The organism is Azospirillum sp. 11R-A (assembly GCF_049472615.1).
Lineage (GTDB): Bacteria > Pseudomonadota > Alphaproteobacteria > Azospirillales > Azospirillaceae > Azospirillum > Azospirillum palustre.
The window spans coordinates 1-110,075 of sequence record NZ_JBCEBL010000010.1 but is presented as its reverse complement, the minus strand read 5'-3'; the positions used below and the strand labels follow the sequence as shown (position 1 = coordinate 110,075).

Here is a 110,075-nt window from a genome sequence, read left to right as displayed (position 1 = left end):
CTTCTCCCACAGCCCGGCCGCGCTGGATGCCGAGCGCTACACCCGCTTCGCCGAGTTCCTGAAGGCCCGCGGTCTGATCAAGGCGGTGGCGCCGGTCGACCAGTATGCGGTGGTGGTGAAGTAACGGTCTCCCACGGCCCCTGCCATCCACCGACATTGCCATCGACCCCGGCGGAGCGTTACCTAGAGGGAAACCGCTCCGCCGGCTGATGGTGGACCGATCATAATGTTGGGAGACGCGAGGGCATGCCGATCAAGACCATCCTGCTGCACATGGCCAACGACGACGCCCACGCCAGCCGTCTGGCGGTGGCGGCGGCCCTGGCCAAGCGTTTCTCCGCCCATATCCAGGCGCTCTACATCGCCACCCCGGTGTCGATGCCGGCGGGCGCCACCGGCCGCGCCGCCTCCTACGGCTTCATGGCGGAGGCGACCGCAATCGCCCACGAGAATGCCGAGCGGATCGAGCAGGAGGTCCGCAAGTCGCTTGACGGACTGCCCTACGACTGGACGGTCGAAGAGGGCGACCACGTCGATCTGCTGGCCGAGCGCGCCGCCTATGCCGACCTGATCGTCGTCGCGCAATCCGCGGCGGTGCGGGCGGGCGAGCGGGTGTCGCTGCACCACATCCCCGACCGTTTGCCGCTGGAGACCGCAACGCCGGTCCTGGTCCTGCCGCCGAGGCAGCCGGCCGCGGCCCCCATCGGCCGCCATGTGCTGATCGCCTGGAAGAACACACGCGAATCCACGCGTGCGGTCCGCGCCGCCATGCCCTTCCTGGAGGCGGCAGAGTCCGTCACCGTGCTGACTGTGGAACCGCTCGGGCAACAGAGCAGGGAAGCCGCCACCCTGGTCGACTGGCTGCACCGCCACGGCATCGCCGCCCGTCCGCAGTCGGTCATCGCGTCCGGCGGAGAGGTCGGCGACATGATCCTGTCCTGCTGCACCGACCAGGGCGCCGACCTGCTGGTGATGGGCGCCTACGGCCACTCCCGCCTGCGTGAACTGGTGCTGGGCGGGGCGACCCGCACGGTGTTGGACGGGCTGGCTCTGCCGGTGCTGTTGGCGCATTGAAGGGGCGCGGGAGGGCTGTCGCCCTCCTGCACCCAACACGCACTCAGCCGAACAGCTGTCCGTGCAGCGCCTGCCAGCTTTCGCGGTCGGGCGCCAGCAGAAGGCTGCCATTCAGCAGCCCCGGCCGGTAGGGCGTCCCGTCGATCAGCGCCGAATAGCCGCCGGCCTCCGCATGCAGCAGGACGCCGGCCGCATGGTCCCACGGCATCAGCCGGTGATAGAGCGAGTAATGCGCCCGCCCCTCCAGCAGGCGCAGATACTCCTGGGCGGCGCTCGACAGGCACACGCGGTCAGCCAGCCCGACGCTGCGCTCTTCCAACTGGCGCCCCATCTCCGCGCTGCAAAAGCGCGTGGACAGTGCTCCGACCATCTGCGGCAACGGCACGGCCGGTGCGACATGGACGCGGCGACCGTCGAGCCAGGCCCCCTGCCCCTTCACCGCCGCCGCCATCCGGCCGTCGACCGGATCGTGGATCCAGCCGGCGACCGTCTCGCCCTTGCAGGCAAGCGCGACGATCACCGCGAACATCGGCCGTCCCTGGGCGAAGTTGATCGTGCCGTCCACCGGGTCGATGATCCATACCGGATCGTCGCCATGGATGCGGTCGAGCACGCGCTCGTCCTCCGATGCAGCCTCCTCCCCGACGACGCGGCTGCCCGGCAGCAGCGCCGACAGCGCCGGGGTCAAGGCCCGCTCCGCCGCCTCGTCGGCCAGCGTGACGAGATCGGTCGGGCCGGTCTTCTGCCGGATGCCGGCGGCGTCGAGCTTCTGGAAATAGGGCATGATCTCCGTCCGGGCGACGGAGCGGATCAGATCGGCGACGCGGTCGATGTCGGGAAGCGGGAAACCCGTCATGGTCGGTTGGCCCTTTTGCGGCTTGGGTTCGGAGAGGGGCAGCGCTTCGCCGCCGGCTTGCTGCCGGGCACGCTGTCCAGCTTCAGCAGGGGATCGCCACCCTTCGGGTCGGTCAGCAGCACCTTGCCGTCCAGCCCACTGTCCTTCAGCGCTTTCGACAGCGCATCGAAGGTGGCGCGGTCGGCTGCTGCCGCGGCGGCTTCCTTGGCCGCATCGGCTGGCGGCGGCGGCACAGGACCGCCCTGCGCCGGTTGGCGTGGCGCCTTGGGGTCGGGTGGCGGCGGAGGCGGAGGCGCCGCAGCGGTATCCTTCTCAGGTTCCGGCGGCGGTGGAGGCGGCGGGGGTTGCCACAGGCGGAAGCAATCGGTGAAGGTCTGCTGCTTGCAGTCCTTCAGCAGACCGGCGGCATCGGGCGCGACGACCTGCGGCTCGTCGGGCGCCACCGACAGCGGTTTCGGCGGTGGAGGAAGCGGGTCCTCGGGCGGGGTCTCCGGTTCTTCCACATAGCCGGGCGGCAGCGGCATTCCCGGTCGCAGCGGCTCCGCCGCCGCCAGTGGCTGGACGAATGCCAGCAAAAGCGGCAGCGCCGGCATCAGACGGCCGGCACCGGTCAGGATGGTTCGGGAAGGGGAACGGAGCAATTCGGGACCGCGGCGATGGCGAACGGCTCATTATGACCTGCCATCGCAGGCGCCGTCATCCCTCAAGCATGTGTCAAATCACCGTCATGCCGCAGCGCGCTGATCGTGGCGAGACTCATGGCGGGGGCCACCGGTGAAGCCGCCATAGCCCCAGGCGGTCAGCTCACGGCAGATCGCCGAAATCTTCGCGGCCTCATCGGCGTTCGGTTCCCGCTCGCCGGCGGCCTCGATCAGATGCATCAGAGTGGCACGGCCTTCCGGCGTGCGCGAAAGCTCCTGCAGGCGCAGCAGGGCCGCACCCGGCGGCAGATTCTCCTGACGGGCGACGAGAGCTACCTGATCGGCGAGAAATGCCGTAATCGAGAAGCACGACGGATCGGTTTGCAACCGCATTGGCAGTCCTCCTCAAGGGGGAGCACGACCGCTCCTTTCCCATCATCGGACCCCAACGGGGAAATAACCACGCCGCATTCGTCTTAAGACCGGAGTGGGGTGCAACAGGTCATAGACACCGTCCACACCCCTTTCCGTTTAGCCAGGACACCCGGCCGCACTGCCTAAGGTTGCGGTTCAGCCTGACTGTCGGACTGGAACCGTTTTTCGAACCGGGCGAGATCGACGGGGTCGATGGAGACATGCAGATGCGCATGTTCCTCGTCGTCACGCCGGTCCAGCACCTCGCCTCTGGCGTAGAGCCAAGCGAGCGCCGCACCGTCGTCAAGGCCGACCGAGAGGTCGACGACCTGCCGGTTGACGTTCATCCGCTGATCCAGCAGGCGGTCGAGATTGTCGATCCCCTCGCCGGACAGGGCGGAAACCGCCACCGCACGCGGATTGCGGCCAGTCTGGACCAGGATCGCCGCGCGGCTTTCCTCGTCCAGCGCGTCGATCTTGTTCAGCACCTCGATCACCCGGTCGTCCGCCTCCGGGTCGATACCCATGTCGGACAGCACCTCATGGACATCGGCCTTCTGGGCGTCGCTGTCGATGTGGGCGATGTCGCGGACATGCAGGATGATGTCGGCGGCGTCCACCTCCTCCAGCGTGGCGCGGAAGGCGGCGACGAGGCCGTGCGGCAGGTCGGAGATGAAGCCGACCGTGTCCGACAGGATCACCTTGCGCCCCGACGGCAGGGTCACCTGCCGCATGGTGGGATCGAGCGTGGCGAACAGCAGGTTCTGGGCGAAGACGTCGGCGTTCGCCAGCCGGTTGAACAGCGTCGATTTGCCGGCGTTGGTGTAGCCGACCAGAGCCACCACCGGATAAGGCACCTTCGCACGGGCCTTGCGGTGAAGGCCGCGGGTGCGCCGCACCTCCTCCAGTTCCTTCTTGATCTTGATGATCCGGTCGCCGATCAGGCGGCGGTCGAGCTCAAGCTGCGATTCGCCGGGACCGCCGAGGAAGCCGAAGCCGCCGCGCTGCCGTTCCAGGTGGGTCCAGGACCGCACCAGACGCGATTTCTGGTAGGTCAGGGAGGCCAACTCGACCTGGAGCATGCCTTCGCGCGTCCGGGCGCGGGCGCCGAAGATCTCCAGGATCAGGCCGGTGCGGTCGATGACCTTGGCCTTCAGCGACCGCTCGAGGTTGCGCTGCTGCACCGGCGACAGGGCATGGTCGAGGATGACCAGAGTCGCCTCGGCCTCTTCCACCACCTGTGCCAGATGCTCCACCGTGCCGGAGCCGAGCAGGGTCGACGGTTGCGGCCGGTTCACCTTGGCGCATTCGGCATGGACGACGTCCAGCTGAATGGCCTGGGCAAGACCGACCGCTTCCTCAAGCCGCGATTCGGGAGGGCGCATGTCCCCGTCCGCCTCACTGCGGAGGACGGGGTGGACCACGATGGCCCGCGCGGCGCCGTCAGGGGCCGCGCCGTTACCATTGGTCAAGGGATCAGACGCTTTCACCTTCCTTGGGCGGCTCGAAAAGTTGAATGGGATGGGCCGGCATGACCGTCGAGATTGCGTGCTTGTAGACGAGCTGGGAATGCGCGTCGCGCCGCAGAAGTACCGAGAAGTTGTCGAACCAAGTAATGATGCCCTGGAGTTTCACGCCGTTCACGAGAAAGACGGTTACGGGAGTCTTGTTCTTACGGACGTGATTGAGAAACACGTCCTGCACGTTCTGGCTTTTTTCAGACATTTTTCATGCCCCCTTCTTCAATGTTCTTGGGACCCCTTTGCTAGGCGGTCCGCTCCCCGTTTCACGGTGTAGGTGTGGTCCGCGTTGGTACCGTCTCGACAGCCGTTTGCAGGGATATGGTATCACCATTGCCGTCCACCAAGCCATACAGGACGCGGTGAAGCGCCGTACAGTCGGTGTGGCGATGGGCGGGCGGGAACCGGTCGAAGCCACTCCCCTCGCCCAGCCCTATTAGCACCGGAACGAGACCGGCGCCATGGGCGCATTCCATATCGATGTCGGCATCGCCGAGAAACCAGACATCTCCACCCGGCGCGATCCCCGCCGGCTCCAGCGCCATCCGCACGGGGGCGATGTGCGGCTTGTCGAACTCGGCATCCTGGGCGCCGACCAGCTTGCCGAAATACCGGGTCCAGCCCAGCGCGTCGGCCTCCGCCCGCAGGAACTTGCCGTTCTTGTTGGAAACGACGGCCTGATAGACACCCCGCCCGTGGAAATGGCGCAGCAGCGTCTCGGCACCCGGCAGCGGCGTCAGCCCATCCAGATGGTGGGCGGCGAAATAGGCGTAGAACAGGTCGCGCGCCTCGGTCCAGCGCTCGCCGAAAATGCGCGGGAAGCTGTCGCGCAGCGATGCCTTGATCCGCTCGCGCGCCTCCTCAGGCCCCCAGGGGGCAAGGCCGAAGGACACCAGCGCATGGTTTAGCGCCTCGCGAACGATGTCCCAGTTGCTGACCAGGGTGTTGTCCCAGTCATAGATGACGGCGCGCGGCAGGGTGATGGGGGAGGACAAGGAGATTTCTCGAGTAGATTGTCATTGCAGAAGCCCCCTTCCCCCCGTCGAGCAGGGAAGGGGCTGGGGTTGGGGCAAAATCTCCCCCACCGATCACTCGAGGAACATCTTCCCCTTCTCGCTGCCATGGACGCCCAGCGACTTCAGCTTGCGGTGAAGGGCGGAGCGTTCCATGCCGACGAAGGACGCGGTGCGGGAGATGTTGCCGCCGAAGCGGGTGACCTGGGCCAGCAGATATTCGCGCTCGAACACCTCGCGGGCTTCGCGCAGCGGCAGGCCCATGATCTCGCCGCCCTTGTCCCATTTCAGGACCGTCGGCGTGATGGCGCCGATCTCCGGCGGCAAGGTGTCGGCGCGGATCGACTCCTTGGGGTCGCCATGGGCCATGATCAGCAGCCAGTCCACGACGTTGCGCAGCTGGCGCACGTTGCCCGGCCAGTCATAGGCCTGCAAGGCGGCCATGGCGTCCTCGCCGAATTCGCGGGTCGGCAGGCCGGACGCTTCGGCGGACCGCTGCATGAAATGGCGGGCCAGCACCGGGATGTCCTCGCGCCGCTCGGCCAGCGACGGCACGCGGATCGGCACCACCGACAGGCGGTAGAATAGATCCTGGCGGAAGCGCCCCTGCTCGATCTCCGCCTGGAGGTCGCGGTTGGAGGTGGCGATGACGCGCACGTCCACCTCGACCCGCTGTCCGCCGCCGACGCGCTCGAACACCTGCTCCTGAAGGGCGCGGACGATCTTGCCCTGGGTCTCCAGCGGCATGTCGGCGACCTCGTCAAGCAGCAGCGTGCCGCCATGGGCCTGTTCGAAGGTACCGATCTTGCGGCCGGGACCATCGACGCCGGCCTCGGTGCCGAACAGCTCCATCTCCAGCCGTTCCGGCCGCATGGTGGCGCAGTTCAGCCCGACGAAGGGACCGCCGGCCCGGCGGGAGCGGGCATGGATCAGCCGGGCGACCACCTCTTTGCCGGCACCGGGCGGGCCGGAGATCAGGACGCGGCTGCCGGTGGGCGCCACCTTGTCGATGGACTGGCGAACCTGATTGACCGCCGACGACTTGCCGATCAGCTCCGCGTCGCCGCCGGCGCGCAGCTTCAGCTCCTGATTCTCGCGCTTCAGCCGCGCCGCCTCGATGGCGCGGTCCACCATCAGCAGCAGGCGGTCGGCCTTGAACGGCTTCTCGATGAAGTCGTAGGCGCCGACCTTGATCGCCTGGACCGCGGTTTCGATGTTGCCATGGCCGGAGATCATGATGACCGGCAGGTTGGCATGATCCCGCATCAGCTGTTCCAGGATTTGCAGGCCGTCCAGCCGGCTGCCCTGGAGCCAGATGTCGAGCACGACGAGGCTCGGCCGGCGCGCCGCCACCTGGGCGAAGGCCTGATCGGCGTCGGCGGCTTCGCGCGTCTTGATGCCTTCGTCGTTCAGGATGCCGGCTATCAGCATCCGGATATCGGCTTCGTCGTCGACGATCAGAATGTCATGCGCCATGGGCTTCGTGCCTCATCTCTCCGCCGGTCTCCGCCGGCCTGTCGTCACGGCCGCCCGCGTCGTTCGCGACCGTAACCGGGTGTGGAATGACCAGGGTCACGCGCGCCCCGGGTCCGCCTTCGCGGTCCTCGAGGGTCAGCACGCCGCCATGGTCCTCCATGATCTTCTTGACGATGGCGAGCCCCAGCCCGGTGCCCTTGGCCCGCGTCGTCACATAGGGTTCGGTCAGCCGGTCGCGCTGTTCGCCGCCGGGCAGGCCCTTGCCGTTGTCCTGAACGGTGACGACGACCTTCTCACCGTCATCCTCGACTGCAATCGCCACCTCTCCAGGTGGCAGATCGGCGCCGTCGGCCGGCGACGTGCGCCCCTCGATGGCGTCGGCGGCGTTCTGGAGCAGGTTGGTCAGCGCCTGGGAGATCTGCCGGCTGTCGCAGGCCACCGTCAACGGCCCGGACGGCAGCCGCGTGTCGAAACGGATCTTGCCGGAATGGGCGCTCGATTGCAGGAACACCGCCTGCCGGACCAGATCGTTGATGTTGACCGGCTTCATCACCGGCTGCGGCATCCGCGCGAAGGCGGAGAATTCGTCCACCATGCGGCGGATGTCGTCGACCTGCCGGACGATGGTGTCGGTGCACATGGTGAAGACCTCAGTATCGCTGGAGATCTCCTTCAGATATTTGCGGCGCAGCCGTTCGGCCGACAGCTGGATCGGCGTCAGCGGGTTCTTGATCTCATGCGCGATGCGGCGCGCCACGTCGGCCCAGGCCGCCTTGCGCTGCGCCGACACCAGTTCGGTGATGTCGTCGAAAGTGACGACATAGCCGCGCACGGTGCCGTCGCGCATCTCCGCTGCGATGCGGACCAGCAGGGTCAGCGTCGTCTTGCCCGGACGCCGGATCTGGATCTGGTCCTGAACCACGCGGCCGGGCTTCTTCGGCGCGTTTTCCAGCAGGTCGCCGATATCCGGCAGCAGCTCGACCAGCGACATGCCGATCATCCGCTCCGGATCCTCCTCGCCCAGCAGGCGGGCGGCGGACAGGTTCGGCAGGTTGATGACGCCGTCGGCATCGACACCCAGCACGCCGGCCGACACGCCGGACAGCACCGTCTCGGTGAAGCGGCGGCGCTCGTCGAGCAGCCGGTTGGTCGACAGCAGCTCCCGCCGCTGGCCCTCGATCTCGGTGGTCATGCGGTTGAACGCGCGCGACAGCAGGACGAACTCGTCCTCGCCCGGCGGTTCCGACACGCGGACGGTCAGGTCGCCGGCGCGCACCCGCTCGGCGGCCCCGATCAGCGCGCTGATCGGGCGGACCAGCCGGGTGGCGAAGTTCAATCCGGCCCACACAGCCGCCAGCAGCAGCAGCATCGCCACCACCAGGAAGATCAGCGTGAAGGTGACCTGCAGACTGCCGCGCGAGTTCTCCAGCGCCGTATATTCCTTCACCGCCCCCTCGGCCGAGGCCATGTGCTGAAGCACCCGCGGCTCCACCATGCGGCCGACATAGAGGAAGGTGTCCGATACCCGGTCCAGGCTGACCAGGGCGCGGACGCGGTCGTCGGATTCCTTGACGATCAGCGCGACCTCGCCGGTTCGGGCCTGCTGGATCTTGTCTTCGGGGATCGGCTCGAATTCCAGGGTGAAGGTATAGCCGGCCCGCGCGACGATGGCGCCGGTGGTGCCGTTGAAGACGATCGCTTCCGACAGGGTGCGCAGCATCGCCTGGGTGGCGACGACCTGTTCGAACCGCTCGGGGTCGCTGGAGAAGCGCGCCTCCTGCGACAGATCGTTGGCCATCGCCAGGGCGTCGGCGCGGATGTTCTGCTGGTGTTCGTGCAGATAGGCGCTGGCGACGACCAGGGATTCATTCACCGCCGTGCGGACACGGTCGCTGAACCAGCTCTGCACCCCGACGTAGAAGAACAGGGTGGAAAAGACGGTCATGATGATGGCCGGCGCCACCGCCAGGACGCTGAACACCAGAACCAGCCGGGTGTGCAGCCGCGACCCGGCCAGCCCGCGCCGCCGCCCGATCAGGATGGCGACGATGCGCCGGGCGATCAGCACGCCCAGCGTCAGCAGGATCGCAAGGTCGAGCGTCAGCAGAAGCGTGACGGTCCGCGGGTTGGCCTGACCGAACGGCGCACTTTCCGTCATCGCCGCATAGGTGGCGAACCCGGCGGCCAAGGCCGCCAGCGACAGGGCAAAGGCCAGCCGCTTGCCCAGGCCGACCCGCCTGGACCATTGGAGAATCTTCTGCCAGACCGGCCTTTGGCCGGCTGCTGCAATGTCGGAATTCGGTGGCATGATCCGGCGCTAATCTGTTGCCGGAAAGATACACCTCTGTTGCGGCCCTGCCAAGCCTCAACGAATCTGCCTTTCGGACAGCACAGCCTACGCCAGAAGGCGTCAGACGAGGTGCAGAAGGCTTTAAGTGACCAATGGACGGCGGTTTGCCCGCCGCCCCTGACCGGGCTGTGTCACAATTTTGGCACGGATCGGCCGCTGCCGCGGGCCTCCCCGCACGCGCCACGGGACGCGGTTTATTTGATGCCGCGCATCACCTGGATATCGAGGTCGCGGATCTTCTTGCGCAACGTGTTGCGGTTCAGACCGAGCAGCTGTGCAGCCTTGATCTGGTTGCCGCGGGTCGCCGACAGGCTCAGCGAGATCAGCGGCCGTTCGATTTCGCGCAGCACCCGGTCATACAGGCCGTTGGACGGCATGCCGTCCTTGTGGGCGGCGAAATAGTCCTTCAGGTGGCGCTCGACGGCCGAGGACAGGCCCTCGCTCTGCGGTTCCTCGACCGGCTGGGCGGCCGGGGTGGCGTCGGCGAGTTCCGCCTCCACCACGTCAAGCCCGATGACCTCCTGCGAATAGAGCGCGGCCAGACGGCGGACGAGGTTTTCCAGTTCGCGGACGTTGCCGGGCCAGCGATAGCGCTTCAGCCGGTCCATCGCCGCCTGGTCGATGCTCTTGGCCGGCAGTCCCTGGCTGATGCCGAGATTCAGGAAATGGCGGACCAGCAGTGGAATGTCTTCCGTCCGCTCGCGCAGCGGCGGCAGGCGGATAGGCACCACGCAGAGGCGGTAGAACAGATCCTCGCGGAACAGGCCCTGGCGGATCAGGGTGCGCAGGTCGCGGTGGGTCGCCGCGATGATGCGTACGTCGGTCTTGATCGCGGTGCGCCCGCCGACGGTGGTGTATTCGCCCTCCTGCAACACGCGCAGCAACCGGGTCTGGGCGTCGAGCGGCATGTCGCCGATCTCGTCCAGGAACAGCGTGCCGCCCTGCGCCTGCTCGAACCGGCCGGTCGACCGGTTGGTGGCGCCGGTGAAGGCCCCCTTCTCATGGCCGAACAGTTCGGATTCGATCAATTCGCGCGGAATGGCGGCCATGTTGATGGCGACGAAGGCGCCGTTGCGCCGCTTGCCGTAATCGTGCAGCGCACGGGCCACCAGTTCCTTGCCGGTGCCGGACTCGCCGGTGATCATCACCGTCAGGTCGGTGCCCATCAGGCGGGCCAGCACCCGGTAGATTTCCTGCATGGCGGGCGAGCGGCCGATCAACGGCAGCTGTTCCTCGCTCTCCATGTCGCCGCCCGGCATCGCGGCCGGCGGGGTATTGGTGTTCAGCGCGCGTTCGACGACGGAAACCAGTTCCTTCAGGTCGAACGGCTTGGGCAGATATTCGAAGGCCCCACGCTCCGCCGCCTTCACCGCGGTGATCAGCGTGTTCTGCGCGCTCATCACGATGACGCGCATTTCGGGCCGCAGCTTCTTGATGCGCGGGATCAGGTCCAGGCCGTTTTCGTCCGGCATCACCACGTCGGTGATGACCAGATCCCCCTGCCCGTCCGCCACCCAGCGCCACAGCGTCGCGGCGTTGCCGGTGGTGCGGACCTCGTGCCCCAGCCGGGCCAGTGCCTGCGTCAGGACGGTGCGGATGGCGCGGTCGTCATCCGCGATGAGAATGGTCGCTGCGCTCATCAACGAGTCCCCCGGCCGCCCTTGGACTGCAAGCCAGCGTCAGAAATCTTCGAGTCCCCGGAAAGCTTCGGTTGATCGTATTTCGAATCATCGTACATCGGCAGCGACACCTTGAAGACGGTCCGGCGAGGCTGGCTGTCGAACTCGATGGTTCCGCCATGGTCGCCTATCAGTTTCGCCACCAATGCAAGACCAAGGCCAGTCCCGTTCACTTTGCTGGTCACGAACGGATCGAACAGGTTGGACTGCAGGTCTTCCGGAATGCCATCGCCGTTATCCTGAACCGTCACCAGCAGGGGCAGGTGCCGGCGCACGTCCCCGCCGGGCAGCGCCATGCGCACACCGTGCTGGTAGGAGGTCGTCAGCGTGATCTCGCCGCCCGATTCCGGTGCAGCCTCTGCCGCATTTTTCACCAGATTCAGGAAAACCTGCACAAGTTGGTCGCGATTGCCGTAAACAGGAGGCAATGACGGGTCGTAGCGCTCGACAAAGCGTATTTTTCGGGCAAAGCCGCTCTGCGCCACTTTCCGCACATGTTCCAGAACGGTGTGGATGTTGACCGCGGCGCGTTCCAGCGGCCGTTCGTCGGAGAACACCTCCATCCGGTTGACCAGTGCGACGATGCGGTCGGCCTCGTCGCAGATCAGGCGGGTCAGCACCCGGTCCTGGTCGCTGGCGTTCTCCTCCAGCAGCTGGGCGGCGCCGCGGATGCCGGACAGCGGGTTCTTCACCTCGTGCGCCAGCATCGCCGCCATGGCGGTGACGGAGCGCGCAGCGTGGCGGTGAGTCAGCGAATGGTCGATCTTGCGGGCGAGCGACCGCTCATGGATGGTCAGCACCACATGGTCGGGCGGGTCGCCCATGGTCGCCACCTGCACCGTCACATGGTGCGGGCCGATGCGGGGCGTGTCGATGATGACACCGTCCTGCGACACCCGGCGGCTGCCCCGGCGCACCTGTTCGATCAGGCTCATCACCGGGCTGTCCGGCGGCAGCAGTTCCGGCAGCGGCATGCCTTCCATGGCGTTGGCGGACAGATCGAAGAACTCCTGCCCTTCCAGATTGACGAAGCGGATGTCGCCATTGCCGTCCACCACCAGCACCGGATCGGGCAGGCTGTTCAGCACCACCAGCGAGTCCAGCCGCGGCGCTCTGGCGGCACCCGACCGGTTGCGGCCACGCTGGCCCGGAGCGGTCATCGGTACGGGATCCATCAGGCGGCCATCCTTTCGATTGCCGGTTCATAGAAGGCACGGATGCGGTCGCGCACCGCGTTGGGATCGCCCAGCTGGTTGACCTCCTGCCGGAACTCGTTGGAGCCGCGCAGGCCGGTCGAGTACCAGGAGACATGCTTGCGGGCGACCTTGATGCCGCCGTCCGTGCCGTAATGGCTCAGCATGCTGTCGAAATGCTCCAGCAGCGTGTCCATCTGCTCGGGCACCGGCGGGTCGGGCAGCGTCTCGCCGGTGCGCAGATACTGCATGACCTGCGACGGGAACCAGGGGCGGCCATAGCTGCCGCGCCCGATCATCACGCCGTCGGCGCCGGATTCGGCGAGCGCACGGTCCACCGCCTCGAAGCTGGCGATGTCGCCGTTGACGACGATGGGGATCTTCACCGCCTCCTTCACATGGCGGACATAGGTCCAGTCGGCGGTGCCGGTGTAGAACTGCATGCGGGTGCGGCCATGGACCGTCACCATCCTGATGCCGCACTGCTCGGCGATGCGGGCGAGGTTGGGGGCGTTCCGGTTGGTCTCGTCCCAGCCCAGCCGCATCTTCAGCGTCACCGGAATGCTGACGGCCTTCACCACCGCCTCCAGGATGCGGCCGGCCAGTGCCTCGTCCCGCATTAGGGAAGAGCCGGCATGGCCGTTCACCACCTTCTTGACCGGGCAGCCGAAATTGATGTCGACGACCGCGGCGCCACGGTCCTCGTTCAGCTTCGCCGCCTCGGCCATCACCTCGGGCTCGCAGCCGGCGAGCTGGACCGCCATCGGAAACTCTTCCGGCTCGGTTTCCACCATGCGCAGGGTCTGGCGGTTCTCGCGGATCATCGCCTGGCTGGCGATCATCTCAGACACGACGAGGCCGCAGCCCGCGCGCTTCACCAGACGGCGGAACGGCAGGTCGGAGACACCCGACATGGGCGCCAGGATCACCGGTCCGGCGAGCGTGATGGGTCCGATTTGTATGGTCATTCTCACCTGCCCGATTGATGGGCAAATCAACAAAGTGCCGTCAATTTGGGCAAGTTATCACGTGGCGACAGTCGTGTGCAAGGGCGAAGCCCGACCGCCGCGCTCAAGCCCCGTCCTAAACCCATGATCTTGCACCGGCTTGCGACGATTTCCGGCTCAGCTCCAGGTCCACTGCCCGATCAGCACGTTCGAGACGAACTTGACGCCGGGATAGGCAAGCGTCGCCAGCAGGTAGACGATCAGCATGGTGCGTGCCGCCGTCCGTCCGCGCACCCCGGTCCGGTATTCGGCAAGCAGCAGGATTCCGATCACGATGAAGGTCGCGAGCGACAGCAGGCTCTTATGGTCGGTGCGGAACAGCAGCCCCTGCTCGAAATAGAGCACGGCCATGCCGGTGGCGAGCCCGGCACCCAGCACCACTTCGGACGCGATCAGCAGGCGCAGTTGCAGCCGCTCGCTTTCCGCCACCGGCGGCAGGAAACGGCTGAGCGGGGTCGGCCGCTTGGACTTCAGCGCCCGGGTCTGGATCACCGCGGCGAAGGACGATACGGCGCTGAGCGTCAGCAGGGCATAGGTGAAGACCGACACGGCGATGTGCAGATCGATCCACACGCCCGGCGCATTACCGCGCAGAATCGGCGCCGGCGCATCCTCGGTCAGGGTCGCCAGCAGGCAGACCACCAGCAGATAGGGCAGCAGCAGCGGCGCCAGCCTCCAGGCGGTGGCATGGAACAGGCTCAGCCCGATGAACAGCGCCATGCAGGCGGCCGTCGTCACCCACAGCGCCGTCGAGAATCCGGTCTGCCATTGGCCGGCAACCTGGAGAATCGCCCACATGCCGGGCCCGGCGGCGGCGAGCAGCAACGCGCCCCAGAAAGCCCAGCCGCGCCCCTCCACGCCCTGCCCCGCGATGCGCCGGTAGGGGTAGAGGGCGGCAGGCACCAGGGCCACCAGCGCCGTCAGGCTTAAAAAGATGTTCTGCGACATGGACCCGAATGCACTCCCGTCTTTCCGCCATCATGCTGCCGGAGCAGGCCGGCCGGCCTCCTGACATTGTCCGGAGCGTCTCGGCGGCAAGGCTCGGCACTTGGCGGAACCACGGCGACAGGCTAGGCTCCGCGACGTTTCCGTCAAGTGGCTATCATATCTTACGGTTTGCCTTATGCCCACCTGCATCGCCCCCACCTGTATTGCTTTGATCGTGGCCGGAGGGTCCGGACAGCGGTTCGGGGCCGAGCGGCCGAAGCAGTATCTCGACCTCGCCGGCAAGCCGGTGCTGCGCCGGACGGTGGAGGCTTTCCTGGGCCATCCGCAGGTCACCGGCGTGCGCGTGGTGATCGACCCGGCCTGGCGCGATGCCTATGACGCCACCCTGTCCGGGCTTGCCCTGCCGGACCCGGTTGCCGGCGGTGCCAGCCGTCAGGACTCGGTCCGCAATGGGCTGGAGGCCTTGGCCACCGACGGCGCACCCGATCTCGTGCTGATCCACGACGCAGCCCGCCCCCTGATCGATGCGGACACCATCGCTGCGGTGATCGCGGCACTGGACAGCACGCCGGGCGCCATCGCGGCGGTGCCGGTGGCCGATACGCTGAAGCGCGGTAGCGGGGACGCCATCACCGGCACGGTCGACCGCGACGGGCTGTGGCGGGCGCAGACACCGCAGGGCTTCCGCTTCCCCGATATTCTCGAAGCCCACCGAGCCGCCATGGGCCTGTCGCTGACCGACGATGCCGCGGTGGCGGAGCGTGCCGGGCTGACCGTGGCGCTGGTCCCGTCCAAGGAGGACAATTTCAAGGTGACCACCCCCGACGACCTGACCCGCGCCACCCGCGCGATCATGAGCAGCCTGTGGGACGTGCGGACCGGCAGCGGCTTCGACGTCCACCGCTTCACCGACGGCGATTTCGTGATGCTCTGCGGCCTGCGCGTTCCCCACAGCCATGGGCTGGAAGGCCACTCCGACGCGGATGTCGGATTGCATGCCCTGACCGACGCCATTCTCGGTGCGCTGGCTGCCGGCGACATCGGCAGCCACTTTCCGCCGACCGATCCGCGTTGGCGCGGGGCCGACAGCGCAAAGTTCCTGCGCCATGCCGCCGATCTGGTGGCGGAGCGCGGCGGCGTCATCGCCCATGCCGACGTGACAGTCATTTGCGAGCGACCGAAGGTCGGCCCCCACCGCGCCGCCATGGCGGACCGCATTGCCCAGATTCTGGGAATCGAGGTCGGACGGGTCAGCGTGAAGGCGACCACCACCGAGCAGCTGGGCTTCACCGGCCGGCGCGAGGGTATTGCGGCACAGGCTGTGGCGACCGTCCGACTTCCGGGCTAACATCCCGACCAACGATACGAACCGGGAGAGGCCGTCATGTTTCCCGAGATCATCCGCGACCTCGCCGCCCAGACGCTTGCCGAATACGGCCTCGCCGGCTTCATGCTGGCGACGGCCGAATCCTGCACCGGCGGTCTGATCGCCGGCGCCCTGACCGACATAGCCGGCTCGTCCAAGGTGGTCGACCGCGGCTTCGTCACCTACACCAACATCGCCAAGACCGAGGTGCTGGCCGTCCCCGCCAGCCTGCTGCATGCCCATGGCGCCGTCAGCCCGGAGGTGGCGGTCGCCATGGCGGTCGGCGCGCTGGCAAAGTCGCGCGCCGACGTGACGGTGGCGGTGACGGGAATCGCCGGCCCCGGCGGGGCCACGGAAACCAAGCCGGTGGGCAGGGTCTATGTCGCGACGGCCGTGCGCGGTGGATCTGCCAAGGCCAAGGAATACACCTTTCCCGGCGACCGCGACGCCGTGCGGATGGCGACGGTCCAGGCGGCGCTGGAGCGGCTTCGGCTCGCCCGGCCAACCGGAAGCCTGCGCTGAAGAATCGCCGACAAGCTCTTCATCAATAAGGAAAAAGACCCGATGCCGACCATCAACATCCAGCTGTTCGAAGGACGCACCGTCGAACAGAAGCGCGAATACGCCAAGGCGTTGACCGAGGCGACCGTTAAGGTCCTCGGCTGCTCGCCGTCCGCGGTGGACATCATCTTTCAGGACGTGAAGAAGAGCGATTGGGCGAGCGGCGGGGAGCTGTGGTCGGACAAGAGCTGACCGACCACCCGCCTCAATCGTCCGCGGCCGGCGTCAGGCCGGCTGCGTCGCCCGGCCCGGCCCGTAAAGCTGGGCCGCGCGCATTTCGAAGGCCTGCACCATGCGGCGGACAGCCTCATTGAACAGCAGGCCCATGATCTTCTGCAGCATCTTCGAGCGGAACTCGAAATCGACGAAGAAGTCGACGCAGCAGCCGCCGGGATGCTCGTTGAAGATCCAGTGATTGTTCAGATACTGGAACGGCCCGTCGGTGTACTGCACGTTGATCCGGCAGTCGGGCTCGTGCAGTTCCACCCGTGAGGTGAAGCGTTCGCGGACCATCTTGAAGCCGATGATCAGGTCCGCGAACATGACATTGTCTTCGCGCTTGCGGATGCGGGCCGCCAGGCACCAGGGCAGAAACTCCGGATACTTCTCCACGTCCGCGACCAGGTCGTACATCTGCTGGGGCGTGTAGGGAAGAACCTTCTTCTCCGCGTGCGTCGGCATGCCCGTACCGTGTCCTTTCTTATTGAACCGCCTGGATCAGGCGGCGGCGACCCCCAGCTTGCGCAGCCGGGCTTCGCGCAGCTTCTCGAAATCCGCACCCGCATGGTAGGACGAGCGCGTCAGCGGCGACGAGGCCACCAGCAGGAAGCCCTTGCCGCGGCCAACAGTGGAATAACCGTCGAACTCCTCGGGAGTCACGAAGCGATCCACCGCCGCATGCTTGGGCGTGGGCTGGAGATACTGCCCAATCGTCAGAAAGTCCACATCGGCGGAGCGAAGATCGTCCATCACCTGTCCGATCTCCTCCTTCGTCTCACCCAGACCGACCATCAGGCCGGACTTGGTGAAGATCGTCGGATCCAGTTCCTTCACCCGCGCCAGCAATTGCAGCGAGGCGAAATAGCGCGCGCCGGGACGGATCGTCGGGTAGAGGCGCGGCGCGGTTTCCAGATTGTGATTGAAGACGTCGGGCTTGGCCTCCACCACCACCTCGACCGCACCCTTCTTCTTCTGGAAGTCGGGGGTCAGGATTTCGATGGTGGTCGTCGGCGAGGCGACGCGGATGGCGCGGATGGTGCGGGCGAAATGCTCGGCACCGCCGTCGGCCAGATCGTCGCGGTCGACCGAGGTGATGACGACGTGGGAAAGCTTCAGCTGACCAACGGCCTCCGCGACCTTCTCCGGCTCATGCGGGTCGAGCAGGTCCGGGCGTCCGGTCTCCACGTTGCAGAAGGCGCAGCCGCGCGTGCAGATGGAACCCAGGATCATGAAGGTGGCGTGCTTCTGCTTCCAGCACTCCCCGATGTTCGGGCAGGCGGCCTCTTCGCACACCGTGTTCAGCTTCAGCCCGCGCATCAACTGGCGGGTCTCGTTGTATTCCTGGCTCATCGGCGCCTTGACCCGGATCCAGGCCGGTTTGCGCTGGATGGGGTTGTCGGGCTTATGGGCCTTTTCGGGGTGGCGCAGCTTCTCGGTCTGGTCGACGAGGGTCATGGTCTAAAGCTCCCGACGGCCGACGCGATGCCCCGGCCCCGACAATAGGTGCGATGAGGATGTCAAACCCGCCATTCCGGCGGAAACAGTTCGGCCGGATAGGCCGGATCGAGCGCCTGGTCAAGCGTGAAAGGCGGCTCGACCGGGAAATGGCCGTCAGAGGTATCCGCCTCGACGGCTGCCCGCAGGCGGGCATCCGAGTATATATCGGCAAAAACGTCGGCGATGTAGGGCCGAAGGCTTGGGCTGTCCTTGATCTCGCGGACCAGCTTCTTGCGCTGCTCCCGGACGGTCAGCCGCCAGCCACGCTCGCACCGCTCCCGAAGGTCGGGACAGAACATCCACTTCAGCAAATGGACCAGCAGGACGCCAAGGCGATGGTCGATCTCGGACTTCTGGCTGCGGCCCATGCACTCGATCTCCTCAGCGACGTTCTCCCAGTCGACCGGGGCATTGTTCCGCTCGGCGCCGGCACGGCGAAGCTCCTGCGCCTGGGCTTGGGTCCAGGCGTAAAAATCCTCGTCATACGCGGCGCTGCTGCGGTCCATGGCCCCATCCGGCTGGGAAGAACGTCACCTCGGAAACATTAGTTAAAAGTGGATCGCCCGGCCATAGGCATCAAGGACCGACTCATGCATCATTTCCGACAAAGTCGGGTGCGGGAACACCGTGTGCATCAGCTCGGCCTCGGTCAGCTCCGACGACTTGGCGATGCCGTAACCCTGGATCAGCTCGGTCACTTCCGCACCGATCATGTGGGCGCCCAGCATCTCGCCGGTCTTGGCGTCGAAGATGGTCTTGATCAGGCCTTCCGGCTCACCGAGCGCGATGGCCTTGCCGTTGCCGACGAACGGGAAACGGCCGACCTTGATCTCGTAGCCGGCTTCCTTCGCCTTCTTCTCCGTCAGGCCGACCGACGCGATCTGCGGGTGCGAATAGGTGCAGCCCGGGATGTTGCGGACGTTCAGCGCATGCGGATGCTTGCCGGCGATATGCTCGGCCACGATCACACCCTCATGGCTGGCCTTGTGGGCGAGCCAGGGGGCGCCGGTCACGTCGCCGATGGCGTAAACGCCCGGCTCGTCGGTCTCGCACATGCCGTTGGCCTGGATGTGGCCGCGGTCGGTCTTGACCTTGGTGTTCTCCAGGCCGAGGTTCTCGGTGTTCGGGCTGATGCCGACGGCGACGATGACGCGGTCGACCGTGATGTCCTCGGTCTTGCCGCCGGCCTCGACGGCCACGGTCACGCTGTCGGCGGCCTTGCGCAGGTTGCCGGCCTTGCCGCCGGTGATGATGCGCATGCCCTGCTTTTCGAAGGCCTTCCGGGCCAAGCCCGAGATCTCCTCATCCTCCACCGGAAGGATGCGGTCCATCACCTCGACCACGGTGACCTTGGCGCCGAGCGCATTGTAGAAGCTGGCGAACTCGATGCCGATGGCGCCGGAGCCGATGACCAGCAGCGACTTCGGCATGGTATCCGGGGTCATCGCCTTGCGGTAGGTCCAGACCAGCTTGCCGTCATCCTCCAGGCCCGGCAGCGTGCGGGCACGCGCGCCGGTGGCGATGATGATGTGCTTGGCGCCGAAGGTGCCGACCGGGGCTTCGCCCTTGGAAACCGCCACCTGCCCCTTGCCGAGCAGCTTGGCGGAGCCTTCGATCACCGCGACCTTGTTCTTCTTCAGCAGGTGCTTGACGCCGCCGTTGAGCTGGCCTGCGACCTTGCGCGAACGGGCGACGACCTTGTCGAGGTCGAAGGACGGGTTCTGGATGACCAGACCATAGTCGGACGCGTGCTTGGCGAGATGCAGCACCTCGGCCGAGCGCAGCAGCGCCTTGGTCGGGATGCAGCCCCAGTTCAGGCAGATGCCGCCCAGGTTTTCACGCTCGATGACCGCGGTGTGCAGGCCCAGCTGAGCGGCGCGGATCGCCGCCACGTAACCGCCCGGTCCGCCGCCGATGACGATGACGTCGTAATTGATGTCGGCCAAGGGTGTTCTCCCCATTCAGGAGCGAGGCGCATCCTCGCGGCCGGCGGCAAAGATGCCTTCCTCGACCCGGCACGCCTCGTCGATGATCGTCTGGTACAGGGTGGCCATGAAGTCCGGATCCAGGCCGTACGCCAAACCCGCCTCGGCCGCCCGCCGTTTGACCGCTTCGACGCGGTCGGGCAGGACGGCCGGCAGGTTCTCCGCCATCTTCACCGCTGCGACGCGGTGGACGACGGACAGGCGCTTGCCCAGCAATGCGACGATCTCGTCGTCGATGGCGTCGATCTCGGCGCGGAGCGGGGCAAGGCTTTTCGACATGGAACCGGTCCTTCCAACCGTCAGAGCAGCATCGAAAGCGGATCCTCGAGCAGCTTCTTCACCGCTCCAAGGAATTCCGCACCGACGGCGCCATCGGCCACGCGGTGATCGAAGGTGCCGGTCAGGCTCATCACCGTGGCGATGGCCAGAGCGCCGTCCTTGACCACCGGGCGCTGCTCGCTGGCGCCGACCGCCAGGATGCAGGCCTGCGGCGGGTTGATGATCGCCTGGAACTGCTTGATCCCCATCATGCCCAGGTTGGAGATGGAGATGGTGCCGCCCTGATACTCTTCCGGCTTCAGCGCGTTGTCGCGCGCCTTCTTGGCCAGCACCTTCATCTCGTTGGAGATGTCGGCCAGACCCTTGGTCTCCGCCTTCTTGACGATCGGGGTGATCAGCCCGGTCGGCGTGGCGACGGCGACCGAGATGTCGGCATGCTGGAACTGCAGCATCGCCTCGTCGGTCCAGGCGGCGTTCAGCGCCGGGACCTTCTTCAGCGCCAGCGCCACGGCGCGGATGATGAAGTCGTTCACCGACAGCTTGTAGGCGTCGGACCGGCCGTTCAACTCGGCACGGACCTTCATCAGCGCGTCGATCTCGACATCCACCGTCAGGAAGTAGTCGGGGACCGTGCGCTTCACCTCGCCGAGCCGCTTGGCGATGGTCTTGCGCATGCCGCTGTTCGGCACGGCGGTGTAGGCCATGCCCAGCTTGTCGGCGAGCGCCTTGGCATCCACACCCTCGGCCTTGGGAGCCGGGGCCGGTGCAGCGGCGGGAGCCGGAGCGGCGGCCGGAGCCGGGGCGGCAGCGGCCTTGGCCGGGCCGGCGGCCTTGGCGGCTTCGACGTCGGCCTTGACGATGCGACCGTGCGGGCCGGTGCCCTTGACGGTCTTCAGGTCGACGCCGGCCTGCTCGGCGATGCGGCGGGCCAGCGGGCTGGCGAACACGCGCTCCCCAGCCGCCGCCGGAGCGGGAGCGGGAGCGGCCGGAGCCGGAGCAGCGGCGGCAGCCGGGGCTGCCGTGGGCGCCGGGGCAGCGGCCGGAGCAGCGGCGGCCGGGGTCGGAGCGGAGCCGGCCGACGCCAGCGCGCTCTCGTCCTCGCCCTCTTCCAGCAGGATGGCGATGGGGGTGTTCACCGCCACGCCCTGGCTGCCGGCCGGGATCAGGATCTTGCCGATGCGGCCTTCATCGACCGCTTCGACTTCCATGGTGGCCTTGTCGGTTTCGATCTCGGCGAGCACGTCGCCGGACTTCACCGTGTCGCCTTCCTTCTTCAGCCACTTGGCGAGGTTGCCCTCGGTCATCGTGGGCGAGAGGGCGGGCATCAGAATCTGAACGGTCATCCTATCAGCCCTCCTCTCAGCGGTAGCAGGCTTGCTTGGCGGCCTTGACGATATGATCGACCTGCGGCAGCGCCAGCTTTTCCAGGTTGGCGGCGTAGGGCATCGGCACATCCAGGCCGGCCACGCGGGCCACCGGCGCGTCGAGATAATCGAACGCCTGCTCCATCATCAGCGCGCACATTTCCGAACCGATGCCGGCGAAGGGCCAGCCCTCCTCGACGGAGACGAGGCGGTTGGTCTTCTTGACGCTGTTGACGATGGTCTCGGTGTCAAGCGGACGGATCGTGCGCAGGTTGATCACCTCCGCGTCGATGCCTTCCTTGGCCAGGATCTCGGCGGCGGCAAGGGCATGGCCGACCATGATCGAGAAGGCGGTGATCGTCACGTCCTTACCGGCGCGCTCGACCTTGGCCTTGCCGATCGGCAGGACGAAGTCCTCGTCCTCCGGGACCTCGAAGCTTTGGCCGTAGAGGATCTCGTTCTCGAGGAAGACGACGGGGTTCGCGTCGCGGATCGCCGCCTTCAGCAGGCCCTTGGCGTCGGCCGCCGACCAGGGCGACACGACCTTCAGGCCCGGGCAATGGGCGTACCACGAGGCATAGCACTGCGAGTGCTGGGCGCCGACGCGGGCAGCGGCGCCGTTGGGGCCGCGGAACACGATCGAGTTGCTCATCTGACCGCCCGACATGTACAGCGTCTTGGCGGCCGAGTTGATGATGTGGTCGATCGCCTGCATGGCGAAGTTGAAGGTCATGAACTCGACGACCGGTTTCAAGCCCTTGAAGGCGGCGCCGACGCCGAGACCGGCGAAACCGATCTCGGTGATCGGCGTGTCGATGACGCGACGCTCGCCGAACTCCTGCAGCAGGCCCTGGGTCACCTTGTAGGCGCCCTGGTATTGCGCGACCTCCTCACCCATGACGAAGACCTTGTCGTCACGGCGCATTTCCTCGGCCATCGCGTCGCGCAGCGCTTCGCGGACCGTCTTCTTGACGGTCTTGGCCATGAACCTGTCCTCGTCCGACGCAGGCGCCGCGACCGGAGCCGCCGGCACCGTGGGCGCCGGAGCCGGAGCGGCCTCCGCCACCGGGGCGGGAGCGGGGGCGGCCGGGGCGCTGCCGGCTTTGCTCAGCGCGCTCTCGTCCTCGCCTTCTTCCAACAGGACGGCGATGGGGGTGTTCACGGCGACGTTGTCGGTGCCCTCGGCGATCAGGATCTTGCCGACGCGGCCTTCATCGACCGCCTCGACCTCCATGGTCGCCTTGTCGGTCTCGATCTCGGCGAGAACATCGCCGGACTTCACCGAGTCACCTTCCTTCTTCAGCCATTTCGCCAGTTTGCCCTCTGTCATCGTGGGCGACAGGGCCGGCATCAGCACTTCGATCGGCATTCCTCAACCTCCGGCGGCGCGGGGAATCCGGTTTCCCGTCCCACAAGGCGCCGCTCCCGCTTATCGTTGACGTCAGGATCAGACGAGAATGTCGGTCCACAGCTCCGACGGATCGGGCTCCGGGCTCTGCTGGGCGAATTCGGCCGATTCGGTGACGATCGCCTTCACCTGGCGGTCGATCTCCTTCAGCTTGTCCTCGTCGGCGTGGTTGCCGGCCAGGATCTTCGCCTTCAGCTGATCGATGGGATCGGATTCCGACCGCATCTTCTCGACCTCTTCCTTCGTCCGGTACTTGGCCGGGTCGGACATCGAGTGGCCGCGGTAGCGGTAGGTCTTCATCTCGAGGATGACGGGGCCGTTGCCCCCGCGGATGTGGGGCACCCACTGGTCCGCCGCGGCCTTGACCTCCAGCACGTCCATGCCGTTGACCTGATAGCCGGGGATGCCGTAGGCCGCGCCGCGCTGGTGCAGCTCGCCGGCCGAGGCGCGCTCCTGCGAGGTGCCCATGGCGTATTTGTTGTTCTCGATGATGAAGAGCACAGGCAGCTTCCACAGCGCCGCCATGTTGAAGCTCTCGTAGACCTGGCCCTGGTTGATCGCGCCGTCGCCGCAATACACGGCGGCCACGCCACCGTCGTTGCTGTACTTATGCGCGAAGGCCAGACCCGTGCCGAGCGGAACCTGCCCGCCGACGATGCCGTGGCCGCCGAAGAAGTTCTTCTCCTGGCTGAACATGTGCATCGAGCCGCCCTTGCCCTTGGAGTATCCCCCAATGCGGCCGGTCAGCTCGGCCATCACGCCCTTGGCCTCCATGCCGCAGGCCAGCATGTGGCCGTGGTCGCGGTAGCTGGTGATGACGCTGTCGCCATCCTTCAGGGCGGCCTGCACGCCGACCACAACGGCTTCCTGGCCGATGTAGAGGTGGCAGAAGCCGCCGATCAGACCCATGCCGTACAGCTGGCCCGCCTTCTCTTCGAAGCGGCGGATCAGCAGCATCTCGCGATAATAATGAAGAAGCTCTTCGGAAGAGACGGCTTGAGCGGGCGCGGTGTCGGTCAGCGCCTTGGTGGAACGGCGTCGGGACGCGGCCATGATTCCTCCCCAGGGTTCAAGCGGCAAAGGTCATTGACAGAACCTTTTGCCGCCGCGCGTTGCGGGCATACGGGAGCCCGCACCGGAAGCGAATATGGCGCGCACACTACACGAGCTTCAGGAGGCGCGCAAACGTCTGTTTTTGCAGCGCTATTTCAGATTAACCGCGAAACGGTTAATCGGCTGAAATCCCCTTACTTCTGCTGGCTGGACCCTTCCTGTTCAGCCAGTTTCGGCAGCTTTACGATGACGTCGCGCGGGCTCGAGAAATTCAGCATCAGGCGCGCGCGCTCCTCCAGCATGTCGCGGTCGAGGCCGTCGCCGCGCAGCAGCTGCGCGCGGCGTTCCATATCCTCCCGCTCGGTGCGGAGCTGGTTGAGGACCCCTTCGGCCTGGGCGATCTCCCCCTGTATCTGCTTCATCGCCACCAGCCCGCGGTCGCCGTGGACCGCGTAGTAGGCGAAGTAGGCGACCACGCAGGCGCACAGCGCCGGCATGATTGCTTGGCGGATCGCGCTTTTGGCGGCGCGGGCGAGGGTGTCGGTGAGATCGGCGATCATCGTCATGGTGGCATGATGGAATCACAGCGACTTTCCGCCGGTCAAACGAAAAAGATGGAAAAGCCAAGTCGCAAAAGGTTCGTGTTCTTTGCGCAACCCAGTAATGGGTATCTGTCACGCGCAGACCACAAATCGCGACGATGTTCCCGTAAAGTTCTCATCAGTCGCCGTAAGAATCCGGTGGCCGGAAACCCGTTCATCGGAACAGGCACCCACCCGGCATAGCACCAAGGTCGATGGAATGAAACCGCCGGTGGCGTGTTTGGACGCATACGACGCCACCGGGGCCGTACCGAGTCCGCTTCGTACTCGCACGGCAGGTCCCGTCGCTGGTGCCGCCCACTGGCTGAGGAGCAACACTCATGCGCAGCAAGTTTCTGATCGTGGCCCTGCCCGCCCTGCTTCTGGGTCTGGCCGCCTGCGATGATCACAACGCCCAGAATTCCAACGCGTCCAACCAGACCAGCCCGACCACCAGCAGCGGGTCGAGCAGCGGGTCCACCACCGTCCCGCCGCCTTCGACCGGCGTGCCGGTGCAGGGCGGCACCTCCGGCAACTCGATGAACGAGACCACCGGTGCCACCCAGACCGTGCCGGGCGGATCGACCGCCGGCGGGTCAGCCGGCGGCGGTGCCAGCACCGGCGGATCCGCCACCCCATCGGGCGGCCAGCAAAAACAGTAAATTTAAAAACAGCGGATTTGCGGCCCCTCTCCTTTTCGCGGATGAGGGGCCGTCCGCCTATACGTCCACCACCCGCCCGTGCCGGTCCGATACGGCACCGCTGCTGTCCGGTTCGAAGGCGACGCCCTTGACCAGCGCCACCACCTCGCGGCCGGGCAGCAGTCCCAATTCGCGCACCGCCGCACGGGTGATGCGCGCGATCAGGAATGAACCGCCCACCGCCAGCCGCACGTCGGCGGAGGACGGCCCGGCCTCCGCCAACTCGATCACCGTCGCGGCCAGTGCGTTGCGCAGACTGACGCCGGCCAGCGGCTGCAACGCGACGATCACGTCGCGGGCATGGATGTGCAACCGCACCGCAGAGCCGGGCGGGCGGTCGATCTGCGGCACGGTCAGCCGTCCACCGTCGAAGGCCAGCACCGACAGACGGTCTTCCGGAATATGGGTCTCGACCGTCAGATCCAGCACGGCGCCGGCATGCTGCGCACCGGTTACCGCCGACAGGTCCAGCCGGCCCATCACCGTTCCGACCGGCCCCGACGCACGCACCCTGCCCTCCCCGATCAGCACCATGGTGGTGGCAAGCCGAACCACCTCGTCCAGCGCGTGGCTGACCATGACGATGGGGATGTTCATTTCGTCACGCAGCCGCTCGATGTAGGGCATGATCTCCGCCTTGCGGGCAGCGTCGAGCGAGGCCATCGGCTCGTCCATCAGCAGAAGGCGCGGCTGCGCCAGCAGGGCGCGGCCGAAAGCGACGCGCTGCCTCTCGCCACCGGACAGGCCGCGCGGCCGGCGGTCCAGCAGATGGCCGAGCCCCAGCAGTTCCACCACCGGGCCGAAGGCGATGCGCCGCTCCGCTGCCGGCACACGGCGCAGGCCGTATTCAAGGTTGCTGCGGACGGTCATGTGCGGAAACAGCCGCGAATCCTGGAAGACATAACCGATGCGCCGCTTCTCCACCGGCACGTCGATGCGCCGGGCGCTGTCGAAGAACACGGTATCGCCGACGCGGATATGCCCCTCGTCCGGCCGGGTCAGTCCGGCAATCGCATTGATGACCGAGGTCTTGCCGGACCCGGAACGGCCGAACAGCGCTGTCACGCCGCGTTCCTCGGCGGTGAAGGCGATGTCGAGCGTGAAGGCGCCCAGCCTCTGGCGGATTTGCAGGTCGAGCATGATCAGACCTGCCCGATCAGGCGGCGAACCCGGTTCGCCAGGAATTCGGACAGCATCAGCGCCAGCAATGCCACGGTGAAGGAGATTGCCGCCAGCCTTGCCGCCACCGCATCGCCGCCGGGTTCCTGCGTCGCGGCATAGATCGCCAGCGGCAGGGTCTGCGTCTTGCCGGGGATGTTGGAGACGAAGGTGATCACCGCTCCGAACTCGCCCATGGCCGCGGCGAAGGCCACGATGGCCCCGGACAGCAGTCCGGGCGCCATCAGCGGCAGCAGAATGGTGAAGAAGCGGTCGACCGGCCCGGCGCCCAGCGTGCGCGCCGCCGCCTCCAGCCCGCCGTCGATGGCCTCCACCGACAGGCGGATCGCCCGAACCATCAGCGGGAAGGAGGTCACCGCCACCGCCAGCGATGCCCCTTCGGCGGTGAAGATCAGCTTGATCCCAAAGGTCTGGTACAGCCAGCCGCCGACCACTCCCTTCGTCCCCATGGTCACCAGCAGGATATAGCCGGTGACCACCGGCGGCAGCACCAGCGGCAGATGGACCAGCCCGTCGAACAGCGTCTTGCCCGGAAAGGAATAGCGGCCGAGCACCCAGGCGGCGAGCACGGCGAGCGGCAATCCCAACGCGATAGCGACGCCTGCGACACGCAGGCTCAGCAGCAACGCGGTGGTCTCCATCGGCGTCAGGATTTCCATGCCGCAGAGCTTACGGTGCCTTGGGCGCCGGAACGAAGCCAAATTCCTTCCAGACCGCCATGCCGTCCGGCGACTTCATGTAGTCGAGGAACGACGCGGCGGCCGCATTTTTCGAGGACGCAACCAGCGCCGCCGGATAGGTGATCGGCGGATAGCTGTCGGGTGGGAAGGCCGCGGCGACCTCCACCCCCGGATCGACGGCGGCATCGGTGCGATAGACGATGCCGACCGGCACCTCGCCGCGGCTGACCAGAACCAGGGCCGCGCGCACGCTGTCGGCCCGCGCCAGCTTCGGCTCGACCGCCGCCCACTGGTCCAGCTTCTCCAGCGCGGCCTTGGCGTACTTCCCGACCGGAACGTTCGACGGGTCGCCGGTGGCGAGCCGCCCGTCGCCCAGCTGCGCCGCCAGCTTGCCGCCCTTGGACAGGTCGGGCTTCAGCGTCGATCCCTTCGGCACCACGACCACCAGCTCGTTGCCAAGCAGGTTCACCCGGCTGTCGGTCTTGATCAGGCTGCGCTGCTGGAGATAGTCCATCCAGTCGAGATCGGCCGAGATGAAGATGTCGGCCGGAGCGCCATTCTCGATCTGCTTGGCCAGCGCCGACGAAGCGGCGAAGGAGGAGGTCACGGTGGCCCCGGTCTTCGTCTTGAACTGCGAAGCCAGCTTTTCCACCGCATTCTTAGTGGAGGCCGCCGCCATCACCAGCACATCCTGCGCCATCGCCGCCGGTGCCGCGAGCGTCAGCCCGACACCGAGAATGACCGCCGACATCGCCGACCTGAACCGGCCGCGCCCCAGAGACCCATGCAACCCAACCATCGCCACCTCCTGCCGGATTTGACATTTCATCTATATTCAAACGGATACAACGCTTCGCAATTGCGGTAAAGCCCAAACGGCCCGGCCAACGCTGGATCCGGATCTCAGGGGCCGAAGCTGGATGCGCATATCGGGCGTTCACATCATGTCATGACTTGCCTTGCTACGCCGTGATAGGAAGTTCGGCTGATCGGACCCGGTCCAAGCCACCTCCCGCACCAGGAAAGCCCCATGCGCGCCGTCAAGATTTCCCCCTCGATTCTCTCCGCCGATTTCGCCCGGCTGGGCGAGGAGGTCCGCGCGGTCGATGCCGCCGGCGCCGACTACATCCACATCGACGTGATGGACGGCCATTTCGTGCCGAACCTGACCATCGGGCCGGGCGTGGTGAAGGCGTTGCGTCCCCATACCGCCAAGATCTTCGACGTCCACCTGATGATCTCGCCGGTGGATCTCTTCGTTCCGGAATTCGTCAAGGCCGGCGCCGACATCATCACCGTCCATCCGGAGGCCGGTCCGCACCTGCACCGCACCATCCAGCTGATCAAATCGCTAGGCAAGAAGGCCGGCGTGTCGCTGAACCCGGCCACGCCGGTGGACGCGATCCAGCATGTGCTGGAGGACATCGACCTCGTGCTGGTGATGACGGTTAACCCCGGCTTCGGCGGCCAGAGCTTCATCAAGAGCCAGCTTCCGAAGATTCGCGACCTGCGCGCCCGCATCGACGCGCTCGGCAAGAAAATCGACCTCGAGGTGGACGGCGGCATCAACCCGGAAACCGCGCGTCTGGCCATCGAGGCCGGCGCCGACGTGCTGGTGGCCGGCACCGCCACCTTCACCGGCGGACCGGAGCAGTACGCCGCCAACATCGCCGCGCTGCGCTGACCTAGCCCGAAGGAATGCGGCCCCACAGCGCCCCCGATCGGGGAGCGCTGCGGGGCCGTTTTCGTTCGGAGAGGCGGCCGGGAGGATAGGGCGTAGGGCCGGGAGGCTCCGGCCTACCGAAAGAGTACCAGTCCAAAAGATCCACCGGCGCTGAGAACCAAATCCCTCCTTGCCCGTTATTGGGCATGGGAAGACGGTCCCGCAACGGAAGGGAAATCACCATGGGCATTCTCTGGACGATCATCATCGGCTTTCTCGCCGGCATCGTCGCCAAGTTCCTGATGCCGGGTCGCGATCCGGGCGGCTTCATCATCACCACCCTGCTGGGCATCGCCGGCGCCTTCGTCGCCACCTATCTGGGTGCCGCCGTCGGTTGGTACCGGCCGGGCGAAGGCGCGGGCTTCATCGGCGCCATCGTCGGCGCCATCGTCATCCTGGCCATCTACCGCATGATCGCCGGCCGCCGCACGACGGTGTAAGGACGGTTCAGAGAAATGCCGGCCTGCCAGCAAGCCGGACATGATAAAGGGACCGCCGAACGACCAGCGGTCCCTTTATTATTGCGTGAGGGGGCATCAGCCCAGCGCCACCGGCTGCGGCATGAAGATGGCGCGGGAGATGGCGGCCTGGATGCCGGCGTTGGTGAAGGGCTTGCGGACGATCTGCCCCAGATGGCGGGCGTCGCGGGCCAGGATGTCGTCGTCGAATGCGGTGACGAAGATGGTGCGCAGGTCGCGCACGCGTTTCAGTTGCCGGGCGATCTCAATCCCGCTGCCGCCATCGGCCAGCCGGACGTCCAGCAAGGCCAATGTCGGCTTTTCGGCATCCAGCAGAGCCAGCGCCTCCGGTTCGTTGCCGGCGGTGCCACAGACGACATGTCCCATATCCGCGACCAGCGCCCCCAGCTCCATCGCCAGCAGGGCATTGTCCTCGACCACCATCACCCGCTGCACCATGGTGCTGCGAACCCGCGCACGGGCAGACTTCAGCCGCGGGATCGCCTCCCCCGTCCTCAATTGCAGAACCCTCGCCGCCTGCGGCAAGGGCAGACCCTCCAGTGCCGTCAGCAGATACAGGCGACGGTCGGCCTCCGGCAGTTCGGCCAGGGCGCGTTCGATGGGATGGGGAGAGGGCAACGGGCGGCCGGGCGGCCCGAACTCCTCCGGGGAGCGGTCGAACAGCAAGTTCAGCAGGGCGTACATCGACAGGCGGGCGCCGTCGCCGCCGCGGTCCAGCCCGAAACGGGTGGGCGCCATCACCGCAGCCTCGACACAGCGGGTTACCAGCGCGTCGCCACGATCGGTGGCGCCGGTCAATGCGCGCGCATAGCGGCGCAGCACCGGGACCACCTCGAAAAGTTCGCATTCGTAAACGAGCATACCCGTGACTCCGCTCCCCGGTGGGAGTTGCCGCTCTGGAATCGCGCCGGCCCTGTCCAATCGGGCCACAAAACCTGCTTGATGATCGTCCGTCGTCTTTCCCGGATCCTACCACGACCGGCGGAGGGGTCGACTGGGAAATGGGGGTGTGGGCGGTCATCGCCCGGTCAGCAACTTACGATCAGGACCGAGCCAACCGGGCATTCAGGGTTGATGTTATTTGGCGTTCTGGCGGATCTGCCTGCTGCGCCACTGCCAGGGCTTTTCCACCTGCCCGGCCCACAGCCCCAGCCGCTTGCTCTGGGCATAGGCTTCGCCCTTCTGATAGGCGGGCGACAGGCTGGCATATTGAAAGGCCCAGCCGCGCGCCACCATCGCAGCCCCCAGATCGACGCCGCGCACGCGGCATTCACCCTTCTTCTCGCCGGCACGATCCTGTTCGGTGACGGTGCAGGTCACCTCCTCGCCCTTCACCATGTTGGCGAGCACCGCGGTGGCGACCTTGAAGCAGTCCAACTCGTGGCCGTAGCGGTTCTTGCACTTCTGCCCCGGATCGGGCGCATCAATGCCCATCAGCCGCACCGCCGTCCCGTTGATTGTCAGCAGGTCGCCCTCCACCGCCATGGCAGAGCCCTTGATCGTCTGGTCCGGCGTGTTGGCGATGGGGCCGCGGCTCTTGGCCGACTGGTTGGTCTGCGCCGCGGCGGAGCCGGCCAGCAAAAGCATCGCAACGACCGCTGCAACCCTCATCGCCGCCGTCCTCGGCATCGCCTCAGAACAGGCTCGGCTGATCATCGCCCCGCTTGTCCTTCGCTTTCGCCGGCACGGTCTCCTGCGGCGGGTCGAGGCAGGAGCAGTCGTCGTTGCGGACGCTGTTCACTTTCGGCCCCACCGGCACAACGTCCAGCCACTCCTCCGGTGCGGAGCGGATCAGCCCCTCCAGCACCTGCAGCGGGGTGGCCGGGTCCAGCCAGGCATCCCAATCGGCGGGGTCGAGCACCACCGGCATGCGGTCGTGCAGGAAGGACAGCGTGGCATTGGTGGCCGTCGTCACCACCGTCGCGGTCTCCAGCGGCGGATCGAGCGGAGCGGCGCCCTTCGGTCCGCGCCAGCGCTCCCACAAGCCGGCGAGCGCGAACAGGCCGCGGTCGCGGCGGCGGATGACGTGGCCCTGCTTGCGCGGCTTCGCCCCCTCCCCCACACTGGTCCATTCATAGAATCCGTCCAGCGGGACCAGGCAGCGACGCTTGCGGAAGGCGTCACGGAAGGCCGGCTTGTCGGCCACCGATTCGCCGCGCGCATTGATCATGCGGCCGCCGATGGCGGCATCGTCGGCCCAGGGCGGCACCAGCCCCCAGCGGACCATCGCCAGATGACGGCCGTCCTCCTCCCGCCGGATGACGGGGATGTCCTGGGTCGGGGCGATATTCCACCGCGGCATCAGGTTCGGCCGCTCCCGCACGCCGAACACACGCTCGATCTCGTTGATCGGGGTGGTGAGAAGCATTCGTCCACACATGCCCTGGAATATGGCCCCGGAAGGTCCCGTGCGCCAGCCGCATTCCCCCAACTTTGCTGCGTGCCGCCGACAATCATTGCAGCGGACAACCGTCACCCATGCCGGCGGCCGGGGTTTCCCTGGCGCTCAAGCCGGCCTATCTTCGCGGGGCAGACCAATCGCATCGCACCGGAAGGCGGGAGTTCACCCATGAAGTTCGGCATCGGACAGGCGGTTCCGCGCACCGAAGACGCCCGGTTGCTGACCGGCGGCGGCCGCTATACCGACGACGTGTCTCTTCCCGGACAGGCCTATGCGGCCTTTGTCCGCTCGCCCCATGCCTTCGCCGCCATCGGCGCGGTCGATGTGTCGGAAGCGCTGGCGCAGCCCGGCGTGCTGGCGGTCTACACCGTCGCCGATCTCGATGCCGAGAAGATCGGCATGATCCCCTGCCAGGCGGCGCTGAAGCAGCGCGACGGCTCGAACTATGTCGACACGCCGCGCCCGGCGCTGGCCCGCGGCTTCGTCCGCCATGTCGGCGATCCGGTCGCCATGGTGGTGGCGGAAACGCTGGAGGCTGCGCGTGAGGCCGCCGAGCTGGTGATGGTCGATTACGAGGACCGCCAGTCCGTCACCGGCACGCTGGAGGCGCTGGAACCCGGCCGGCCGCTGGTGTGGGACGAGGCGCCGAACAACCTCTGCTTCGACTGGGACACCGGCGACGAGGCGGCGGTGGAGGCCGCACTGGCCGGCGCTCACCGCGTGATCGAGCTGGAACTGGTCAACAACCGCGTCGTCGCCAATCCGATGGAGGGCCGTGCCTGCGTGGCCGGCGTCGAATCCGGGGCGGACGGTGCGCCCGGCCGGCTGCTGATCTATGTCACCAGCCAGGGCGTTCATGGCCTGCAGAAGCAGTTCGCCAAGATCCTGAACGAACCGGAACAGCGCATCCGCGTGCTGACCACCGATGTCGGCGGCGGGTTCGGCATGAAGCTGTTCAACTACCCCGAATATGTCGCCTGCCTGTTCGCCGCCCGCCGTCTGAACCGGGCGGTGAAATGGGCGGCCGACCGGATCGAGGGCTTCATCAGCGACGACCATGGCCGCGACCATGTCAGCAAGGCGCGCCTCGCGGTCGACGCCGACGGGCATTTCCTGGGCCTGCGGGTCGATACCGTCGCCAATCTCGGCGCCTACCTGTCCAACTACGGCCCCTTCATTCCGACCGATGCCGGTTCGGCGATGCTCGTCGGATCCTACAAGACGCCCGCCGTCTATGTCCGGGTGAAGGGCGTCTTCACCAACACCCAGCCGGTGGACGCCTATCGCGGCGCCGGGCGACCGGAAGCGGCCTATCTGCTGGAGCGGCTGATCGACCATGCCGGCCGCGTCACCGGCCTCGGTCCGGCGGAGATCCGGCGGCGCAACTTCATTCCGGCCAGCGCCATGCCCTATGCCACGCCGATGGGGCAGGTCTATGACACCGGCGAGTTCGTCCAGAATCTGGAGGACGGGCTGATCCTCGCCGACATGGCCGGCCTGCCCGCCCGCAAGGCGGAGGCAAAGGCCCGCGGCAAGCTGCGCGGCGCCGGCCTGGCCACCTATATCGAAGCCTGCTCGGGCGGCGGGCCGGAACAAGCGACCGTCCAGGTCAACGGAGATGGCAAGGTTGTGCTGATGATCGGCACCCAGACCAACGGCCAGGGCCATGAAACCGCCTACAAGCAGATCCTCGCCGACCGGCTCGGTGTCCCGCCGGAGGATGTGGAGGTGGTGCAGGGCGACACCGACCGCGTCAGCTGGGGGTCCGGCACCGGCGGTTCCCGCTCGGTCCCGGTCGGCGGCTCAGCGCTGGCGGAGGGGGCGGCCAAGGTGGTGAAGGCGGCTACTACAGTAGCCGCGGACCTGCTGGAAACCGCAGAAGTCGATGTGGTGTTCGCCGACGGCCGCTTCACCATCGTCGGCACCGACCGCTCGGTTTCCCTCAAGGAGGTGGCGGCCAAGGCTGCCGAGGGCGATGGCAATGGGCACGGCAGCATCGCCTTCTCCGAGATGGCGCGCTGGACCCCGCCGGCCAGCACCTTCCCCAACGGCTGCCACATCGCGGAGGTCGAGGTCGATCCCGCCACCGGCATCGTCGAGGTTCTGCGCTACAGCGTCGTCGACGATTTCGGCACGGTCATCAACCCGATGCTGGTGATCGGCCAGATCCATGGCGGCGTCGCCCAGGGGCTGGGTCAGGCATTGCAGGAGCGCGTGGTGTTCGATCCCGACAGCGGCCAGCTGCTGTCCGGTTCCTTCATGGACTATCAGATGCCGCGGGCGGTCGACATGCCGCCGATCGAAGTGAAGCTGAACAGCGTGCCCAGCACCACCAACATGCTGGGCATGAAGGGCGCCGGCGAGGCCGGGGCCATCGGCGCGCCGCCAGCCATCATCAACGCGGTGGTCGATGCGCTGTCCGACCTCGGCATCGCCCACATCGACATGCCGGCGACGCCGGAAACGGTGTGGGCGGCGATCCGCCGCGCCGAAACACGGATGGCCGCGGAGTAGGCCGTTTAACGAGCCTTACCGGAACGGTAAGGGAAAGTCCTAGTCGGAAGGTGCGGCACTTGCCACACCTCCGTCGGATGAAATCCATGGCATTGTTCCTTACCTAAAGGTGGCAATCTATTGACTGACAGGGGTAGGGCGATGGCGTTTGGCGACGGTGGGTGTGGCGGCCAATGTGCTGACCGTCTGGATCTGGACTTCACGATGGCGTTCCAACCCATCGTCGACGTCGCCAATGGCGGTGTCTGGGCGCATGAGGCGCTGGTGCGCGGTCTTGAAGGTCAGGGCGCAGGCTGGGTCCTGGGACAGGTGACCGATTCGACCCGCTACGCCTTCGACCAGTCCTGCCGCATCAAGGCCATCGAGCTGGCATCAAGCCTGCCGATGAACGGCGCCCGCCTGTCGATCAATTTCCTGCCGAACGCCGTCTACAAGGCGGAAGCCTGCATCCGCGCCACGCTGGCCGCCGCCCGCCGCACCGGCTTCCCCACCGACCGCATCATCTTCGAGGTGACGGAAAACGAGCGGGTGGTGGACCACGACCACCTGAAGAGCATCTTCAACGAATACAAGCGCCAGGGTTTCCTGACCGCCATCGACGATTTCGGCTCCGGCTATTCCGGGCTGAACCTGCTGGCCGAGTTCCAGCCCGACATCATCAAGCTGGACATGGAGCTGACCCGCAACATCGACACCGAGCGGGCGCGGCGCAGCATCGTCAAGGCCATCCTGTCGGTGTGCGAGGATCTCGCCATCACGCCCATCGCCGAGGGCATCGAGACCGCCGACGAGGCCAAGGCCCTGCGCGATCTGGGCGTCACCCTGATGCAGGGCTACCTGTTCGCCAAGCCGGCCTTCCAGGCCGTGGTGACCGAGCCGGAAATGGCGATGCTAGCCACCTGAGGTCATTCCCGCGCCTGAACCGGCACCGTCATATAGCTCATCCCCCCGCCATAGCTGGCCAGCTTGGCCTCCAACGCCGGCCCACCCTCCGCATAGGGCGTGAAGCCAACCCGGTCCCAATAGCTCCGCGCGCCCGGCGTAGAGGTCAGCGCCAGCCATCGCCAGCCCTCCCGCACCGCCAGCCCGTGCGCATAATCCAGCACCGCCGCCCCCAGCCCGGTGCCGCGCGACTCCGGCAGCAGCGCGATGTCATGAAGATACAGGCAGTCCGCATCGGCCGGCAGGCTGCCGAGCGGCGTATCGAGCGGCGGCGGCACACCGAGCCTGCCGGGATGCATGACGCCGTAGCCGATGGCCTCGCCGTCGCGCTCGGCCACCCGGCAGCCGGCGGGGTAGAGCGCCAGCCGTTCCTCGAACACGCTGCGTTCCTCCGGATAGGCCGGATGCACGATGTCCGCGATGGCGAGAATCCGATCCAGATCGGCCGCGGTCATAGCACGCCATACGGCCGATGCGCCGCGGCTCTCTCCCCGCTCACCGTCCGACTGCAATCCGGCCGTCATCCGCCTTCTCCGTTCCACACCCGTTCAAGAGCTTCCGGCCCGCCATCGGGCACGGTATGCTGACTCTTCATACCATAGGGAGTCACCCCATGCCCGATGCCGCTGTGGCGCGCCTGCTGCCGACGGTCCGCACCATCGCTCACGAGGCCGGTCAGGTCATCCTGCGCTTCTACAACGACGGCATCGACGTCGCCACCAAGGTCGACGGCAGCCCTGTCACGCAGGCCGACCATGCGGCGGAGGCGGTGATCGTTCCGGCGCTGCACCATCTGCTGCCCGGCGTCCCGGTTGTCGCGGAAGAGGCGATGGCCGCCGGCCACAAGCCCGACATCTCCGGCGGCCGGTTCTGGCTGGTCGATCCGCTCGACGGCACCAAGGAGTTCATCTCCCGCAATGGCGAGTTCACCGTGAACATCGCCCTGATCGAGAATGGCGCCCCGGTGCTGGGCGTCGTCTATGCTCCCGCCACCGGCGACCTGTATGCCGCGGCCGGCCCCGGCACCGCCGTCCATTGCGCGGAAGGCCGCCACGACCACGTGATCTCCGTCCGCAACCCGCCGGCCGACGGGCTGACGGTGGTCGCCAGCCGGTCCCACGGCAGCGGGTCGGTGCTGGACGAGTTCCTCGGCAACTATGCGGTCAAGGACCGGGTGTCCTGCGGCAGCTCGCTGAAGTTCTGCACAGTGGCGAGCGGCAAGGCCGATCTCTACCCGCGCTTCGGACCGACCAGCGAGTGGGACACCGCCGCCGGCCACGCCGTGCTGATCGGCGCCGGCGGCCGGGTGGAACAGCCGGACGGCTCGCCGCTGGTCTATGGCAAGGACGACATCCTGAATCCGAACTTCGTCGCCTACGGCTGGAAATGACCGTGTCCGTATCGTGCCTGGGTGAAGCGGCGACCGCGGTGCTGACCACCGCGGCGCCGCTGGAAAAAGTGCGCCTGACCCGCCTTTACGCCGCCGCATGGCGCGACAATCTGCTGTCGTCCAACGTGCCGGCACCGCCGCCCGACCGCCCTGCCCGTCCCGACCGGCCGGAGCTGAAGCTGCCTCGCGACATGCCCAAGCGCGGGCGCGGCGGCAGTGCCCAGAACCGCATCGCTTTGCTGCATGCGCTGGCGCACATCGAACTGAACGCCATCGATCTCGCCTGGGACATCGTCGCCCGATTCGCGCCTCTCGGCCTGCCGAAGGGCTTCACCGACGACTGGATCCAGGTCGCCGACGACGAGGCGCGGCATTTCCAGATGCTGGAAACCCGGCTGAACGCCCTGGGGGCCTCCTACGGCGACCTGCCGGCCCATGACGGGCTGTGGCAGGCGGCGACCGAGACCGCCCACGACCTCGCCGCCCGGCTGGCGGTGGTGCCGATGGTGCTGGAGGCGCGGGGACTGGACGTGACGCCGGAGACCGTGCGCCGCCTGCGCGATTTCGGCGACACGGAGAGCGCCGACCTGCTCCAGACCATCCATGACGAAGAGATCGGCCACGTCGCCGCCGGCCGCCGATGGTTCGTCCATCTCTGCGCCGACCGCGGAACGGAGCCGGTTGCCGTGTGGCAGGAGCTGGTCGGCCGCCATTTCCGTGGCGGGCTGAAGCGCCCCTTCAACACCGCCAGCCGCCAGTTGGCCGGCTTCGGCCCGGAATATTACGAGCCGATCACTCCCGAAATTGACCGCAAGCCGGAAACCCGGTAAGGCGCTGCACATCATGGCCGTATACACCGAAGTCACCGACGAGGATCTCAGCACCTTCGCCGCCCAGTACGATCTGGGCGCGGTGCTGTCGTGCAAGGGCATCGCGGAGGGGGTGGAGAATTCCAACTTCCTGCTGGTGACCGAGAGCGGACCTTACATCCTGACGCTCTATGAAAAGCGCACGCGGAAGGAGGATTTGCCCTTCTTCCTCGGCCTGATGGAACATCTGGCGGACAAGGGCATCGCCTGCCCGCTGCCGGTGGCTGCGCGCGACGGCGTGGCTCTGCGCGAGCTGTGCGGCCGCCCGGCGGTGATCGTCACCTTCCTGGCCGGCATGTGGCCGCGCCGGATTACGCCGCAACATTGCGCCCAGCTGGGCGAGGCGCTGGCGCGGCTGCATCTGGCGGTCGGCGATTTCCGCATTGAGCGGCCGAATGCGCTGGCCCTGCCCGGCTGGAAGGACCTGTTCGCCAAGTCGGCCGAGCGGGCCGACGAAGTCGCTCCCGGCCTGCGCGCGACTCTGGAAGCGGAACTGGCGGCGCTGGAGGCCAACTGGCCGGTCGGCCTGCCTTCGGGCGTCATCCACGCCGACCTGTTCCCGGACAACGTCTTCTTCCGCGGCGACAGCCTGTCCGGCCTGATCGACTTCTATTTCGCCTGCAACGATTTCCTCGTTTACGACGTGGCGATCTGCATCAACGCATGGTGCTTCGAGATCGACGGCTCGTTCAACGCCACCAAGGCCCGGCTGCTGCTGTCCAACTACCGCAAGGTCCGGCCGCTGTCCCGCGAGGAGCTGGACGCCCTGCCCTGGCTCTGCCGCGGCAGCGCCGTGCGTTTCCTGCTGACCCGCCTCTATGACTGGCTGAACCACCCGCCGGGCGCCTTCGTGCGGCCGAAGGATCCGCTCGAATATCTGCGCAAGCTGCGCTTCCACCAGTCGGTCCGCGGTCTGGGCGACTATTTCCTCGACGACTCGGACGCGAGCAGGACCTGACGGCATGACGGACAGCACCACCTCGCCCGAATCCGGCGGCAAGACCGTCGACATCTTCACCGACGGCGCCTGCAGCGGCAATCCCGGTCCCGGCGGCTGGGGCGCCATCCTGCGCTATGGCGAGGTGGAGAAGGAGCTTTACGGCGGCGAGCCGGCGACAACCAACAACCGCATGGAGCTGATGGCGGCCATCATGGCGCTGGAGGCCCTCAAGAAGCCGGTGACCGTCCGTCTCTTCACCGACAGCGAATATGTGAAGAACGGCATCACCAAGTGGATCCATGGCTGGAAGGCCAAGGGTTGGATGACGGCCGACAGGAAGCCGGTGAAGAACGTCGATCTGTGGCAGCGCCTGGAAGAGGCGAAGCGGCAGCACGAGATCGAGTTCCACTGGGTGCGCGGACACGCCGGCCATCCCGAAAACGAACGCGCCGACGAACTGGCGCGCCGCGGTGTGGCCGACGTGCGGGCACGGAGCTGACCCAAGCGCCCTCTCCCCGGAAACTCCCGGAGAGAGGGCGCTTGCGCGATCAGACCTTTTCCAGCACCGCTTCGGCCGACGACACTTCGAACTTGCCGGGGGCCTCGACGGCGACATGGGTGACCTTGCCGTCCTCGGCCACCAGGGCGAAGCGCTGGCCGCGGGTGCCCAGGCCGTGGGCCGAGCCGTCCATGGTCAGGCCGAGAGCAGTGGTGAAGGTGGCGTTGCCGTCCGGCAGCATCTTGACCTTGTCGCCGACGCTGCCCTTGTCACCCCAGGCGCGCATCACGAAGGGATCGTTTACGGCGAGGCAGATGATGCTGTCCACGCCCTTGGCCTTCAGCGCGTCGGCCTGCTGGACGAAGCCCGGCAGGTGCTTGGCGGAGCAGGTCGGGGTGAAGGCGCCGGGAACGGAGAACAGGACGACCTTCTTGCCCTTGAACAGCTCGTCCGTGGTGACTTCCTGCATGCCGTTGTCGGTCAGCCACTTCAGCGTGACGGACGGGATGGTATCGCCAACCTGGATGCTCATCGTCTCTAACCCTTCCGGTTTTTCGGCTTGGCCCGATTTTGGGTTCGGCCCGTTTTCGGGTCCGGCCGGCCTCCCGTTTGCGGAGCCCGGCCCTGCATCCCTTCTATCCCCCGCGGCGAATGGCCGCAAGGCGTGGTTGGCTCCCCAATCCAGTTAGGACCGACAGCCAGGGTCACGCCTTCTTCACGAACTCCGACTTCAGGTTCATCGCGCCGATGCCGTCGATCTTGCAGGCGATGTTGTGGCCGTCGGCCCCATCCACCAGACGGATGTTCTTCACCTTGGTCCCGCCCTTGACCACCAGAGACGATCCCTTGACCTTCAGGTCCTTGATGACGGTGACGCTGTCGCCGTCGGTCAACGCGTTGCCGTTGGCATCGCGCACGCCCTGCCCGGCTTCGGCATCCACGGCCGCGGCGGCCGTGTCGGGGTTCCACTCATGCCCGCAGTCGGGGCAGTTCCACAGGCTGCCGTCATTGTAGGCGTTTTCGGAGCTGCACTGCGGGCAGTTGATCTGATCGTCCATCATCGTCCTCTTGGCGCGGGAGGCTCTCCCGGAGCCGCCCTGTTACCGCAGAATAGCCGTAACAGCCATAGGCCTTTTCCGGACCCTGCTCAGACCCCCTTGCCTGCCGGCTTACCCGCTGCCTTGCTCAATGCCTCCAGCACCGCGCCCTCGCTCAGCAATTCGGGCAATGCCAGGCCGTCCGGTGCGCCGGGGCCGTAGACGATATTGAAGGGAATGCCGTAGCGGCCATGGTCGGACAGGAACTTCGCGATCGCCGCGTCCGGGCGGGTCCAATCGGCGCGCATCGCCACGACGGTCGGATCGTCCATCCGCTGCGCGACCTCGCCGCGGTTCAACACCAGCTTCTTGTTGGCCTGGCAGGTGATGCACCAGTCGGCGGTCACGTCGACGAAGACCGTGCGTCCGGCAGCGACATGCTCGCGGATGGTCGCTTCGGCAAAGGGCACCCAGCGCGCCTTGGACTCGGCAAGCACCGGCGCCGCCCCGGCCGACGGACCGACCGCGGCCGGCATGGCGAATGCGGCGACCGCCAGCACGCCAGCCAACGCCGGCCCGGCGGTCCGCGCGGTCCCCCGCGCGCTCCGCCCGACCCACAGCGCCAGCACCAGCCCCGCCATCATCAGCCCGACCGTGGCCGCGGCCACCTCGCCGATCTGCGCGGTCAGCACCGACAGCAGCCAAAGCGCCGTCAGCATCATCGCGAACCCCAAAACCGTCTTCAGCGTCGCCATCCAGCGCCCCGGACGCGGCAGCCAGCCCGCCACCCGCGGCCATGCCGCGACCGCCAGATAGGGCAGAGCCAAGCCGACGCCCAGCGTCGCGAAGATCGCGTAGATTTCCACCGGCCCCTTCGACAGGGCGAATCCCACCGCCGTGCCCAGGAAGGGTGCGGAACAGGGAGTCGCCAGCAGGGTCGCGAACATGCCGGTGGCGAACGGCCCGGCCAGCCCGTCGCCGCCCAGCCGGTCGGCCAGGGCGCGCGGCAGCGGCACCTCGAACAGGCCCCACAGGTTGGCCGAAAACAGCGTGACCAGCACGACCATGAAGACGAGGAACAGCGGCTGCTGGAACTGGATGCCCCAACCGACCGCCCCGCCCGCCGCCTTGACCCCGACCAGCACCGAGGCCATCAGCAGGAACGAGGTCAGGATACCGGCGGCACTCGCCAGGAAGCCGGCGCGCACCGCGGCAGGCGCCTGCCCGCCATGCTTGACCACCGACATCAGCTTCAGCGACAGCACCGGCAGCACGCAGGGCATCAGGTTCAGGATCAGGCCGCCCAGCAGGGCCACCCCCAGCATCGCCAGCAGACCGACACCGCCGGGCGCCGGTGCAGCAGCACCGGCCGACGCGGTTACCGGTGCTTCGACCGCCTTGTCGCCATCGACCAAGGTCAGCGTCATCGCGCGCCCGGCGAGATCGAGGCCCTGCTGCGGATCGGTCACCGTCAGGGTCAGGCGGACATGGCGGTCATTGTCGGAAAAGACCGTCTTGGGGGCGGAGAAGGTCAGCGGCGGATCCGTCTCCACGAACAGATCGGGGGACACGAAGCCATCGGCGGCGGTCGCCTCGACTTCGAGAGCGGATCCCTTGCCCTGCACGGAGTCGACGCGCAGCAGACCGTTCGGCCCCTTCGGCACCAGTGCCTGCGCCCGCGCCACGTCGTTGGCGACGTCACTGGGCTCGGCCGGCCCGGCCGGAAGCGCAAGCGCAAGCTCCAGCGTCTGCGGCACGCAGATTTCCGAGCAGACCAGCAGTTCGGCGGTCAGCGCCAGATCGACCGGCTTGCCGGGCGTCGCCGGCTTGCCCTGGATCGGGAAAAGAACCGCCGTGTCATAGCCAGCGGTTTCGAATCCCAGAACGGAGAAGCGGTGCGGCGCCGGGTAGGACAGCGTCGCCTCCCCCAGATTGGCGGAGCGGCTCCAGTCCAGGCGCGGCGCGAATCCGGCATCGCCGGGGGAGCGCCAATAGGTCTTCCACCCCGACTCCAGCCGCAGTTCCAATCCCAAGGGCAGCGCCGCCAGATCGCCGGTGCCGCGCACCGCCGACACCAGCCGCGCCTCCAGCGGTCCCGCCTTGGTCCAGGCCCCGACCGCATCCTGCGCAAAAACGGGGGCGCCGCCACCGGCCAGCGCAGCCAGACAAAGCAGGAGGGCGAGGGCATGTCTTTTCATCGCGCGCACTGTTCTCTTCCCTGGAAGGGGCGCATCCGCGTCCCCGACACCCTATATGATAGCCCATATAATGGTGACAAAGCTCGGCCGGTGCTGTCACACTCCGGTGAAAGCGTCGCCAGAGCGCCAACCACAACCGCACGTAGGGACGGACGCGGTTTCCCGCACCGGACCGACGACAAGGATAATCGCCCATGCCGCGCCTGACCAAGTCTCCGGACTCCAAGACCACGGAATCGCTGACCGGCCAGCTGCTGATCGCCATGCCCGGAATGGAGGACCCGCGCTTCCAACGTACGGTCATCTATGTCTGCGCCCATAATGAAGACGGCGCAATGGGGCTGGTGGTCAACCGGCTGTTCGGGTCGATCACGTTCGAGGATCTGCTGGAACAGCTCGACATGGACATCTCGCAGCCGGTCAACAACCTGCCGGTGCATTACGGCGGCCCGGTCGAGTCGGGCCGCGGCTTCGTCCTGCATTCGACCGATTATGTCCGGGACGGCACCCTGGTGGTGAACGACGACGTGGCCCTGACCGCCACCATCGACATCCTGCGCGCCATCTCCGAGGACCGCGGCCCGCGCCGCAACCTGCTGCTGCTCGGCTATGCCGGCTGGGGTCCGGGTCAGCTCGATGCCGAATTCCAGGCCAATGGCTGGCTGAACGTGCCCTGCGACGAGAAGCTGCTGTTCGATACCGACCTGGATGCCAAGTGGGAACGCGCCATCGGCAAGCTGGGCGTCAGCGTCTCCATGCTGTCGGGCGAAGCGGGGCACGCCTGAGCGCGTCGATACTTGAGAAGATCATAATACGGTTGACAAGATCGACACGGATATCACGGATTTATACACGGATTACACGGTTTTTTTGATCTCGGCTGCCCCCTCGCTTTTCGGAGAGGCGATGATAAGCAAATTGATATCCGTGAAATCCGTGTCATCCGTGTAAATGTTGCCGGCAATGCCGTAGCCTCCCGGACCAAGAAGGCAATCTGGTTCTACTCCACCCACCGCGCCGCCGCTGCGTCGTCACTGTCCTTGGCCTCGACCCAGCGCTCACCCTCCGGCGTGGCTTCCAACTTCCAGAAGGGCGCCCTGGTCTTCAGCCAGTCCATCAGGAAGCGGCAGGATTCGAAGGCGGCGTCCCGGTGGGCCGACGCGGTGGCGACCATCACGATGCGGTCGCCCGGCTCCAGCCGGCCATGGCGGTGGATCACCAGCACGTCGTCCAAGGGCCAGCGGCGGCGCGCCTCTTCCTCGATCGCCTCCAACTGCTTCTCGGTCATGCCAGGGTAATGCTCCAGCGTCATGGCGCTGACGGCGGCACCGCCGGCGATGTCGCGCACCAGCCCGACGAACATCGCCACCCCGCCGACGCTGGTGCGGCCGGCGGTGAAGGCGGCATATTCGGCACCGACATCGAAATCCCCGGCCTGGACACGGATCGCCATGCCGTCAGCCCCCCGTCACCGGCGGGAACAGCGCCACCTCGTCGGTCGGCGAGATCGGGTGGTCGTAGGGCACATGCTCCTGGTTCACCGCTACCTTGACCACCTTGCTGTTCGCCAGGGCTTCGGCATGGCGGGGGCTGCGGGTCTTCAGCCATTCGACGAGATCGCCGGCCGTGGCGACTTGCGCCGGCAGGTCCACCGTCTCGGTCGGCACGCCGATCTTGCTGCGCAGCCAGGCGAAATAGAGAATCTTCATCACGCGACCTCTACAGGAATTCTTTGAAAGGCAGGAAATCGACGATCATGCCGGGCTCGACCCGCGCCAGATCCTCGGGCAACTCGATCAAACCCTCGGACTCCACCAGCGACGACAGCACGCCGGCCCCATCGCGTGGGTATTTGGTCGCTTCCAGCGCGCCATCGGCACCCAACACCAGCGACCCGCGCAGAAACTCGCGCCGGCCGGGCTTCTTCTTCTGGGCGAAGCCCGCGCGCACCGGGATCGGCCTCGGCGTCTCAGCGGATGCCCCCATCAGCGTCAGCAGGATCGGCCGGGCGATGCGCAGGAAGGTCACCACCACGGCAACCGGATTGCCGGGCAAGCCGACGAACACGGCATCGAGCACCCGCCCCAGCGCCACCGGCCGTCCCGGCTTGATCGCCAGCCGCCAGAAATCGAGCCGTCCGTTCGCCTCGACCGCCGGCTTGACGTGGTCCTCCTCGCCGGTGGACATGCCACCGGAGGTGATGAGCGCATCATGACCCGTCGCCGCCTCGGCCAGAGCATCGCGGATGGCCTCGAACCGGTCTGGCAGAATGCCGAGATCGGTGACGGCGCAGCCCAGCCGGGTCAGTAGCGCGATCAGGGCAAAGCGGTTGGCGTCATAGACGGCGCCGGGTTCCAGCGCCTGCCCCGGCTGCCGCAACTCGTCGCCGGTGGAGAACACCGCCACCCGCAGGCGGCAGCGCACGTCCAGCATCGCATGGCCGAGCGATGCGGCGAGCGCGATGTCCTCCGGCCGCAGGCGGCGCCCTGCCGAAAGCACGACCGAGCCCTCGCGCACATCCTCTCCCGCCAGCCGGCGGTTCACGCCACGGCGGATGCCGGGCGGCAGGGTGACCGTGGCATCGCGTCCGGTCCCGGCGCTGCGGCAATCCTCCTGCATGAAGACGGTGTCCATGCCGGCGGGCATCGGCGCGCCGGTGAAAATCCGCACCGCCTCCCCCCGCGCCGCCGGCCGGCCGAGCCACTGCCCGGCCGCCACCCGCGCCGTCACCGGCAGCGTGGTGGGGGCATCGGCGTCGAGGTCGTCGAAGAACACGGCATAGCCGTCCACTGCGGCGTTGTCGTGCGGCGGCACATTGAAGGGCGCCACAAGATCGGCGGCCAGAACCCGCCCCAGCGCATCGGACAGCGGCACGGCTTCGGTCGCCGTCACCGGCCCGACCCGTCCGGCCAGCAGCGCCAGCGCCGGCTCCAGCGCCATCATCGGTCCGCCGAAGGCGAAGCAGTCATTGTCGAGTTGCACCATGGCCGCCACTCTAGTCCGTTGCGGCATCGGGTGCGAAGAGGGAAAAGGCGCGCTTTCCGGGACGTGGCATTCAGCCGCCGAACAGGCCGGGGATCTCCTCCACCCGGGTCAGCAGCCGATCCGGATGCCGCCCCGCCAGCGCATCGCCGCGCGTGTAGCCCCAGGCAACCGCGGCACAGGCCATGCCCACCGTCCGTGCCGCCTCGATGTCGCGCACCTCATCCCCGATCCCGACGGCATGGGACGCCGGAACGCCGGTCGTGCGCAGCATCCTGCGGAACTTCGCCGCCTTGCCGAACAGCGAGGCGCCGCAGCCGTAATGAGCGACCTGCCCCGCCGCCTCCGGCCCCAGGATGCGGCGGATGTTCTCCACGGAATTGGAGCTGACGATGGCGACCGTCACCCCCCGCTCGGTCAGCGCCCGCAGCATGTCCGGCACGCCATCGAACAGGCGGATGCCGTCGATGTCGCTCGCCATCAGCCGGCGCATGTGGTTGGCGATGAAGGGGAGCTTCCAGCTGGGCACCCGCAGGTGCCGCATGATCTGCCGCGCGTCATAGCCGCGAAGCAGTTCGACCTCGTCGGCCTGGACACGGTTGAAGCCATAGCGGTCGGCAACGCCGTTCAGAACGCCGACAAACCACGGAAAGGAGTCGGCCAGCGTCCCGTCGAAATCGAAGATGGCGAGCCGAAGGCCATCGCGGTCAGGCGCCCGCCGGGGGGAGGAGGAAGCGCCGTCCATACTACCGTCCGACCGCGTGAAGGCTCAGCCTCACCCCAACCCACAGCGCGCAACGATGAAGGCCGCGACCGCATCCGCGTCGTTGAGGTCCAGCACCGGAACCGGGCACCCCGGCACGGCACTGTCGCTTGCCACCGCGACGATGGTGGGATCGTCCGGCGCGATCAGCGCCTTGTCGACATCGGCCCGCCAGACCTCGATCTTCTCGTGCCGGTCGCGCTTGAAGCCCTCGATCAACAGCAGATCGACCGGTGCGATCTTGCCGATCAGCTGGTCCAGCGTCAGTTCCGGTTCGGCGTCGCGCAGCTCGTGCATCAGCGCCCAGCGGCGCGGGGAACTGATCAGAACCTCCGTGGCGCCGGCCATGCGGTGGTTGTGGCTGTCCTTGCCGGGATGGTCGATGTCGAAGCCCTTGTGCGCATGCTTGACCGTCGAAACCCGCAGGCCACGCCCCGTCAGCGCCGGAATCAGGCGCACCATCAGCGAGGTCTTGCCGCTGCCGCTCCAGCCGGTCAGCCCGAAAATCTTCATGTCGGAAACTTTCAACCGGCGCTTCGGGCCGAACGGGCGGCACCGGGCTTGGCCGGCTGCTCCGCCATCATGTGGGTCAAGCCGGCGCGCATGTAATCCCACCCGGTGTAGAAGGTCAGCGCCGCGGCGATCCACAGGCCGACCGTACCGATGAAGGTCACCGGCAGTTCGGCCGGACCATAATCGCCGACGATCAGGAAACCCAGTGCGATCATCTGGATCGTCGTTTTCCATTTCGCCAGCCAGGTCACCGGCACGCCGACATGCAGGCCGGCCAGATACTCGCGCAGGCCCGACACCAGAACCTCGCGCAGCAGGATCACCACCGCCGGCAGGATCGACAGGCCGGTCAGCCGGTGGAAGCCCGCCAGCATGATCAGCGTCGCCGCCACCAGCAGCTTGTCGGCGATGGGGTCCAGGAACTTGCCGATCACGCTTTCCTGCGCCCAGGCGCGCGCCAGATAGCCGTCGAACCAGTCGGTGATGCAGGCGGCCGCATAGAGCGAGCAGGCGGTGTAGGCGGCCCACGCCTCCGGCACATAGAACAGCCCGACCACCACCGGGATCACCGCGATGCGCGACAGGGTCAGCAGGTTGGGCAGGCTGGTCAGCATGACGGAGAACTCGAACCGCTGGAGGATGTTGTCGCCACACGGCGCCCGTGAGAGAGCCGGCTGAATTCGTGTGCCTGCATTCTAACCATCGGGATGGAAGTGATCGTATATCTTTTTCGCAACGGTCCGATTGATCCCCTCCACCGCCTCCAGATCGGCGAGCCCGGCGCGCGCCACGGCGGCGCCGCTGCCGAAATGGTGCAGCAGGGCCTTCTTGCGGGCGGGACCGATGCCGGCGATCTCGTCGATGGGCGATTTGCCGATGGCCTTGGTCCGCTTGGCCCGGTGGGTGCCGATGGCGAAGCGGTGGGCCTCGTCGCGCAGCCGTTGCAGGAAATACAGCACCGGGTCGCGCATCTCCATCTGGAAGGGCGGTCGGTTCTCCATGAAGAAATGCTCGCGCCCCGCATCGCGGTCCGGCCCCTTGGCGATGCCGACCAGCGTCACGTCGTCGATCCCCAGCTCCGCGAACACCTCCAGCGCGACGTTCAGCTGTCCCAGGCCGCCGTCGATCAGCACCAGATCGGGCCAGCTTCCCAGGCTGCGTTCCGGATCCTCCTTCACCGCCCGGCCGAATCGGCGGGTCAGCACCTCGCGCATCATGGCGAAGTCGTCGCCGGCCGCACCCTCCGTGCGGATGTTGAACTTGCGGTAGGCGTTCTTGATGAAGCCCTCCGGACCGGCGACGATCATCCCGCCGATGGCGTGCGCCCCCTGGATGTGGGAGTTGTCGTAAACCTCCACCCGCTCCGGCGCCGAATCCATCCCGAAAACGGCGGCCACACCTTCGAGCAACCGCGCCTGGCTGGAGCTTTCGGCCAGCCGGCGCCCATGCGCCTCGCGCGCGTTGGTCAGCGCATGCTCGACGATCCGGCGCTTCTCGCCACGCTTGGGCTCCGCCAACTCCACCTTGTGCCCGGCACGGACCGCCAGCGCCTCGCTCAGCAGCTCCAGCTCCGGCAGGGCGTGGCTGACCAGAACCAGCGGCGGCGCCGCCTTGTTTTCGTAGAACTGGGCGATGAAGGCGGCGAGAACCTCCTCGGTCTCCGCCGCCTTGTCGTGGCTGGGGAAGTAGGCGCGGTTGCCGTAGTTGCGCCCGCCACGGAAGAAGAAGACCTGGATGCAGGTCACCCCGCCCTCGGCATAGGCGGCGATGACGTCGGCATCCTCCACCACCCCCTCGACATTGATGTCCTGGTGGGCCTGGATCGCCGTCAGGGCGCGGATACGGTCGCGGTAGCGCGCCGCCGTCTCGAAATCCATCGCGTCGGAGGCGGCCATCATCCGGTCGGCGAACTCCGTCTGGATGTCGCGGCTCTTGCCCGACAAAAAGGCGCGCGCCTGATTGACCTGCGCCTGATACTCCACCGGGCTGACCCGGCCGACGCAGGGCGCCGTGCAACGCTTGATCTGGAATTGCAGGCAGGGCCGGGTGCGGGCGGCGAACACCGTGTCGGCGCAGTTGCGCAGCAGGAAGGCGCGTTGCAGAGCCGTGATGGTGCGGTTCACCGCCCCGGCCGAGGCGAAGGGGCCGAAATAATCGGCATCGCGCCCACGGGCGCCGCGATGCTTGGTCAGCTGCGGATAGTCGTGGTCCTTGGTGATCATGATGTGCGGAAACGTCTTGTCGTCCCGCAACAACACGTTGTACCGCGGCATCAGCTTCTTGATCAGGTTCGATTCGAGAAGCAGCGCCTCCACCTCGGTGTGGGTGTTGACGAACTCCATCGTCTCGGTCTCCGCGACCATGCGCTGGAGCCTGACCGGCAGCTTTCCCACCTGGGTGTAGTTGGTCACCCGGCGCTTTAGGTTGCGCGCCTTGCCGACATACAGGACCGCCCCGTCGCCCGCCAGCATGCGATAGACCCCCGGCGTCTGCGGCAGGGTCTTAAGATGCTCCCGAATGATCTCGACACCCCGGTTGATGTCGGCCGGACGCCGCTTCGGGCGCGCGGTGGCACCTTCCCCCACCGGCACTGCGTCGGTCGGGGCGGCCAGATCGGTCAAACCGTCTTCGGCCAAGCGATCTTCAGCGAAACCATCTGCGGCATCGTCGGCCGAGGGGGAATCCAGGGGGTCTGAGGAATGCGTTTCGGACATGACCAGAATGTCGTTGAGCGGCCGCCGCGGGTCAACTGTTGGGCACATGCAGGTCGCATGTGGATCGACTCACCCCTCCGGAAGAATATCCACGAAACCTGTGGATAAGTTTGTCGATAACGGAGGGAGTAGCCCGTCCGGAGCTAGGCGCCGCAAGGGATCGCATGCCTCTGCCTATTTTTTAAGCATTTTTGCTAAGTCATTGATTTCACTAGGGCATGGTCAAGTCAAGGGCGGGAATTGACGCGCTGACACAAAATCGTCCCTGCGGCGCAGGCGCCTCTTGCGCGGGGTGGGGCACCTGTGTAAAACGCGCGGTCCTTTTCCTCGCCCCCGCTTCTATCATGCCTGTCGTCCAGCGTCAGGCGGGCGCGTCTTCCCATGTTTACGCGCTGTAACACGCCGTCATTCGGTGGGCACGAAGCCATGCGCCGGCTGCGCCCATCCCAGATGCTCCCCACCGTCCAGCGCGATCATCTGTCCGGTCATCGCCGGGGCGGCGATCAGGAAGCGGATGGCGGCGCAGACCTCCTCCGGCGTGGTGCCGCGCCGCAGCGGGGTCGAGTCCCACTGTTCGGCGAATTCCTCCACCGTCTGGCGGTCGTTGCGCAGGGTCGGGCCGGGACCGATGCCGTTGACGCGGATCCGCGGGGCCAGCGCCAACGCCATCGTCCGGGTCAGTGCCCACAGCCCCATTTTCGACAGGGTGTAGGAGACGAAGTGCGGCGTGGGATTCCAGACGCGCTGGTCGATGATGTTGACGATCAGCCCGCTCTCGCCCTCCGGCAACCGCGACGCAAAGTCCTGCGACAGCACGAAGGGCGCCCGCAGGTTCGCCTCCATATGCGCGTCCCACGATTCGCGGGTCACGTCTGCGACCTCGTCGCGTTCGAACCGGGACGCGTTGTTGACCAGCAGGGTCAGCGGACCGAGCTGCTCCGTCACCGCCGGCACCAGGGTCTTCACCTCCGCCTCGCGGTCCAGATCGGCGGCGAAGGCCATGGCGCGTCCGCCCGCCCGCTCGATCTCCGCGACGACGGCACCGGCCTCCGCGCGGGAGCTTCGGTAATGGACGGCGACGTCCCACCCCTGCCCCGCCAGATCGAGCGCGATGGCCCGCCCGATGCGCTTGCCGGCCCCGGTGACGAGGGCCGCTTTCCTCTTGATCTCGACCATGGCGCCATAGGTACCTTGCCACCCTCGCGGGTCAAGGGGTGAGACGGCCAAAAAGCGAGGCGCCAGGAAGAGACCGACGGGAGGGAATTGGCCGGCGATGTTGCGCGAAGCCTTCGAATATCTGACCACCCCCTGCCCGCCGCTGGCCCGCAGGTTCGGTTATCTGTCGGAGATGGTGGCGCTGGGCGCCCGCCACCGGCGGCAAAGACGGGCGTGGGCGCCGCATGTCGCCGCCTGCCACCGTTTCGTCGAACAGGCGATGGAATGGGCGACTCCGGGCGGACGGGCGCTGGTCGCCGGTTCCGGGCTGCTGATCGAGATTCCGCTGGAAAGGCTGACGGCCCGCTTCGACGAGGTGGTGCTGGTCGACATCCTGCACAGCCGCGCCGTCCGCCGCAGGGCCGCCGCCTTGCCCAAAGTCCGGCTGGTCGAGATGGACGTCAGCGGCGCCCTGGCCCCGCTTGCAGCGTCGCTCGACAGCCGCGGCCCGCTGCCGACCGGCTTCGTCGCGCCGATTCCGGAGGGGAGCCCCTTCCGCTTTGCCCTGTCCTGCAATCTGCTGTCCCAGTTGCCCCTGCTGCCGCTGGAGGCGGTGGAGCGCCGCGCCCCGAAGATCCCGGCGGCGGACCGGATGGCCTTCGCGCTTCGCATGGTCCATGGCCATCTGTGCTGGCTGACCGCCATCGCCGAACATGCGGCTCTGTTCACCGACATCGACGCCTCCTGGATCCATGGCGGCACCGTGACCGAGGTGGAGGATTCGACCTGGGGCCTCGCCCTTCCCGCCCCCGACATGTCCTGGCTGTGGGACATCGCCCCGGCACCCGAGCAGGACCATCGGCACGATCTGCGCCACAGCGTCGGCGGCTGGTTCGACGTGCGGTCGGTGACAAGTGCCCTTCCGCCCTGTTGAGGAACGCAAAACTCGACACAGCAGACCGGAGAGCGCCCATGGCCACCAATGACCGCAACATCGACAGCCGCAAGACCGGCAACGCCACCGGCCCCAGCAACAGCGGCGGCCCCAACGACAGCGGCGGTGTCGACGAGCGCGACATCCCGCTGGATATCCGCGAGACGCGCGATCATCTGGACGTGGACGAGGAGATCGAAGGCTTCCAGCGCATCATCGGTCCCGGCGCCGGCGGCCCTATCGACCAGCCCGACGAGGATTTCGGCATCCCCGGCAGCGAGGAGACCGGCGGTCTCGGCACCGGCCCGCTGCCGCCGCGCCAGCCCGACCGGCCGCAGGGGCAGGCGGGGGAACGCGGCAACGACCGCATCGTCTCCGACCGCAATGTCGCGGTGGACGGCGCGCGCGACCGCGAGTGACCGGACCGGCGAACTGTTGCCCGCAGTCAGCTGCGAACCGTGTCCTGCGGCAATAGTTCGCACCTCCGTTGATTGACGAAGCTGATACGGAAAACGTCGGTCGGCGTTGCACGGACCGCGCTTCATGGGACAGCGGCTCTGCCCTATCTTGAACTCCACAAAGCAAACAATGCCCAAGGGAGTGGACGTCTCTCACCTCACGTGGAGATTCCCAGAGCCATGACCATGCCTATCAACGAAGTCCGCGATTCCCGCAGCCACGACGAAATCATGCTGGCGGCCCGCCAGATGCGCGCCGAGTACCTGCGTGAGCTGTTCGGCAAGCTGCGCGCCAGCCTGTCCGGCGCCCGCGCCGGCCACGGCAGCGCCCTGCCGAGCGCGCGCTGACGGCAAGCAGTGTTCAAGATGTAATGAGACGCGGCACCGTGCCTTACCGCACGGTGCCGTTTTCCGTTTCAGCGTCAGCCGAAGCTTTAGCCACGTTCCGACCCCGGCGCGCCAGTGCTCCACAGCAGCCCCAGCACCAGACCCTTGCAGCGCGGCAGCAGAAGCAGCGTCAGCAGCAGGGTCAGCGACGGCCAGATCGTCATATGCACCCAGGTCGGCGGCTCGTAGGTCTGCTCGACCGACAGCAGGGCGGGAATGACGATGTGGCCGACGATCAGGATCGTCATCCACGGCGGCGCGTCGTCGGCACGCAGGTGGCCATAGGCCTCGCCGCAGGCCGAACACTGGTCGACCGGCTTGAGGAAATTCCGCAGCAGCCGGCCACGCCCGCAATTGGGGCAGCAGCCGATCAGGCCGCGGAAGGAGGCGAGAAACTTCGACGGAGCCGTTCCGGTCCCTGCGATCATGGCCACTCCTTCCGTGTTGCCCACAATATAGGCTCTTCTCAAGCAAACCACACTCCCGATTGCGGGCAGGGCCGACATGCCGCCATATCCTGGCCTGGACGCCCCTGCTGCCGAGTTGACGGCGGCGCCCGCGCGGTCTAGGGGAAGACCTTTGCGTTGCGGAGAGCCCCAAGCCATGTCCTTCACCCGCCTGTTGTGCGCCGCGGCGGCACTCGCCGCCTTCGTCGGTCCGATTGCCGCGCCGGTTTCGGCCATGGCGCAGAGCAAGACCGTCGCCATCACCGCCATCGTCCAGCACCCGGCGCTCGACGCCACCCGCGACGGCATCGTGGAGGCGCTGAAGGACGCCGGCTTCGTCCAGGGCCAGACGCTCAAGGTCGAATATCAGAGCGCGCAGGGCAATCCGGCCACCGCCGCGCAGATCGCCCGCCAGTTCGCCGGTTCCCGCCCGGACGTGATCGTGCCGATCTCCACCCCCTCGGCCCAGGCGGTGGCGGCAGCGACCCGCGACATCCCGGTCGTCTTCACCGCGGTGACCGATCCGATCTCGGCCCAGATGGTCAAGTCGATGGACAAGCCCGGCGCCAACATCACCGGTCTGTCCGACATGGCTCCGGTGGGCGAGCATGTGGCGCTGATCCGCGAGATCCTGCCGCAGGTCAAGCGCATCGGCGTGCTCTACAACCCCGGTGAGCCCAATTCCATCGTGCTGGTCAAGGCGCTGAAGGATGAGGCGGCCAAGGTGGGGCTGAGCGTCGTCGAGGCCTCCGTGCCGAAGTCATCCGATGCCCAGCCGGCGGTGCGCAGCCTCGTCGGCAAGGCCGATGCCGTCTACATTCCGCTCGACAACACCGTCGTCTCGGCCCTGGAAAGCGTGATCGCGGTCGGCCAGCAGGCGAAGCTGCCGATCTTCTCCGCCGACACCGACAGCGTCGCCCGCGGCACGGTCGCCTCGGTCGGCTTCGATTATTTCCAGGTCGGCAAGCAGACCGGCGCCATCGTCGCCCGTGTCCTGAAGGGCGAGAAGCCGGGCGACATTCCGGTGGCGCTCGCCAAGGGCACCGACCTGTTCGTCAACCCCAAGTCCGCCGCCGCCATGGGCGTCACCCTGCCCGACGCGGTGGTGAAGCGCGCGACGAAGGTTGTCGGGCAGTAAGCAATCGACTGGGGGAGCCACGCTCCCCCGCCAAGCCCTTTCAAAAGCACCGCAATGACTGAAATCGCCCTCTTCGGCGCCATCGAGATCGGCCTCGTCTATGCGCTGGTCGCCATCGGCGTCTATCTGTCCTTCCGCATCCTGGACTTCCCCGACCTGACGGTGGACGGAAGCTTTCCGCTGGGGGCGGCCGTCTGCGCGGTTCTGCTGATCGCCGGGGTCAACCCGTGGCTGGCAAGCCTCGCCGCGGCACTGGCGGGAGCGGCGGCCGGGCTGGTCACGGCGACGCTGAATGTCCGCTTCAAGATCCTGCATCTGCTCGCCAGCATCCTGACGATGATCGCGCTGTTCTCGGTCAACCTGCGGGTCATGGGCCGGCCGAACGTCGCGCTGCTGATGCAGGACACCGTTCTGACGCCTTTCTATGGGCTGGGTATTCCCGACCACATCGTCCGTCCGCTGGTGGTCGGCGTCATCGTCGCGGCGGTGGTGCTGCTGCTCGCCCGTTTCCTGGGCAGCGAGTTCGGGCTGGCGATGCGGGCGACCGGCGTCAATGCGCGGATGGCGCGGGCGCAGGGCGTCGACACCGATGCCCATGTCTATGCCGGCATCGCCCTGTCTAACGCCCTGACCGGTCTGGCCGGCGCCCTGTTCGCCCAGACCAACGGCTTCGCCGACGTCACCACCGGCATCGGCACCATCGTCGTCGGGCTGGCCGCCGTTATCGTCGGCGAGACGGTGCTGCCCGCCCGCGCGCTGGCCCTGGCACTGGTCGGCTGCGTCGCCGGCTCGATCCTCTATCGTCTCGCGGTCCAGCTGGCGCTGTCGGCCGACGCCATCGGGCTGCAGGCCTCGGACCTCAATCTGGTGACCGCGGTGCTGGTCGCCGTCGCCCTGATCCTGCCGCGCCTGAAGGCGAAGGCCAGCCGCAGCACGAAAGCCACCCGATGATCGTCGTCGAAGACATCCACGTCACCTTCGGGCGCGGCACGCCGCTGGAAAAGCATGCGCTGCTCGGCGTCGACCTGACCATTCCCGAAGGCGAGTTCGTCACCGTCATCGGCTCCAACGGCGCCGGCAAGTCGACCTTCCTCGGCTCGCTGGCCGGCGACGTGCTGGCTGAGCAGGGGCGCATCTCCATCGACGGCACCGACGTCACCCGCTGGGACACGCCGCGCCGCGCCGGTCTGGTCGCCCGCGTCTTCCAGGATCCGATGGCCGGCAGCTGCGCCACGTTGACCATCGAAGAGAACATGGCACTCGCCGCCGCCCGCGGACGCCGCCGCGGTCTGGCGCCGGCGCTGGGCGGCGACCGCCGCAAGGGCTTCCGCGACCGCATCGCGGCGCTGGGGCTGGGGTTGGAGAACCGGCTGCACGACCGCATGGGCCTGCTGTCCGGCGGCCAGCGTCAGGCGGTCAGCCTGTTGATGGCGACGCTCGCCGGCTCCAAGATCCTGCTGCTGGACGAGCACACCGCGGCACTCGATCCCGCCACCGCCAACTTCGTGCTGGATCTGACCCGCCGCATCGTCCGCGACAACCGCCTGACCACGCTGATGGTCACCCATTCGATGCGGCAGGCGCTCGACTATGGCGACCGCACGCTGATGCTGCACGAGGGCCGCGTCGTGCTGGACGTGGCGGGGGAGGAGCGCGCCGGGCTGGACGTGCCGCACCTGCTCGCGCTGTTCGCCAGACAGCGCGGCGGGGCGGAGATCAGCGACGACAGCCTGCTGATCGGTTAGGCGCTGGCGGTTCTCGGTTCCGCTTCTCCCTGCACGGCATCCTCGCGGTCCGCCTCGAACAGCGACTGAAGCTCGGCGGCGGCATCGCGGGAGGTCTGGATCAGCTTGGTCTCGTCATTGTGGACGGCGTGCTGGCGGATCAGGGTCCGCTCGTCATGGGCGCGGAAAGTGTCGAGCGTCCGCACGACCTCGCCCTCTGCCATGCCCATCTGGCGCAGCACGTCGCCGGTCAGCCGGATGCTGCTGTCGAGGGTTTCGCGCACGATGTGGGTGACGCCGCGGTCCATCAGGTGGTGGACATGCCGGCGGTTGCGGGCGCGGGCGAAGATGGTCAGGTTGGGGAAATGGCGGGTCGCCATCTCCACCACCCGCAGCGACTGCTCCATGTCGTCCAGCGCCACCACCAGCACACTGGCCTTCTCCGCCCCGGCGGCACGCAGAAGCTCGACGCGCGTCGGATCGCCGTAATAGGCCTTGCTGCCGAACTTGCGGACGAAGTCGACCTGCGCCGCACTGCTCTCCAGCGCGGTGAAGGCGATGCCGCGCATCCGCAGCACGCGGCCGACCACCTGCCCGACCCGGCCGAAGCCGCAGATGATGACCGGCGGATTCTCGTCGGGCGGAGTGTCGAACGGGCGCTTGGGCTTGCCCGCCATCAGGCGCGGCGCGAACCAGCGCTCTTCCGCCGCGAACAGGAAGGGGGTCGCCAGCATCGACAGGGTGACCACCAGCATGGCCGCCGACGCCTGCTCCCCGGCCATCGCACCGCCGCCGACCGCCAGCCCGAACAGCACGAAGCCGAACTCGCCGCCCTGGCTCAGCACCGTCGCCATCCGCCCCGCCCCGGCCCAGGGCACGCCGGCGATGCGGGCAAGAACCAGCAGCACCGCCCCCTTCACCACCAGCAGCGCCACGGCAAGGCCGAGGAAGCGGATCGGGTGCGCCATCAGCGTCGGCACGTCCGCCCCCATCCCGACCGAAACGAAGAACAGCCCGAGCAGAAGCCCCTCGAACGGCTCGATGTCCGCCTGCACCTCGTGCCGGTATTCCGAATCCGACAGCAGCACTCCGGCCATAAAGGCGCCCAGCGACATCGACAGGCCGGCCTCCTGGATCAGCACGGCGGTGCCGATGACGATCAGCAGGGCGGTGGCAGTGAAGATCTCCGGCGCGCCGGCACGGTCGACAGCGTGGAAGATCGGCCGCAGCAGATAGCGTCCGCCGATCAGCACCAGCGCCACCGCGACCACCGCCTTCGCCACGGCCAGCCAGGCGCCATCGGCGTGCGGAACGGAACCGTTGCCCAACAGCGGCAGCAGTGCCACCGCCGGAATGATGGCGAGGTCCTGGAACAGCAGGATGGAAAAAGCATTGCGCCCGGACTGGTTGGCAAGCAGACCGCGCTCCGCCATCATCGGCAGAGCCATGGCGGTGGAGGACAGGGCGAAGCCGAAGCCCAGCACCACCGCGGTCGGCCAGGCGAGCCCCAGCCCCCAGCCGCACAGCGCGGCGATCACCGCACCGGTGACGGCGACCTGCGCACCGCCCAGCCCCAGCACCGATTTCCGCATGACCCAAAGGCGGGCGGGCCGCAACTCCAGCCCGATCAGGAACAGCAGCATGACGACGCCGAGTTCCGAGGCGTGGGCAATCGCCCCCACATTGGTCACCAGCCCAAGGCCCGCAGGCCCCACCGCCAGTCCGGCGGCGAGATAACCCAGCGGCGCGCCGAACCCGAATCTCTTTGCCACCGGCACGGCGACCACCATCGCCGCCAGCAGCACAACCAACGTCACAAGCTCCGCCATATTCCCCGCCGCTCGACTGTCGCAGCGGCACTATGACGCGATTTCAACGGGCAAGGCCAGACGCTTGACCGTCGGCCCGGCCTTACACCTTCATGCTATTGATCATTCCGCTGCTGACGCCACCCGCGACCGGTTCGACGGCGAATTGCCGGCCGCCCAGCGGGTCAGCAGCAGGATGCCGACGACCACGCCGACATAGGCGATCAACTGCGCCTCGGTCGGACGGTCGGTGTAGCCGACCAGAACATGCAGCGCCTGCCCGATCAGGCTGTTGTCGCGCAGAATGCCCGAGCTGTCCCACAGCACGGTCCCGCCGGCATTCAGCATGCCGCCCTGCGCCAGGAAATTGACCGCGGTGGCGGCCATGCCGGCGGCCAGCAGCGTCAGCAGCCACGTGGTGGTGGCGAACAGGTGCCGCGTCGGGATCTGCACCAGCCCGACATAAAGAAGGACGGAGACCAGCGCGCCCAGCGCCATGCCGCCCAGCCCGCCGGCGGCCACGGTGGCGATGCCGCCCTCTTCCGACGCCAGGATGCCGGTCAGGAACAGCACGACCTCGGACCCCTCGCGGAGAACGGCGACGCCGATGACGATGGCCAGAGCCGCCAGCGACTTCTCGCCGCTCCGTACCGCATGGCCGACCGCCTTCATGTCGCGCGCCAGTTCGCGGCCATGCTGCGCCATCCAGGCATTGTGCCAGGCCAGCATGACCACGGCGATCAGCAGGACGGTGGCGTTGAAAAGCTCCTGCCCGGTGTCGGCGAACAGCGAGCTGATGCCGTCGGCGAAGGCGGCGACGACGCAGGACCCGACGATGCCGCCGACGATGCCAAGGGCGATCCACCGGCCGCGCCCGGCCACCCCCTGGGTGGCGGCCAGCACGATGCCGACGATAAGGCCCGCTTCGAGGACCTCGCGAAAGACGATGATCAGACTGGCGAGCATGGTCGTCTCCGGTACGGGGCGGTCTCTGACTTAAGACTGCGTCGAACGGTCTTAAGACTGTGTCACTCGGCGATTACGGCGCCTTGCGCCGTCGCCTCGTGGAACTCGCCGAAGAAGGGATAGCGCCCCGGCTTCAGCGGACCGACCATGACCTTGATCTGCTTGCGACCGCCGACGATCTTTTCGACCTTCATCTCGCCGCTTTCGAACTCTTCCGACGTGGCGTCCTGGTTGTCGACCAGCAGGGTCACCCGCTTGTTGGCAGGCACCTTGACCTCGGCCGGTTCGAACTTGTGGTCCTTGATGACGATGGTGATCGCATCGTCGGCCCGGACCGGAACGGCGTTCAGAAAAGCCGCGCCGGACATGGCGATGGCGCAGGCGGCAGACAGCAGGGAGACACGGCGCATTCGCGGAAAACCTCAGGGGCTGGTGGGCCTTTTGCTTCTGAAAATCATTCTCACCCCAGCCATCCAGGGTCAAATGAAAAGGCACCCGCAGGCTCCGCAACGCACCTGCGACGGAAACGCGCACCCAGCAGGAATGCGGCCGTCCACAAACAAATGTCCCTACCAACTTTCCTTGCCAATTTTCCTTGGCAACTTTCCGCGCTTGAAACCCCAGCCCTCTATTCCGGTTCCGACGAACCCGGAAACTGCTCGAGCCCGTCGGTGATCTCGTAATAATCGGCCTTGCCGGCGACATAGCCATGGCGGAGCGTCGTCAGCCCGGTCGGCTGATCCAGGCTGCCGGCGGCGATCTCGATCTCGCTTTTGCCGTCGCCCTTCCAGAACAGCGACGATCCGCACCGACCGCAGAATCCGCGCTCCGCGATGTCGGAGGAGCGATACCAGGACAGGGTCGCATCTGCATCGAAGGTGACGGTGTCGCGCGGCACGGTGATGTAGGCGCCGATATGACCATGGAAACGGCGGCACTGGCCGCAATGGCAGGTCACCACCCCGTCCGGCCGCTCGGCCAGCAGGAAACGCACGCCGCCGCACAGGCAGCCCCCGGAAAGTGCCCTGCCCTGTTCGCTCATTCCACCGTCTCTCCCGTGCTGGCCCGGCGTTCGACGCCGTCGTCGCCGATGTCGTAATAGGCGCCCTTGTGGTCGACGAAGATGTGGCGCTCGACCCGGAGCCCCGACGCATCGTCCAGGCTGCCGGCGGTCACGGTGATGCGCGGCCCGCCCTCGGCATCGCCCTGGTCGAGCGCCTCCCAGAACAGCCCGGCACCGCAACGCGCACAGAAGCCACGCCGCGCCCGGTCGGAAGAGGCATACCATGTCAGCGTGGCGTCGTTCAGCAGACGCAACGCCGCACGCGGCAGACCGGTGTAGGCGCCGACATGGCTATGCTGTCGCCTGCACTGTGAACAGTGGCAGAAGGAGATCGACTCCGGGTGCGTGTCGATGGCATAGCGCACGCCGCCGCACAGGCAACCGCCGGTCCAGACCCGCTCTCCTCCTGCCGTTGCGTCGGTCATCGCTCACCCCCGCCAGAACGGCTTCTCGGCCTCATAGTCGGCGTCGGCACGGGAAATGCCGATGTCCGACAGCAGGTGATCGGGCAAGGCCTCCAGCGCGCGGCGCTGCCGGCGGCGCTCGTTCCAGGTGGCGAGGCGGTCGAACAGCGACACCACGCGTTCGCCCAAGCCCGGATTGGCCTGCACCGGCTTGCGGACGAACAGCTCTGCGGCGGAAAACTGCGACTGCGTTCCCTTTGTCATGCCCTTTGCCATGATCCGACTTCCTTCGCTGGATGGGGAGCGGGGCCTCAGCCTCGCCGCTCCGTTCAGTGTGATTGCTTGTGAAGCTGAGAATGGGGCACAGGACGCTTGCCGACAAACGACGCTTTCTCATAGAATCGATTAGCTTTGCTAATCCGAATCCACCTCCGGTCCAGAACCGCCCCATGTCCCGCCGCCTGCCCCCGCTGAACGCGCTGCGCGCCTTCGAAGCCGCCGCCCGCCATCTTTCCTTCACAAAAGCCGCCGAGGAACTGCATGTGACGCAGGCCGCTGTCAGCCACCAGATCAAGGCGCTGGAGGAGTGGCTCGGATTACCGCTGTTTCGCCGAATGAACCGGGCGCTGGCGCTGACCGAGGCCGGGCAGAGCTATCTGCCGCCGGTGCGCGAGGCGATGGACACGCTGTCCCAGGCGACCGACCGGCTGATCCGCGCCGACAGCAGCGGCACGCTGACCATCTCCACCATGCCCAGCTTCGCGTCCAAATGGCTGGTGCCGCGGCTGGTCCGCTTCCAAAAGCGTCATCCCGATATGGATGTGCGGGTCCACAGCACGGCGCAGGTGGTCGATTTCGCCCGGCACGACGTCGATCTGGCGATCCGCTTCGGCAACGGACTGTGGCCGGATCTGCGGGTGGAGCGGCTGTTGACCGAGGACATCTTCCCGGTCGGCCATCCGTCTCTGTTATCCGGCAAGCGGCCGCTGGTTAATCCTGAGGATCTGCGGCACCACACGCTGCTGCACGACGACTACAACATTTCCTGGGCGGTGTGGTGCCGGGTGGCGGGGATCGAGGGGGTGGACACCGAACGCGGCCTGCGGTTCGACGATTCGTCCTTCACCCTCCAGGCGGCGATCAACGGCCATGGCATAGCACTCGCCCGCGGTGTGCTGGTGGCCGACGACATCGCCGCCGGGCGGCTGGTCCGCCTGTTCGATGTGCGGCTGCCGGGAAGCCTCGCCTATTATGTCGTGGCGCCGCAGCATTACTTTTCCCGGCCCAAGGTGAAGGCCTTCTACGACTGGTTGTTCGAAGAGGCGGGAGCGGTGTGAAACCCTTCGCATGGAGCGGCTTGCGGGCGTAACGGACCGCTCCTATAGTCCGCGGCCATGAGCGCGAACCCGCCCCCCGACACGGTCTTCCCGCACCGCCACCTTCTCGGAATCGAGGGGCTGCGGGCCGGCGAGATCACCCAGATTCTCGACCTCGCCGATGGCTATGTCGAGCAGAACCGCCGCCCCGTGAAGAAGTCCAACCTGTTGGACGGCCGCACGCAGGTGAACCTGTTCTTCGAGAACTCCACCCGCACCCGCACCAGCTTCGAGCTGGCCGGCAAGCGACTGGGGGCCGACGTCATCAACATGTCGACCGACAGCAGTTCGGTGAAGAAGGGCGAGACCCTGATCGACACGGCGATGACGCTGAACGCCATGCACCTCGACGCGCTGGTGGTGCGCCACGCCGATTCAGGTGCCGTCAAGCTGCTGGCCGACAAGGTCAACTGCTCCGTCATCAACGCCGGCGACGGCCACCACGAACACCCGACCCAGGCCCTGCTCGACGCGCTGGCGATCCGCCGCCGCCTCGGCCGGCTGGACGGGCTGATCGTGGCGATCTGCGGCGACATCCTGCACAGCCGCGTCGCGCGCTCCAACATCCACCTGCTGAACGCCATGGGTGCCCGGGTGCGCTGCGTGGCGCCGCCGACCCTGCTGCCTTCGCAGATCGAACGGCTGGGCGTCGAGGTCCACCACTCGATGAAGGCCGGCCTGCGCGACGCCGACGTGGTGATGATGCTGCGCCTGCAGACCGAGCGGATGAGCGGCCAGTACGTCCCCTCCACCCGGGAATACTTCTACTTCTACGGCCTCGATTACGAGAAGCTGGAGGTGGCGAAGCCCGACGCGGTCATCATGCATCCCGGTCCGATGAACCGCGGCGTGGAGATCGATTCGGAGGTCGCGGACGATCTCAAGCGCTCGATGATCCTCGATCAGGTGGAACTGGGCGTGGCCGTCCGCATGGCCGTGCTCGACCTGCTGACCCGTGAACGCCGCCAGTCCGACCTTGCGGGAGCCGTCTGATGAGTGCGCGTACCGTCTACCGCAACGCCCGCCTGCTCGACCCGGCGACGGGCCTCGACCAGCGCGGCGACCTGCTGATCGATGGCGAGACCATCGCCGATTTCGGCCCCGGCCTGTTCAACGACTCCACACCCGAGGGTGCGGAGGTGATCGACCTCGCCGGCCAGTGCCTCGCTCCCGGCCTCGTCGACATGCGGGTGCTGATCGGCGAGCCGGGGGAGGAAGAAAAGGACACGATCAAGAGCGCGTCGCGCGCCGCGGCTGCCGGCGGCATCACCGCCATGGCGCTGCTGCCCAACACCGACCCGGTGCTGGACGAGGTCGCCGGTCTGGAGTTCATCGCGCGGCGTGCCCGCGAGGTGAAGCTGGTCAAGGTCTTCGCCTACGGCTCCGCCACCCGCGGCACCGAAGGCAACGAGATCACCGAGATGGGCCTGCTCGGCCAGGCCGGTGCGGTCGCCTTCACCGACGGCATCAAGGCCATCGTCAGCGCCAAGACCATGCGCCGGGCGCTGAGCTACGCCAAGACCTTCGGCAAGCTGATCGTCCAGCACCCCGAAGAGCCGTCGCTGGCGTCGGGCGGCATGATGAATTCCGGCGAGATCGCCACCCGCCTCGGCCTCGTCGGCATCCCGCGCGAGGCCGAGATCATCATGATCGAGCGCGACCTGCGGCTGGCCGAGTTGACCGGCGGGCGCCTGCACTTCGCCCACGTCACCACCGGCGAATCCGTCGACCTGATCCGCCGCGCCAAGGCGCGCGGGCTGAAGGTGACCTGCGACACCGCCCCGCATTACTTCGCCCTGACCGAGACCGACGTCGGCGACTACCGCACCTATGCCAAGGTGTCGCCGCCGCTGCGTGGCGAGATGGACCGCCGCGCCATCGTCGAGGGGCTGGCCGACGGCACCATCGACGCCATCGCGTCCGACCATGTGCCGCAGGACCAGGACCAGAAGCGCCTGCCCTTCGCCCAGGCCGCCCCCGGCGTCATCGGGCTGGAGACCCTGTTCCCGCTGACGCTGGAACTGGTGCACAAGGGCAGGATGCCGCTTCTGAAGGCACTGGCCTGCGTTACCGCCAACCCGGCGGCCATCCTCGACTTGCCCCTGGGACGCATCGTCAAGGGCGGGCCGGCCGATCTGGTCGTCTTCGATGCCGACGTGCCGTGGCAGATCGACGTCAGCCGCTTCAAGTCGAAGTCGAAGAACTCGCCCTTCGAGAACCGTCCGGTCCAGGGCCGGCCGCTGCGCACCATCGTCGACGGCCGCACCGTCTGGCAGGCGGAGGGCTGATCCGGTGCTGACCCTCGTGCTTGCCGCCCTGCTGGGCTACCTGCTGGGCTCGATCCCCTTCGGGCTGGTGCTGACCCGGATGGCCGGTCTGGGCGACATCCGCCAGATCGGCTCCGGCAATATCGGCGCCACCAACGTGCTGCGCACCGGCAACAAGCCGCTGGCGCTGGCGACCCTGCTGCTCGACAGCGGCAAGGGCGCCATCGCGGCGCTGCTGGCCCTGTGGTGGGCCGGGCCGGAAGCGGCGGTTCTGGCCGCCGGCGGCGCCATGCTGGGCCACAGCTTCCCGGTCTGGCTCGGCTTCAAGGGCGGCAAAGGTGTCGCGACGGCAATCGGCGTCCTGCTGGCCGTGTGCTGGCCGGTCGGGCTGCTGGCCTGCCTGACCTGGATCGTCATGGCGGCGCTGTTCCGCATCTCCTCGCTGTCGGCGCTGACGGCTCTCGGCCTCAGCCCGCTGACCGGCTGGTATTTCGGCGGACCGCTGGTCGCCGGGCTCTGCCTGTTCATCGCCGTGCTGGTCTTCATCCGTCACGAGGCGAACATCCGGCGCCTGCTGAAAGGCGAGGAGCCGAAGATCGGCGCCGGCAAGAAGAAGGCCGCCTGACCGCAGCCAGATAGAACGATCAGATGGGGCGGGGAGGAAACTCCCCGCCCTTTTCGTTTGCAGCGCCTTGATTCCGTTACCCTTGCCCTCCTCCACCCTATCCGATTTCGCCCACCCGGACGCAGACAACCGGTGCGGCCATGCGCTATGCTGCACGGCAATCCGGGGCACGAACAAGCAACCCGGCAGGAAAGCCGGCCGCTGGGGCCGGTCGAAAACGAGACGCTGAGGGAACCGAGAATGGACACTCCGCTGTGGAGCCCGAGTGAGGAGCGCATCGCGCAGGCCAACCTGACCGTCTTCCGCGAGGCGGCGAATGCGCGATTCGGACTGCGGCTGGACGATTACGACGCGCTCTACAACTGGTCGATCGCGGAGAAGGAACGGTTCTGGCGCTTCCTGTGGGAATGGGCTGGGCTGACCGGCGATCTCGGCGCCGTCGATCTGCTGGACGGCGACAGGATGCCGGGCGCCCGCTGGTTCCCGGAAGCCCGCCTCAGCTATGCCGAGAACCTGCTGGCCGGCGCGCCGGACGACAATGCGGTCTGCTTCTGGGGCGAGGACAAGGTGAAGTACCGCTGGAGCGGGGTGGAACTGAAGGCCACCGTCTCCCGCCTTCAGCAGGCGCTGAAGGCCAGGGGCGTCGGCAAGGGCGACCGCGTCGCCGCCATCATGCCGAACATGCCGGAAACGCTGGCGGCGATGATCGCCACCACCAGCCTGGGCGCGGTGTGGTCGTCCTGCTCGCCCGATTTCGGCATCCAGGGCATCACCGACCGCTTCGGCCAGATCGAGCCGAAGGTGGTCTTCGCCCCCGACGCCTATTGGTACAACGGCAAGAGCCACGACGTCCGCGCCAAGGTGGCCGAAGTCCTCAAGGACCTGCCGACCGTCGTCGCCACCGTCATCGTCCCCTATGTCGACAAGGATCCCGACCTGTCGGCGATCCCCGGTGCCGTCGGCTTCCACGACCTCATGGCGCCCTATCCGGTGGCCGAGCCGACCTTCGAACGGGTCGAATTCGACCACCCGCTGTTCATCCTCTATTCGTCCGGCACCACCGGAAAGCCGAAATGCATCGTCCATGGCACCGGCGGCACCATCCTTCAGCATGTGAAGGAGCACCGGCTGCACTGCGACCTCAAGCCCGGCGACCGGCTGTTCTACTTCACCACCTGCGGCTGGATGATGTGGAACTGGCTGGTGACCGGATTGGCCAGCGGCACCACGCTGGTCCTCTATGACGGCTCGCCCTTCGCCCCCACCGGCAACATCCTGTTCGACTATGCCGATGCTGAGCAGGTGACGCTGTTCGGCACCTCGGCCAAGTTCATCCAGTCGCTGGAAAAGTCCGGGCTGGAGCCGATGAAGACCCATTCTCTCGCCAGCGTCCGCGCCCTGGCCTCCACCGGCTCTCCGCTGATGCCGGAGAATTTCGAGTTCGTCTATCGCTCGATCAAGCAGGATCTCCATCTCGCCTCGATCAGCGGCGGCACCGACATCATGTCCTGCTTCGTGCTGGGCAACCCGATCTCTCCGGTTTGGAAGGGCGAGATCCAGACACGCGGCCTCGGCATGGCGGTGGAGGCCTTCGACGACAACGGCCACGCCGTCCGCGGCGAGAAGGGCGAACTGGTCTGCACCCGCCCCTTCCCCAGCATGCCAATCGGCTTCTGGGCCGATCCGGACGGCTCGAAATACCGCTCCGCCTATTTCGACCGCTTCCCCAACATCTGGGTGCATGGCGACTTCATCGAGCAGACGGAGCATGGCGGCTGGGTCATCTACGGCCGCTCGGACGCGGTGCTCAACCCCGGCGGCGTGCGCATCGGCACGGCGGAGATCTACCGCCAGGTCGAACAGCTGCCGGAGATCATGGAGGCGGTCTGCATCGGCCAGGAATGGGACGGCGACGTGCGCGTCGTGCTGTTCGTCGTGCTGCGCGAGGGGATGAAACTGGACGAGGCTCTTGCCGCCACCATCCGCAAGCGGATCAAGGACAACTGCTCGCCCCGCCATGTCCCGGCGAAGATCGTGCAGGTCACCGACATCCCGCGCACCCGCTCGGGCAAGATCACCGAACTGGCGGTGCGCGACGCCGTCCACGGCCGGCCGATCAAGAACACGGAGGCGCTGTCCAACCCGCAGGCGCTCGACGAGTTCCGCGAGCGGACGGAGCTGAGCGGGGCCTGACATGGCGCCGCCGCTGTTCCTCGACCTCGACGGCGTGCTTGCCGATTTCGACCGCGGCGTCGTCGCGGCCACCGGCAAGCGGCCGGAACAGCTGGCGATGAAGGAGATGTGGCGGGCGCTGTCCCGGCATGCCGACTTCTTCGGCACGCTGGAGTTCATGCACGACGCGCAGGAGCTTTGGAGCTTCTGCGCGCCGCACCGGCCGACCATCCTGACCGGCCTGCCTTTGGGCAGCTGGGCGCCGGAACAGAAGACGCGCTGGGTCGCCCGCATGCTGGGGGCCGACGTCCCGGTCATCACCTGCATGGCCCGCGACAAGGCTCGCTACGCCAGTCCCGGCGCCATCCTGGTCGATGACCGCGAAAAGGCCCGCGAGCCTTGGGAAACGGCCGGCGGATGCTTCATCCTCCACCGCAATGCCGCGGACAGCATCGCCGAACTGGCGAAGCTGGGGTTCTGAGAATGACGGAAAGGGCGGCACCAGCGTGCCGCCCCCCAGCGTCGAGCGTCGCGGTTACTCGGCCGCCACCGCCTTGTTTTCGCGGCTGGTTTTCCACAGCGACACCAGCACGCCACCGCCGATCAAGGCGAACGTAACGCCCAACGCGATCAGCGGGTCGGGCTTGCCGAAGACCTGCGTGTAGAAAATCTTGCCACCGATGAACACCAGCACCAGCGCCAGGGCGTATTTCAGGTAGCGGAAGCGGTGGACCATCGCAGCCAGGGCGAAATACAGCGCGCGCAGGCCCAGGATGGCGAAGATGTTGCTGGTATAGACCAGATACGGGTCGGTGGTGATGGCGAAGATCGCCGGCACGCTGTCCACCGCGAAGACCAGATCGGCCAGTTCGACCATGATCAGCGCCAGCAGCAGCGGTGTGGCCGTCCAGCGCATCGCGCCGCTGTCGCCCACCGGCTCCTTGACGAGGAAGCGATGGCCGTGGAAGCGGTCGGTGACGCGGATGTGGCGCTTCACGAACCGGAGCGCGACATTCTCGCCCAGGTTGGTCTCCTCGTCCTTGGCGAACAGCATCTTGATGCCGGTCAGCAGCAGGAAGGCGCCGAAGACATAGAGGATCCAGTAGAATTCCGACACCAGCGCCGCACCAGCGCCGATCATCAGGCCGCGCAGCACGATGACGCCCAGGATGCCCCAAAACAGCACCCGGTGCTGCAATTCACGCGGCACGGCGAAGTAGCTGAAGATCAGCGATATGACGAAGACGTTGTCGAGCGACAGGCTCTTTTCGACGAAAAAGCCCGTGTAATACTGCAAGCCGGCTTCGCCGCCCATCGACCACCAGACCCAGCCGCCGAACAGCATCGCCACAGCGATGTAGAAGGCGGAGAGCTTCAGGCTCTCGCCGACGCCGATGACATGGTCGCGACGGTTCAGAACACCCAGGTCCAGCACCAGAAGGGTCAGGACAATGCCGACGAATACCAACCAAATCCAGACCGGTTTTCCCAAAAATTCGAGAAAAACAGTCGCTAACAAACTGTCCATCGTAAAACCCACTTGATGACGCTGCGTGAGCGGAGAGATCAAGCGGTTCCGACATCACGACCGACGCCTCGATCGCCAGAGGGGCCCGGACCCGAACTTGCCAGCAGATGGTGTCGCTCTGCCACGGGTCAAGACCGCGATAAGGAGCGAACGCACCCGCCAAGCAAAAGCATCGCTCAGCGTCTTTCGCTGACCTTTGCGAGTCGCAGCCCCGACAGCGTTCCTGGGATGCCGAAGCCCTGGAAATCTGCGGCGGTGGCGAACGAAACGCCATCCGGACCCGGTACTTGATGCAGCGACGCCACAGATGGCGAACGAATGACGCGCAAGAAAAACACCAACGGTTGCCCGATCTGTGTTCGCTCTTGTGCGGATGGTGCCGTTCTGCCAATAACTCCGAAAAACCGAAACCAAACCGAACAAATGGAGTTTTGCATGAACCAGGCCGAGCTGATCGAAACCGTCGCCACCAACGCCGGCATCAAGAAGGCCGACGCGGCCAAGGTCGTTCAGGCTGTGTTCGAGGGCATCTCCGGCGCGCTGGGCCGCGGCGAAGATGTGCGCCTGGCCGGTTTCGGCATCTTCGAGGTGGCCGAGCGCGCCGCCCGTGAAGGCCGCAACCCGCGCACCGGCGAAGTCGTGGCGATCGCCGCCTCCAAGGCTCCGAAGTTCAAGCCGGCCAAGCAGCTGCGCGATCTGGTCAACGGCTGATCCGCCCGCATCCGCGTCACAAGGGATCGCAGCCATGACCATCGATCAAACCGAACTGCAATCGCTGACCGCCAAGGTCGTTGCCGCCTATGTCGGCAACAACTCGGTGCCGGTTCAGGAATTGCCCACGCTGATCAACAGCGTCCAGATCGCCTTCCGCAATCTGGGCGACGACAAGCCGGCCCCGGCCAAGGCCGAACTGGTCCCGGCCGTCGCGATCAAGAAGTCGGTCACGCCGGAATTCATCGTCTGTCTGGAAGATGGAAAGAAGCTGAAGATGCTGAAGCGGCATCTGAAGACCGTCTACGACATGACGCCGGACGAATACCGCGCCAAGTGGGGCCTGCCGCCGGAATACCCGATGGTTGCCCCGAACTACGCCAAGGCGCGTTCGGAAATGGCGACCAAGCTCGGGCTTGGCCGCAAGCGTGCGGCGGCCGAATAACGGCCTTCCGCCCATCGCTGCTCGATCGGGCGCGTCCTTCGGGACGCGCCTTTTTCTTCGCCCACACCCGGCTCCGCCCGCCGCTGCCTCACTCCACCCGGGCTACCCCGTTGCCCATTGTCGTCATATGACCAATGTTCGGGTGGCGAAGCGGCTCGGCCTTCCCATCTAGGGTTCCGGTATGGTTGAAGGACCACGGGCGGTTCTATCACCATCCTCATCGCAGAGGCATAGTCGCCTCCCGCCAATTCGGTCGACCGGGGGACTGCCTGCCCCCGTTCCCTTTCGCAGATGCGGTATGGCGATGAGGTCCGGTCCTAAGTTCGACCGGCCGACTGGGGATGAACCGCTCGCCCGTAAGTCACCCGGCCGAAGGTCAGGGGTCATAGAAATGGCTCCTCCTCCAGACTGCCGGTGCGGGTGGAAGAAGAGCCTGGGTATACGCCGAAAAACACCCGGAACACGCCCTTTACAGGGTTGATCGGTCGCATTTCTGCGGCCACATTAACAGTGTCATAAGGACGCAGTTCCTTAAGACGACAGGCAAAATACAGACCCCACCACAAACCAAAGCCGGCCAGAGCCGATAGAGACGGACGATATTCCTGCGTCCGCCAATGGATCATCGCCTCTTAGGCGATCCCCGCCATGGGCCCCGACCGGGCCGGTCTTGGAAAAGAGGCCGTTCCGGGAAGCGTTGGAGAGGAGGCAATCGCGTGCTGAAGAAACTGCTGACCGGTGAAAACGCCAGCCTGACCCGCTACATCGAGGAGTCGAAGCGCTTCCCGATCCTTGCCCCGGATGTCGAGCGCGACCTCGCCATCGCCTGGCGTGAGCGCGGGAATCCGCAGGCCCTGGAACAGCTCGTGGGCAGCCATCTCCGCCTCGTCATCAAGATCGCCCGCGGCTTCGGCGGTTATGGCCTGCCGCTGGTCGATCTGGTCGCAGAGGGCAATGTCGGCCTGATGCAGGCGGCCCAGAAATTCGATCCGCAGCGCGGGTTCCGCTTCGCCACCTACGCCACCTGGTGGATCCGCGCGGCGATCCAGGAATACATCCTGCACAGCTGGTCGCTGGTGAAGATGGGCACCACCGCCGCGCAGAAGAAGCTGTTCTTCAACCTGCGCCGCCTGAAGAGCCAGATGGCAGAGTTGGAGCAGGGCGACCTGTCGCCGGAGACCGTCGCCACCATCGCCGCCGAACTGGACGTGCCGGAGACCGAGGTGGTGGAGATGAACCGCCGTCTCGCCGCCAACGACAGCTCGCTCGACGCCACCCTCTCGTCCGATGGCGAAACCAACTGGCTGGAACTGCTGGCCGATGACCGGCCCACCCAGGACGCCATGCTGGCCGAGGCCGACGAACTGGCGCTTCGCCGCCGGCTGGTCGGACAGGCGCTGGACCGGTTGGACGCCCGCGAACGCCGCATCCTCTTCGAACGCCGCCTGAAGGACGACCCCTCGACCCTGGAAGCGCTGAGCCAGCAATTCTCGGTTTCGCGCGAACGGGTGCGCCAGATCGAAGTGCGGGCTTTCGAAAAGCTCCAGAAGGCGGTGCTCAGCGCCGCGCAGGCCCTGCGCCGCCCGGTCACCCCGATGGTGGCCTGACCGGACATCGTTCTCCCGTCCGGCTGCTGCGCTGCCGGACGGGACATATGCGGGACCGGCTATGCCGCGCTCCGCATCGTTCCAGCGGGCTGTCGGCCCGCCTGTTGCCTCCAGACCTGTAACCTTCACGCCGGCGGTGCCCATGGCCCCGCCGGCATTTTCTTTTGTGGACCGTTTCGGCTTCGATCCCAGCCGGCCGCAAACCATTGCGTTTGCTGCCGCTTAAAGATGTCATGCGACAAAGTGACAAGTTCAAAGTTGCGAATGCTTGCGCATGATGTGCGGCCCGCGGGAAAGATTGCATTTTCGCCAATTCTTAGTACGCTAGTCATATCACAAATGGGAGAGGGCTCCATGTCGAACGCTGCCCAGACTCAATCGATCATCGACCGCATCACCTTCCTGCGCATCGACGAGGCGACGAAGGCAACCCTGCGGGAGTTCCAGCCCTATCTGGCGCAGCGCATCGATCAAATTCTCGAAGAGTTCTACGGCTACCTGCGCGCCGTGCCGCAAGTGGCGCCGATGCTGGTCAATCCGGCGGTGACCGGCCGCGCCCGCGACCTGCAGAAGCAGCATTGGCTGCGCAACGTCTTCACCGGCACCTTCGACGAGGCCTACGTCAATCAGGTCCTGAAGATCGGCCAGACCCACCAGCGCATCGGGCTCGAACCGCGCTGGTACACCGGCGCCTATTGCTTCACCCTGAACAAGCTGATCGAGCTGGCGACCCAGATCCACCGCAAGAAGCCGGAAAAGCTGTCGCAGCTTCTCCAGGCGATCAACAAGGCGGTGTTCCTGGACATGGACCTCGCCACCTCCGTCTATATCGATCTGAACACCGCGGCGATCATCGCGCGGGAACTGGGCAGCACCGCCGACAGCTTCGAACGCGAGGTGAAGGGTGTTGTCCAGGCGGTGGCGAGTGCCGCCCAACAGCTTCAGGGCACTGCCCAGGCGATGAGCCGCACGGCGGAAATCACCAGCGAGCAGTCGACCCAGGTCGCCGCCGCCGCCGAGGAGGCCTCGGTCAACATCCAGACCGTTGCCGCCGCAGCCGAGGAGCTGACCGCCTCCATCGGCGAAATCAGCCATCAGGTGACCCAGTCGGCCGCCATCGCCAACGCCGCGATGACCGAGGCCGAGCGGACCAACGCCACCGTGCAGGGCTTGGCCGATGCCGCCAGCCGCATCGGGCAGGTGGTGAAGCTGATCCATGACATCGCCAGCCAGACCAACCTACTTGCCTTGAACGCCACAATCGAGGCGGCGCGTGCCGGTGAGGCCGGCAAGGGCTTCGCCGTCGTGGCGAGCGAGGTGAAGAGCCTCGCCAACCAGACCGCCAAGGCGACGGAGGAGATCAATTCGCAGATCGGCGCCGTTCAGGGGGCGACCCAGGAGGCCGTCGGGGCCATCCGCTCCATCTCCGGCACCATCGCCCGTATCAACGAGATCTCCACCTCCATCGCCACGGCCATGGAAGAGCAAGGCGCCGCCACGACGGAGATCGCCCGCAACGTGCAGCAGGCTTCTATCGGCACCCGCGAGGTCAGCGAAACCATCGTCGCGGTGAATGCTTCGGCCAACAATGCCGGTGAAGAGGCCCGCCGGGTTCTGGAGGCGACCAACGAACTGTCGCGCCAGTCGGGAACCCTGAGATCCGAGGTCGAGCGCTTCCTGACCCGCGTCCGCGCCGGCTGATCCGTTTCACGGTCCAAGTTAGAGGAAAGGGCGCGTTCCCAGGAACGCGCCCTTTTTCATTGTCCAGGCTTGGCCGCAATGCGACCGCTCAAGCCAGCGTGCGGACAACAAGATCGCTGACCGGAATATTCTCCGCCAGCGCGGCTTGGCGAACCTCGTCGGCGCTGCGCCAATGGCTGTGACCGCCCAGGCTGGTCATAACTCCACCGCGCATCGCCACGAATAAACCGGTACGTCCCAGATTGACGATTCTCGTCATGATTCAATCCCCCGCCCGATGAAGCAAATTTTAGGTAAAACTGTTTTATTCTTCATACGATAGAGATTTTGCCTCTGCCCGCAGATTTATCAAACTGCGTCCTCTAACGTCAATAAGACTTCCGGCATTCAACCCGCCGCCGTTTTCATAGGTCACCTTTCATCCGTAAGTACCGACCCTCTTCAGAACACCACCAGCAACAGCCTGTTGTTAATTATCATCAAATTTTATTTGTTTTATACGGAGCCACGGAAAAGGGGTGTCCCACCGAAAGCCTTATCCCAACCGCGCAGCGTGGGAACGTCCGCATGGCGTGTAGGGTTGTCAGCGAAGCCGCCACCCGATCCATCGGCGGCACAGTGCGGGGAAAAACCTGCGAGGCATCGGCATCATGGCAACAGCACAGCGCCGCGTCGGCATCTGCGGCACAGCCACCACCGCTCACTTCGGACTGGATACGGCAGAGGAGGACAGCAGCGAAGGCGGGAACAGCGAGAAACTCGACTTGCCGCTGACCATCCGTCCGGCAAGGCAGGAGGATTTGCCGACGCTCGAATGGTACGGTCTGCACACACCCCATCGCGAAATCATCGCCGGCGCTTTCCGTCTTCAGGAACGCGGTGACGGCGCCATGCTGCTGGCCGACGTCAACGGTTTCCCGGTCGGCCAGATCTGCATCGATTTCCTGCGCAAGCGGCCGAGCGGCCGTGCGACCCTATGGGCACTGCGGGTGTTCCAACCCTTTCGTGGGATCGGGATCGGTGTCCGTCTGGTGCGGGCAGCCGAGCGGGTGGTGATCCAGCGCGGCGTGCCCTTCGCCGAACTGGGCGTCGACCGCGACAATGTCGGCGTGCTGCCCTTCTACGAACGGCTGGGCTATGAACATTGCGGGCGGGAGCGCGGGCAGTTTCTCTACCATACGCCGGAAGGCCGGCTGGTCCGCGTCGCCATCGACCAGTGGCTTCTGCACAAACGGCTGCCTGAAGCCAGTGGCACGGCCGGCATCCCTTCAGACCGCAGCCGGAGCCTGAAGATGGCCGGCGACTGACCCCGGCGCCGCCGTTATCTATCTCGCCGCCGTCTATTCGGCCGCCATCGCCATATCGCCCATGGTGGGGCCGGTTGCCGGCGTCACCAGACGCGCCACCCGCCGGCGCGGCAGGAAGATACGCGCACCATCCAGGATGCCGCCCAGTTCGACCATCGCGTCGGTCGCCATGAGCAGTGCGACCGGCGGCAGCCAGCGGTCGAACAGCTGCGCCGCCATTTCCGCGTCGCCGCTCTGTACCGCGGCCAGGGAATCCAGCAGGGCGGCTTCGTCGATGCCGATCCGGCTGCAGGCCGGGCAGCGGATCTCCGGCCGGCGGGCACCGGACACCGCAAAGGTGCCGAGCAGGGCGAACAGCGGCAGCAGTGCGGTGTTCGGCACGCCAGCCACATTCAGCCCGATACGCATCGATGCCATCGCCCCGGCGGTGCCGGCACGGAACCACTGGCGCACACCGGTCAGCAGCGCCCGTTCGGCGGTCGTCAGGTCCGCCACCGTCCAAGGCGAATACCGCCCCTCTTCCACCGTCCCGCACATGCCGATGCTCCTTCATCCGGTTGCAGGAACACTCTACCGCTTCCCTTCTCTAATTGCGAGTCATTCTTATTTGCGAAATTTACCTGTGACAAAAAACGGCCGCCCGTGACAGTGAAAACCATGGAAAGGTCGCGTTAACGAACGGCGGCAATCCTGAAGCGACTATGCAGTTCAGGGGGGTCGCTGGGCATGAGGCGGACGATTCGGGGGGTTGTTCTCGCACTGGTCGCGACGATCGGATTGGCTGTCGCCGGGGGCTTGACGGTCGCCCGCCCGGCAACCGCCCAGATCGTTCTGAAGTCCGCCTACGGCGAGGCCTCGCTGGCTGGTCCGGCCAAGGCCCGAGGCGCGGTGGTCTGGAGCCACGGCCGCTCGGTGGACTCCGAAGATTCGGAAGCCCCCACCCCGCTCTACATGAAGGCGATGCGCGACGCCGGCTGGGACGTCTACCGGCTGGACCGCATGAGGGTCAGCGACACCCTGCCCAACAGCTCCCGCGCGCTCGCCGGCTATTCGGAGGCACTGAAGACCAAGGGCTATCGCCGGGTCGCCCTGACCGGCCAGTCCTTCGGTGCCTTCATCTCGCTGATCGCCGCCGGCCAGACCAACGCCATCGACGCCGTCATCGCCACCGCCCCGGCCGCCTTCGGCAACTTCACCGAGGCGTTCGACAGCTACCGCGAGAACGCCGCCCAGCTCTGGCCGATCCTGCGCGAGGTCCGGCGGGCGCGGGTGATGATGTTCTTCTTCCATGGCGACGATTTCGATCCGGGCGGGCGCGCCGAGCCAGCCCGCAACATCCTGAGCCAGCGCGGGCTGAGCAGCCTGATCGTCGACCAGCCGTCGCTGCTGACCGGCCATGGCGCCGCCAACACCGGGCTGTTCGTTCGCCGCTTCGGCGCCTGCATCGTCCGCTTCGCGGAGGAGCCGCCGACGCCCAACGACCCGCCCTGCGACGAGACCTGGGGCCGCAGCCCGAGCGCCGAGATGCTGCAGGCCGCCCTGCCCGCGAACTCCTCCGGCTCCGCCAGGGGCAACGACGCGACCGCCACGCTGCGCCCCTACATGGGCATGTGGTACGGCAGCTACATCAATGGCCGCGAGGTCGCCCTGTCGGTGGAAAAGGCCGAAGGCGACGCCGTCTATGCCGATTATGTGCTGGGCGCCGGCATGGAATCGGACCAGCCCGCCGAGCGGGTGCGCCGCAAGGGCCGGATCGAGAATGGCGAGCTGGTCTTCGATGAAAAGGGGCGCAACATCCTGCGCTACCGCCTGCGCCCGGACGGCCGTGTCGCCGCCAGCTGGCTCGACAAGGACGGCCATGGCCGGCTCGACACGGTGCTGCGCCGGGTGAACTGATCGCCTGCTCCAGAGGGCGCTCAGCCCTCCGCCAGGAAGTTGCGGACGATGGCGATCTGCTCGTCCGTCATCAGGGAGGGGGCGTGGCCGGTGTTGGCAATCTCCACCACCCGCACCAGACCGGCAGCCCCCGGCCCGCGCTCCGCCATCCGCTCCGCCGTTTCGGCGCTCAGCAGATCGGAGTCCGCGCCGCGCAGGACCAGCACCGGGCAGCGCACACGATCCCACAATGCCCACAGATCGACATCGCCGATGGGCGCCGTCTTGAACGCGTCGCCGATGGCCGGATCGTAGGCCAGGCGGAAACGCCCGTCGGGCAGCGGCCGGGCACTGTGCTGTGCCATGTGGCGCCAGCACTCGTCGCCGATCGTGCCGAAGCCCATCAGCACGAAACGCAGGTAGGATTCCAACGCCGGCAGATCCTCGAACACCGGATCCTTGCCGACATAATCGGCGATCCGCTGCAACCCGGCCTGGGCGATGAAGGGACCGACATCGTTGATCACCATGCGGCGGATCGGGCTGTTGGTCTGCGCCGCCAGGGTCATGCCGATCAGCCCGCCCATCGAGGTGCCGATCCAATCGACCGTCTCCACCCCCATGCGGGCGATCAGCGCCACCATGTCGGAGCAGTATTGCGGATAGCCGTAGAGCGCCGGCACCGGCAGCCAGTCGCTGCGGCCGCGCCCGACCACGTCGGGACAGGCCACCCGCCAGCCATCCGCCAGGGCCAGCGCCAGCCGGTCGAAATCGCGGCCGTTGCGCGTCAGCCCATGGACACAGACCGCCGTGCGCGCGGCATCGTCCCGCCCCCACTGGGTGTAAGCCATCCGGTGGAACCCGGCGGCGCTGAGGCCGAGGACGTTGCGTTCGGACATCGGCACGGGCGGGCACTCCTGTTCAGGATTGACGGGACTATCCCTTTTTCGGCGATTTGGCGCCGCGTGGCAACTCCGCCTCGACCGCGCGTTCCGCCGCAGCACGGATGGCCGGCATGGCCGAAGACGGCTCCGCCACCGACCCGTCGAAGGGATGGCGGGTATTGTCGTAGATGCGGCGGATGATGCGGACGTAGTTGCGCGTCTCGTCATAGGGCGGAACACCCTTGTAACGGTCGACCGCCCCCTCCCCGGCATTGTAGCCGGCCAGTGCCAGCGTCACGTCGCCCTGGAAATAGGCCAGCAGCCAGCGCAGGTATTTCACCCCGCCGGTGATGTTCTGCTTGGGGTCGAAGACGTCGCCGACACCGAAGCGGTCGGCCGTGTCGGGGATCAGCTGCATCAGCCCGGCGGCATCCTTGGGCGACACCGCATCGGTGCGGAAGGCGCTTTCCGCCTGGATCACTGCCACCACCAGCGCCGGGTCGATGCCGTATTTCGGCGCGATGCCGTTGACCAGCGCCACCACCTCCGCCGGAGGCGGACCCATCTCCCGCACCGGACCGGCGCCTGGGCGGCACCAGGGACGGATGCGCCCCATGCGGCCGGGCACATAATTGACCAGCCGCCGCGCTTCCGGATGTCCGCGCGAGGCAGCGGCGCGCAGCCACGCGGTGCCAAGCCGCCGGTCCTTGCGCACCCCCTTGCCGAACAGGTAGCGGCGGGCCAGCCGGAACGCGGCATCGGCGTTCCCCTGCTCCGCCAGTTCGCAATCGCCTGATCTGGTCTTGAGAGACGGCGGCGGCAGTTCGGCCACCGCGTTCGGCTTCGTTGCGGATTTCGCATCCGCCGCCGCGGCGATGGACACCGACCCGATGCCGACGCCACCCAGCGCCAGCGCAATCAGCGGCACCATCAAGACACGACGAACGAACAAGCCACGACCCTCCTGCGATCCCGCGCCACCCTACGGGAAGCGGAAGTATGGTGTTGCAACCTGTTCAGGACAAGGGTGGGTCAACAGGAGGTGGATCACGGCCCGCGGCGGCGCCTGCCCTGCTTCTTCGGCGCCCCTTCCGGAATGCCGCGACCCTGGCGCGCACTGCTGATGCCGATGCTGCCGGGGGTTTCCAGCCCCAGATCCATCGCCTCCAGCCGGCGCAACTCGTCGCGCAGGCGAGCGGCCTCCTCGAACTCCAGGTCGGCGGCAGCAGCCCGCATGCGTTTTTCCAGATCGGCGATGACGCTCTTCAGGTTGTGACCGACCAGCTCGTTGGAGTTCAGGCCGGTCTTGACCGTCACATGGTCGCCGCGCTCGTACACGCTTTCCAGAATGTCGCCGATGGCCTTCTTCACCGATTCCGGCGTGATGCCGTGTTCCAGATTGTAGGCCATCTGCTTCTCGCGGCGTCGTGCCGTTTCGTCGATGGCGTACTTCATGCTGTCGGTGATCTTGTCGGCGTAGAGGATCGCCCGTCCGTCGATGTTGCGGGCGGCACGGCCGATGGTCTGGATCAGCGAGGTCTTCGACCGCAGATAGCCTTCCTTGTCGGCGTCCAAAATCGCCACCAGCGCGCATTCCGGGATGTCCAACCCCTCGCGCAGCAGGTTGATGCCGACCAGCACGTCATAGGCACCCAGCCGCAGGTCGCGGATGATCTCGATGCGCTCCAGCGTCTCCACGTCGGAATGGATGTAGCGCACGCGCAATCCCGCCTCGTGCATGTATTCGGTCAGCGCCTCCGCCATCTTCTTGGTCAGGGTGGTGACCAGCACGCGATAGCCCTTGGCGACCACCTCCTTGCACTCGCCGATCAGGTCGTCGACCTGGGTCTCGGTCGGGCGGATGATCACCGGCGGATCGATCAGGCCGGTCGGGCGGACCAGCTGTTCGGTGAAGACGCCGCCGGTGCGCTCCATCTCCCACGGGCCGGGCGTGGCGGAGACGAAGACCGTCTGCGGCCGCATGCCCTCCCATTCCTCGAACTTCAGCGGGCGGTTGTCCTTGGCGCTGGGCAGGCGGAAGCCGTAATCGGACAGCGTCGATTTGCGAACCAAGTCGCCGCGGTACATGCCACCGATCTGCGGCACCATGACGTGGCTCTCGTCGACGATCAGCAGCGCGTCGCCCGGCAGATATTCGAACAGCGTCGGCGGGGGATCGCCAGGGGCGCGGCCGGTCAGATAGCGGGAATAGTTCTCGATGCCGGCACAGGAGCCCGTGGCCGCCATCATCTCGATGTCGAAGGTGGTGCGCTGCTCCAGCCGCTGCGCCTCCAGCAGCTTGCCTTCGGCGGCGAACTCCTCCAACCGGTCCTTCAGGTCCCGCTTGATCTGGTTGATCGCCTGATTGAGCGTCGGCTTCGGCGTCACATAGTGGCTGTTCGGATAGACGCGCACGGCCTCCAGCGCCGCCAGCTTCTCGCCGGTCAGCGGGTCGATCTCGTGGATGGCCTCGATCTCGTCGCCGAACAGCGAGATGCGCCACGCCCGGTCTTCCATGTGGGCCGGGAACAGTTCCACCGTGTCGCCGCGCACGCGGAACAGGCCGCGGCCGAAGGCGGCGTCGTTGCGCTTGTACTGAAGCTCGGTCAGCTTGCGCAGCAGCTCCGGCTGGGCGATCACCTCGCCCTTGCGCAGGTCCACCGTCATCTCTGAATAGGTCTCGACCGAACCGATACCGTAGATGCAGGACACCGAAGCCACGATAATGACGTCATCGCGCTCCAGAAGGGCCCGCGTCGCCGAGTGGCGCATGCGGTCGATCTGCTCGTTGATCGACGATTCCTTCTCGATGTAGGTGTCGGTGCGCGGAACGTAGGCTTCCGGCTGGTAATAGTCGTAGTAGGAGACGAAGTATTCCACCGCGTTGTTCGGGAAGAACGACTTCATCTCGCCATACAGCTGCGCCGCCAGCGTCTTGTTGGGCGCCAGGATCAGCGTCGGGCGCTGCACCGTCTGGATGACGTGCGCGATGGTGAAGGTCTTGCCCGACCCGGTGACGCCCAGCAGCACCTGATCCTTCTCACCCTGCCGCAGTCCGCCGGTCAGTTCCTCGATGGCGTTCGGCTGGTCGCCCGCAGGCGTATAGTCCGACACGATGACGAACTGCTTTCCGGCTTCCAGCTTCGCAAGCGGCTTGGCGGGAATGGCGGACAGGACGGGACTTGCCATGGGGCGGCGATCCGGATCAGGGGACGGGTACGGAACAGGAACCGATTATATGGCCGCAATCCCCCCGTCTGTCGAGCGCGGGCTTGGCGGCAATTGCGATACGGTTCATACGCCTCCCCACATCCGATTTTCTGAAGTGCTTGCCCTCGGTGCATTCACCGGGACTTCAGCGCCTCACACAAATGGCTTGGAAGTCGATGGCACGGGAGGAACAGGTGCCCCAACTTGAACGCTGCATTAGGTTATGGCATTATCCTGTTTAGAGTATGAAGCTGAGGCGGCTCACCAAGCGTATCCGGGACGGGGCAACAGCAGGTGGTCCTTCCTTAAGTGCGGACACAACGTTTCATAGCCTAACTGTTGTCGTGCATTCGGCGGACTATCCATGTCAGACAAGTTTTTCTCCGAGATTTCCGACACTCTGTCTTCCGCCAGATCGGTCGAGGACTTGACCCGCCCGCTGCTGAGCCTGCTTGAAGCGGTAACGGAGCTGGAAGCCACCTATCTGACCTGCATCGACCAGGAACTCGGCGTCCAGCGCGTCATGTTCGCCTACAACAGCAAGACGATGCAGATTCCCGAGGGGCTCGTCGTGCCCTGGGAAGGAACCCTGTGCAAGCGTGCCCTCGACGAAGGGCGGTTTCATACCGACGATGTGCCGACGCTGTGGGGCGATTGTGACGCCGCCAAGTCTCTCGGCATTCAGACCTACGTCAGCACTCCGGTTCGGCTGAACGACGGCAGGATTTTCGGCACCCTGTGCGCCGCCGGGTCGGAACGCAAGCCGCTGACCCCGAAGGGCGAACAGGTTCTCCGCCTCTTCTCCTCGCTGATCGGCCTGCATGTGGAGCGGGAGCAGCTCCTCGAAAACCTTCAAACCGTTAACACCGCGCTGGAAGCGCATTCCTTCACCGACGTGCTGACCGGACTGCCGAACCGCCGCTTCCTGCTGAAGGAGATGGAGAGGCTGTTCTCGGATGCCGAACGGACCGGACAGACGGTCCTGATCGCGTTCATCGATCTGGATGGCTTCAAGGCGATCAACGACCGTCATGGCCATGAGATCGGCGACGAGTTCCTGATCGAGGTGGGCAAACGTCTGTCGGTCGGGCTGCGGGCCGGAGACATCCTCGCCCGCTTCGGCGGCGACGAATTCATCGTCACCGGCCTGGGTCCTTCCGGCAACGACAAAGGTCAGGCGGCGGCGGAGGTTCTGTGCAGCCGCCTTGCACCGCTGCTGGTCGGCGACTACGCGTTGCGCGGCACGACGCTGCATTATTCGGGCGCAAGCTTCGGCCCCATCGCGTCCGATCCGCGAACCGTCACGGTGGAGACCGCGCTGAGGAACGCGGACGCGGCAATGTACGAGGTGAAGCGCAAACGGAAGGCGCTTCGAGCCTGACAGCGAGACGGGGGGCGGTTGCCCCCTATCCCAGTGCTTTCGGATTGGAAATTCCCAACCGCGCTTCGACGATGGCCTCCAGTGAGTCCATCAGCACGCCCTGCCCCTCCTGGTCGAAATCGCCGGCGGCGATCTCGATGCACAGGCGGTGCTGCAAGGCCTCCACCCGCTTGCGCAGGTCGTCGCCGGACAGGGCGTCGTCGGCATCCTCGCCATAGAGCAGGGCGAGCGCCCCCAGCATCGAATGGCCGGCAGCGTCCAACCCCTTCAACTCGCGCTCGGCAATCTCCAGCGCATTGGCGACCATAAGCGCGGCGAAACGCGCTTCCGGCGCCACATGGGGAAGCACGTCGGCACGGAAGGTGGAGGCGGCGATCTCCAGCAGACCACGGGCGTCGGGATTGGCGCGCATCAGGCCACCCTCTCCACGGCACCCGCCGCCATGCCACCGAGGGCGCTGATGGCACGCAGATGGCGCAGCATGTCCATCTCGATTTCCGGCAGCATCCGTCCGGTCAGGGCCAGTTCCAGCGAGCGCTCTGCGCCGGAGCTGTGGCGCAGCCCCTGCTCCACCGCGATCGCCGCCCAGCGCAGATAGGCCGCCGTCTCCCAATAGGCGACGCGCGCCTGATCGACGCGGCGACCGGAGGTTTCCTCATAGCCGGCATAGAACTCCGCCCGGTCGGCGATGCCGCCCGCCTCGCGGTCGGGCCGGCGGAACCGCCAGGAGCGGGAGCAGAACCAGCCGAGATCCTCCATCGGGTCGCTGAATCCGGCGAACTCCCAATCCAGGATCGCGGTCAGCGCACCGTCCTTGACCAGATAATTGCCGGTGCGGAAGTCGCGATGGCACAGCACCACCGCACCCGGTTGCGGCGCGTTGACCTCCAGCCAGCGCAGCCCCCAGGCGATCACCGGATCGCGCCGCCCCAGATCACCGAACCAGCGGCGGTATTGCGCCAGCGTCTCCTGTGCCGGGCAATCGGGCGCCTCGCCCAGCCGCTCCAGCCCCTCGGTATCCGGAGTGATCCGGTGCAGCAGGCCAAGCTGCCGCCCAAGCTCGCGCGCCAGGTCCGGCTGCGCTGCGTCGGACCGCGTCACCGCATGGCCGGCACCGAGCCCTTCGGCCCGCCGCATGATGTAGAAGTCATGGGCCAGCACCGCGGGATCGTCGCAGCCGAACAGCGGTTCCGGCGCCATCACCCCGGCCGCGAAGGCGGCGCGCAGCACCACGAATTCCCGCAGCTTGCCGATGCTGGCCGAAATACGCCCGCCCCCCTCGGCACGCAGCACGCAGGCATGGCGCCCGGCCAGCGGCCCGCCAACGATATCCAGCGTCACCGCAAGATTTAGGGAGATCGCCCCGCCGCCGAGCCGTCCATCCTCCGTCACCGTGACACGGGATGCGCCGGCCTGTGCGGCCAGCCAGTGTTCCAGTCGAACCCGGTTGTCACCGGACAGCAGGGAAGGCGGGGACTGGTCGGACGTTTTCACGACGTGCATGACGATCTCCCTCCGAAGGTTGCCGGGCGCGTTGGTTCGCGCGTCTTTATCGGTTTGAGCCGCCGATGGTAGGCACGAAGCGCTGTTGCAGACAAGTTTCACCTTGGTGGGAAAAGCGACTACACCCCCAAAAAAGTCGGCCCCTCCCCCACCGGTCAGGCGGGGAAGGGGCCGTTCTTGCGTGAGTGAAGGAAGAGAAGCTTACGCGGCGACCGGGTGGCTCGTGCCCTGCTCCTGGCCGGCCGTGTTGCCCTGCTGGGCGGCCGGAACCGGGGCCGGCTTGGCTTCACGGACCGGAAGCATGTCACCGATGCCGAAGGCGACGGCCATCAGGTTCGGCACCGCCATAGCGGCGAGCAGCACCGACCACAGTTCCAGCGACAGGGTGCCCAGCGGGTTGACCAGCGCGGCGGTGGCGGACGAGGCGACCAGCGCGGCCGACAGCCAAGCTTCCGGCTTGGCGCAGAAGCGGCCGGCGGTGCGCTTGCCGCCCTTGGCAGTCACCCGGAAGGCATCTTGGCTGCGGACCAGACCGCGGACGACGGCCAGGGCGACGGTGGTGGACAGCGCCATGCCGACGGCGCAGGCACCCAGGCTTTCCTTCCAGCTGTTGCCCGAGGCATAGCGCGAGGCCAGCAGGCTGGAACCGGCACGCAGGACCAGGGCACCCAGCACGGCGGCGGTGGCGGCCACCGGCGGCAGGTGCAGCGGCAGGACCAGCGAGGCGAAGGTCCAGACCACGGCGGCGGCAGCGGCGAACAGGCCGACCGCGTCGGACCACCAGCGGATCCAGTTGGTGACGTAGCCCAGCTTCTGCCGCGCGCTCAGCTCGGCCGCACCCGGCAGGAACTTCTTCCAGTGGGCGCGGACGATCTGCGTCGAGCCGAACACCCAGCGGTCACGCTGCTTGCGGAACTGCATGAAGTTGTCCGGGGCCAGACCGGCGCCGAGGCGCTCGTCGGTGTAGGCGGCGCGGTAGCCGGCCGACAGGATGCGCAGGCCCAGTTCGGTGTCCTCGCAGATGCCGGCTTCCGACCAGCCGCCGACCCGATCCATCGCCGAGCGGCGCAGCATGATCATCGTGCCGTGGCAGATGAAGGCCTGGGACGACACGCCCTCCTGCATGCCGACGTCGAAGAAGGGACGGTACTCGGCGGTCATCGCCGACTTCAGCACCGTCTCGTGGCCGTCGCGGTGCTCCTGCGGAGCCTGGACGATGCCGACCGACGGATCGGCGAAGGTCGGGGCCAGCTTCGACAGCCAGTCGGGCGAGACGGTGTAGTCGGCATCCAGCACGGCGACGATCTCGGCGGCCGGATCGGTGTGGCGCAGTGCGGCGTTCAGGGCGCCGGCCTTGAAGCCGGAGATCTTCTTGTACCAGTGGAACTTGAACTTCGGCCCCAGCGCCTGGCACATCTCCTCCACCGGGCGGACCAGACGATCCTCCTCGGTGTTGTTGATCAGGACGACAACCTCGTAGTTCGGGTAGTCGAGCCGCGACAGCGAGGCCAGCGTGGCGTTCAGCACGTCCGGCTGCTCGCGGCAGGCGGCGACGTGGATCGAGACCATCGGCTTGTGCTCGGTGCTGGGCACGCCCTGCGGCAGCAGGGCCGGGGCGCGGCCGGTCAGCAGCCGGCGGGCGACGTCCACCAGATCGGCGAAGGCGACGCTCATCATCAGGGTGCCGAGCGCGAAGGCCGAGCCCCAGGTGGTGACCGCACCGAAGGTCAGATACTCGGAGAAGGCGCCGGCGACGGCCGAGCCGATGGCGAAGCCGATGATGTTGGCACCCAGCGAGGCGGCCAAAGCGAAGCCGGCATTGGTCCGGCGGCGAAACACGGCGAAGGCCGACAGGGCGAGGCCGACGGCGAGTGCCACACCCGCGGCGACACGCTCGCCATAGGGGGCGGCGACGGCGCCGGTCATCGACCATTTCGGCTGGCGGTCGGCATCCAGCACGCCCCAGGTCGGGCCGGGCGAGCCTTCGATGGTCGACTTCCAGATGCCGTCGAAGGCCTCGACGACGTTGTAGTGCAGGCCGAGCGCGTTGGCTTCCGCCGCGAAACCGCGGACGACGGCGGCCTGGGCCTCCGGCGTCGGGTAGGCGTCGTGGAAGTTCTCGCCGCCCGACGGCCAGCCGACCTCGCCGACGAACAGCGCCTTGCCCGGATGGGCCTTGCGCACGGTGTCGAGCCGGTCGCGGATCCAGGTCAGCGCATCGGACACCGGCACGCCTTCCCAGTAGGGCAGGACGTGGACGCCCATGAAGTCGGACGCCTTCACCGTGGCGTCGGCCTTGACCATCTCCGACCACACGTCGGCGGTGCCGACCTTGATGGTGGCAGGGACGGCGGCGCGCACCCGCTTGATGTAGGAGGCCAGCTCGGCATCGGTCAGTTCGGCGCGCAGCAGCGTCTCGTTGCCGACGACGATGCGCTTGATGCCGCGGAATTCCTTGGCGAGCGCGATGCCGTGCAGCACCTCCCGCTCGTTGCGGGACTTGTCCTTGCTCAGCCAGATGCCGAGCGTGACGTCCAGCCCCTTGGACACCGCGATCTCCGGCACCTCGCCCTGCGAGCCGAGCGTCGAGTAGGTGCGGACGCCGTCGGCGAAGCCGGCGATGGCGGTCATGTCCTTCTCGATGTCCTTGCGCGGCACTACCGGCTGGTGGTTCGGGTCGTAGCTGCGGCCCGACGGCGAGTAGGACACGGATTCGATACGGCCCGGCTCCGCCTCCACAGGCGTCGGCGCATTGCGCCAGGACCAGAAGGACGCGTGGCCGGCGGTCACGGCCAGCAGTGCGGCGGCGATGGCTGCGCGCCGGATCGAGTTCTTCGGGTTGCTCATGGGGAGTTCGCGTACCCTGTTGCTGGGTGGCCGTTCGCCACCGGACATCCGCACAAACGGGCAAACCCACTTCCCTATTCCGCCGCTTCCAAAAATTTTTTGTGCAGCGCGGAGAGCGGAACCCTCACCGGCGGCTCCTGTTGGACAACGACAGGTTTCTCAATGCTCAAGCCACAGGAGAACGCCCCATGGCCACCCGCCACGAAGACAGCCCCGAACACAAGAAGGCCCATGATCTGGCCGAGCAGGCGCTGGACAAGGCCGCCGGCGGCGACCCCCGCAAGGCGCGCGACCTGATCGAGGAAGCCAAGAGCATCGATCCGAAGATCGGCGAGGAAATGGCCCGCGAGGCCGCCGAGGATCAGAAAAAGGCCGACAAGTTCGTCGGCAAGACCGACCGGTAAAATCGACTTGTAGAAATAGGAAGCTCCCCCTCCCGTGCAGAGAGGGGGAGCTTCCTGTTCGTCCTTACTCCGCCGCCAGAGCCTCCGCCGGCACCGGCGCGGTCCAGCGCAGGACCGGCTTGCGGGCGGCGGCCGTCTCGTCCAGGCGACGGCGCGGCGTCAGGCGCGGAGCGGCCTGGAAATAGGCGACGTCACCCGACTTCGCCCGCTCGGCCAGCGCACGCAGCGCATCGACGAACTGGTCCAGGCTGGCCTTGCTCTCCGTCTCGGTCGGCTCGATCAGCAGGGCACCGTGGACGACCAGCGGGAAATACATGGTCATCGGGTGGAAGCCCTCGTCGATCAGCGCCTTCGCCATGTCGAGCGTGGTGACGCCCGTCCCCTTCAGGAACCGGTCGTCGAACAGGCACTCGTGCATGCACGGCCCTTCGAAGGACGCCGTCATCACGTCCTCCAGCCGCGCCATGACATAGTTGGCATTCAGCACCGCATCGCCCGACGCCTGCCACAGCCCGTCGGCGCCGTGGCTCAGCATGTAGGACAGGGCGCGGACGAACATGCCCATCTGGCCGTGGAAGGCCTTCATGCGGCCGAAGGCAGGGCCTTCGCCGGCGTTCTCGACCAGCGCGAAGCCGTCCTTGCCGTGGGTGACGTAGGGCACCGGGATGTAGGGCGCAAGCGACTCCGCGAACACCACCGGCCCCGACCCCGGACCGCCGCCGCCATGCGGGGTGGAGAAGGTCTTGTGCAGATTGATGTGCATGACGTCGATGCCGAGGTCTGCCGGACGCACCCGCCCGACGATGGCGTTGAAGTTGGCGCCGTCGCAGTAGAAATAGGCGCCGGCCGCGTGCACCGCCTCGGCAATGGCGATGATGTCGCGTTCGAACAGGCCGCAGGTGTTGGGGTTGGTCAGCATCAGCCCGGCCACGTCGGGACCGAGCTTGGCCTTCAGCGCTTCCAGATCGACGCGGCCGTCGGCGGTCGCCGGGATGGCATCGACGCTGTAGCCGCAGGCCGCGGCGGTCGCCGGGTTGGTGCCATGGGCGCTTTCCGGCACCAGGATCTTGGTGCGGCCGCTGTCGCGCTTCGCCTCATGCGCGGAGCGGATCGCCATGATGCCGCACATCTCGCCATGGGCACCGGCGGCGGGCGCCAGCGTCACGGCGGCCATGCCGGTCAGCGTCTTCAGCCAGTAGGCCAGCTGGTCCATCAGCTCCAGCGCACCCTGAACCGTGCTGACCGGCTGCATCGGGTGCACGTCGGAGAAGCCCGGCAGCCGCGCCATCTTCTCGTTCAGGCGCGGGTTGTGCTTCATCGTGCAGGAGCCCAGCGGATAGAACCCGCTGTCGATGGCATAGTTCTTCTGCGACAGGCGGGTGTAGTGGCGGACCACCTGCGGCTCGGCGAGGCCGGGCAGCCCGACCCTGGCGCGGGGCTTCACCGCACCCAGGCGCGAGGCCACCTTCGGAACGTCCGGCAGATCGACGCCGGTACGGCCGGCACTGTCCTGTTCGAAGATCAGCGGCTCTTCGATCTGGAGACCGCGGTTGCCGGTGACGGTGCCGGTCACGCCGTCGAACGAGGCGGCGCCGGCCGGAATGGCCGACGGACGGCCCTGGTTGTTCATGCTCATGCCAGAACCTCACTCAGAGCGGCAGCGAAGGCGTCCATGTCGGCGTCGGTGTTGGTCTCGGTGACGGCGACCAGCAGAAGGTCTTCCATCTCGCCCGGATAGAGGCGCGACACCGGCACACCGCCCAGGATGCGGCGCTTGGCAAGCTCCTCGACCACCGCGGCGGCCGGCTTCGGCAGCTTGACGGTGAATTCGTTGAAGAAGCCGTCGTTCAGCACCTCGACACCCGGAACCGTTGCCAGCTTGTCGGCCATCTGGACCGCCTTGGCATGGTTCAGCTGGGCCAGCTGCGTGATCCCCGCCTCGCCCAGCAGGCTGACATGGATCGAGAAGGCCAGCGCGCACAGGCCGGAGTTGGTGCAGATGTTCGAGGTCGCCTTCTCGCGGCGGATGTGCTGCTCGCGGGTGGAGAGCGTCAGCACGAAGCCGCGGCGGCCGTCGGCATCCACCGTCTCGCCGCACAGGCGGCCCGGCATCTGGCGGACATATTTGTCCTTCACCGCGAACAGCCCGACATAGGGACCGCCGAAGTTCAGGGCGTTGCCGAAGGACTGGCCTTCCGCCGCGACAATGTCGGCGCCCATGTCGCCCGGCGGCGTCAGTAGCCCGAGCGACAGAGCCTCGGTCACCACCACGATCAGCAGCGCGCCCTTGGCCTGGCAGGCGGCGGCCAGATCGGTGTAGTCGCGGACATGGCCGAACACGTCCGGGTTCTGCACGACGACGCAGGCAGTCTTGTCGTCGACCAGCCCCAGCAGATCCTCGCCGCCGGTCGGGGCGGCCGGCAGGGCGACCGCCTCGAAACCGATGAAGCGGGCGTCGGTGGTCGTCACGTCGCGGTAATGCGGGTGCAGGCCGCCGGACAGGATCGCCTTCTTCCGCCGGGTGACGCGGTTGGCCATCATGACGGCTTCGGCGCAGGAGGTGGCGCCGTCATACATCGAGGCGTTGGCCACATCCATGCCGGTCAGCAGCGCGACCTGGGTCTGGAATTCGAACAGGACCTGAAGCGTCCCCTGGCTCACCTCCGGCTGGTACGGCGTGTAGGCGGTCAGGAACTCGCCGCGCTGGACCAGATGGTCGACGGTGGCCGGCACATGGTGGCGGTAGGCACCGGCGCCGAGGAAGCTCGGCACCGACCCCGCCGGCACATTCCTGGCGGCCATGGAGCCGAGCAGCCGTTCGACCTCAAGCTCGCCCATATGGTTGGGCAAGCCCCCGATCGGGCCGGCCAGACGGGCCGCCTTTGGAACGTCGCGGAACAGGTCTTCGACCGATGTTGCGCGGATGGCCTCCAGCATCGACTGCCGGTCGGCCTCGGTCAGGGGCAGATAGCGCATGTTAGTGGGATTCCTCCACGAAGGCCTTGTAGGCCGCTTCGTCCATCAGGCCATCCAGTTCGGAGGCATCCTTGAGCTGCAACATGAAGAACCAGCCCTCGGTCTCGGCGGCGCTGTTGACCATCGACGGGTCGTCCACCAGGGCCTGGTTGGCCTCTACCACGGTGCCGGAGACCGGGGCATAGACGTCGCTGGCGGCCTTCACCGATTCGACGACGGCGGCTTCCTTGCCCTTCTCCAGCACGCGGCCAGCATCGGGCAGCTCGACGAACACCACGTCGCCCAGCTGGCTCTGGGCGAAGTCGGTGACGCCGACGGTGGCGACATCGCCATCGACCTGAACCCACTCGTGGTCCTTGGTGAATTTCTTGCTCATCTGAATGTTTCCCTGTTCGAAACGGTTGCTTGTGATTGGGAAAGCCGGGGTATCAGCCCCGGTAATAGCGTTGCGGCACGAAGGGCGTGGCGGCGACACGGGCGGGCAGCGGCTTGCCGCGCACCATCAGCGTCAGCGGCGTGCCGACCGCGGAGTTCGCGATGTCGACATAGCCCATAGCGACCGGCGCGCCGGCGGTCGGGCCGAAGCCGCCGCTGGTGATCTCGCCGATGACGGTGCCGTTGGCGTCCTGGATTTCGGTGTGCTCGCGGGCCGGCTGGCGGCCTTCCGGCTGGATGCCGACGCGGCGGCGCGCGGTGCCCTCGGTCAGCTGCCGGTGGATGATGTCATAGCCGGGGAAACCGCCCTCGGCGCGGCGGCGCTTCGGCAGGGTCCATTCCAGAGCGCCGTCCACCGGCGTCGTGGTGGTGTCGATGTCGTGGCCGTACAGGCAGAGCCCGGCCTCCAGACGCAGCGAGTCGCGGGCGCCCAGACCGATTGCCTCGACCTCCGATTCGCCCAGCAGGGCGCGGGCGATCATCTCCGCATCGGCCTTGTCGCAGGAAATCTCGTAGCCGTCCTCGCCGGTGTAGCCGGAGCGGGTCAGGATCACCGGCACGCCCTTGAAGGTGGCGGACAGGTAGCTCATGAACTTCATGGTGGCGGCTTCCGGGACGAAGCGGGCCATCACCTCGGCCGCCATTGGACCCTGGAGCGCCATCAGCGCCAGATCGTCCAGCAGCTCCACCTCGGCCTTGCCGGCCAGCTTCTCGCGCAGATGGGCGACGTCCTGCTCCTTGCAAGCGGCATTCACCACCAGGAACAGGTGGTCACCGGCATTGGTCACCATCAGGTCGTCGAGGATGCCGCCCTGCTCGTTCAGGAACAGCGTGTAGCGCATGCGGCCCTGCGCCAGCCCCTTGATGTCGCCGGGAACCAGCGTTTCCAGGGCGGCGGCCGGATCGGCGCCGGTCAGGCGGACCTGCCCCATGTGGGACACGTCGAACAGCCCGGCCTTCTCGCGGGTGTGCTGGTGTTCCTTGAGGATGCCCAGGGGATACTGCACCGGCATGTCATAGCCGGCGAAGGGGACCATGCGGGCGCCAAGCTCGACATGGAGCGCGTGCAGCGGGGTGGTCTTGAGAGCGGTTGCGGCCTCGGTCACGCTGGTCCTCCGACAGGGTTACGGCTCCCGCACCGGGATCGGTGCGGATCGCTGCCCCCTCTGTCTTGGACCTGAGAGATTCACCGCCGTCCGGTCGAGCCGAACACCCGGTTTACTCCTTCGGTGAGTCGCGGCGACTGGGCGCCGAGGCTGCTTTCCAGAGTTGCCTTATCCCCTTGCGGTCCTTTTGCCTGAGAGTTTCCGGGGGCGGTTGCTCCTTCGGCGCCGCCTGCGGACCTGTCGATTTACGACGGGCTCACAAGCGATCTCTCCCGCGAGGGATCATCGGCGTGATGGCGGCACACTGTCGCGATCAGACAGGTTTGTCAATCGGCGCTCTGGCCCATGAACAGGCCAAGTCGTTGAAATACCCTGGTTTTGGAAATTTTCCTTTTCTTTGGCCGATAAAGGTATAAAAACCTATTTGCCGCGTCGTGCAGAGCTGGCCAGCCGTTGTCCATCGCGGGACTCATTCCAATAGACAGAGTGGAGCGCGCAATGACCGTTCAGGCCTTCAACCCGTCCGACCTGTCCCAGTCCGCCGCCAACTGGGCAGTGTCCCAGCGCATCGTCGGCAACTTCGCCCCCCATGCCCAGCTCGTGCCGAACCTGACCCTGGCGCTCGATCCCGGCAATCTGCTGAACGGCACCACCCTGACCGAGGTCAATGCCCAGTCCGTCGGCCCCTTCGCACCGCCGGCCAGCGGCTTCCGCATCGACCGCGTGGTGGTGGATCGCGGCACCGGCGCCGCGGCCATCGTCACCGGCACCGCCAACAGCCTGACCCCGCCGGCGATTCCGGCCGGCAAGCTGCCCGTGGCGCGCGTGATGCTGCTGCCGACGTCCGACGCCGTTACCAATGACGCTGTGGTGGACGAGCGGGCACTGGCGGATGTCGATTCCCGTCCGACCAACCCGATCATCGCCGTCGCTACGCTCAACGGCGTCAATCAGAGCGCCGCACCGAACGTTTACACCAAGGTCAACTTCAGCAATGTCGTGATCAACTCCCATCAGGGCTTCGACCCGTCCACCCAGCAGTTCAAACCCTCCATTCCCGGTGTGTATTCGATCTTCTGCCAGCTGGGGATCGAGTGCAGTTCGGGCAAATCCATCGGCTGCGTCATTCGCAAGAACGGCAACCCGCTTGCGACCTATTTCAATGACACATCCGTGACGGGGAGCGCCTTCGCCAATACCAGCACGGTCACTGCATTGAATGGCATCGACGATTACATCGAATTCTACGGCTTCTCGAACAACAGCACGGCAGTGAATATCATCGGCACGAGCCATTTTTCGTTCTTCACGGCCAGCCTTCTCAGCGTTTAACCACGTCAACCGGTAAGACACAAAAAAGGGAGCCGCAAAATGCGGCTCCCTCGCCCATGATACAAGCGGAAGAACTGCCCTTACTTCTTTACTTGCGTCCGGTTGAAGTTCAGCTGCTCCGGAGTCAGCTGGAAGCCGAGATAGATCTTCCAGTCCTTGGCGTTGGCGTCCTTGGGCAGCGGGATCTTCGGCGTCAGCTCCTCGCGGGTGCCGGCGCGCGGCTGGCCGGGGACGAAGGTCACGTCGGTGTCGAAATAGGCCTTCGACACCAGCGTGTCGTCCGGCTGGGCCAGGGCGACGAAATACTGGTACTTGGCCGTGCTGCCCTGGAGCGCCGGGCCACGTTCCGCCACCAGATAGACGTTCACGTTCACAGTGACGCCGCTGCTGGTGTAGTCGCAGCTGCCGGTGAAATCGGTCAGGGCAGCGCGCGACTCCAGATCGGTCAGATCCTTGCCGCCGGGACGGAACACCGTCACTTCCTGCAGGTCGCGGACGATGTTGACCTTCGGGCAGGCCAGTGCCGCTTCCGACGTGCTGGTCGGCCCCAGCCCCATGCCGGAGCAGCCGGAAAGCACCAGAACGGCCCCGGCCGCGAGCAACGCAGGGCGGCCCATCCCAAAGAGGGACGCCAGCGGGCTTTTCCGGGCGGGGGTTCCTATATTACGGTCGCGGCGGTCCATCGGTTCGGCCTGATCGGTTAACGGGCTGTTGGATCGCGACTTTAGTGTCCCAGCTTGACCGGCACAAGACCGCGCGGCGGTTCTATCCCTTGTGACCGTTCAGCGCAGGATTACCTAAGGGCGACCTTCTCCACGCTAGGGCGGTACAGCGCATATGACCACGACCAATTCTCCAACCCGCCAGCCCCTGACCATCCTTCTGGCGGCACCGCGCGGTTTCTGCGCCGGGGTGGACCGGGCGATCCAGATCGTCGAGACGGCGCTGGAGCGCTTCGGGGCGCCGGTCTATGTGCGGCACGAGATCGTCCACAACCGCTTCGTGGTCGAAAGCCTGGAGGCCAAGGGCGCCGTCTTCGTCGATGAACTGACCGAGGTGCCGGACGGCCGCCCGGTGGTGTTCTCCGCCCATGGCGTGCCGAAATCGGTGCCGCAGGCGGCCGAGGCGCGCGGGCTGTTCTATCTCGACGCCACCTGCCCGCTGGTCAGCAAGGTCCACCGCGAGGCCGAACGCCATCACGAGGACGGCAAGCAGATCGTTCTGATCGGCCATGCCGGCCATCCCGAGGTCATCGGCACCATGGGCCAGCTGCCCGCGGGCGCCGTGGTGCTGGTGGAGACGGTGGCCGATGTCGCGATTCTGGAGGTGAGCGACCCGGAAAACCTCGCCTACGCCACCCAGACCACCCTGTCGGTCGACGAGACGACGGAGATCCTGGCCGCGCTCCAGGCCCGTTTCCCCGCCATCGCCGGGCCGAAGAAAGAGGACATCTGCTACGCCACCACCAACCGTCAGGCGGCGGTGAAGGCCATCGCGCCGAAGGTGGAGGCGCTGCTGGTGCTGGGCGCGCCGAACTCATCCAATTCCAAGCGTCTGGTCGAGGTGGCGAAGACCCATGGCTGCCCAGCCGCCCAACTGGTCCAGCGCGCCGCCGACATCGACTGGAGCGCCCTGGCCGGCGTCGCCCGCCTGGGCATCACCGCCGGCGCGTCCGCCCCGGAGGTGCTGGTGGAGGAGGTCATCGAGGCCGCCCGCAGCCGCTTCGACGTGACGGTGGAGGAGCTGCGCACCGCGACCGAGAACATCGTCTTCAAGCTGCCGCGCGCGTTATCGGTGGAGCAGGAGGCGGTCTGAGGGGGCGTCGCCCCCTCCTTCACCCCTGCCCTCACCCCTGCGCCACCGCCAACAGTCCGTTCACGTCGACGACGCTCTCCAGCCGGTCCGCGACCGCATCCAGCGCCCGCTCGACCGCGACGCCATAGCCGAGGTCCGACCCGGCGCCTCCCAACCGGCGCAGATAGGCCGACCGGAAGCCGTCGGCGGTGAACAGGCCGTGCAGGTAGCATCCCGCCACCCGCCCGTCCGCTGACTCCGCCCCATCGGTTCCGCCGCCGGTAAGCTCCAGCATCGGCCGCGCCCGGTCGGCTCCCTCGGTGCGGCCCATATGCATCTCGTAGCCGGCCACCGCAGCACCGGTGCGCCGCTCGGTCCCGTGGGCTTCCTCCAGCACCTTCGGCCCTTTCAACACCGTCTCGACATCCAGCAGCCCCAGCCCGGCCGCCTCGCCGGGCGGGCCTTCGATGCCGTCGGGATCGGCGATGCGCCGGCCCAGCATCTGGTAACCGCCGCAGATGCCCAGCACCCGGCCGCCGCGCCGCCAATGGGCCATCAGGTCGATGTCCCAGCCCTGTGCCCGCAGGAAGGCGAGGTCGGCAATGGTCGCCTTGGTGCCGGGCAGGATCACCAGATCGCAATCGCCCGGCAACGGCTGGCCCGGACGCACCATGGTCAGGGCGACGCCGGGCTCCTGCGCCAGCGGATCGAAATCGTCGAAGTTGGCGATCCGCGACAGCATCGGCACCGCGATGCGCAGCGCCCCGTCGCCGGCCTCCCGCGGCCGGTCGAGCGCCACCGCATCCTCGGCCGGCAGGATCGCCGCCTCCCTGAGCCAGGGCACCACACCGAATCCGCGCCATCCGGTGTGGCTCTCGATGATCCGCAGCCCTTCATCGAACAGGCGAACATCGCCGCGGAACTTATTGATCAGAAAGCCTTTGATCCGCTCCTGCTCAGATTTCGGCAGAAGTGCGTGGGTGCCGACCAGACTGGCGATCACGCCGCCGCGGTCGATGTCGCCGACCAGCATCACCGGCACGTCGGCCGCGGTGGCGAAGCCCATGTTGGCGATGTCGCCGGCCCGCAGGTTGACCTCCGCCGGACTGCCTGCCCCCTCCACGACAACGATGTCGGCCTCGCCCCGCAGCCGCTCGAAACTGTCGAGAACGGTGCCGAGCAGGTCGCGCTTGCGTGCCTGATAGTCGGCGGCCCGCGCGGTGCCGACCACCACGCCGCGCACAACCACCTGACTGCCGATGTCCGACTGCGGCTTCAGCAGCACCGGGTTCATATGGACGCTGGGCGCCACGCCGCAGGCCCGCGCCTGTAGCGCCTGGGCACGGCCGATCTCGCCGCCATCCGCCGTGACCGCGGCGTTGTTGGACATGTTCTGCGGCTTGAACGGCCGGACGCTCAGCCCGCGCCGCACCAGCGCCCGGCACAGCCCGGCCACCAGCAGCGACTTGCCGACGTCCGAGCCGGTGCCCTGCAACATGATCGCCCGGGATCGTATCGGCTGTGACGGCATGGCGTCAGAACTCGATGCCGGCCTGGGCCTTCACCCCGACCTCGAACGGGTGCTTGACCAGCGTCATCTCGGTGACGAGGTCGGCGGCGGCGATCAGTTCCGGCTTGGCGTTACGGCCGGTGATGCAGACATGCAGGTCCGGCCGGCGGGCGGCCAGCGTCGCCAGCACCTCGTCCAGCGGCAGATAGTCCATGCGCAGCACGATGTTCAGCTCGTCCAGCACGATCAGGCGATAGCGCGGATCGGCCATCAGCTCCTTGGCCTTGGCCCAGGCGGCCTCGGCGGCGGCAATGTCGCGGGCGCGGTCCTGGGTGTCCCAGGTGAAGCCCTCGCCCATCGTGTGGAAATCGACCAGATCCTCGAAGCGCTCCAGCGCCACCGTCTCGCCGGTGGACCAGGCGCCCTTGACGAACTGCACCATGCCGACCCGCATGCCGTGGCCAACAGCGCGCATCATCAGGCCGAAGGCGGCGGTCGACTTGCCCTTACCCTTGCCGGTGTGGACCATCAGCAGGCCCTTCTCCACCGTCTTGGAGGCGAGTGCCCGCTCCTGCAACGCCTTGCGCCGCTTCATCTTCTCGGCATGACGGCGGTTCAGCTCGTCCGTATCGGCCATCTCGGCGGTCATATGGAGGTTCCCTTCACGAACATCGGCAGACCGGCGACGGTCAGCACGACGCGCGGCGCCACGGCCGCGATGGATTGGTGCAGGCGGCCGGCATGGTCGCGGAAGCGGCGTGCCAGCGCGTTATCGGGCACGATGCCGAGCCCGACCTCATTGGAAACGAGCACCACCCGGCCGGGCAGCGTCGGCAGTAGTTCCACCAGCGCCGCGGTTTCCGCCGCGATGTCGGCCTCGGCCATCATCAGGTTGGTCAGCCACAGCGTCAGGCAATCGACCAGGACGCCGGTGCCCTCGGCAGCCTGCCGGCGCAGCACCCCGGTCAGGTCGCGCGGCTCCTCGATGGTCGTCCAGTCCGGGCCGCGGTCGTCGCGGTGCTTCGCCACCCGCTCGGCCATCTCGGCGTCCCACACCTGCGAGGTGGCGATGTAGACCCGCGGCCCGCCCAGCGCCGTCAACAGCCCCTCGGCATAGCGGCTCTTGCCCGAGCGGGCGCCGCCCAACACCAGAGTGACGTCGGCAGTCATCCTCCCGGCCATCATTCCCAGGCGCTTCCGTCGCGGCGACGATAGGCGCCGTCGCGCCAGACCATGTCCTCGTCGGAATAGTCGATCTCGTCGCCAGCGCTGCGGTCGCCGACCTCCAGATAGCTGGCCGGACGGTCGCTGCGGTTGATCAGCCGGTGGCCGTCGGCGACGCCATGCGGAAAGCCGGCGCACATGCCGGGGGTGAGCAGCGTCTCGCCCGCGTCGGTCACCAGCGTCAGCTCGCCCTCCACCACATAGACGAACTCGTCCTGGCAGCTGTGCCAGTGACGCAGGGCGGAGGAGGCGCCGGGCGCGAGCCGGGTCAGGTTGACGCCGAAATTGCTCAAGCCCAGCTGATCGCCCAGCACCACCCGGTGCCGGCCGGTGACCTGCGACCGGAAAGGCTGCGGATAGTCGGTGGCGCCGGTTTCGGCGGTCAGCGTCGCGGGATCGAGGACCGGTGGATTCGGCACGGGCGCTCTCCGGTTCTGTGTTGCGGGTCCGGACTGTCGCAAACCGCACCGGCGGCGTCAAACGCTGCCAAGTCCCCTTATGGAGCAGGCCCTTACAAAGCAGGGTTGCCGGGACCGTGTCTGGACAGGCGCCACTTCGCCCACCATGCTTATTGCAGTGCAAAACAACAACCTGCGATCCGATGTCCCGCCTGGAAATCATCAGCCGCCATCCCGCCAAAACACCTCCCGCCGGCACCGCCAAGATGCCGCCGCTCCTGTTCGTCCATGGCGCCTTCAGCGGCGCCTGGATCTGGGACGCCAAGTTCCTGCCCTGGTTCGCCGAACGGGGATGGGAGGCGCATGCCGTCTCGCTCCGCGGCCACGGCAACAGCGAAGGGCGCGACCGGCTGCATGATTTCGGCATCGCCGACTATGTCGACGACGTGCTGGAGGCGGCGGGCCGCCTGTCCGCTCCCCCGGTGCTGATCGGTCATTCGATGGGGGGCATGGTGGTGCAGCGCGCGCTGGCGAAGCGCCGCTTTCCGGCCGGCGTGCTGATGGCGTCAGCGCCGCCCTACGGCCTGCTGACCTCCACCATGGGGCTGGCCTGGCGCTCGCCCTACGTGTTCCAGCAGATGTCGATGCTGATGACCTTCGGCGAGACCGCGATCAACCCCGACGCCATCCGCCGCGCCATGTTCTCCGACAAGATGCCGCACGCCGAAGCGGCCAAGTACGAGAGCTTCCTGCAGGAGGAGTCGCGCCGCGTCCTGCTCGACATCGGCGGCTGGATCCCCTTCCCCGTTCTGCCGCCGCGCGACATGCCGGTGCTGGTGATGGGGGCCGAGGAGGACCTGCTGTTCCCGCGCGCTGAGATCGTCGCCACCGCGATGACGCTGGGCACCCAGCCGGTGTTCATGCCGGGCATGGGCCATGCGATGATGCTGGAACAGGACTGGCAGGCGGCGGCCGAGCGTCTGGAGAACTGGATCGCCACGACCTTGATGGCCGAAGCCGCCCCGTCCGGCTCCGCCGTCTGACCCTGCCCGCCCCTAGGCCTTCGGCCGTTCCGACCGCGAATAGTTGCTGAAATGCCCCTCCCTGGAGGCCTGCCGACGGGCGGACTGGAGGATGGCGCCGGACTTGCCCTCCGGCGCCACGTTCGACAGCTGGCGGGTCAGGTCGGCACCGCCGCAGGACGGGCAGGCAGGCGTCTCACCGGAACGGACCAGGGTCTCGAACCCCTGGCCGCAGGACTGGCAGCGGTAGGAATAGAGCGGCATCGCACCCTCGCGGAACGGATCGCATCGGTCCCGAGCATGCCGCAATACCCACAACAAGAAAACGGTTTTGTTGCGCCGCAACAGCGGTTCGTCAGGCCGCCGCTCCGCCGAAATCGAATCCGGCCGCCTCGACCGCCTGCTGCACCAGTTCGGCCGGGATGCCGCCGGCGACCACGACGGTGCCGGTGGCGAGATCGACGGTCACCGCGGCATTGGGGGCCGCCTTGGTGATCGCGTTCGAAACGGAGCGGGCGCAGCCGCTGCAGGTCATCCCATCCACCTTGTACGCATCGGTCATCGTTACTGGCATCGCCACGGGCTTCCTTTGGATCGGGTCAGCCGCCGGCATGGTGCGTCCGCACCACCGCGCTGACCGGGACAAGAACGAAGCCACGCTTTTGCACATCCGGCAACCAGGATGCCAGAGCCTCGATTGTCGCATCGTGCGGGTGGCCGATGGCGACGGCGTAGCCCTGGCGCTTCGCCACCTGTTCGGTCTTGGTCAGCTGGGCCTTCACCGCCGCCACCGTTTCCACATTGTCGAGGAACACGTCGCGGCCGACCCAGGGCATCTTCAGCTCCTGCGCCAGCCCGAGTCCGGCGCTGTTGGGGGTCGTCCGGCTGTCCAGCCACAGCAGTCCGCGCCGGTGCAGTTCCGTCAGCACCGGCGCCAGCGCCGCGCGGTCGGCGGTGAATCGGCTGCCCATATGGTTGTTCACCCCGACATAGCCGTCGAAGCTGTCCAGCGCCGCGCGGAACCGCTTCACGATCTCGCCCTTGTCCAGCGAGACCAGCAGCGCGTTCGGACCGGGATCGGCCTTCACGCTGGGCTCCATCGGCATGTGCAGCATCAGCTCATGCCCGTTGGCGCGGGCCGCCTTCGACTGGGCCGACAGGTCGCGGGCATAGGGCAGCCAGGACAGCGTCAGCGGACCGTGCAGCCCGGCCATCCGGGACGAGCGCTTGCGGTCCAGCCCCATGTCGTCGATGACGATGGCGATGATCGGCCTGCCCTGCGGAACCTCGGCCGGCAGCGCATTCCTGCGCCACAATGCCGCATTGCCCGAGGGTGCCTGCACCGGGGGCTGGGCCGGGGGAACCGGCGGCGGCAGCATCGCCACGGTGGTCGCGGGCGGACGCGTTTCCGCCTGGGCCGGCTTTTCCGGCACCGCATGCTCCGGGCCATCCGCCGCATGCTGGGCAGGCGCCGGAGCCTCCGCCTTCGCCGCCGGCAGCGAGGGGGGCGACGGCGGCACAGCCGCCTGCTGGGGCGGGGCCTGCTGGGCCGGGCTCTGCTGAACAGGGGCCTGCCGGGCTTGCTCGCCGCCGGACCGGCCGCCGGTCAGCGTCGCGACGCCCATCGCCACCGCGAACACCGCAGCGACCGCCGCCAGAGCCAGGACGAAGGGATTCGACAGAAAGGGGGGAAGCGGAACCTTGCGGGCTTTCGAAGGCGCCTTGCGGGCCATGGTGACGATGTCCATCCTGCGACCGGGGCGGCGCACAGTGGCACCCTGCCGCAGCGACCGCAATTGCTCAAACGACACAAGACGGCCGCCGCAACGGCGCCGTCATTTCAACGGCCCGACCAGTCCCCGGAGACCGCCCGATGCGCCCGTTCCTTGTCACCGTCCCGCTGCTGCTGGCCGCCGTCGCCTCACCGGCACTGGCCGCCGGCGGCCCGCAATGCCCGCCGACCATCGGCGTGACCGCCCAGCCGGAAGCGCCGGGCGGCTGGGCGCCCTATCCGGGCCGCGACAGCCACAGCTTCATCGGCATCACCCTGATCGAAGGCGACCGCAGCCAGCAGATGGCCAGCAGCTCGCGCACCACCCTGGCGCCCGACAGCGAGACCAGGCACGCGCGCCGTCTGGTCCAGCTCTGGGAGTTCGACGCCGCGCAGAGGGGCAAGCTCTTCGTGCTCTGCCGGTATCGCGGCACCGAGGCGACGCTGGCCGCCGACCTGCCGCGCCAGACCCGCCGCTGCACGCTGACGCTGGAAATCGACATCCGCGGCGACGTCCTGGACGAGCCGAAGACGCCGCCGCAGCTCGACTGCCGGTGAGGACGCGAGGCCCTAGGACGAAGTTCTGCGCGGAGGCTGGAAATCCGCCCTTTCAGCCGCTAGGGTGTCCATCGTTGGAACAGGGCCGGAACGGCCCGGACGACCCGGGCGAAGGTGGCCGGGCAAAGGTGGAAGGCGGAAGGCGCATGCTGCTGCTCATCGATAATTACGACAGCTTTACCTACAACCTCGTCCATTACCTGGGCGAGCTTGGCGCCGACGTGCAGGTCCGCCGCAACGACGCCCTGACGGTTGACGAGGCGATGGCGCTGCGCCCCGACGGCATCGTCCTGTCGCCCGGCCCCTGCGATCCCGACCGCGCCGGCATCTGCCTGCCCCTGATCGGCGCCGCCGCCAAGGCCCGCCTGCCGCTGATGGGCGTCTGCCTCGGCCACCAGTCCATCGGGCAGGCCTTCGGCGGCCGGGTGATCCGCGCGCCGGTCCCCATGCACGGCAAGGTCGACAACATCCGGCACGAGGGCCGCGGCGTGCTCGCCGGCCTGCCCAGCCCGTTCCGCGCCACCCGCTACCACTCGCTGATCGTCGAGCGCGACACGCTGCCGGCCTGCCTGGAGGTGACCGGCGAGACCGCCGACGGACTGATCATGGCGCTGGCCCACCGCGAGCTGCCGATCCACGGCGTGCAGTTCCACCCCGAGAGCATCGAGAGCGAGCACGGCCACCAGATCCTGCAGAACTTCCTGGATTTGACCCGCCCCCGCCCGGAAAGCGTGGGCCTGGAGACCGCGGCATGAGCGGCGATCTGTCCGACATGAAGGCCATCCTGGGCAAGGTCGCCACCGGCGCCGCCCTGACCGAGGCCGAGGCCGGCTTCGCCTTCGACATCATCATGTCCGGCAACGCCACCCCGTCGCAGATGGGCGGCTTCCTGATGGCGCTGCGCGTCCGCGGCGAGACGGTGGACGAAATCACCGGCGCCGCCCGCGTCATGCGCGCCAAGGCGATCCCGGTCGAAGCGCCTCCCGGCACCATCGACACCTGCGGCACCGGCGGCGACGGCGCCGGCACCTACAACATCTCCACCGCCGCGGCGCTGGTGGTGTCGTCCTGCGGCGTGCCGGTCGCCAAGCACGGCAACCGCGCCATCTCGTCGAAGTCCGGTGCCGCCGACGTGCTCGGCTCGCTGGGCGTCAACCTCGACTGCGACTTCGCGCTGGTCCGCAGGGCGCTGTGGGATGCCGGCATCGCCTTCCTGATGGCGCCGCGCCACCACCTCGCCATGCGCAACGTCGGCCCCACCCGCGTCGAGCTCGGCACCCGCACCGTCTTCAACCTGCTGGGCCCGCTCGCCAACCCGGCGACCGCCAGACGGCAGGTGCTCGGCGTCTTCTCCAAGCAGTGGGTGGAGCCGCTGGCCCAGGTGCTGAAACGGCTGGGCTCCGAGGCCGCCTGGGTTGTCCACGGCTCCGACGGGCTGGACGAGATCACCACCACCGGCCCCACCACCGTCGCCCAGTTGAAGGACGGCGAGGTGACGGTGTTCGAGGTGACGCCGGAGGATGCCGGCTTGGCCCGCGCCCGGATCGAGGAGTTGAAGGGCGGCGACGCCCAGGTTAACGCCGAGGCGATCCACGCCCTGTTCGACGGGGTGCGCAGCCCCTACCGCGACATCGTGCTTCTGAACGCCGCCGCCGCCCTGCTGGTGGCCGGCAAGGCCGCGACGCTGAAGGACGGTGTCGCCATGGCCGCCGACGCCATCGACAGCGGCGGCGCCCGCGACCGCCTGCGCCGGCTGGTCGCCATCACCAACGAGGCAACGGCCTGATGAGCGACGTTCTGACCCGCATCAACGACGACAAGCGCGCCCTGGTGGCCTCCCGCAAGGCCGCCCGTCCCTTGTCGGAGGTGGAGGCCGCCGCCAGGGCTGCCAACGAGAGCAACCCGCCGCGCGGCTTCATCCGGGCGCTGAGCGCCGCGGTCGAGGCCGGGCGCTACGGCCTGATCGCCGAGATCAAGAAGGCGAGCCCGTCCAAGGGCTTGATCCGTCCCGATTTCGACCCGCCGGCCCTGGCCCGTGCCTACCGCGAGGGCGGAGCGACCTGCCTGTCGGTGCTGACCGACGAGCCCTATTTCCAGGGCAAGGACGAGTATCTGGTGGCCGCCCGCGCTGCGGTGGATTTGCCGGTCCTGCGCAAGGACTTCATGGTCGATCCTTATCAGATCGCTGAAGCCCGCGCGCTGGGTGCCGACTGTATTCTGATCATCATGGCATCGCTGTCCGATGCCCAGGCGGCGGAGATCGAGGACGCCGCCATCGCCCAGGGCCTGGACGTGCTGGTCGAGGTGCATGACCGCGCCGAACTGGACCGCGCCCTGCTGCTGAGGACCCCGCTGCTCGGTGTCAACAACCGCAATCTCAAGACCTTGGCGGTCGATATTGCGACGACGGAAGAGCTGGCCGCCAATGTGCCGGCCGACCGCATGCTGGTGGCGGAAAGCGGGCTCTACAGCCCGGCCGATCTGGCCCGGATGGCGAAAGTCGGGGCGCGCTGCTTCCTGGTCGGCGAATCGCTGATGCGGCAGGCCGACGTCGCCGCCGCCACCCGCGCCCTGCTGGCTCCGGTGTGATGCGATGACCGTTGCGGTGGCCGATACGGGAGCAGAAGCGAGAGCCGATGTGTCGATCGCTGCGGAGAGCCCGCGCCAGGATGCCGTGATCGCGCTGGTGGCGGCGCTCGACCGCTATCTGCTGGATCTCTATCCGGCGGACACCTGCCACCTGCTCGACATCGGCGAACTGGAGGGGCCGGACCTGCGCTTCCTCGTCGCCCGCAAGGACAGCGTTCCGGTCGGCTGCGCGGCGCTCCGCGTCGATCCGGCCGGCTATGGCGAGATCAAGCGGATGTATGTCGATCCTGCCGCCCGCGGACAGCGCATCGGCGACCGTCTGCTCGGCCGGCTGGAAGATCTGGCGCGGGCGGAGGGCTTGAACGCCCTGCTGCTCGAATCGGGAATCCATCAGCCCGAGGCGCTGGCGCTCTACCGCAAGGCCGGATTCACCGACCGCGGCCCCTATGCCTGCTACCAAGACAATGGCGTCAGCGTCTTCATGGAAAAGCTTTTGACGGAGACCGTGCGATGACCGGCTTCACCCATTTCGACGCCGAGGGTAAGGCGGTGATGGTCGACGTCTCCGACAAGGCCGACACCGAACGCACCGCCACCGCCGCGGCGACCGTGCTGATGCAGCCGGAAACGCTGGCGCTCATCATGCAGGGCGGGGTGAAGAAGGGCGACGTGCTGTCGGTCGCCAGGCTGGCCGGCATCATGGGGGCCAAACGCACGCCCGACCTGATCCCGCTGTGCCACCCGCTGATGCTGACCTCGGTCAAGGTCGACCTGTCCTGCGACCCTGCCCGCAACGCGGTGGACGTGACGGCGACCTGCAAGCTGAAGGGCCAGACCGGCGTGGAGATGGAGGCCTTGACCGCCGTCACCGTCGCAGCACTGACCGTCTACGACATGTGCAAGGCGGTGGACCGCGGCATGACCGTCACCGACGTGCGCCTGCTGCACAAGGCCGGCGGCAAGAGCGGCGAGTGGGGCGCGTCCGCCTCCACCGGAGCCTGACGCCATGATCTCCGTCGCCGAGGCGCGTGCCCGCATCCTGTCGGCCTTCGCCGCCCTCCCGGCGGAGACGGTCGCCCTGCCCGACGCTCTCGGCCGTGTGCTGGCCGAACCGGTGGTCGCCCGGCTGACCCAGCCGCCTTTCCACGCCGCCGCCATGGATGGCTGGGCCGTGCGTGCCGCCGACATCGCCGCCGCGACCGCCGAGGCCCCCGTCCCGCTGCGCCGCATCGGCGAATCCGCCGCCGGCCATGCCTTCACCGGCAGGGTCGGCCGGGGCGAGGCGGTGCGCATCTTCACCGGCGCCCCCCTGCCCGACGGTGCCGACGCCGTGGTGATGCAGGAGGATTGCAGTGCCGACGACGCCACCGTGCGGATCGGCCGCGCCGTGGCCGCCGGCCGCTTCGTCCGCGAGGCCGGCTTCGACTTCACGGCCGGTCAGGAGCTTCTGCCGAAGGGCCGGCGCCTGACCGCGCGCGACATCGCGCTGGCCGCCGGCGGCAATGTGCCGTGGCTGTCGGTCCATCGCCGGCCGCGCATCGCCGTCCTCGCCACCGGCGACGAGATCGCCCTGCCCGGCGACCCGCTGGGACCGAGCCAGATCGTCAGCACCAATGCGCTCGGCCTCTGCGCCCTGGTGACCGCCCAGGGCGGGCTCGCCCACAATCTGGGCGTCGCCAGGGACACGCCGGAAAGTGTGGCGGCCCTGGCGAAGGGGGCTGCCGGCTGCGACCTGCTGGTCACCACCGGCGGGGCGGCGCATGGCGATTACGATTTCGTCCGCGATGTGCTGGCCGAACGCGGCGTGGCGCTGGAGGTGCAGACGGTGGCGATGCGTCCGGGCAAGGCGCTGATGTTCGGCCGTGCCGGTTCGGTGCCGTTGCTCGGCCTGCCCGGCAACCCGGTGTCCACCGGCGTCACCGCGCTCCTGTTCCTCCGCCCGATCCTGCGCGTGCTGCAGGGACTGCCGCCGGAGGACGACCGCCTACCACTGCGCGCCCGCCTGACCGGCGCGCTGAGGGCCAACGACCGGCGCGAGGAATATCTACGCGCCACGCTCGCCGCCGGCCCGGACGGTATCCTGACCGTCACGCCCTTCGCCCGGCAGGACAGCGCCATCACCACCCTGTACGCCCAGGCCGATTGCCTGATCCCCCGCCCGCCCCATGCCGACCCGGAGCCGGCCGGCGCCATGGTGACCGTGCTTCCTTTGACGGATGGGGCACTCAGCATTTAGACTTGAACAGAGCGCCAGGACATGGCGCTTGGACGAAGACTGGAACAGGTGAACACCACCCGGAAAACTGTTTCACCGCGTTCCAAATGTTCCACACAAGTTCTAAAAGAAGCCGATGGGGGGCTTGACGCGCAGCAGGAACCAAACTAGAACATGGAGCAACGTTTAGTTTTTGTTCCATCTTCAGTCTGGCCGAAGCCGGGAGGCATCCATGCTCACGCGCAAGCAGCACGAATTGCTGCTGTTCATCCACGAACGGCTTGGCCAGGGCGGTGTCTCGCCGTCGTTCGACGAGATGAAGGACGCCCTGGGCCTGAAGTCCAAGTCGGGTATCCATCGCCTGATCACCGGACTCGAGGAACGCGGGTTCATCCGCCGCCTGCCCCACCGGGCCCGTGCGCTGGAGGTGCTGCGCCTTCCCGAGGGTCTCGATGCCTCCCGCAACCGGACCGTGGCTTCCAAGCCGAAGTTTCAACCCAACGTCATCAAGGGCGATTTCGCCTTCGCCGGCCGCGATACCGCTCCCCCCGCCCCGACCCCGGCCGCCGCGAACGAGACGGTGCAGCTCCCGCTCTATGGCCGGATCGCCGCCGGTACGCCGATCGAGGCCTTGCGCGACAACAGCGCCTTCGTCGACGTTCCCGCCTCGATGCTGACCGGTGGCGACCATTACGCCCTGGAGGTTTCCGGCGACTCGATGATCGAGGCCGGCATTCTCGACCACGACACCATCGTCATCCAGCGCTGCGATGCGGCGGAGAACGGCACGATTGTCGTCGCCCTGGTGGACGAGGGCGAAGTGACGCTGAAGCGCCTGCGCCGCAAGGGCAACACCATCGCGCTGGAACCCGCCAACGCCGCCTATGAGACCCGTATCTTCGGCGCCGACCGCGTCCGCGTGCAGGGCAAGCTGGTCGGTCTCGTGCGCAAGTACTGAGCTTTTCCTGCCCGACCGCCGATCCCCTCCTCCGTCCCCGCGGCGGATGGGATCGGCGAGGTCCAAGCTCCTCTCACTGTCCTCCGGTCCAGGGCCGATCTCCCCGTAGCCCGCGCACCGTCTCCACCGTCACCCGCTCGGCGGTCACCGTCAGCGCATGCGCGCCTTCATGGCGCAGGGTCCAGCGGTCCACCACCAAGTCCGCCCGGCAACGCCGCGCCACCTCCGCCGTCACCACCGCATCGGCCGCCCCGCAGTCCTCGTCCAGCGCATCCGGCAGCCGCGGCAGGGCCACCGTCTTTCCACGCACCCGGTACAGGCAGCCAAGCGCATCGCAGTCCAGCGACCGCCCTCCCCCGCTCCATCCCCCGTCGGCCGGCCAGGGATCGGCCACCGACCGCTCGCCATCGCGCTCCCTCCAGGTTTCGGTCATCCGCCCGCCGCCCTTGACCGACGCGCTGAGCCGTCCATCCGGCAGCCTGACCGCCATCACTGTCCCGTCGCCGGCCACCAGCACATCCGGCCGCACCGCCAGCATGGGCGAGGCCAGCCCCGCCAGGACCGGCAGCATCCCCAGCCAACGCCACCACCGCGTCCAGAGGCAGAGCCAGATCCCCCCCATCACCAGCAGCGCGAACCCTTCCGCCGGCATCGCCGGCACGGTCAGCGAGGCCCAGGGGAGACGACCGAAGAACTCCGCCGTCCAGATCACCGCCCGGTCGCCCCAGTTCATGGCGATCAGCGCCGGTGCCTCCAGTCCGAAGGGCAGCAGCGCGTAGGCGATCAGGCTCCACGGCATGACCCAGAAGGACGTGATAGGAATGGCGATCAGGTTCGACAGCACGCCATAGAAGGCGATCTGCTGAAAATGAAAGAGCGAAAAGGGCAAGGTCGCCAGCGTCGCCACCACGCTGGTCAGCAGAATCCCGCCGACATAGAACAACCCGCGCACGATCCATCCGGCATCGCGCCGCCACTCCGCCAGCCTGACGCTGCCCTTCTCGAACGCGGCGATCAGCGCCACCACCGCGGCGAAGGACATCTGGAAGCTCGGCCCCAACATGCCCTCCGGGTCCATGGCCATGGTGACCAGCCCGGCGAAGGCGACCAGCCGCATGCTCAACGGGTGGCGGTCGAGCATGATCGCCCCCATCACCATGCCGGTCATCAGCACCGACCGCACCGTCGGCAGCGGCGCCCCGACCAGCAGCGTGTAGGCGAGCGCCGACAGGATGCCGAACAGCGCCGCGATCTTCTTGATCGGCCACCGCAACGCGATGTAGGGCACCGCCGCCAGCAACGCCCGCACGACATAGAACAGAATGCCGGCGGCGATGCCGACATGCAGGCCGGAGATCGACAGCAGATGCGCCAGCCCGCTGTTGCGGAAGTCGTCCATCGTCGCTTCCGGGATGCCGAACTCCTCGCCGTTCAGCAGCGCCGTGGTGACGCTTGCCTCCACCGGATCGCCGATGGCAACCGCCACCCGCTCGGCAATCGCGCCGCGCGCCTTCTCGAAGGCGATGGCAACCGTGCTCCACCCCGTCACCGGCGGCGCCTCGACCAGTTCCGGCGCACCGGTGGCGAAGCCCGTGCCGCCCAGCCCCATGAACCACGCACGCCGCTGGAAGTCGAAGGCGCCGGGTTCGGCCGGCGCCTGGGGCGGCAGCAGCGTCGCCCGCAGCCGCACCACCGATCCGGGCGCCGGTGCCGGGAAGCGGTCAGACAGGCGGACGCGCACGGCGGCCGGCGTCCGTTCCGGCGCCAGCTTGCTGACGGTCACCTCCCGCAGGGTGATTCGTGCCGCGCCCGGCCGCCGCTCCACCGCCATCACCCGGCCGGTGACGGTCGCACCGGCGATGCTGCGGCTCAGCACCGGTGCCGCCATGCGGATGGTGTGCGCCTGCGCCACCAGGAACCCCGCCGCCAGCATCAGGAGCGCCATCGCCACGCCGGCCATGGCGAACCATCGCCGCAGCGCCAGCACCAGCACCGCACAGCCGCCGACCGCCGCCGCTCCGATCCACCAGTCGGGCTCCTGCCGCAGCCCGAAATAGAACGACACACCGGCCCCGAAGGCGACGGGCAGCCACAGCACCCAGCGCTCACCCTCCGCCTCCGCGAGCGCCACGAGTCGCCCGCCCATGCGCGCCAGCAGTCGCCGCCAGCGTCCGCCGAGTGTCGCGGGACCGTCGGTTTCCTCCTCCGGCCAGCCGGCGGCCGTCACCGGTAACGGATTCCCGGCGCAGCGATGCCATCTGCGAGCCCCTCAACGACCGTCCATGCGCGCATCGCATTGCCTCCAAGCCGGGTGGCTGTGTTAAACCACGGTGTCGAACCACCGGCGCATCATACCAGCGCCGAACCGGAAATTGAGAGACCGATGACCGTCGTCACCCGCTTCGCTCCGTCGCCGACCGGCTTTCTGCACATCGGCGGTGGCCGCACCGCCCTGTTCAACTGGCTGTACGCCCGCAACACCGGCGGTCAGTTCCTGCTGCGGATCGAAGACACCGACCGGCAACGGTCCACCGACGCGGCGGTGGACGCCATCATCGACGGGCTGAAATGGCTGGGTCTGGACTGGGACGGCGACGCCGTCAGCCAGTTCGAGCGCAAGGACCGCCATGCCGAGGTTGCGTACCAGATGCTGGCCGCCGGCAAGGCCTATCGCTGCTATTGCAGCCCGGAAGAGCTGGAGGAGATGCGCGCCGCCCAGAAGGCCGCCGGCCAGCCGATGCGCTACGATGGCCGCTGGCGTGACCGTCCCGAGTCCGATGCCCCCGCTGGCGTGGCACCGGTGATCCGGCTGAAGGCGCCGCAGGAAGGCCAGACCGTCCTGAACGACCTCGTCCAGGGCGAGGTGACGGTGCAGAACGCTCAGCTCGACGACCTGATCCTGCTGCGTGCCGACGGCACGCCGACCTATCTGCTGGCGGTGGTGGTGGACGACCATGACATGGGCGTCACCCACGTCATCCGCGGCGACGACCATCTGACCAACACCTTCCGCCAGATCCAGATCTTCAACTCGATGGGCTGGGAGTTGCCGCGCTTCGGCCATATCCCGCTCATCCACGGGCCGGACGGCGCCAAGCTGTCCAAGCGCCATGGCGCGCTGGGCGTCGATGCCTACCGCGACATGGGCTATCTGCCGGAGGCGGTCCGCAACTATCTGCTGCGGCTCGGCTGGTCGCATGGCGACGACGAGATCATCTCGACCGAGCAGGCGATCGAGTGGTTCAATCTGGAGAGCATCGGCCGGTCGGCATCGCGTTTCGACTTCGCCAAACTGGAGAATCTGAACGCCCATTACATGCGTCTGGCAGACGATTTCCGCCTGCTCGGCCTGATCGCTCCGCGGCTGGAGGCCGATCTCGGCCATGGCCTGTCCGAGGCGGAACGCGACCTTCTGACGCGGGCGATGAACGGGCTGAAGCAGCGCGCCCGCACCGTCGTCGATCTGGCCCAGAGCGCACGCTTCTACGTTGCGCCGCAGCCGCTCAGCTATGACGAAAAAGCAACCGCTCTGCTGGATGAAAAGGGCCGCACTCTGTTGAGGGAACTGGCGGCCGCCTTCGCCGCCGAGCCGGAGTTCACCGCCGCCGCGCTCGAATCCCAGGTCCGCGCCTTCGCCGAGGCACGGGGCGAAAAGCTGGGCAAGGTGGCGCAGCCGCTGCGCGCCGCGCTGACAGGTTCGACGGTGTCGCCGCCGATCTTCGAGGTGGCAGAACTGCTGGGTCGGGAAGCGACGCTTTCTCGCATCCGCGATGCAGCGGGTGCAGCATAATGGTCATTTCCGTGCGTTGCCATCGGGCAGCCATGGAACTATGCTGCGCCGACGAAAAAAGGGCACCAAGCCCGACCCTCAACGATAAGGACGTGCCGAGATGACCCAGACTGAGGACGGCAAGGACACCGTTACCCTCATCGACAATAAGACGGGCAAGCAGGTCACGATGCCGATCATGCACGGCAGCGTCGGGCCGAGCGTGATCGACATCCGCAAGCTCTACGCCGAGACCGGCTATTTCACCTACGATCCGGGCTTCACCTCCACGGGCAGCTGCGAATCGGGCATCACCTACATCGACGGCGACGAGGGTGTGCTGCTGCACCGCGGCTACGCCATCGATGAGCTGGCCGAGCATTCGACCTTCCCGGAAGTCTGCTTCCTCCTGCTCAACAACCACCTGCCGACCGCGGCCGAGCGCACGGAGTTCGAGAACATCCTGCGCCGCCACTCGATGGTGCACGAGCAGCTGACCAAGTTCTACAGCGGCTTCCGCCGTGACGCCCACCCGATGGCGATCATGTGCGGCGTCGTCGGCGCCCTGTCGGCCTTCTACCACGACTCGCTGGACATCAACGATCCGACCGCGCGCAAGATCGCCGCGCATCGCCTGATCGCCAAGATGCCGACGATTGCGGCGATGGCCTACAAGTACTCGACCGGCCAGCCCTTCATGTATCCGCGCAACGACCTGTCTTACGCGGAGAACTTCCTCTACATGACCTTCGGCACGCCCTGCGAGCCGTTCAAGGTCAACCCGATCCTGTCCAAGGCGATGGACAAGATCTTCATCCTGCACGCCGACCACGAGCAGAACGCCTCGACCTCCACCGTCCGTCTGGCCGGTTCGTCGGGCGCCAACCCGTTCGCCTGCATCGCCGCCGGCATCGCCTCGCTGTGGGGTCCGGCCCATGGCGGTGCGAACGAAGCCGTTCTGAAGATGCTGGAAGAGATCGGTTCGGTGGATCGCATCCCCGAGTTCGTCCGCCGCGCCAAGGACAAGAACGACAACTTCCGCCTGATGGGCTTCGGCCACCGGGTCTACAAGAACTACGACCCG

The 110,075-nt window shown here is 67.2% G+C and carries 116 protein-coding genes and 1 riboswitch (1 of these 117 running past the window's edge); of the genes, 48 read left to right on the top strand and 68 right to left on the bottom strand.

Translation table 11 applies throughout. The features are described from left to right. Together VH569_RS15855 and VH569_RS15850 are read left to right on the top strand one after the other, a co-directional pair. Positions 1-124: the 3' end of an ABC transporter substrate-binding protein gene (locus tag VH569_RS15855; protein ID WP_423316202.1), read on the top strand. 818 nt of this gene lie to the left of the window's left edge; the window shows 124 of its 942 coding nt (coding positions 819-942); the start codon falls outside the window, past its left edge; the stop codon is at positions 122-124. Between the two features lie 122 nt (positions 125-246). Continuing rightward, the gene (locus VH569_RS15850) at positions 247-1,074 is read left to right on the top strand and encodes a universal stress protein (protein ID WP_423316201.1); all 828 of its coding nucleotides are present in this window, start codon (positions 247-249) and stop codon (positions 1,072-1,074) included. A 43-nt stretch (positions 1,075-1,117) separates the two neighbouring features. On the opposite strand, the gene VH569_RS15845 is transcribed toward VH569_RS15850, so the two are convergent. The 12 genes from VH569_RS15845 to VH569_RS15790 all read right to left on the bottom strand — a co-directional run bounded on the left by VH569_RS15845 (position 1,118) and on the right by VH569_RS15790 (position 14,171). Continuing rightward, positions 1,118-1,930: an inositol monophosphatase family protein gene (locus VH569_RS15845; protein WP_423316200.1), complete on the bottom strand. Its 813-nt coding sequence runs from the start codon at positions 1,928-1,930 to the stop codon at positions 1,118-1,120. Next, complete coding sequence (locus VH569_RS15840; protein ID WP_423316199.1) at positions 1,927-2,523, bottom strand: hypothetical protein; 597 nt, start codon at positions 2,521-2,523, stop codon at positions 1,927-1,929. Before VH569_RS15840 ends, VH569_RS15845 begins: the two co-directional genes overlap by 4 nt. Positions 2,524-2,655: 132 nt before the next feature. Then, positions 2,656-2,964 (bottom strand): hypothetical protein, encoded by a 309-nt coding sequence (locus VH569_RS15835; RefSeq protein WP_109049893.1) that lies wholly within the window; start codon positions 2,962-2,964, stop codon positions 2,656-2,658. Between the two features lie 164 nt (positions 2,965-3,128). Next, positions 3,129-4,409, bottom strand: a complete 1,281-nt coding sequence (hflX, locus tag VH569_RS15830) for a GTPase HflX (protein WP_423316284.1) — start codon at positions 4,407-4,409, stop codon at positions 3,129-3,131. Positions 4,410-4,461: 52 nt separating this feature from the next. Further along, a complete protein-coding gene (gene hfq, locus VH569_RS15825) occupies positions 4,462-4,710 on the bottom strand; it encodes an RNA chaperone Hfq (protein WP_012974114.1) in 249 nt (82 codons plus the stop codon). Between the two features lie 61 nt (positions 4,711-4,771). After that, complete coding sequence (locus VH569_RS15820; RefSeq protein ID WP_423316198.1) at positions 4,772-5,500, bottom strand: HAD family hydrolase; 729 nt, start codon at positions 5,498-5,500, stop codon at positions 4,772-4,774. A 93-nt stretch (positions 5,501-5,593) separates the two neighbouring features. Then, positions 5,594-6,994 (bottom strand): sigma-54-dependent transcriptional regulator, encoded by a 1,401-nt coding sequence (locus tag VH569_RS15815; protein ID WP_423316197.1) that lies wholly within the window; start codon positions 6,992-6,994, stop codon positions 5,594-5,596. Beyond that, positions 6,984-9,302, bottom strand: coding sequence for an ATP-binding protein (locus tag VH569_RS15810; protein ID WP_423316196.1), 2,319 nt, complete (start codon positions 9,300-9,302; stop codon positions 6,984-6,986). The genes VH569_RS15815 and VH569_RS15810 overlap by 11 nt, the downstream gene beginning before the upstream one ends. Positions 9,303-9,538: 236 nt before the next feature. Beyond that, entirely contained in the window at positions 9,539-10,984 is a 1,446-nt protein-coding gene (gene ntrC, locus VH569_RS15805; RefSeq protein WP_423316195.1) for a nitrogen regulation protein NR(I), read from the bottom strand. Continuing rightward, positions 10,984-12,198: a two-component system sensor histidine kinase NtrB gene (locus VH569_RS15800; RefSeq protein ID WP_423316194.1), complete on the bottom strand. Its 1,215-nt coding sequence runs from the start codon at positions 12,196-12,198 to the stop codon at positions 10,984-10,986. The genes ntrC and VH569_RS15800 overlap by 1 nt, the downstream gene beginning before the upstream one ends. Next, a complete protein-coding gene (gene dusB / locus VH569_RS15795) occupies positions 12,198-13,184 on the bottom strand; it encodes a tRNA dihydrouridine synthase DusB (protein WP_423316193.1) in 987 nt (328 codons plus the stop codon). Before dusB ends, VH569_RS15800 begins: the two co-directional genes overlap by 1 nt. 156 nt (positions 13,185-13,340) lie before the next feature. Beyond that, positions 13,341-14,171, bottom strand: a complete 831-nt coding sequence (locus VH569_RS15790; protein WP_376959227.1) for a cytochrome C assembly family protein — start codon at positions 14,169-14,171, stop codon at positions 13,341-13,343. 175 nt (positions 14,172-14,346) lie between these two features. Between VH569_RS15790 and VH569_RS15785 the strand changes: the two genes are divergently transcribed. From VH569_RS15785 to VH569_RS15775, 3 genes are read left to right on the top strand one after another with little or no spacing between them, the layout of a single operon-like run. Continuing rightward, the gene (locus VH569_RS15785; protein ID WP_423316192.1) at positions 14,347-15,519 is read left to right on the top strand and encodes a bifunctional 2-C-methyl-D-erythritol 4-phosphate cytidylyltransferase/2-C-methyl-D-erythritol 2,4-cyclodiphosphate synthase; all 1,173 of its coding nucleotides are present in this window, start codon (positions 14,347-14,349) and stop codon (positions 15,517-15,519) included. A gap of 36 nt (positions 15,520-15,555) precedes the next feature. After that, positions 15,556-16,059: a CinA family protein gene (locus tag VH569_RS15780; RefSeq protein WP_098739877.1), complete on the top strand. Its 504-nt coding sequence runs from the start codon at positions 15,556-15,558 to the stop codon at positions 16,057-16,059. A gap of 42 nt (positions 16,060-16,101) precedes the next feature. After that, positions 16,102-16,290, top strand: coding sequence for a 4-oxalocrotonate tautomerase (locus VH569_RS15775; protein ID WP_098739878.1), 189 nt, complete (start codon positions 16,102-16,104; stop codon positions 16,288-16,290). Between the two features lie 33 nt (positions 16,291-16,323). Here the strand turns inward: VH569_RS15775 and VH569_RS15770 are convergent, their stop codons facing one another. From VH569_RS15770 to VH569_RS15730, 9 genes are all read right to left on the bottom strand, one after another. Continuing rightward, positions 16,324-16,779: a type II toxin-antitoxin system RatA family toxin gene (locus VH569_RS15770; RefSeq protein WP_423316191.1), complete on the bottom strand. Its 456-nt coding sequence runs from the start codon at positions 16,777-16,779 to the stop codon at positions 16,324-16,326. A 36-nt stretch (positions 16,780-16,815) separates the two neighbouring features. Then, positions 16,816-17,772, bottom strand: coding sequence for a lipoyl synthase (gene lipA, locus VH569_RS15765; protein ID WP_377809428.1), 957 nt, complete (start codon positions 17,770-17,772; stop codon positions 16,816-16,818). Between the two features lie 62 nt (positions 17,773-17,834). Then, positions 17,835-18,320, bottom strand: coding sequence for a DUF29 domain-containing protein (locus VH569_RS15760; RefSeq protein WP_423316190.1), 486 nt, complete (start codon positions 18,318-18,320; stop codon positions 17,835-17,837). Positions 18,321-18,362: 42 nt separating this feature from the next. Continuing rightward, positions 18,363-19,760, bottom strand: coding sequence for a dihydrolipoyl dehydrogenase (gene lpdA, locus VH569_RS15755; protein WP_423316189.1), 1,398 nt, complete (start codon positions 19,758-19,760; stop codon positions 18,363-18,365). Positions 19,761-19,775: 15 nt separating this feature from the next. Beyond that, positions 19,776-20,078, bottom strand: coding sequence for a chorismate mutase (locus VH569_RS15750; RefSeq protein WP_063634466.1), 303 nt, complete (start codon positions 20,076-20,078; stop codon positions 19,776-19,778). Positions 20,079-20,098: 20 nt separating this feature from the next. Continuing rightward, on the bottom strand, positions 20,099-21,421 hold the full coding sequence (locus tag VH569_RS15745) for a pyruvate dehydrogenase complex dihydrolipoamide acetyltransferase (RefSeq protein WP_423316188.1): 1,323 nt from the start codon (positions 21,419-21,421) through the stop codon (positions 20,099-20,101). A gap of 16 nt (positions 21,422-21,437) precedes the next feature. Then, entirely contained in the window at positions 21,438-22,811 is a 1,374-nt protein-coding gene (locus tag VH569_RS15740; RefSeq protein WP_423316187.1) for a pyruvate dehydrogenase complex E1 component subunit beta, read from the bottom strand. 78 nt (positions 22,812-22,889) lie between these two features. Beyond that, complete coding sequence (gene pdhA / locus VH569_RS15735) at positions 22,890-23,903, bottom strand: pyruvate dehydrogenase (acetyl-transferring) E1 component subunit alpha (protein WP_423316186.1); 1,014 nt, start codon at positions 23,901-23,903, stop codon at positions 22,890-22,892. 194 nt (positions 23,904-24,097) lie between these two features. Beyond that, positions 24,098-24,469 (bottom strand): FtsB family cell division protein, encoded by a 372-nt coding sequence (locus VH569_RS15730; RefSeq protein ID WP_423316185.1) that lies wholly within the window; start codon positions 24,467-24,469, stop codon positions 24,098-24,100. Positions 24,470-24,825: 356 nt separating this feature from the next. On the opposite strand from VH569_RS15730, the gene VH569_RS15725 reads away from it, so the two are divergent. Further along, positions 24,826-25,146, top strand: a complete 321-nt coding sequence (locus tag VH569_RS15725; RefSeq protein ID WP_423316184.1) for a hypothetical protein — start codon at positions 24,826-24,828, stop codon at positions 25,144-25,146. 57 nt (positions 25,147-25,203) lie between these two features. Here VH569_RS15725 and modC read toward each other — a convergent pair whose 3' ends face one another. The 3 genes from modC to modA are packed head-to-tail and all read right to left on the bottom strand — an operon-like array spanning position 25,204 to position 27,795. Further along, positions 25,204-26,325 (bottom strand): molybdenum ABC transporter ATP-binding protein, encoded by a 1,122-nt coding sequence (gene modC / locus VH569_RS15720; protein WP_423316183.1) that lies wholly within the window; start codon positions 26,323-26,325, stop codon positions 25,204-25,206. 2 nt (positions 26,326-26,327) lie between these two features. Then, entirely contained in the window at positions 26,328-27,023 is a 696-nt protein-coding gene (gene modB / locus VH569_RS15715) for a molybdate ABC transporter permease subunit (RefSeq protein ID WP_098739887.1), read from the bottom strand. A gap of 10 nt (positions 27,024-27,033) precedes the next feature. Beyond that, positions 27,034-27,795: a molybdate ABC transporter substrate-binding protein gene (gene modA / locus VH569_RS15710; protein ID WP_423316182.1), complete on the bottom strand. Its 762-nt coding sequence runs from the start codon at positions 27,793-27,795 to the stop codon at positions 27,034-27,036. 279 nt (positions 27,796-28,074) lie between these two features. On the opposite strand from modA, the gene rpe reads away from it, so the two are divergent. Both rpe and VH569_RS15700 read left to right on the top strand, forming a co-directional pair. Further along, on the top strand, positions 28,075-28,728 hold the full coding sequence (rpe, locus tag VH569_RS15705) for a ribulose-phosphate 3-epimerase (protein ID WP_423316181.1): 654 nt from the start codon (positions 28,075-28,077) through the stop codon (positions 28,726-28,728). Between the two features lie 221 nt (positions 28,729-28,949). Continuing rightward, complete coding sequence (locus tag VH569_RS15700; RefSeq protein WP_098739889.1) at positions 28,950-29,207, top strand: GlsB/YeaQ/YmgE family stress response membrane protein; 258 nt, start codon at positions 28,950-28,952, stop codon at positions 29,205-29,207. A gap of 96 nt (positions 29,208-29,303) precedes the next feature. Here VH569_RS15700 and VH569_RS15695 read toward each other — a convergent pair whose 3' ends face one another. The 3 genes from VH569_RS15695 to VH569_RS15685 form a co-directional block, all read right to left on the bottom strand. Further along, the gene (locus VH569_RS15695; RefSeq protein ID WP_423316180.1) at positions 29,304-30,107 is read right to left on the bottom strand and encodes a response regulator; all 804 of its coding nucleotides are present in this window, start codon (positions 30,105-30,107) and stop codon (positions 29,304-29,306) included. A gap of 216 nt (positions 30,108-30,323) precedes the next feature. Beyond that, complete coding sequence (locus VH569_RS15690) at positions 30,324-30,857, bottom strand: thermonuclease family protein (protein ID WP_423316179.1); 534 nt, start codon at positions 30,855-30,857, stop codon at positions 30,324-30,326. Positions 30,858-30,879: 22 nt separating this feature from the next. Next, positions 30,880-31,614 (bottom strand): SOS response-associated peptidase, encoded by a 735-nt coding sequence (locus VH569_RS15685; protein ID WP_423316178.1) that lies wholly within the window; start codon positions 31,612-31,614, stop codon positions 30,880-30,882. Positions 31,615-31,815: 201 nt separating this feature from the next. On the opposite strand from VH569_RS15685, the gene VH569_RS15680 reads away from it, so the two are divergent. Continuing rightward, the gene (locus VH569_RS15680; protein ID WP_423316177.1) at positions 31,816-34,161 is read left to right on the top strand and encodes a xanthine dehydrogenase family protein molybdopterin-binding subunit; all 2,346 of its coding nucleotides are present in this window, start codon (positions 31,816-31,818) and stop codon (positions 34,159-34,161) included. A gap of 204 nt (positions 34,162-34,365) precedes the next feature. Beyond that, positions 34,366-35,064 (top strand): EAL domain-containing protein, encoded by a 699-nt coding sequence (locus VH569_RS15675; protein ID WP_423316176.1) that lies wholly within the window; start codon positions 34,366-34,368, stop codon positions 35,062-35,064. A gap of 2 nt (positions 35,065-35,066) precedes the next feature. On the opposite strand, the gene VH569_RS15670 is transcribed toward VH569_RS15675, so the two are convergent. After that, positions 35,067-35,627, bottom strand: coding sequence for a GNAT family N-acetyltransferase (locus VH569_RS15670; protein ID WP_423316175.1), 561 nt, complete (start codon positions 35,625-35,627; stop codon positions 35,067-35,069). A gap of 89 nt (positions 35,628-35,716) precedes the next feature. Between VH569_RS15670 and cysQ the strand changes: the two genes are divergently transcribed. Genes cysQ through rnhA form a run of 4 tightly spaced genes read left to right on the top strand, consistent with a single transcriptional unit; the run spans position 35,717 to position 38,801 of the window. After that, entirely contained in the window at positions 35,717-36,493 is a 777-nt protein-coding gene (gene cysQ, locus VH569_RS15665) for a 3'(2'),5'-bisphosphate nucleotidase CysQ (protein WP_423316174.1), read from the top strand. Continuing rightward, entirely contained in the window at positions 36,490-37,323 is an 834-nt protein-coding gene (locus VH569_RS15660; RefSeq protein WP_423316173.1) for a ferritin-like domain-containing protein, read from the top strand. The genes cysQ and VH569_RS15660 overlap by 4 nt, the downstream gene beginning before the upstream one ends. A 13-nt stretch (positions 37,324-37,336) precedes the next feature. Further along, positions 37,337-38,320: a homoserine kinase gene (locus tag VH569_RS15655; protein WP_423316172.1), complete on the top strand. Its 984-nt coding sequence runs from the start codon at positions 37,337-37,339 to the stop codon at positions 38,318-38,320. Between the two features lie 4 nt (positions 38,321-38,324). Continuing rightward, positions 38,325-38,801, top strand: coding sequence for a ribonuclease HI (rnhA, locus tag VH569_RS15650; protein ID WP_423316171.1), 477 nt, complete (start codon positions 38,325-38,327; stop codon positions 38,799-38,801). Positions 38,802-38,850: 49 nt separating this feature from the next. Here rnhA and VH569_RS15645 read toward each other — a convergent pair whose 3' ends face one another. From VH569_RS15645 to VH569_RS15635, 3 genes are all read right to left on the bottom strand, one after another. After that, the gene (locus tag VH569_RS15645; protein WP_109049924.1) at positions 38,851-39,333 is read right to left on the bottom strand and encodes a peroxiredoxin; all 483 of its coding nucleotides are present in this window, start codon (positions 39,331-39,333) and stop codon (positions 38,851-38,853) included. A gap of 172 nt (positions 39,334-39,505) precedes the next feature. Beyond that, positions 39,506-39,859: a zinc ribbon domain-containing protein YjdM gene (locus VH569_RS15640; RefSeq protein ID WP_423316283.1), complete on the bottom strand. Its 354-nt coding sequence runs from the start codon at positions 39,857-39,859 to the stop codon at positions 39,506-39,508. A gap of 89 nt (positions 39,860-39,948) precedes the next feature. After that, positions 39,949-42,036 (bottom strand): protein-disulfide reductase DsbD family protein, encoded by a 2,088-nt coding sequence (locus tag VH569_RS15635; protein WP_423316170.1) that lies wholly within the window; start codon positions 42,034-42,036, stop codon positions 39,949-39,951. Positions 42,037-42,230: 194 nt separating this feature from the next. On the opposite strand from VH569_RS15635, the gene VH569_RS15630 reads away from it, so the two are divergent. After that, entirely contained in the window at positions 42,231-42,821 is a 591-nt protein-coding gene (locus VH569_RS15630) for a YqgE/AlgH family protein (RefSeq protein ID WP_098739902.1), read from the top strand. Positions 42,822-43,036: 215 nt separating this feature from the next. On the opposite strand, the gene moaE is transcribed toward VH569_RS15630, so the two are convergent. The 8 genes from moaE to VH569_RS15590 form a co-directional block, all read right to left on the bottom strand. Further along, positions 43,037-43,489 (bottom strand): molybdopterin synthase catalytic subunit MoaE, encoded by a 453-nt coding sequence (moaE, locus tag VH569_RS15625; RefSeq protein ID WP_423316169.1) that lies wholly within the window; start codon positions 43,487-43,489, stop codon positions 43,037-43,039. 4 nt (positions 43,490-43,493) lie between these two features. Further along, a complete protein-coding gene (gene moaD / locus VH569_RS15620) occupies positions 43,494-43,745 on the bottom strand; it encodes a molybdopterin converting factor subunit 1 (RefSeq protein WP_423316168.1) in 252 nt (83 codons plus the stop codon). A gap of 10 nt (positions 43,746-43,755) precedes the next feature. Continuing rightward, the gene (gene glp / locus VH569_RS15615; RefSeq protein WP_423316167.1) at positions 43,756-45,021 is read right to left on the bottom strand and encodes a gephyrin-like molybdotransferase Glp; all 1,266 of its coding nucleotides are present in this window, start codon (positions 45,019-45,021) and stop codon (positions 43,756-43,758) included. Between the two features lie 70 nt (positions 45,022-45,091). Next, the gene (locus VH569_RS15610) at positions 45,092-45,763 is read right to left on the bottom strand and encodes an HAD hydrolase-like protein (RefSeq protein WP_423316166.1); all 672 of its coding nucleotides are present in this window, start codon (positions 45,761-45,763) and stop codon (positions 45,092-45,094) included. Between the two features lie 30 nt (positions 45,764-45,793). Next, positions 45,794-46,294, bottom strand: coding sequence for a molybdopterin-guanine dinucleotide biosynthesis protein B (gene mobB, locus VH569_RS15605; RefSeq protein ID WP_423316165.1), 501 nt, complete (start codon positions 46,292-46,294; stop codon positions 45,794-45,796). 11 nt (positions 46,295-46,305) lie between these two features. Then, positions 46,306-46,908, bottom strand: coding sequence for a CDP-diacylglycerol--glycerol-3-phosphate 3-phosphatidyltransferase (gene pgsA, locus VH569_RS15600; protein WP_109049932.1), 603 nt, complete (start codon positions 46,906-46,908; stop codon positions 46,306-46,308). 81 nt (positions 46,909-46,989) lie between these two features. Further along, complete coding sequence (uvrC, locus tag VH569_RS15595) at positions 46,990-49,008, bottom strand: excinuclease ABC subunit UvrC (RefSeq protein ID WP_423316164.1); 2,019 nt, start codon at positions 49,006-49,008, stop codon at positions 46,990-46,992. 405 nt (positions 49,009-49,413) lie between these two features. Next, entirely contained in the window at positions 49,414-50,184 is a 771-nt protein-coding gene (locus VH569_RS15590) for an SDR family oxidoreductase (RefSeq protein WP_423316163.1), read from the bottom strand. Between the two features lie 97 nt (positions 50,185-50,281). On the opposite strand from VH569_RS15590, the gene VH569_RS15585 reads away from it, so the two are divergent. From VH569_RS15585 to VH569_RS15575, 3 genes are all read left to right on the top strand, one after another. Further along, on the top strand, positions 50,282-51,097 hold the full coding sequence (locus VH569_RS15585) for a hypothetical protein (RefSeq protein ID WP_423316162.1): 816 nt from the start codon (positions 50,282-50,284) through the stop codon (positions 51,095-51,097). A gap of 38 nt (positions 51,098-51,135) precedes the next feature. Beyond that, the gene (locus VH569_RS15580; RefSeq protein WP_423316161.1) at positions 51,136-51,516 is read left to right on the top strand and encodes a hypothetical protein; all 381 of its coding nucleotides are present in this window, start codon (positions 51,136-51,138) and stop codon (positions 51,514-51,516) included. Positions 51,517-51,735: 219 nt separating this feature from the next. Further along, positions 51,736-51,903 carry an RSP_7527 family protein gene (locus VH569_RS15575; RefSeq protein WP_423316160.1) on the top strand — a complete coding sequence of 56 codons (168 nt, stop codon included), beginning with the start codon at positions 51,736-51,738 and terminating at the stop codon, positions 51,901-51,903. Between the two features lie 86 nt (positions 51,904-51,989). Here VH569_RS15575 and VH569_RS15570 read toward each other — a convergent pair whose 3' ends face one another. Beyond that, entirely contained in the window at positions 51,990-52,370 is a 381-nt protein-coding gene (locus VH569_RS15570; RefSeq protein WP_423316159.1) for a DUF983 domain-containing protein, read from the bottom strand. Positions 52,371-52,545: 175 nt separating this feature from the next. On the opposite strand from VH569_RS15570, the gene VH569_RS15565 reads away from it, so the two are divergent. The 3 genes from VH569_RS15565 to VH569_RS15555 are packed head-to-tail and all read left to right on the top strand — an operon-like array spanning position 52,546 to position 55,271. Then, positions 52,546-53,526 carry an ABC transporter substrate-binding protein gene (locus tag VH569_RS15565; RefSeq protein WP_423316158.1) on the top strand — a complete coding sequence of 327 codons (981 nt, stop codon included), beginning with the start codon at positions 52,546-52,548 and terminating at the stop codon, positions 53,524-53,526. A gap of 54 nt (positions 53,527-53,580) precedes the next feature. Next, a complete protein-coding gene (locus VH569_RS15560) occupies positions 53,581-54,477 on the top strand; it encodes an ABC transporter permease (RefSeq protein ID WP_423316157.1) in 897 nt (298 codons plus the stop codon). After that, positions 54,474-55,271 carry an ABC transporter ATP-binding protein gene (locus VH569_RS15555; protein ID WP_423316156.1) on the top strand — a complete coding sequence of 266 codons (798 nt, stop codon included), beginning with the start codon at positions 54,474-54,476 and terminating at the stop codon, positions 55,269-55,271. Before VH569_RS15560 ends, VH569_RS15555 begins: the two co-directional genes overlap by 4 nt. Here VH569_RS15555 and VH569_RS15550 read toward each other — a convergent pair. The 6 genes from VH569_RS15550 to VH569_RS15525 form a co-directional block, all read right to left on the bottom strand. Beyond that, a complete protein-coding gene (locus VH569_RS15550; RefSeq protein ID WP_423316155.1) occupies positions 55,268-57,079 on the bottom strand; it encodes a monovalent cation:proton antiporter-2 (CPA2) family protein in 1,812 nt (603 codons plus the stop codon). The genes VH569_RS15555 and VH569_RS15550 overlap by 4 nt on opposite strands. 102 nt (positions 57,080-57,181) lie before the next feature. Next, positions 57,182-58,024, bottom strand: a complete 843-nt coding sequence (locus VH569_RS15545) for an FTR1 family iron permease (protein WP_423316154.1) — start codon at positions 58,022-58,024, stop codon at positions 57,182-57,184. Between the two features lie 62 nt (positions 58,025-58,086). Further along, positions 58,087-58,434, bottom strand: a complete 348-nt coding sequence (locus VH569_RS15540; protein WP_423316153.1) for a cupredoxin domain-containing protein — start codon at positions 58,432-58,434, stop codon at positions 58,087-58,089. Between the two features lie 218 nt (positions 58,435-58,652). Further along, a complete protein-coding gene (locus tag VH569_RS15535) occupies positions 58,653-59,066 on the bottom strand; it encodes a GFA family protein (protein ID WP_377809463.1) in 414 nt (137 codons plus the stop codon). Then, on the bottom strand, positions 59,063-59,512 hold the full coding sequence (locus VH569_RS15530; RefSeq protein WP_423316152.1) for a GFA family protein: 450 nt from the start codon (positions 59,510-59,512) through the stop codon (positions 59,063-59,065). The genes VH569_RS15535 and VH569_RS15530 overlap by 4 nt, the downstream gene beginning before the upstream one ends. A 3-nt stretch (positions 59,513-59,515) precedes the next feature. Further along, positions 59,516-59,755, bottom strand: a complete 240-nt coding sequence (locus VH569_RS15525; protein WP_423316151.1) for a DUF1127 domain-containing protein — start codon at positions 59,753-59,755, stop codon at positions 59,516-59,518. 185 nt (positions 59,756-59,940) lie between these two features. On the opposite strand from VH569_RS15525, the gene VH569_RS15520 reads away from it, so the two are divergent. The 6 genes from VH569_RS15520 to VH569_RS15495 all read left to right on the top strand — a co-directional run bounded on the left by VH569_RS15520 (position 59,941) and on the right by VH569_RS15495 (position 66,412). Further along, entirely contained in the window at positions 59,941-60,828 is an 888-nt protein-coding gene (locus VH569_RS15520; RefSeq protein WP_098739923.1) for a transcriptional regulator GcvA, read from the top strand. Positions 60,829-60,885: 57 nt separating this feature from the next. Next, positions 60,886-61,860 carry an aspartate carbamoyltransferase catalytic subunit gene (locus VH569_RS15515; RefSeq protein ID WP_098739924.1) on the top strand — a complete coding sequence of 325 codons (975 nt, stop codon included), beginning with the start codon at positions 60,886-60,888 and terminating at the stop codon, positions 61,858-61,860. Continuing rightward, on the top strand, positions 61,860-63,155 hold the full coding sequence (locus VH569_RS15510; RefSeq protein WP_109051756.1) for a dihydroorotase: 1,296 nt from the start codon (positions 61,860-61,862) through the stop codon (positions 63,153-63,155). The genes VH569_RS15515 and VH569_RS15510 overlap by 1 nt, the downstream gene beginning before the upstream one ends. A 4-nt stretch (positions 63,156-63,159) precedes the next feature. Continuing rightward, on the top strand, positions 63,160-63,759 hold the full coding sequence (plsY, locus tag VH569_RS15505) for a glycerol-3-phosphate 1-O-acyltransferase PlsY (protein WP_423316150.1): 600 nt from the start codon (positions 63,160-63,162) through the stop codon (positions 63,757-63,759). Positions 63,760-63,999: 240 nt separating this feature from the next. Next, positions 64,000-65,952, top strand: a complete 1,953-nt coding sequence (locus tag VH569_RS15500; protein ID WP_423316149.1) for an acetoacetate--CoA ligase — start codon at positions 64,000-64,002, stop codon at positions 65,950-65,952. A gap of 1 nt (position 65,953) precedes the next feature. Next, positions 65,954-66,412 carry a hypothetical protein gene (locus VH569_RS15495; RefSeq protein ID WP_395457946.1) on the top strand — a complete coding sequence of 153 codons (459 nt, stop codon included), beginning with the start codon at positions 65,954-65,956 and terminating at the stop codon, positions 66,410-66,412. A 54-nt stretch (positions 66,413-66,466) separates the two neighbouring features. On the opposite strand, the gene VH569_RS15490 is transcribed toward VH569_RS15495, so the two are convergent. Next, positions 66,467-67,459, bottom strand: coding sequence for a TerC family protein (locus VH569_RS15490; RefSeq protein ID WP_423316148.1), 993 nt, complete (start codon positions 67,457-67,459; stop codon positions 66,467-66,469). Between the two features lie 435 nt (positions 67,460-67,894). On the opposite strand from VH569_RS15490, the gene VH569_RS15485 reads away from it, so the two are divergent. The 4 genes from VH569_RS15485 to VH569_RS15470 all read left to right on the top strand — a co-directional run bounded on the left by VH569_RS15485 (position 67,895) and on the right by VH569_RS15470 (position 71,923). Then, positions 67,895-68,170: an HU family DNA-binding protein gene (locus VH569_RS15485; protein WP_012974184.1), complete on the top strand. Its 276-nt coding sequence runs from the start codon at positions 67,895-67,897 to the stop codon at positions 68,168-68,170. A 34-nt stretch (positions 68,171-68,204) separates the two neighbouring features. Then, complete coding sequence (locus tag VH569_RS15480; RefSeq protein WP_109096302.1) at positions 68,205-68,615, top strand: MucR family transcriptional regulator; 411 nt, start codon at positions 68,205-68,207, stop codon at positions 68,613-68,615. A gap of 716 nt (positions 68,616-69,331) precedes the next feature. Next, positions 69,332-70,222 (top strand): RNA polymerase sigma factor RpoH, encoded by an 891-nt coding sequence (gene rpoH, locus VH569_RS15475; protein ID WP_109051750.1) that lies wholly within the window; start codon positions 69,332-69,334, stop codon positions 70,220-70,222. 354 nt (positions 70,223-70,576) lie between these two features. Then, positions 70,577-71,923 (top strand): protoglobin domain-containing protein, encoded by a 1,347-nt coding sequence (locus tag VH569_RS15470; protein WP_423316147.1) that lies wholly within the window; start codon positions 70,577-70,579, stop codon positions 71,921-71,923. 88 nt (positions 71,924-72,011) lie between these two features. Here VH569_RS15470 and VH569_RS15465 read toward each other — a convergent pair whose 3' ends face one another. Further along, positions 72,012-72,182: a hypothetical protein gene (locus tag VH569_RS15465; RefSeq protein ID WP_423316146.1), complete on the bottom strand. Its 171-nt coding sequence runs from the start codon at positions 72,180-72,182 to the stop codon at positions 72,012-72,014. 391 nt (positions 72,183-72,573) lie between these two features. On the opposite strand from VH569_RS15465, the gene VH569_RS15460 reads away from it, so the two are divergent. Continuing rightward, positions 72,574-73,230 carry a GNAT family N-acetyltransferase gene (locus VH569_RS15460; RefSeq protein WP_423316145.1) on the top strand — a complete coding sequence of 219 codons (657 nt, stop codon included), beginning with the start codon at positions 72,574-72,576 and terminating at the stop codon, positions 73,228-73,230. A gap of 33 nt (positions 73,231-73,263) precedes the next feature. Here the strand turns inward: VH569_RS15460 and VH569_RS15455 are convergent, their stop codons facing one another. Further along, positions 73,264-73,767 carry a hypothetical protein gene (locus VH569_RS15455; protein WP_109051747.1) on the bottom strand — a complete coding sequence of 168 codons (504 nt, stop codon included), beginning with the start codon at positions 73,765-73,767 and terminating at the stop codon, positions 73,264-73,266. Between the two features lie 189 nt (positions 73,768-73,956). On the opposite strand from VH569_RS15455, the gene VH569_RS15450 reads away from it, so the two are divergent. After that, complete coding sequence (locus VH569_RS15450; protein ID WP_423316144.1) at positions 73,957-75,126, top strand: alpha/beta hydrolase; 1,170 nt, start codon at positions 73,957-73,959, stop codon at positions 75,124-75,126. 20 nt (positions 75,127-75,146) lie between these two features. Here the strand turns inward: VH569_RS15450 and VH569_RS15445 are convergent, their stop codons facing one another. The 3 genes from VH569_RS15445 to uvrB form a co-directional block, all read right to left on the bottom strand. Then, complete coding sequence (locus VH569_RS15445) at positions 75,147-76,004, bottom strand: alpha/beta fold hydrolase (RefSeq protein WP_423316282.1); 858 nt, start codon at positions 76,002-76,004, stop codon at positions 75,147-75,149. A gap of 37 nt (positions 76,005-76,041) precedes the next feature. Next, the gene (locus VH569_RS15440) at positions 76,042-76,941 is read right to left on the bottom strand and encodes a lytic transglycosylase domain-containing protein (protein WP_423316143.1); all 900 of its coding nucleotides are present in this window, start codon (positions 76,939-76,941) and stop codon (positions 76,042-76,044) included. A 95-nt stretch (positions 76,942-77,036) separates the two neighbouring features. Further along, positions 77,037-79,178, bottom strand: a complete 2,142-nt coding sequence (gene uvrB, locus VH569_RS15435; protein WP_423316142.1) for an excinuclease ABC subunit UvrB — start codon at positions 79,176-79,178, stop codon at positions 77,037-77,039. 385 nt (positions 79,179-79,563) lie between these two features. On the opposite strand from uvrB, the gene VH569_RS15430 reads away from it, so the two are divergent. Next, on the top strand, positions 79,564-80,580 hold the full coding sequence (locus VH569_RS15430; RefSeq protein WP_423316141.1) for a sensor domain-containing diguanylate cyclase: 1,017 nt from the start codon (positions 79,564-79,566) through the stop codon (positions 80,578-80,580). Positions 80,581-80,605: 25 nt separating this feature from the next. On the opposite strand, the gene VH569_RS15425 is transcribed toward VH569_RS15430, so the two are convergent. The 3 genes from VH569_RS15425 to VH569_RS15415 form a co-directional block, all read right to left on the bottom strand. Continuing rightward, positions 80,606-80,992, bottom strand: a complete 387-nt coding sequence (locus tag VH569_RS15425; protein WP_109051741.1) for a DUF6285 domain-containing protein — start codon at positions 80,990-80,992, stop codon at positions 80,606-80,608. Continuing rightward, on the bottom strand, positions 80,992-82,083 hold the full coding sequence (locus VH569_RS15420; protein WP_423316140.1) for a phosphotransferase family protein: 1,092 nt from the start codon (positions 82,081-82,083) through the stop codon (positions 80,992-80,994). The genes VH569_RS15425 and VH569_RS15420 overlap by 1 nt, the downstream gene beginning before the upstream one ends. 201 nt (positions 82,084-82,284) lie before the next feature. Further along, positions 82,285-84,930, bottom strand: a complete 2,646-nt coding sequence (locus VH569_RS15415) for a glycosyltransferase (RefSeq protein ID WP_423316139.1) — start codon at positions 84,928-84,930, stop codon at positions 82,285-82,287. Positions 84,931-85,118: 188 nt separating this feature from the next. On the opposite strand from VH569_RS15415, the gene VH569_RS15410 reads away from it, so the two are divergent. Next, positions 85,119-85,334: a hypothetical protein gene (locus VH569_RS15410; protein ID WP_376959159.1), complete on the top strand. Its 216-nt coding sequence runs from the start codon at positions 85,119-85,121 to the stop codon at positions 85,332-85,334. Between the two features lie 64 nt (positions 85,335-85,398). Here the strand turns inward: VH569_RS15410 and gcvPB are convergent, their stop codons facing one another. Genes gcvPB through gcvT form a run of 4 tightly spaced genes read right to left on the bottom strand, consistent with a single transcriptional unit; the run spans position 85,399 to position 89,851 of the window. Further along, positions 85,399-86,970 (bottom strand): aminomethyl-transferring glycine dehydrogenase subunit GcvPB, encoded by a 1,572-nt coding sequence (gcvPB, locus tag VH569_RS15405; protein WP_423316138.1) that lies wholly within the window; start codon positions 86,968-86,970, stop codon positions 85,399-85,401. Then, positions 86,967-88,310, bottom strand: coding sequence for an aminomethyl-transferring glycine dehydrogenase subunit GcvPA (gene gcvPA / locus VH569_RS15400; protein WP_423316137.1), 1,344 nt, complete (start codon positions 88,308-88,310; stop codon positions 86,967-86,969). Before gcvPA ends, gcvPB begins: the two co-directional genes overlap by 4 nt. Before the next feature lies 1 nt (position 88,311). Then, complete coding sequence (gene gcvH / locus VH569_RS15395) at positions 88,312-88,686, bottom strand: glycine cleavage system protein GcvH (protein WP_423316136.1); 375 nt, start codon at positions 88,684-88,686, stop codon at positions 88,312-88,314. Positions 88,687-88,738: 52 nt separating this feature from the next. Beyond that, the gene (gcvT, locus tag VH569_RS15390; RefSeq protein ID WP_423316135.1) at positions 88,739-89,851 is read right to left on the bottom strand and encodes a glycine cleavage system aminomethyltransferase GcvT; all 1,113 of its coding nucleotides are present in this window, start codon (positions 89,849-89,851) and stop codon (positions 88,739-88,741) included. Positions 89,852-90,020: 169 nt separating this feature from the next. Further along, positions 90,021-90,136, bottom strand: a riboswitch (glycine riboswitch). A gap of 213 nt (positions 90,137-90,349) precedes the next feature. Between gcvT and VH569_RS15385 the strand changes: the two genes are divergently transcribed. Continuing rightward, on the top strand, positions 90,350-91,183 hold the full coding sequence (locus tag VH569_RS15385; RefSeq protein WP_423316134.1) for a C1q-like domain-containing protein: 834 nt from the start codon (positions 90,350-90,352) through the stop codon (positions 91,181-91,183). 80 nt (positions 91,184-91,263) lie between these two features. Here VH569_RS15385 and VH569_RS15380 read toward each other — a convergent pair whose 3' ends face one another. Next, the gene (locus VH569_RS15380) at positions 91,264-91,785 is read right to left on the bottom strand and encodes a hypothetical protein (protein WP_423316133.1); all 522 of its coding nucleotides are present in this window, start codon (positions 91,783-91,785) and stop codon (positions 91,264-91,266) included. Between the two features lie 235 nt (positions 91,786-92,020). Between VH569_RS15380 and ispH the strand changes: the two genes are divergently transcribed. After that, on the top strand, positions 92,021-92,998 hold the full coding sequence (gene ispH / locus VH569_RS15375; RefSeq protein WP_423316132.1) for a 4-hydroxy-3-methylbut-2-enyl diphosphate reductase: 978 nt from the start codon (positions 92,021-92,023) through the stop codon (positions 92,996-92,998). Positions 92,999-93,029: 31 nt separating this feature from the next. On the opposite strand, the gene VH569_RS15370 is transcribed toward ispH, so the two are convergent. The 4 genes from VH569_RS15370 to VH569_RS15355 are packed head-to-tail and all read right to left on the bottom strand — an operon-like array spanning position 93,030 to position 96,130. After that, positions 93,030-94,475, bottom strand: a complete 1,446-nt coding sequence (locus tag VH569_RS15370) for a cobyric acid synthase (RefSeq protein ID WP_423316131.1) — start codon at positions 94,473-94,475, stop codon at positions 93,030-93,032. A 37-nt stretch (positions 94,476-94,512) separates the two neighbouring features. Then, the gene (gene cobO, locus VH569_RS15365) at positions 94,513-95,136 is read right to left on the bottom strand and encodes a cob(I)yrinic acid a,c-diamide adenosyltransferase (protein WP_423316130.1); all 624 of its coding nucleotides are present in this window, start codon (positions 95,134-95,136) and stop codon (positions 94,513-94,515) included. Beyond that, positions 95,133-95,657 carry a bifunctional adenosylcobinamide kinase/adenosylcobinamide-phosphate guanylyltransferase gene (gene cobU, locus VH569_RS15360; RefSeq protein ID WP_423316129.1) on the bottom strand — a complete coding sequence of 175 codons (525 nt, stop codon included), beginning with the start codon at positions 95,655-95,657 and terminating at the stop codon, positions 95,133-95,135. The genes cobO and cobU overlap by 4 nt, the downstream gene beginning before the upstream one ends. A gap of 11 nt (positions 95,658-95,668) precedes the next feature. Further along, positions 95,669-96,130, bottom strand: a complete 462-nt coding sequence (locus VH569_RS15355) for a cupin domain-containing protein (protein ID WP_423316128.1) — start codon at positions 96,128-96,130, stop codon at positions 95,669-95,671. Between the two features lie 182 nt (positions 96,131-96,312). Between VH569_RS15355 and VH569_RS15350 the strand changes: the two genes are divergently transcribed. Further along, positions 96,313-97,152, top strand: coding sequence for an alpha/beta hydrolase (locus VH569_RS15350; RefSeq protein ID WP_423316127.1), 840 nt, complete (start codon positions 96,313-96,315; stop codon positions 97,150-97,152). A 12-nt stretch (positions 97,153-97,164) separates the two neighbouring features. On the opposite strand, the gene VH569_RS15345 is transcribed toward VH569_RS15350, so the two are convergent. From VH569_RS15345 to VH569_RS15335, 3 genes are all read right to left on the bottom strand, one after another. Beyond that, positions 97,165-97,395, bottom strand: a complete 231-nt coding sequence (locus VH569_RS15345) for an FmdB family zinc ribbon protein (RefSeq protein WP_395457983.1) — start codon at positions 97,393-97,395, stop codon at positions 97,165-97,167. A gap of 91 nt (positions 97,396-97,486) precedes the next feature. Next, a complete protein-coding gene (locus tag VH569_RS15340) occupies positions 97,487-97,705 on the bottom strand; it encodes a heavy-metal-associated domain-containing protein (protein ID WP_423316126.1) in 219 nt (72 codons plus the stop codon). 25 nt (positions 97,706-97,730) lie between these two features. After that, positions 97,731-98,879 (bottom strand): divergent polysaccharide deacetylase family protein, encoded by a 1,149-nt coding sequence (locus VH569_RS15335; RefSeq protein WP_423316125.1) that lies wholly within the window; start codon positions 98,877-98,879, stop codon positions 97,731-97,733. Positions 98,880-99,004: 125 nt separating this feature from the next. On the opposite strand from VH569_RS15335, the gene VH569_RS15330 reads away from it, so the two are divergent. The 8 genes from VH569_RS15330 (at position 99,005) to lexA (ending at position 105,222) form a co-directional block, all read left to right on the top strand. Further along, positions 99,005-99,460, top strand: coding sequence for an STY0301 family protein (locus VH569_RS15330; RefSeq protein WP_423316124.1), 456 nt, complete (start codon positions 99,005-99,007; stop codon positions 99,458-99,460). Between the two features lie 146 nt (positions 99,461-99,606). After that, positions 99,607-100,215: an anthranilate synthase component II gene (locus VH569_RS15325; RefSeq protein ID WP_423316123.1), complete on the top strand. Its 609-nt coding sequence runs from the start codon at positions 99,607-99,609 to the stop codon at positions 100,213-100,215. Continuing rightward, positions 100,212-101,246 (top strand): anthranilate phosphoribosyltransferase, encoded by a 1,035-nt coding sequence (gene trpD, locus VH569_RS15320; protein WP_423316122.1) that lies wholly within the window; start codon positions 100,212-100,214, stop codon positions 101,244-101,246. The genes VH569_RS15325 and trpD overlap by 4 nt, the downstream gene beginning before the upstream one ends. Next, positions 101,246-102,049 (top strand): indole-3-glycerol phosphate synthase TrpC, encoded by an 804-nt coding sequence (gene trpC / locus VH569_RS15315; RefSeq protein WP_423316121.1) that lies wholly within the window; start codon positions 101,246-101,248, stop codon positions 102,047-102,049. Before trpD ends, trpC begins: the two co-directional genes overlap by 1 nt. A 4-nt stretch (positions 102,050-102,053) precedes the next feature. Further along, positions 102,054-102,563, top strand: a complete 510-nt coding sequence (locus VH569_RS15310; protein WP_423316120.1) for a GNAT family N-acetyltransferase — start codon at positions 102,054-102,056, stop codon at positions 102,561-102,563. Beyond that, a complete protein-coding gene (gene moaC, locus VH569_RS15305) occupies positions 102,560-103,051 on the top strand; it encodes a cyclic pyranopterin monophosphate synthase MoaC (RefSeq protein WP_423316119.1) in 492 nt (163 codons plus the stop codon). The genes VH569_RS15310 and moaC overlap by 4 nt, the downstream gene beginning before the upstream one ends. A 4-nt stretch (positions 103,052-103,055) precedes the next feature. Continuing rightward, on the top strand, positions 103,056-104,285 hold the full coding sequence (gene glp, locus VH569_RS15300; RefSeq protein WP_423316118.1) for a gephyrin-like molybdotransferase Glp: 1,230 nt from the start codon (positions 103,056-103,058) through the stop codon (positions 104,283-104,285). Between the two features lie 211 nt (positions 104,286-104,496). Then, positions 104,497-105,222, top strand: coding sequence for a transcriptional repressor LexA (gene lexA, locus VH569_RS15295; RefSeq protein ID WP_174469816.1), 726 nt, complete (start codon positions 104,497-104,499; stop codon positions 105,220-105,222). A 73-nt stretch (positions 105,223-105,295) separates the two neighbouring features. On the opposite strand, the gene VH569_RS15290 is transcribed toward lexA, so the two are convergent. After that, the gene (locus tag VH569_RS15290; protein WP_423316117.1) at positions 105,296-107,449 is read right to left on the bottom strand and encodes a ComEC/Rec2 family competence protein; all 2,154 of its coding nucleotides are present in this window, start codon (positions 107,447-107,449) and stop codon (positions 105,296-105,298) included. A gap of 156 nt (positions 107,450-107,605) precedes the next feature. On the opposite strand from VH569_RS15290, the gene gltX reads away from it, so the two are divergent. Both gltX and gltA read left to right on the top strand, forming a co-directional pair. Then, on the top strand, positions 107,606-109,012 hold the full coding sequence (gltX, locus tag VH569_RS15285; RefSeq protein ID WP_423316116.1) for a glutamate--tRNA ligase: 1,407 nt from the start codon (positions 107,606-107,608) through the stop codon (positions 109,010-109,012). A 100-nt stretch (positions 109,013-109,112) separates the two neighbouring features. Beyond that, positions 109,113-110,075, top strand: a 963-nt coding sequence (gltA, locus tag VH569_RS15280) for a citrate synthase (protein ID WP_423316115.1), incomplete at its 3' end; no start/stop codon positions are given.

Bases quoted from the DNA above. Each gene is read 5' to 3' on its own strand.
- VH569_RS15350 (WP_423316127.1), top strand. From the start codon at position 96,313: ATGTCCCGCCTGGAAATCATCAGCCGCCATCCCGCCAAAACACCTCCC.
- VH569_RS15550 (WP_423316155.1), bottom strand. From the start codon at position 57,079: ATGGCGGAGCTTGTGACGTTGGTTGTGCTGCTGGCGGCGATGGTGGTC.
- VH569_RS15340 (WP_423316126.1), bottom strand. From the start codon at position 97,705: ATGCCAGTAACGATGACCGATGCGTACAAGGTGGATGGGATGACCTGC.
- VH569_RS15590 (WP_423316163.1), bottom strand. From the start codon at position 50,184: ATGGTCGAGATCAAGAGGAAAGCGGCCCTCGTCACCGGGGCCGGCAAG.
- VH569_RS15675 (WP_423316176.1), top strand. From the start codon at position 34,366: ATGGCGTTCCAACCCATCGTCGACGTCGCCAATGGCGGTGTCTGGGCG.
- VH569_RS15760 (WP_423316190.1), bottom strand. From the start codon at position 18,320: ATGGACCGCAGCAGCGCCGCGTATGACGAGGATTTTTACGCCTGGACC.
- VH569_RS15770 (WP_423316191.1), bottom strand. From the start codon at position 16,779: ATGCCGACGCACGCGGAGAAGAAGGTTCTTCCCTACACGCCCCAGCAG.
- pdhA (WP_423316186.1), bottom strand. From the start codon at position 23,903: ATGGCCGCGTCCCGACGCCGTTCCACCAAGGCGCTGACCGACACCGCG.
- VH569_RS15785 (WP_423316192.1), top strand. From the start codon at position 14,347: ATGCCCACCTGCATCGCCCCCACCTGTATTGCTTTGATCGTGGCCGGA.
- VH569_RS15660 (WP_423316173.1), top strand. From the start codon at position 36,490: ATGACCGTGTCCGTATCGTGCCTGGGTGAAGCGGCGACCGCGGTGCTG.
- VH569_RS15655 (WP_423316172.1), top strand. From the start codon at position 37,337: ATGGCCGTATACACCGAAGTCACCGACGAGGATCTCAGCACCTTCGCC.
- VH569_RS15640 (WP_423316283.1), bottom strand. From the start codon at position 39,859: ATGGACGATCAGATCAACTGCCCGCAGTGCAGCTCCGAAAACGCCTAC.
- VH569_RS15680 (WP_423316177.1), top strand. From the start codon at position 31,816: ATGAAGTTCGGCATCGGACAGGCGGTTCCGCGCACCGAAGACGCCCGG.
- VH569_RS15500 (WP_423316149.1), top strand. From the start codon at position 64,000: ATGGACACTCCGCTGTGGAGCCCGAGTGAGGAGCGCATCGCGCAGGCC.
- VH569_RS15840 (WP_423316199.1), bottom strand. From the start codon at position 2,523: ATGCCGGCGCTGCCGCTTTTGCTGGCATTCGTCCAGCCACTGGCGGCG.
- VH569_RS15545 (WP_423316154.1), bottom strand. From the start codon at position 58,024: ATGCTCGCCAGTCTGATCATCGTCTTTCGCGAGGTCCTCGAAGCGGGC.
- moaE (WP_423316169.1), bottom strand. From the start codon at position 43,489: ATGGCGATCCGTGTCCAGGCCGGGGATTTCGATGTCGGTGCCGAATAT.
- trpD (WP_423316122.1), top strand. From the start codon at position 100,212: ATGAGCGGCGATCTGTCCGACATGAAGGCCATCCTGGGCAAGGTCGCC.
- VH569_RS15415 (WP_423316139.1), bottom strand. From the start codon at position 84,930: ATGAGCAACCCGAAGAACTCGATCCGGCGCGCAGCCATCGCCGCCGCA.
- VH569_RS15510 (WP_109051756.1), top strand. From the start codon at position 61,860: ATGAGTGCGCGTACCGTCTACCGCAACGCCCGCCTGCTCGACCCGGCG.
- VH569_RS15745 (WP_423316188.1), bottom strand. From the start codon at position 21,421: ATGACCGTTCAGATTCTGATGCCCGCCCTCTCGCCCACGATGACCGAG.
- cysQ (WP_423316174.1), top strand. From the start codon at position 35,717: ATGCCCGATGCCGCTGTGGCGCGCCTGCTGCCGACGGTCCGCACCATC.
- glp (WP_423316118.1), top strand. From the start codon at position 103,056: ATGATCTCCGTCGCCGAGGCGCGTGCCCGCATCCTGTCGGCCTTCGCC.
- VH569_RS15835 (WP_109049893.1), bottom strand. From the start codon at position 2,964: ATGCGGTTGCAAACCGATCCGTCGTGCTTCTCGATTACGGCATTTCTC.
- VH569_RS15420 (WP_423316140.1), bottom strand. From the start codon at position 82,083: ATGCACGTCGTGAAAACGTCCGACCAGTCCCCGCCTTCCCTGCTGTCC.
- VH569_RS15580 (WP_423316161.1), top strand. From the start codon at position 51,136: ATGGCCACCAATGACCGCAACATCGACAGCCGCAAGACCGGCAACGCC.
- cobU (WP_423316129.1), bottom strand. From the start codon at position 95,657: ATGACTGCCGACGTCACTCTGGTGTTGGGCGGCGCCCGCTCGGGCAAG.
- VH569_RS15325 (WP_423316123.1), top strand. From the start codon at position 99,607: ATGCTGCTGCTCATCGATAATTACGACAGCTTTACCTACAACCTCGTC.
- VH569_RS15850 (WP_423316201.1), top strand. From the start codon at position 247: ATGCCGATCAAGACCATCCTGCTGCACATGGCCAACGACGACGCCCAC.
- VH569_RS15570 (WP_423316159.1), bottom strand. From the start codon at position 52,370: ATGATCGCAGGGACCGGAACGGCTCCGTCGAAGTTTCTCGCCTCCTTC.
- glp (WP_423316167.1), bottom strand. From the start codon at position 45,021: ATGGTGCAACTCGACAATGACTGCTTCGCCTTCGGCGGACCGATGATG.
- VH569_RS15700 (WP_098739889.1), top strand. From the start codon at position 28,950: ATGGGCATTCTCTGGACGATCATCATCGGCTTTCTCGCCGGCATCGTC.
- VH569_RS15725 (WP_423316184.1), top strand. From the start codon at position 24,826: ATGCGCAGCAAGTTTCTGATCGTGGCCCTGCCCGCCCTGCTTCTGGGT.
- VH569_RS15495 (WP_395457946.1), top strand. From the start codon at position 65,954: ATGGCGCCGCCGCTGTTCCTCGACCTCGACGGCGTGCTTGCCGATTTC.
- VH569_RS15740 (WP_423316187.1), bottom strand. From the start codon at position 22,811: ATGCCGATCGAAGTGCTGATGCCGGCCCTGTCGCCCACGATGACAGAG.
- VH569_RS15800 (WP_423316194.1), bottom strand. From the start codon at position 12,198: ATGGATCCCGTACCGATGACCGCTCCGGGCCAGCGTGGCCGCAACCGG.
- VH569_RS15575 (WP_423316160.1), top strand. From the start codon at position 51,736: ATGACCATGCCTATCAACGAAGTCCGCGATTCCCGCAGCCACGACGAA.
- VH569_RS15485 (WP_012974184.1), top strand. From the start codon at position 67,895: ATGAACCAGGCCGAGCTGATCGAAACCGTCGCCACCAACGCCGGCATC.
- moaD (WP_423316168.1), bottom strand. From the start codon at position 43,745: ATGAAGATTCTCTATTTCGCCTGGCTGCGCAGCAAGATCGGCGTGCCG.
- VH569_RS15465 (WP_423316146.1), bottom strand. From the start codon at position 72,182: ATGACGAGAATCGTCAATCTGGGACGTACCGGTTTATTCGTGGCGATG.
- VH569_RS15370 (WP_423316131.1), bottom strand. From the start codon at position 94,475: ATGTTGCAGGGCACCGGCTCGGACGTCGGCAAGTCGCTGCTGGTGGCC.
- VH569_RS15410 (WP_376959159.1), top strand. From the start codon at position 85,119: ATGGCCACCCGCCACGAAGACAGCCCCGAACACAAGAAGGCCCATGAT.
- uvrC (WP_423316164.1), bottom strand. From the start codon at position 49,008: ATGTCCGAAACGCATTCCTCAGACCCCCTGGATTCCCCCTCGGCCGAC.
- VH569_RS15345 (WP_395457983.1), bottom strand. From the start codon at position 97,395: ATGCCGCTCTATTCCTACCGCTGCCAGTCCTGCGGCCAGGGGTTCGAG.
- VH569_RS15530 (WP_423316152.1), bottom strand. From the start codon at position 59,512: ATGACCGACGCAACGGCAGGAGGAGAGCGGGTCTGGACCGGCGGTTGC.
- VH569_RS15480 (WP_109096302.1), top strand. From the start codon at position 68,205: ATGACCATCGATCAAACCGAACTGCAATCGCTGACCGCCAAGGTCGTT.
- VH569_RS15690 (WP_423316179.1), bottom strand. From the start codon at position 30,857: ATGAGGGTTGCAGCGGTCGTTGCGATGCTTTTGCTGGCCGGCTCCGCC.
- modB (WP_098739887.1), bottom strand. From the start codon at position 27,023: ATGGAAATCCTGACGCCGATGGAGACCACCGCGTTGCTGCTGAGCCTG.
- VH569_RS15385 (WP_423316134.1), top strand. From the start codon at position 90,350: ATGACCGTTCAGGCCTTCAACCCGTCCGACCTGTCCCAGTCCGCCGCC.
- lexA (WP_174469816.1), top strand. From the start codon at position 104,497: ATGCTCACGCGCAAGCAGCACGAATTGCTGCTGTTCATCCACGAACGG.
- VH569_RS15695 (WP_423316180.1), bottom strand. From the start codon at position 30,107: ATGCTCGTTTACGAATGCGAACTTTTCGAGGTGGTCCCGGTGCTGCGC.
- gltX (WP_423316116.1), top strand. From the start codon at position 107,606: ATGACCGTCGTCACCCGCTTCGCTCCGTCGCCGACCGGCTTTCTGCAC.
- VH569_RS15630 (WP_098739902.1), top strand. From the start codon at position 42,231: ATGCCGCGCCTGACCAAGTCTCCGGACTCCAAGACCACGGAATCGCTG.
- VH569_RS15525 (WP_423316151.1), bottom strand. From the start codon at position 59,755: ATGACAAAGGGAACGCAGTCGCAGTTTTCCGCCGCAGAGCTGTTCGTC.
- VH569_RS15430 (WP_423316141.1), top strand. From the start codon at position 79,564: ATGTCAGACAAGTTTTTCTCCGAGATTTCCGACACTCTGTCTTCCGCC.
- rnhA (WP_423316171.1), top strand. From the start codon at position 38,325: ATGACGGACAGCACCACCTCGCCCGAATCCGGCGGCAAGACCGTCGAC.
- VH569_RS15775 (WP_098739878.1), top strand. From the start codon at position 16,102: ATGCCGACCATCAACATCCAGCTGTTCGAAGGACGCACCGTCGAACAG.
- ispH (WP_423316132.1), top strand. From the start codon at position 92,021: ATGACCACGACCAATTCTCCAACCCGCCAGCCCCTGACCATCCTTCTG.
- VH569_RS15670 (WP_423316175.1), bottom strand. From the start codon at position 35,627: ATGACGGCCGGATTGCAGTCGGACGGTGAGCGGGGAGAGAGCCGCGGC.
- VH569_RS15310 (WP_423316120.1), top strand. From the start codon at position 102,054: ATGACCGTTGCGGTGGCCGATACGGGAGCAGAAGCGAGAGCCGATGTG.
- VH569_RS15515 (WP_098739924.1), top strand. From the start codon at position 60,886: ATGAGCGCGAACCCGCCCCCCGACACGGTCTTCCCGCACCGCCACCTT.
- VH569_RS15470 (WP_423316147.1), top strand. From the start codon at position 70,577: ATGTCGAACGCTGCCCAGACTCAATCGATCATCGACCGCATCACCTTC.
- cobO (WP_423316130.1), bottom strand. From the start codon at position 95,136: ATGACCGCCGAGATGGCCGATACGGACGAGCTGAACCGCCGTCATGCC.
- gcvPA (WP_423316137.1), bottom strand. From the start codon at position 88,310: ATGCGCTATCTGCCCCTGACCGAGGCCGACCGGCAGTCGATGCTGGAG.
- VH569_RS15555 (WP_423316156.1), top strand. From the start codon at position 54,474: ATGATCGTCGTCGAAGACATCCACGTCACCTTCGGGCGCGGCACGCCG.
- VH569_RS15750 (WP_063634466.1), bottom strand. From the start codon at position 20,078: ATGTCGAAAAGCCTTGCCCCGCTCCGCGCCGAGATCGACGCCATCGAC.
- VH569_RS15845 (WP_423316200.1), bottom strand. From the start codon at position 1,930: ATGACGGGTTTCCCGCTTCCCGACATCGACCGCGTCGCCGATCTGATC.
- VH569_RS15520 (WP_098739923.1), top strand. From the start codon at position 59,941: ATGTCCCGCCGCCTGCCCCCGCTGAACGCGCTGCGCGCCTTCGAAGCC.
- VH569_RS15490 (WP_423316148.1), bottom strand. From the start codon at position 67,459: ATGGACAGTTTGTTAGCGACTGTTTTTCTCGAATTTTTGGGAAAACCG.
- VH569_RS15815 (WP_423316197.1), bottom strand. From the start codon at position 6,994: ATGGCGCATGACATTCTGATCGTCGACGACGAAGCCGATATCCGGATG.
- moaC (WP_423316119.1), top strand. From the start codon at position 102,560: ATGACCGGCTTCACCCATTTCGACGCCGAGGGTAAGGCGGTGATGGTC.
- VH569_RS15445 (WP_423316282.1), bottom strand. From the start codon at position 76,004: ATGTCCGAACGCAACGTCCTCGGCCTCAGCGCCGCCGGGTTCCACCGG.
- hfq (WP_012974114.1), bottom strand. From the start codon at position 4,710: ATGTCTGAAAAAAGCCAGAACGTGCAGGACGTGTTTCTCAATCACGTC.
- gcvPB (WP_423316138.1), bottom strand. From the start codon at position 86,970: ATGAGCATGAACAACCAGGGCCGTCCGTCGGCCATTCCGGCCGGCGCC.
- VH569_RS15585 (WP_423316162.1), top strand. From the start codon at position 50,282: ATGTTGCGCGAAGCCTTCGAATATCTGACCACCCCCTGCCCGCCGCTG.
- VH569_RS15460 (WP_423316145.1), top strand. From the start codon at position 72,574: ATGGCAACAGCACAGCGCCGCGTCGGCATCTGCGGCACAGCCACCACC.
- VH569_RS15335 (WP_423316125.1), bottom strand. From the start codon at position 98,879: ATGGACATCGTCACCATGGCCCGCAAGGCGCCTTCGAAAGCCCGCAAG.
- rpe (WP_423316181.1), top strand. From the start codon at position 28,075: ATGCGCGCCGTCAAGATTTCCCCCTCGATTCTCTCCGCCGATTTCGCC.
- pgsA (WP_109049932.1), bottom strand. From the start codon at position 46,908: ATGCTGACCAGCCTGCCCAACCTGCTGACCCTGTCGCGCATCGCGGTG.
- VH569_RS15565 (WP_423316158.1), top strand. From the start codon at position 52,546: ATGTCCTTCACCCGCCTGTTGTGCGCCGCGGCGGCACTCGCCGCCTTC.
- VH569_RS15780 (WP_098739877.1), top strand. From the start codon at position 15,556: ATGTTTCCCGAGATCATCCGCGACCTCGCCGCCCAGACGCTTGCCGAA.
- trpC (WP_423316121.1), top strand. From the start codon at position 101,246: ATGAGCGACGTTCTGACCCGCATCAACGACGACAAGCGCGCCCTGGTG.
- VH569_RS15685 (WP_423316178.1), bottom strand. From the start codon at position 31,614: ATGCTTCTCACCACCCCGATCAACGAGATCGAGCGTGTGTTCGGCGTG.
- modC (WP_423316183.1), bottom strand. From the start codon at position 26,325: ATGCTCGACCTGCAAATCCGCCAGAGGCTGGGCGCCTTCACGCTCGAC.
- mobB (WP_423316165.1), bottom strand. From the start codon at position 46,294: ATGAAGATTTTCGGGCTGACCGGCTGGAGCGGCAGCGGCAAGACCTCG.
- gcvH (WP_423316136.1), bottom strand. From the start codon at position 88,686: ATGAGCAAGAAATTCACCAAGGACCACGAGTGGGTTCAGGTCGATGGC.
- VH569_RS15535 (WP_377809463.1), bottom strand. From the start codon at position 59,066: ATGAGCGAACAGGGCAGGGCACTTTCCGGGGGCTGCCTGTGCGGCGGC.
- VH569_RS15645 (WP_109049924.1), bottom strand. From the start codon at position 39,333: ATGAGCATCCAGGTTGGCGATACCATCCCGTCCGTCACGCTGAAGTGG.
- modA (WP_423316182.1), bottom strand. From the start codon at position 27,795: ATGTCGGCGGTCATTCTCGGTGTCGGGCTGACGCTCGCGGCACCGGCG.
- VH569_RS15730 (WP_423316185.1), bottom strand. From the start codon at position 24,469: ATGACGATGATCGCCGATCTCACCGACACCCTCGCCCGCGCCGCCAAA.
- VH569_RS15450 (WP_423316144.1), top strand. From the start codon at position 73,957: ATGAGGCGGACGATTCGGGGGGTTGTTCTCGCACTGGTCGCGACGATC.
- VH569_RS15790 (WP_376959227.1), bottom strand. From the start codon at position 14,171: ATGTCGCAGAACATCTTTTTAAGCCTGACGGCGCTGGTGGCCCTGGTG.
- VH569_RS15635 (WP_423316170.1), bottom strand. From the start codon at position 42,036: ATGAAAAGACATGCCCTCGCCCTCCTGCTTTGTCTGGCTGCGCTGGCC.
- ntrC (WP_423316195.1), bottom strand. From the start codon at position 10,984: ATGAGCGCAGCGACCATTCTCATCGCGGATGACGACCGCGCCATCCGC.
- VH569_RS15610 (WP_423316166.1), bottom strand. From the start codon at position 45,763: ATGGACGGCGCTTCCTCCTCCCCCCGGCGGGCGCCTGACCGCGATGGC.
- VH569_RS15455 (WP_109051747.1), bottom strand. From the start codon at position 73,767: ATGTGCGGGACGGTGGAAGAGGGGCGGTATTCGCCTTGGACGGTGGCG.
- VH569_RS15540 (WP_423316153.1), bottom strand. From the start codon at position 58,434: ATGCGCCGTGTCTCCCTGCTGTCTGCCGCCTGCGCCATCGCCATGTCC.
- VH569_RS15810 (WP_423316196.1), bottom strand. From the start codon at position 9,302: ATGCCACCGAATTCCGACATTGCAGCAGCCGGCCAAAGGCCGGTCTGG.
- VH569_RS15330 (WP_423316124.1), top strand. From the start codon at position 99,005: ATGCGCCCGTTCCTTGTCACCGTCCCGCTGCTGCTGGCCGCCGTCGCC.
- VH569_RS15560 (WP_423316157.1), top strand. From the start codon at position 53,581: ATGACTGAAATCGCCCTCTTCGGCGCCATCGAGATCGGCCTCGTCTAT.
- lipA (WP_377809428.1), bottom strand. From the start codon at position 17,772: ATGACCCTCGTCGACCAGACCGAGAAGCTGCGCCACCCCGAAAAGGCC.
- VH569_RS15425 (WP_109051741.1), bottom strand. From the start codon at position 80,992: ATGCGCGCCAATCCCGACGCCCGTGGTCTGCTGGAGATCGCCGCCTCC.
- dusB (WP_423316193.1), bottom strand. From the start codon at position 13,184: ATGACCATACAAATCGGACCCATCACGCTCGCCGGACCGGTGATCCTG.
- uvrB (WP_423316142.1), bottom strand. From the start codon at position 79,178: ATGGCAAGTCCCGTCCTGTCCGCCATTCCCGCCAAGCCGCTTGCGAAG.